The following is a 115,343-nucleotide window of genomic DNA, read 5'->3' on the forward strand; positions in this document are numbered from 1 at the left end:
AAAGATAAACACAATAGTAAGGCTATATTTGTAAATATAATGATATGAATTTAATAAAATTTGCACAATTTATTTTGGGTTTCGATAATGTATACGATAACTAATGGGAACATACAAAGCACACACCTTTCAATATATTTACCTTTTGCGTACAATGCCGCCCTAAATTAACTGAATTTATGCTGTAGTTTACCTGACCACTTCATGACCCTTATTGCTTTTGGTATTAATCACAAAACCGCACCTATCGAATTGCGGGAGAAAATCGCGTTTTCTCCTGATGCTATTGTGCAGGCGTTAGCTTCATTGGGAGTGCAAACAGGCGCAGCTGAGTCCGTTATAGTGTCTACGTGCAACCGCACCGAAATATATGCTCAACTTGATCAGCCCAATAAGTCTTTTATTTCAACTTGGTTAGCCAAATTTCATGCTGTGAATCAACTAGATGTAGACAATAATAGTTATTTTTATACAGAACAAGACGCTGCAGTACACATCATGCGTGTGGCGTGTGGCCTAGATTCTTTGATGTTAGGTGAGCCGCAAATTTTGGGGCAAATTAAGCAGGCTGTTACCCATTCTAAAAATATTGGTGTCATAAAAGGTAGTTTTGACCGACTTTTTCAACATACTTTTTCTGTTGCGAAAAGAGTGCGGAGTGAAACAGATATTGGCGCCAATGCAATTTCAGTTGCCTATGCATCTGTACAATTAGCAAAGCATATTTTTTCTTCCTTAGAGCATAGTCGGGTACTACTAATTGGAGCAGGGGAGACCATTGAATTAGTCGCCAAACATTTAAGCGAACAAAACGTTAAGTCATTGACCGTGGCCAACCGCACGTTAGCAAGAGCTCAAGCAGTAGCAGAACCACTAGGTGCTTCAGTTTTAACTTTAGCGCAAATCCCTCAACATTTGAAAGATGCAGATATTGTGTTTAGTTCTACCGCGAGTCAGTTGCCAATTTTAGGCAAAGGCTTGGTGCAAAGAGCACTAAAGGAGCGTAGGCATAAACCTATGTTTTTGGTGGATTTAGCGGTACCAAGAGATGTAGAGTCGGAAGTTGCATCCTTAGACGATGCGTATTTATATACAGTTGATGACTTACAACAAATAGTGGAACAAAATCTAGCTAATAGGCAAGATGCTGCCGAACTCGCCCATCAAATGGTAGAGGAACAGGCACAGCAATTTATGCGCTGGCAACAAAGTCAAGCGTCAATTGATGTATTGAAAAGCTTTAGACAACAGAGTGAGTTACAGAAAAAGACTCTAGTTGAAAAGGCTTTAAATCAGTTAGCAGATGGAAAAAACTCTGAAGATGTTGTCCTAGAGTTAGCTAACAAATTAACGAATAGTCTTATCCATGCCCCTACTAAAGCACTTCAGAAAGCGGCAAGCGAACAGGATTTAGACCAACTTTCCCTATTAAAAGACGTTTTGGCGTTGAATAAACAGGACTAATTAGCGGCAGACATGTCCCGCTTACAGGAAAATAATGAAAGAATCGGTACAACGAAAATTAGAGTCACTAATAGAGCGTTTTGAAGAAGTTCAGGCTTTACTTGGCGAGGCTGAGGTAATTGCAGATCAAGATAGATATCGCGGTTTAACAAAAGAATATTCACAACTTGAAGATGTAGTGAAGTGTTTTCGTGATTATCAACAGGCTCAGCAAGATTTTGAGTCTGCTCAGGAGATGATGCAAGAAGACGACGCAGAAATGCGCGAAATGGCCCAAGAAGAATACAAAGCTGCAAAGCAAGATATAGAAGATTACACCCAAGCATTGCAAATTTTGTTGCTGCCAAAAGACCCTAATGATGATAGTAATTGTTTTGTAGAAGTTCGTGCTGGGGCAGGTGGGGATGAAGCCGCTATCTTTGCCGGTGACTTGTTCCGTATGTACAGCCGTTATGCTGAAAAACAAGGCTGGAAGGTCGAACTAGTGACCGCCAATGAAGGTGAACATGGTGGATACAAAGAAGTCATTGCTAATATTTTAGGTGATGGCGCATACGGAATTATGAAGTTTGAGTCTGGTGGACACCGAGTGCAACGGGTACCAGAAACAGAGTCCCAAGGTAGAATTCATACCTCAGCCTGTACTGTGGTGGTAATGCCAGTTGTACCCGAGTCAGAGGCAATAGAAATTAACAAAGCTGACTTAAAAATAGATACCTTCAGAGCGTCTGGTGCAGGTGGTCAACATGTTAACAAAACGGACTCTGCTATTCGTATTACCCACAATCCTACGGGGATTGTAGTTGAATGTCAGGACCAGCGCTCGCAACATAAAAATAGAGCCCAGGCTATGGCCATATTACAGTCTCGTTTAAATCAGTTAGAAGATGAAAAGCGTATGGCAGAAGAAACTTCTACTCGTCGAAACTTAGTGGCAAGTGGTGACCGTTCTGAACGTATTCGTACTTATAACTTCCCACAAGGGCGAGTTACTGATCATAGAATAAATCTGACGCTTTATCGTTTAGACGATGTAATTGCAGGTGAACTTGGAGCAATTTTAGAGCCTATCAGACAAGAGCATCAAGCTGACTTATTAGCGTCACTTTCTGATGAATAATTGTTGGGCTTGTTAGATTGTTAGAGCCTAATTCAACTATTGAGCAGGCCCTTAAATGGGCCCGTCGTAAGTTAACCGAACACCAAATTAGCGACGATGGCATGTACGATTCTGCAGCAATTGATAGCAAAGTTTTGCTTTGTGGATGTCTTGAATGCGAACAAATTTATCTACATACCTGGCCTGAAAAACAATTAACAATAGAGCAAATCAATACTTTTCATCATATGCTTGAGAAGCGCATTTTAGGCTATCCAGTCGCCTATATCGTAGGCTTTCGGGATTTTTGGTCTTTACGTTTAACCGTATCTGAAGCCACTCTCATTCCTCGCCCTGAAACAGAGCTTTTAGTTGAACTCGCGTTAGACTTATCCTTTGACGATTCGATACGCGTTCTCGATTTAGGAACGGGTACTGGAGCTATAGCATTGGCATTGGCTAGTGAAAACAAGCAATGGTCAGTTATTGGTATAGATAAAAATTCTGAAGCTGTGAAACTAGCAACACTGAATGCCACAAAAAATCAACTACCCGATGTTGAATTTATCCAAAGCGATTGGTTTTCATCAATAGAAAAACAAAAATTTGATCTGATTGTTAGTAACCCTCCGTATATAGAAATTAATGATCATCATCTAACCCAGGGAGATGTTCGTTTTGAGCCATCCTCTGCTTTAACCTCAGGTAATAATGGCTTAGATGATATTCGTTTTATTATTGTTAATAGTGTGAATTATCTCAATCATAAAGGCTGGTTGTTGTTAGAACATGGAAATGAACAGGGTGGAATTGTAGCTAATTTGTTTACCTTGAATGGATTTTCAAATGTTCGCACAGAGTGTGATTTAAACGGCCAACCTAGAGTTTCCATGGGACAATTAAATGGGCTCAACTCTTAAACTATTTGGTTAAATGTAACAATTTGTTGATCAAGCATTGTTTGTTTGCCTTTAGTTTACTATTGTATTTAAGCATCTGTTTTTAAGAGTAAATATAATGTCAGACGAAATATTTTTCGCGGAAGACGACGAAGTAGAAGTGCAGTTTCATGGAACATGGAAAGTGTTAATCGTAGATGACGAACCTGAGATCCATGCGGTAACCAAACTTGCCCTTGGTGATTTTGTTTTTCAAGATAAAAGAATAGAGTTTATTAGTGTATTTAGTGGAGCTGAAGCTAAAAAAGCTTTTATGGAACATGACGATATATCAGTGGTTTTACTCGATGTTGTTATGGAAACAGACGATGCAGGGTTAATCGTTGCAAACTTTATAAGAAATGAAATTGATAACCATTTTACCCGTATTATTCTACGCACAGGTCAACCCGGACAAGCACCTGAGCGCGATGTTATAGTTAATTATGATATTAATGACTATAAATCAAAAACTGAATTAACCGCACAAAAATTATTCTCCGTCGTTATCGCAGCACTTCGTTCATACCACGACATCAACGTAATCGAAGAAAATAGAAAAGGTCTAGAGAAAGTTATCGCGGCGTCTGCCGATATTTTTACCTTGCAATCTTTTGAAAGTTTTATCGAAGGTATCGTACAGCAGTTATCTTCTTTATTAGGTGGGACCAAAGATGTCGCTTATCTTACTTCAGCGGTGATGGGGCCAAAACCTATTAACCAATATCACTCCACTGAGCTATTTGTATTTACAGGAAAAGGTGAGTACAAAAATAAAGAAGGCTTGAGGCTAGAACAAGTGATTAGTGGTCCGCAATTGAGCTCTTGCATGTTGGCCTATGCAAATAAAAGCTTAATTTATGAAGACGAATATATGGTGGCTTATTGCGATAGTAAGTCAAAGAGAGGTTCTCTTCTTTATTTGTCTGGTTTACCTTCAAAATTAAGTCAAAATGATAAAAAATTAATAGAGTTATTTTCTCGTAATGTGCAAATTGCCTTTGATAATATTTTATTTAACAAAGAGCTCCAAGAAACACAACAAGAAGTAATTGAACGGTTGGGGCAAGCACTTGAACAATGTAGTGAGCATGGGCGCCATATTTTAAGAATTGTTAAAATAAGCCAAATCTTAGCCCGTGAAATTGGTCTATCAAAAGAAGAGTCTGAGACATTAGGGTTAGCAGTACCTTTACATGATATTGGAAAAATAAAAATACCAGAGAATATTTTAGCAAAAAGTGAAAAGTTAACACCGGAAGAAATAGAAGTGATCCGTCAACATGCTGATTTTGGGTATGATCTTCTTAAGGATTCAACTAGACCATTAATTAAAGCCGCAGCTTTGATTGCTAGAGACCATCACGAGTACTGGGATGGAAATGGGTATCCTAGAGGTAAGTCTGGTGAAAGCATTCATATCTATTGCCGTATAACCTCTTTGGCAGACGCTTATGATGTTATGAGGCATAAAAACAGTTATCAAGATGCTTTGTCTGCAGAGGAGTCTTTACGCTTAGTTATAGAGCAGAAAGGTAAGCAGTTCGATCCTACTTTAGTCAGAATACTTGAGGAAAATATTAATAAAATTGAAGAAGTTATTACTTTATACCCTGATTTCTAATAATCTTCGCATCTTGTTTTAATCTGCGACTCTGATGAGGTTACGTCAGAGTGTATTTTTATTTTTATATAAAGGCCTTCTTATGTACGAAATTTTCAAAATTACTCATATGTCTGCAGTAGTAATGAGTGTTTTACTGTTTTTAATTCGCTTTACTTTAACTGTAATTAAATCAGATAAATTACAGCTGAAATGGTTGAAAATTCTACCTCACATTGTATACACAGTGTTGTTAGTGGCCGCGATTGTGTTATGCATTTTTATTCAACAGTATCCAGTCGTTAATGGATGGGTAACGGAAAAATTTGTGGCGTTTTTCATGTACGCATTTATGGTTGTTTTGGCGTTAAAGGCAGAACAGACTCCTTTAATGCGGGGTGTTGGGTTCATAGGTGCATTAAGCTGGATAGCTTATGCAGGATTTGTGGCAGTCACAAAACAGCCGTTAATATTCTAAAAGTTGTTATTTAAGTAACCCAAGAGTGTTTGTTTCTATTATTTGGTGTTTTTGTAATATTTTTAGTAAAGGTAACCCTAATAAAACCGATAGATAAGAGAGAGGTTTTTATTAGGGGGATCCTGTGAAGGAATTACAGCAAGCTATTATAGATCAAGATTGTTTACTTGCCGGATTACAGGTTGCTACTACATTTCAAAATGGCGTGGGGTGTTTAAAGCACTATCAACAACAATTATCACAGTGGAAATCTGACGCAGAGTTATATATTGGTTCTCCAGATATAAATGCAGTTAGTTTTAGTCGTTTTATAGCGTTTTTTTTCGTTGAGTTAGCGTTTAGCGGAAGTGAAGAGAATTATTTCTCTAGTCAATATAGTTTAATCAATAAAGTCTTAGAGTACCGAACGGGTATGCCTGTTAGCTTGGCGATTGTATTTCAATCTCTAGGAAAATCTTTAGGGTTTGATATACATGGTGTGAATTTTCCGGGGTATTTTTTAGTTAAATGTAATTTTGATGATGGGACTACCGTATTTGTTGACCCTTTAAACGGAAAACAGCTGAGTAGAGATAATTTACAGGCATTGTACTTTTCGATTTTAAATGAATTCGAAGATGAAGAAATGCCTGAGGAAGCGCTAAACGAAGCATGCTGTGAAGAAACCTTAGTGAGGTTACTGCATAATTTAAAAAGTGCGTATATCTCAGAGAAAAAATATGCGGAAGCTTTAGGTGTGGTTGAAACCTTGGTGCAACTTTGTCCTAACGACCCTTATGAAAGGCGAGATCGCGGCTTTTTATTACACCAGTTAGATTGCACCCAAGTGGCTATTGCAGACTATCAATTTTTTATCAGGCAATGCCCTAAAGATCCCGCAACTCAATTGTTACAAGCTCAATTACAACAACTTTCTGAGCAGGTGCCTGTCGTATTGCATTGATGAGAGGGGCTCAGCTTGGTAGCTTTTATCTGGGCCTTAAGTTCTATATTCTGCATTAATACGTACATAGTCATAGCTAAAGTCACAACTCCAAATTGTGGCTTTGTCATTACCTCGGTTAAGGATTACAGAAATGTCTATTTCAGAGTTGTCCATTATTGCTTGGCCCGCTTCTTCGGTATAGGAAACCGCACGTCCACCATTTTCAGCAACTAAAACATCGCCAAAATACAGCTGAATATTATCAACATTAAGGTCTTCTAAAGACCTACAATCTCTGGAGGCATATCCAATTGCAGCTAGCACTCTGCCTAAATTTGGATCTGAGGCAAACATGGCCGTTTTGACTAAAGGGCTTTTGGCTATGGCATAGCCAATGGCTTTAGCTTCTGCATGACTTGTAGCGCCTTTTATATTTACAGTAATGAATTTAGTCGCCCCTTCACCATCACGTACTATGGCTTTTGCTAAATATTGGGCAGTTTCCAGCAGAGCGTTAAAAACAAGCTGGTACCTAGGATCTTCATCTGAGGTTATTTCTACATTGTTGGCTTTGCCAGTCGATATAATAATGAAGGAATCATTTGTTGATGTATCCCCGTCCACAGAGATACAGTTAAAAGACAAGTCTGCAATCTGCTTCGTTATCGTATCTAATATCGGCTGTGAAATAGCCGCGTCAGTTGCAATAAAGCCTAACATGGTCGCCATATTAGGGTGGACCATTCCTGCCCCTTTTGAAATCCCAGTTATCTGAATGTCTTTTCTCTCTACAGTCACTGAGGTGGCATAGGCTTTTGGGGCGATATCAGTGGTCATAATAGCCCAAGCCGCTGACTTCCATGAGTTTGCATCTAAACGTTTCACTGCGGGCGCTAAGCCTGCTAACAATTTTTCCATTGGTAAATGTTCTAAGATAACGCCGGTAGAGAAGGGTAAAATAGAGTTAATTGGAGTATTTAACTCCGCGGCAAGGTGCGAACAGGTTGTCAGTGCATCTTCTAGCCCTTTTTCTCCAGTTCCTGCGTTTGCGTTACCTGTATTAATAACTAATGCTTTAATTTGCTTTGATTCACTTAAGTGTTTTTTACAAATATGAACGGGGGCTGCACAAAACCTATTTTGAGTAAACACCCCAGATACGCGGCTACCGTTATCTAATTCGATGACTAATAAATCTTTACGGTTTTTTTGCTTGATATTGGCTTCAGCCCAGCCTAAACGTATTCCTGGGACAGGGGGTAATATTTGATCATCAATAGAAGGTAGGTTTACAGGCATAGTCTTTTAAATTTAGCTTATTTTTTAAATGGCGCGATGTTACTTTGGTATGAATTGATATGCAAAATTAACGAATAATATTTCAATATTTAGCGGTGGACACAATTTTAAGACTGCTTAAAGTCGTGTCTAAATATTTAGGTATCCTGATTAGTGTTCTGCTGGACACCATTAATAATGGAAAATATTCCAATTATTGGGGTGTAAAATGACAAGAAGAGCAAACCGAAGCTATACAGCTGAATTTAAAAAAGAAGCAGTGGCATTAATTATTGACCAAGGCTACAGCCTATTTAAAGCGGCAACATCATAGAGAAGCGCTTTTTAGACATAAAAAAGTTTGAGTTTGTTACAGTTAACATTTTTAACCAAAATTGCATAAATAGACATAAGGGTATAGCGTCAATGACAGAACAATTCGACTCTACAAAAGAGCTCATTATCACTACTTTATTTTCACCTATTGACGAACTATCTGGGCACACAGGACCTTCGAAATTTAAAGAAGAGGCCATTTCAATTGAAGATTACAATGGGTTGATTATTTCTCCTCGAATGACTGCCCAAAATTTTCGGCATCGGTTCAGTGAACTGGGTTATTTTAGTGATTGGCATATGGCTGGGGATGCCACCATGATAATTATTCGTTCTGGTACATTAAGTTTAGGATTACGGTCAGGTGAGCAGCGCCTTTTCAGCGCTGGTGATCTTTTTATTGCAAAAGATTGCTTGCAATCAAACGAAGACTTTAATCCAAATATTCATGGGCACACCGCTGAGGTTGTAGGAGATCAGAGCTTAATGGCAGTTCATATAAAGCTTTAGCTCTTAACTTTAATTACTCTAACAGTCAGCTTGCATTGAGTACCTCATAGATACTTGTTGTTAGCTGGCGTAACTGCGCTTGTTTAATTATATAGGGTGGCATGATGTAAACTAGTTTACCAAAGGGGCGTATCCAGACTCCTTGTTTTACAAATTCTTTTTGAAGCTTTGCCACATCAACTATAGTTTTGGTTTCAACTATACCGATAGCTCCCAAAATTCTTACATCAGCTACGGTTTCTAGTGTTACACAGCGTGTTAGCTCCTCTTTTAATTGTTGCTCAATATTAGCGACCTGCTGCTGCCAATCCCCTTTTTGAATTATGGATAAACTTGCATTTGCTACTGCACATGCTAAAGCGTTACCCATAAAAGTTGGGCCGTGCATAAATACTCCAGGCTCGTCTTGACAAACTCCTTGAGCCACATCTTCTGAGCATAATGTGGCGGCTAGCGTCATGTATCCACCAGTAAGTGCTTTGCCTAAACACATAATATCAGGGCTAATATCGGCATGCTCACAGGCGAATAACTTGCCTGTTCGTCCAAATCCTGTGGCTATTTCGTCACAAATTAAAAGGATATTATAATCATCACATAACTGCCTACAGCGCTTTAAATACTCGGGGTGATAGATACGCATTCCACCCGCATTTTGCACTATGGGCTCAATAATAAGCGCCGCTAACTCATTGTGATGGCTAGATATGAGTTGCTCCAGTGGCTTTACATCGTCTTCATTCCAAGGTTTATCAAATCGAGTCTGCGGCGCCGGGGCAAAAATTTGTTGCGATAAGGAGTCAGAAAATAAGTTGTGCATACCGTTGATGGGGTCGCAAACCGACATAGCGGCAAAGGTATCGCCATGATACCCGTTGCGAGGGGTAATAAATTTATGTTTATGGCTGTTGCCTTGACAGGCCCAAAACTGCAATGCCATTTTCATTGCCACTTCTACAGATACTGAGCCTGAGTCTGCTAAAAATACTCTATCTAATCCCATTGGGGTGATATCGATTAAGGTACGGCACAAATCAACGGCTGGCTGGTGGGTTAGCCCCCCAAACATTACATGCGAAAAATCATCTACTTGCGTTTTTAATGCTGCATTAAGTAAAGGGTGGTTGTAGCCATGTATGGCTGTCCACCATGAAGAAACACCATCAACTAATTTTTCGCCACTCGATAAATGTATAAAAACACCATCAGCTTTTATTACAGGATAACAAGGAAGCGGTTTGATAGCGGAGGTGTAGGGATGCCAAATATGTTCTTGGTCAAAAGATAAATCTGATTTGTTCAATTTTTATTCGCTTGTAAAGTTTCGGGTTTAAATTTGGTTGACAATGGAGCTGCGACACATAGACTAAGCGCCACATTTAGCAGTGTAAAGTTAGAATATTCTATAGGTTCAATTATGTCTACGTCACCCAGTTTAAGTACATCATCTCTATTACCTTCTGATGCTATTGCAGCTCCTCGTCATGATTGGACAATTAAAGAGGTGAATGGTTTGTTTGATATGCCTTTTAACGACTTAATGTTTAAGGCTCAAATAGTTCACAGAAAGCATTTTGACCCAAACCAAGTACAAGTTAGTACCTTGTTATCTATAAAAACAGGTGCCTGCCCAGAAGATTGTAAATATTGCCCCCAGAGTGCCCGTTATGATACTGGCTTAGAGAAAGAACGTTTACTTGAAATAGACAAGGTCATTCAACGAGCAAGAGAAGCCAAAGCTGCGGGTTCAACACGTTTTTGTATGGGAGCTGCTTGGCGTAATCCAAAAGATAGAGATATGCCTTACGTCACTGATATGGTCAAAGAAGTTAAAAAACTAGGACTAGAAACATGTATGACATTAGGCATGTTGACCACAGAGCAAGCCGTTGCATTAAAGCAAGCTGGACTGGATTATTACAATCATAATTTAGATACTTCTCCAGAGTTTTATGGGGATATTATCACTACGCGAACTTATCAAGATAGATTAGACACACTCGATAACGTAAGGGAAGCAGGTATGAATGTGTGCTCTGGCGGAATCGTTGGCATGGGTGAGACATCTGATGACCGTTCGGGCTTGTTGACCCAATTAGCGAACTTAGAACAACATCCAGAAAGTGTACCTATTAATATGTTGGTTAAGGTAAAAGGCACGCCAATGGAAAATGTCGAAGACCTTGATTACTTTGAATTTATACGAACCATAGCCGTTGCCAGAATAATGATGCCAAAATCTTATGTACGTCTATCTGCTGGTCGTGAAGCCATGAATGAACAGATGCAGGCTATGTGCTTCATGGCTGGGGCAAATTCCATTTTTTATGGATGTAAATTATTGACTACCTCAAATCCTGATACCCATGAAGATGTCATGCTATTTAATAAGCTCGGTATTAATTCAAAACAAACTCGGGAGTACTCAGATGAGGCTCATGAGGCCGCATTGTTAGAGGAAATAGACGATAGGTCAGGTAAAAATGTGGCTGATAACTTATTCTATGACGCAACGTTAAAGCAAGCTGAAACAGTTAACATCTAATGGCATTTAAATTTATATCTGAAGCATTGAAAACCCGAAGCCAAGATGGCTTGTTGCGTCGTAGACAAGTGGTTGAATCTGCTAATGGGCCCATGATTCAAGTCGAAGGTAAGCATTATATAAACTTTTCAAGTAATGACTATTTGGCCATGCGACGCTCTACCGTTGTAATGCAAGCCTGGGCCGATGGTCTAGCGGAGTTTGGCGCTGGGAGCGGGGCTTCACCTTTAGTGACTGGTTATACCAATGCTCACCAAGCCCTTGAAGCATATCTTGCAGAACGGTTAAATCGAGAGAAAGTGCTGTTATTCAATTCTGGATTTTCTGCTAATCAAGCTATTTGTCAGGGATTATTTGGCCACATTCATCAAAAAAATCCAGGTATAATTATTGCTGACAAGCTTATGCATGCTTCTTTTGTTGAAGGAGCTCAAGGGGTAAGTGCTAAATTTAGCCGTTTTAAGCATAACGATGCATCTCACCTTCAGGAATTACTTAGTAAAAGCAATACAAAAAATACCTTAGTCGCTACTGAGGGGGTATTTAGTATGGATGGCGATCAAGCTCCACTGACTAATATTGTTCCAATAATTAATACTGAGTCCACTTGGCTTATGGTGGATGATGCCCATGGTTTTGGTACATTAGGTGATAATGGTCTAGGGGTAGTCGAAGTATTTAATTTGTCTCAACAACAAGTGCCTATTTTGATGGGAACTTTTGGTAAAGCTATTGGCACCGCGGGTGCTTTTATTGCGGGAAGTGAGGACTTAATTAACTACCTTATTAATTATTCTCGACATTATATATACAGCACTTCAATGCCGGCAGCACAAGCCTATGCAAGTCTAACGAGCTTAAACGCTAAGCTTGGTCATGAACGTCGCCAAGTATTAAAAGAAAGAATTGAGTTGTTTAAAGCCTTGGCAGATAAAGCGGGTATAACATTAATGCCCTCAGATACCGCTATTCAACCAGTATTTATCGGATGTCCAGAAAAAGCGGTAGCAGCGAGTGGGCGATTAAAAAACTTGGGAATTTGGGTGACTGCGATTCGGTACCCTACAGTGCCAAGGCATACTGACAGGCTACGTTTAACCTTAAGTGCAGGTCATGATGAAAGGGATATTTATGCATTGGTTGACGCTTTACAATTGACATTACTGTCTTGAATCAGATGATTAGTTTACCAGTTAACTATAAAATTCGAATAGCCAAGCAGTTTAGCCGTGCGGCCCATACCTACAACACTGCTGCAGATGTTCAATTAGATATTGCTTTTGATGGTTTAAATTTGCTGCCCAATGTTAATGGTTTAGGTCTAGATATAGGGTGTGGTACTGGTCGCATTAGTCAACAATTAGCCAAAAAGTGTAATAGGTTGTTCGCTATGGATTTAGCTTTTGGGATGCTTGAGTATGCTCAAAAAAATAATGCATCTGATGACGACTTGGCTAAAAGTCAGTTTATTCAGTGGTTGCAAGGTGACGCAGAGCATTTGCCTTTAGCTAGTGAATCAATTGATTTAGTGTTTTCATCTATGGCTTTACAGTGGTGTAAGGATGAAACAAAAGTCTTGTCTGAAATAAGTCGAGTGATGAAGCCCCAGGCTACTGCAGTATTAGCCATTATGTGTGCAGGCTCTTTTTATGAATTAAACGATAGTTGGCTTGAAATTGATGAGCAGCGTCATACTAATGATTTTAAAACGGCAGATAATTGGCGTCAGGCTGCTGCGGAGCAGGGGTTATTGGTTAGTGTTAACAATAAACAGTATGTGACATGGCACCAAAATGTGCGAGAGCTCTTTGGCTCAATTAAATCAATTGGTGCTAATGTTGTCTTATCAGTAAATAGTGAACTAGTTGCCCCCGGTAAAGGTAGACATAAAATCAATAAACCTCTTAGCCGTGACACCATCAAAAATTTAGAGGTTACTTATAAGCATAAATATTCTAAAAGTTCGCAGCTTCCGCTGACTTATGAAGTATGCTTTTTGCAATGTATTAAGCCCTAAGGAGTATGTATGGGGAATTTATCATCTAATAGTCGTGCTTTTTTTATAACAGGTACCGATACCGAAGTAGGGAAAACATTTATTGGTTCAGCTTTGCTAAAAGCGTTAGCTAGCAAACAATACAAAACCGCTGCTTATAAGCCTATAGCTGCAGGATGTGAACTAACAGATAGTGGATTACGCAATGAAGATGCAATGGCGCTTTTGTCTCAAGCAAGTCTAACCTTGAGCTATGATGAGGTTAACCCGATAGCTCTTGTGCCTCCTATTGCGCCACACTTGGCAGCAGATGATGCTCAGGTTCTCATCTCACTCGATCGTGTTCGTGAAGGTTTTTTACATTTGTTAGCAAAACAACCTGATGTAATTATTGTGGAGGGGGCAGGGGGCTGGCGCTTACCTGTTAGCTCACATTATGATGGCAAGCCAAGATACTTATCAGAGTTTGTCATTGAGAGTAATTTAGCTGTTATTTTGGTGGTTGGAATGCGATTAGGTTGTCTTAACCATGCAGTATTGACAGCAGAGTCTATTCAGCAAGATGGCCTAAAAATAGTCGGCTGGGTAGCAAACCAAATTGACCTCGATATGGCAATGTTAAACGAAAACATTGAAAGCTTAAAAACTTTGATTGATGCGCCGTTTTTAGGAGCGATTCCTATCCTTGATAAACCAGATGACGCTCTTGAATATATTGATTTAGCCTTACTAGGTCTATAAATCTAAGTGGTGACAAAAGGGTACGACCACGTACCCGATTTTAACGTTTTATCTGTAGATACTGACTGATGTCTTGACTGGGCTTTAGCACCTTTTGGTTTATTGTTGTTACCCCACCTTCGCTTATCTGGTTGACTTCAAACACCACACCTTCTAGCTCGCCTTCTAGTGTTAGTTGCTTGTCTTTTAACAGCAATGCACTGCCTTCACGAATGCCGATGACAGGCATTTTAGGGTTGAGAGTACAAAACTCTTCAATTCGTTGTGCTCGTGTTTCACCATTGTGACCTGATGGTTGGTAGTCTGTGTAATGTGGGTTTAACTGAAATGGGACAAAATTCAACGCGTCAAAACTTGGCGGCTGAATAATAGGCATATCGTTAGTCGTGCGTATACTGTTGCCACAAATATTAGAGCCAGCACTCCAGCCAATATAAGGTGTACCTTGTTTAACACTTTGTTGTATATCAGCTAATATATCTTGCTTATAAAGTTGCGATAAAAGATTAAAAGTATTGCCTCCTCCCACCAAAATGGCTTTAGCATTATTAATCGCTTCTTTTGTATTAGGATACTCATGAATGCCAGAAATTCTTAGGTGCGGGAGTGCGTCCTGAACTTTTTGGGTGTAGTCGTCCCAGCTTAGCGTTACACCCGCGTAAGGAATAAACAGAACGTCTTTTATATTTCTAATATGAGATGTGATCATAGAGAACGCGTGTGCGAGATATTCTTCACTACCCTTTCGAGAGCTACTTAACATTAAAACTTTCATTTAAATTTTTCTCATTAGCAGTGGACGCATAATTATAGAGAGTTAAAATACTTTGCCTAGAAATTATTCCAACTTTCAAACTGTTAGCAGGGGCTTTATGTCAAGTAACAAAACATCAGTACTTTTTGTGTGTCTAGGGAATATTTGTCGTTCTCCAAGTGCTGAGGCAGTATTTACAAAAATGGCCCAAAATCAAAACCTAGATCTAGTGATAGATTCTGCAGGAACTGCTGGATATCATACAGGAGCAGAGCCTGATAAACGCTCTCAAGCCGTTGGCCTTGAAAGAGGCTATAGCTTTAAAGGGTTAAAATGTCGCAAAGTTACGCCTGAGGACTTTGATAAGTTTGATTATATATTGGGAATGGATAACAAAAATATTTCTAACTTATTGGAAATATGCCCCAAAGGACATGAAGATAAAGTCGGTCTTTTTCTCAGCTTTGCTGATCTACAAGAAAAGGAAGTACCCGATCCCTATTATGGAGGTAAAAAAGGATTTGAATATGTCTTAGATTTAATCGAAGAGGGATCCAAAGGGTTAATTCGTCAATTACAGGATAATCAGCTTGATTGTTACAATACTAATGAGTAATTGATTGATCTTTGATCTCAGAGCCTTTATGTTGCGCCATGAAAATTTTATAAAGCATTTACCTAACATCATATTTTAACTTTTGCAGATATTTAATAAGGAACAATCGTGAGTCAATGGAAACCAGATAGCTGGCGTTCGAAGCCTATTTTACAACAACCTACTTACCAAGATAAAGCGCATCTAAAAGATGTCGAAGGTAAGTTAAGTAGTTATCCACCATTGGTATTTGCGGCTGAAACTAGAGAGCTGTTTAAGCAACTAGGAAATGTAGCAGAAGGCAAAGGCTTTTTACTGCAAGGTGGTGATTGTGCTGAGTCATTTGATGAATTTAATGCGCCTAAAATTCGTGATACTTTTAAAGTTATTTTACAAATGGCCATTGTCCTTACTTATGCAGGTAGTTGTCCGGTAACCAAAGTAGCACGTATGGCAGGGCAATACGCAAAACCTCGTTCGGGTGATTTTGAAACCATTAACGGCGTATCTTTACCTAGTTACCGTGGTGATATTATTAATAGCTTTGAATTCACTAAAGAAGCCCGTGAACCAGATCCTAGCCGTATGATAGAAGCCTATCATCGTGGGGCGTCCACGCTAAATTTATTACGTGCTTTTGCTCAAGGTGGTTTGGCTGATTTACACGAAGTTAACCGATGGAATATGGCGTTTGTTGAAAACAACCCATTGAAGAGTCGTTACCAAGACTTGGCAAAACGTATTCAAGATTCTTTAGAGTTTATGGATGTTATGGGAATTAATTCAACGAATACGCCTACCTTACACGAAACGAGTTTATTCACATCTCATGAAGCTTTGTTACTAAATTATGAGCAAGCCCTAACTAGAGTGGATACCCTAACGGGTAATTGGTACAACTGTTCAGCCCATATGCTGTGGATTGGCGAGCGCACAAGACAATTAGATCATGCTCACTTGGAGTTTTTCAAGGGTATTCATAACCCTATAGGAGTAAAAGTCGGCCCAAGTATGCAAGAAGATGAATTGATTCAATTGATTGATGCCTTAAATCCTAATAACGAAGCAGGGCGTTTAACCCTCATTACTAGAATGGGAGCTGATAACCTTGAAGCCAACCTGCCCAAGTTGTTACGTAGAGTAAAGCAAGAGGGCCGTAAAGTAGTGTGGAGCTCTGACCCTATGCACGGTAATACCTTTAAAGCGTCTAGTGGTTATAAAACTAGAAACTTTGATGCCATTCTTAAAGAAATTCAGCAGTTCTTTGCTGCTCATGAAGCAGAGGGAACTCATGCTGGTGGTATTCATTTAGAAATGACCGGGCAACATGTAACCGAATGTACCGGCGGAGCATATAAAATCGGCGATGAAGATTTAGCAGAGGCTTACAAAACCCAATGCGATCCCCGCTTAAATGCTGACCAAGTTTTAGAGATGGCTTTCTTAGTGGCAGACCACTTAAGGTCTAACTAAAAATCAATTACCGTTGGGGGGCAACTAATTGCACCCCCATTGACGCAAGGTTACAAATAGTAATCATGTTTAATTGTGGTAAAAGTAGAGTAATCCAGTGACACTTTGGGAAATTAAAACCAAACAAACAGCGTTAATCGATGGTCTTGATCCGACTTTAGTTCCTGCCGTTATGCAGCGCTTAACAGAAATGGGCTTTGCGTCAGGTCAATCTATTCAATGTTTACGCCGCAGTCCTTTTAAAGGGCCAATTGTTTTACAACTAGGTGACTGCGTTTATTCTTTAGAGCAAGATATAGCAGATCGCATAAACGTAAGCATGAATTAATTCTTTTAATCTTTGTGACTTTGCTTAGTACTAAATTCCATTTCTATTTTATAAACCCGTTAGGATTGTCTCAGTATCACACTATCTTTTGTGAAGGCATTTAATGAAAAATATCATCTTGGTTGGAAAACCCAACTCAGGTAAAAGTCTCCTCTTTAATCAATTAACTGGATTACGTCAGAAAGTGGCTAACTTTCCAGGAGTAACTGTAGAGTTAAAAAGTGGTCAGTTTGGTGACTACCGCCTGGTTGATTTTCCTGGTACCTATTCTTTAAAAAGTTTATCGAGAGACGAAGAGCTCGCCATTGAAAAGCTTCATGAAGCTATGCTCAGTGACGCAACCTCTTTGGTGGTTTGTAACCTTGATGCTACCCGCTTAGAACGAAGCCTAGTATTTGGCTTACAAGTGCGTGATTTAGCCCACAAGCATAATAAAGGGGTGGTATTTTCCCTTAACATGATTGATGAGGTGCAAAGGTTTGGACACGAAATTGACACAGAAAAGTTATCACGGGATTTAGGCTGTGCTGTTTATGCGCTATCAGCTAAGAGCTTAATTGGTTTGCACGAGTTTAAACTGGCAATACAAGATGCTGCCGAGCATCCAGAGGACTTTCTTCCAACCATTAAAGCTGACGATGAATCATCTGTTTTACAGATTAGCCGCAGCTTGTCTAAGCGTTATGGTTTGAAAGCCGATATTGTTTTAAAAAAGCAAAATAGGATTGATGGCTTTTTACTGAATAACGTGTTGGGTGGCGTGATGTTTTTCATCATCATGTTTTTGTTATTTCAAAGTATCTTTACCTGGGCCAGTCCTCTAATGGATGGCGTTGAAATGGCCTTGGGAGATATGGCTGCTTTCGTAAGCAATAGTTTACCTGATGGTATAGTAAATGATTTTATTACCGATGCCTTGTTTGGCGGGGTGGGGTCGTTTCTAGTATTTGTGCCGCAAATTATGGTACTGACGTTTATTATAGGTTTATTAGAAGACTCTGGTTATTTGGCAAGAGCTGCACTAATTTGCCATAAGCCTTTAAGTTATTTTGGTTTATCGGGCCGTAGTTTTATTCCATACCTCTCTGGACATGCTTGTGCGATACCCGCCATTATGGCAGCAAGAACCATAGAGTCACCCCGCAAAAGGTTGATTACTATGATGACCATTCCTTTAATGTCGTGTTCTGCACGGTTACCCGTTTATGCGTTATTAATTGCTGTATTGATCCCAGATACACAATACTTAGGGGGCTTATTAAACCTGCAAGGTATCACCTTCTTTATTCTGTATTTCATTGGTATTGTCACCGCTTTATTGGTGAGCGTTTTACTTAATAAAATGACTGAGTCAGATAAAGATAAAGCGGATATGCCGTTTATTTTAGAATTGCCCACCTACAGGTTACCGCACTGGAAACCGTTAATGCACAGAGTATTAACCAGTGGAAAGCAATTTATTAAAAGAGCTGGCCCGGTAATATTTTGGGTGTCAGTGTTCATCTGGGTGCTGGGTTACTTCCCTGAAAGTGGTGAACTACAGTCTTCATATTTAGCTATGATTGGCCATTGGATTGAGCCTATCTTTGAACCATTGGGTCTAGATTGGCGCTATGGCGTAGCAATTTTAGTGTCTTTTTTAGCCCGTGAAGTCTTTGTGGGCGCCTTAGGTACATTATTTGGTATACAAGGTGCTGATGAAAATATCGCAGGCCTAGCTGCTAACATACAAGCTGATGGCTTAACTTTAGGTGCGGGTATTGGCTTAATGTTATTTTATGTTGTGGCACTGCAGTGTGTTGCTACTGTTGCCACATTAAAAGGTGAAACAGGCAGCGGTAAAGTCGCCTGGGGCCTATTTGTTGGATACGGCCTATTGGCATATTGCATGGCTTGGTTAGCGGCGACATTTATATAATGCAATTGGCATAGTTAAAATGTTGAGAATGATTCTCATTTATATATAATGCGCCTTAAGAATAACTTAAGGAATAATGCTAATGAAAAATCTTTCAAAATATATAACTAAGACAGCACAAAGTTTTTTAATCATAACGAGTTTCGCTACTTTTTCTGTTTTGGCAAATGGTGATATTGGTGAGCATGTAAACCACCTTTCAGACAATATCAAAAAATATGAAGAAGAAGTTAATTGGTTATCAACTAAAGTTGATGGCATTGTCAGTACCTATCAAAAAAGTGGTGCTAAGGCGGCTCATCCAGATGCCTTGATGGAACATTGGGAAGCAGTCGATTTTCATGGGGCAATTGAAAGCAATTATGTACTCATTTATGCATCAATTTGGCAGGGCTTATACGGTGTAAAAGGTAGTATCGATAAAAACTCTCCAATAGCTGATGTAAAGGCTGAACAAGTAAAGTTAGAAAGAGCTTTTTGGCAAGCCTTAGGTGCTGTTAAAATGGCGGCTAAATTTCAAGATCAGGGTTTGTTAGCTAAAGTTAAAACAACTGATGAAGCTCCAAAGAATTCACTTGAAGCATTGGTTGTAATCGATAAAAACATCCACTCAGTTGTTGCAAAATACGCAGAACAATTAACAGATACGGCCACCACTATGGTTCATGACACCTATCTAAATTTGTTTGAAGGTGTTGAAGGTGAATTAATCGTTTTAGATGCTAATTTAGTCGAAGATTTAGAAAAGGATTTTAACGTAACATTACCGTTAGCCATTAAAAACAATAAATCAGTTGATGAAGTGCGTGAAATTGTGACGGCTATGAGTAAAAAGTTAACGAAAGCAAAATTGTTATTAGAAAATAAAGCAAAAACTAAAAAGGATGTATTCTAATTTATGCAACGTAGAACATTAATTAAAACACTTACTTGCTTAGGTGTAGTAAGCGCGCTCCCTTTTTTATCAGCAACGAGTTTTGCTGCATCGAGTCATGCCGTTTCAGTGGATGATTTACCTGAATTAACAGGGGAGTTAACGCTATATCTAGGCCGAGGTGAGGGTGGTTTATATGAAGATGTTCTCAATGCTATTAAAAAACGTAATCCTAAATTAAAGTTGCGGATACGTCGTGGACCTACAGCTGCTTTAGCAAATAGCATTATGGCTGAAGCTAAAGCAGGTGTTCGTCAAGCTGATTTATTTTGGGCTGTTGACTCAGGTACTATTGGTCAAATAGTTGGCGAAGGGTTGGCAAAAGAACTACCGAGTGATTTAACCAGCCAATTACAAAGTAACTTTCGCTTTAGTAATTGGGCGCCTATTTCTGGTCGTATTCGTACTTTGCCTTACAATCCCACCCGAGTGTCGGTAGATAAAATCCCTGATGACATCATGGCTTTGCCTGATTCTGATTTGTCTATAGCTTGGGCGCCTGCTTATGCGTCATTTCAATCTTTTATTACCGCGATGCGCATGCTTGAAGGTGATAAAGCAACGACCCAATGGTTAAAAGCCATGAATAAAAAAGCTAAAAAATATGCCGGTGAGTTAGGTGTTGTTATGGCGGTAGAGCGCGGCGAGGTTGATCTTGGCTTAGCTAATCATTACTACACTCTTCGGCTTAAGTCAGGTAAACCCGATGCTAATTTAGCATTAGCTTTCAGTAAAAATGATGCAGGGTGTTTAGTCAATGTGTCAGGTGTGCTGGCGCTGAGTGAAAATAAAACGGCTTCGGACTTTATTCGTTATTTACTGTCTAAAGAAGTGCAAACCTATTTGTCTGGTGAAGCATATGAAATCCCGTTAGCAGGACAATTACCTCCTCCAACGGGTATCCCAAGTTTGACCGACATATCGCCACCTGAAATAGACTTAACAAAACTGGCAGATATAAGAGCTACCTTAGTGTTAATGCGTAACGCTGGGGTGTTATGATCCACCGTATAACTCGTTGGCCTTTATCCTATAGTTTTTCATTAGTTATCGCGTTTTTGGCTTTTGTCCCAGTTATTATTTTAATTACATTAGCATCAGACAGTGCACAAATGTTTGATGCACGTAATCTCGATATTCTTAGCAACACCTTATTATTGATGTTTTTCACAGCCTTAGGCTCTGTCGCTATAGGTGTCCCGCTGGCATTAATACTCACCTACGTACATCTACCTTGGCAAAGGTTTTGGTTGATTTTATTCGCTTCGCCATTGGCGTTACCGAGTTATTTAGGGGCTTTCACCTTTTATGCTGCTTTTGGGGGCGGTGGCGAAATTGCAAGCCTACTAGGAGTAACCACACCTGAAGTTAAAGGTTTGTTTGGCTCAAGTTTGACAATGGTGTTATACACCTATCCGTTTGTTTTATTAAGCACCAGGTCAGCGTTAAATAGTTTAGATGCTAGCCAAGTATATGCCGCAAGAACATTAGGTATGTCTTTATTACCCAGTATTTGGTTTGTTGTATTACCACGTATTCGTAATGCCATTGCAGGTGGCGCGTTATTGGCTTCAATGTATGCATTATCTGATTTTGGTACGCCTGCCATAATGGGTTTAACCACATTTACCAGTGAAATTTATGTTGAATACAACGCCTTTGGCTTAAGCCAAGCTGCTATGTTGTCTTTACAGTTGCTTGTGGTTGTTGCGTTAATTTTATATATGGAGTCAAAGGTTAAAGTGAATCAAGAGAGGCCAGGGCAACACTTAACCCTTTGGTTTAACCATTGGCAAACTAAGCTGTTGATATTAGGAACACTGCCAGTGGTTATCATGGCGATATTATTACCATTAGGAGTCTTTTCTTTATGGTTATGGCGTGATGGATTAGAGTATTTTGATGTGCAATATGCAATCAATTCCTTGTATGTATCTTTATTAGCGGCGCTAGTTACCGTTATTTTTGCTTTACCCTTAGCTTATGCAGCCACTAAAGGCCGTGTTGGGCGTATTCTAGAAAGAATTACATTTATAGGCTTTGGTATTCCTGGCATCGTTATGGGCACCGCTTTAGTATATGCAGGATTACAACTTCCGTTTTTATATCAAACTTTGGCCTTACTAATCTTAGCTTATGTACTGAGGTTTTTACCGTTAGCCGTTGGCACAATACGCAGTTCAACTGAAAATTTAGAAGGCTCTTTAGCCAATGCTGCCCGTGTTTTAGGTGCTAGCCCAAAAGAAGTTTATCAGCGCATTACCTTACCCTTAACTATGCGTGGTGTAGTTGCTGGCGCGGCATTAGTCTTTCTAGAAGTGATGCGCGAATTACCGGCTACTTTATTGTTGGGGCCCATTGAATTTGAAACATTATCAACCTATCTTTGGCGTGTTTACGAAGCTGGCTATTTTGGTAGGGCGGCTATTCCTGGTTTATTGTTATTTTTCTTTTCTGCTTTAGGGTTGGCTATTATGTTTAGTACAGAGCGGTGGGGCAATATTGTGTCAAATGAAGGAGCTTCGCGCTAATGATTCAAATTAAAAATTTATCAATTCATTATGGCGATATACCAGTGATTGATAACCTAAACCTAACACTAGCCAACGATGAAATACTCATGTTAGTTGGGCCTACAGGCTGTGGTAAATCAACTATATTAAAAGCCTTGGCAGGGTTAACTCCCATTGCCGAAGGTGAAATAGTGCATCAAGATTGGACCACGAATCCTAAGAAACATATCGTTCCTGAACAACGTAATGTGGGTATGGTTTTTCAAGACTTTGCATTATTCCCGCATTTAACGGTAGAGCAAAACATTGCGTTTAGATTAAAAGATAATGGCCAGTCAGAGCGGTGGATAGAGGCGTTAGGTTTACAAACGTTTCGCCACGTTAAGCCGAATAACTTATCCGGTGGGCAAAAACAACGTGTTGCATTAGCACGAACGTTAGCTCATCAGCCAGCTTTTATTTTATTAGATGAGCCATTGTCAAACTTAGATGCCGCATTAAAGGATGATTTGCGTTGGGAGATTCGCAGTGCATTAAAAGATGCAGGTATACCAGCGATTTGGGTTACCCATGATCAAGAAGAGGCTTTATCGGTTGGCGATCGTATTGGTGTTTTACACGCTGGAAAGTTAGAACAACTTGATAAACCTGAGGTTTGTTATAATCAGCCAGTGAACAAGTTTGTTGCTCGATTTCTCGGTGAAACTAACTTTATTAGCGCACAAATGCTGACAGAAAATACTTGTGTTGTTTCTGCCTTAGGCGTTGAGCAAACCATCGAACAGGGCAACGAACAGTTAAGATCAATGGAATCAGTTTATTTGTTGTTACGGCCTGAAGACCTAGCTATGCAAGTTAACGAGCTTCTTGAGGGTGAAAGAAAAGGGCACGGCACCATATTTTCAATGCGCTATGAAGGCAGTAGCCGTTTATATCAAATCCAAATAGCAGGGGAGCCACAAAGCAACAATTTAGTTAAAGTCAGAACTCTCCATGATATAAATTTAAAAGTAGGACAATCAGTTAATTTGCAAATAACCTCTAGCAGAGCCAAAACAATATTTTCAAAAGAGTAACTGATGTAAGCTGAACTTTTGTCTTACTGTAAAAGGCTATCGTCTATTTTATGAAATATTTGGCAAGCGTTTACTAAAGAGTTGGCTGTCAGTTCGGCCACGCCATAGACTTCGGTTTTACAGCCGTATTTTTCATTTACTTTTTTTAGCAGTAAATCAAAGTCTCCATCGCCAGACAAAAGAATTATAGTGTCTACACTTTCAGCCGCCTCTAATAAGTCGATAGTAATACCTACATCCCAGTCACCTTTCGCAGAACCATCACTTCTTTGGATATAAGGTTTTAGTTTTACTTCAAAACCAATATGCTTGAGGGCACTTTGAAACTTCTGCTGCTGTTGGTCGCCTTTATCTATAGCGTAAGCATTTGCTAGGGTGATATCTCCCTGATGAGCTATATGTTGCCAAAAGCGGCGATAGTTAAATTGTCTACCGTAGGCCTGACGCGTGGTGTAGTAAATATTTTGGACATCAACAAAAATCGCAATACGTTGCAAACTAAATCTCTATTCGTGTCGGTTTTTTAATATATTAACAGTTTACAACTTTAAATATTGATTAATAGTTGACTAAAAGGTCAAATAAGTTATTGCTTATTGTTTGTAAACGGGTTAAGTTATGTTCAGGTTTGCTAAACCTCTCTCTATGCAAACCTTCGATGTTATGTCTTTCTTTGATCCAGTCAGCCAACATTAAAAACGTGGTGTTTAAGCTAAAAGCTAAATAATCACAATAACAAGCTGAATTATTGTTCGACGAAATATTCAATATTAGGCACTCAGTAAAGTTTTTACTAGTGCGCAGTAAAATGTAAAATTTTAGTTATCGTCAAAACTGTAATGGGCTTATTTTAAAATATGCGCTTAGCATTTTATAGTGAGTTTTATTATGTCATATACATATAACGGAACGCAGATCCGTGTGGAGTGCCCAGTGCACAACATATCTGTGAATAAACAAAAAGTGGTGTTTGCCGACGTATCTGGGCAACAAACGAATACATTTTCGAATACCTCGGAAGCTAGATTATTCGTAGACTGGTTACTGCAAATCCACTAACCATAAATAAACTAAGCCACCTAACACATAGTTAAGTGGCTTTTTTATTATGTACTCCCTGCTCACATCATTGATTCTTTTCTAACAATAAACCTAGTACTTAAGGCACCCTTAATACACTTGTATTAAGCGCTATACCTGTAAGCACTATTTCTTAAAGGCCTTTCAACTCATACTGAAGCTGTTAACTATTTATATTATGGCGGCTTTAACAATGTATGTGCCCAAGCTATTTAGTGTGCTTTTAATCATAAATTTTTCTACTAGTGTTTTAGCTTCTACAAATTTAATTTCTAATGAAAGTGTTGATGATTCAGGAATAGCCAGCACCTCATGGGCTTGGTTTGATTCGAGAGTTATGACCTTTTCGAGCGGCTCAAACTTAGATGCCTGGCATTCATTCAAACCAAGTGTTGTTAATGTTGGCAGACAAAACACAGCTCTAGATAATTATGGCAATAGACAATCACCCTATAAAGCTTTTGAGTTTGAAGGTGACGAAATTTATGATTTTGCATTTTCTTTTAGTGCAAAAAATAGTAACAAAGAGACGGTTAATGTAATTGTAGAGGCAGACGATAAAACAAACTTGTTTTCTGATTTTTTGAGCTATCACCAGTTAAAGCAATCAAACAGGTCTAACAGGAGCTTGGAAGCTGCTGATCATAAAAGGACGCAATACTTAGATTCTGCAAAACCTTTCTGGGATCCTTTCGATAATTTTTGGAATAATAATGCAGTTCATCCAGTATTTACTTCACAGTTACTTACTAAAATACCAGAGCCTCTAGGCATGTTATTTTTAGGTATAGGGTTTTTAGCAATGATGCGAAATTGGCTACTTAAGTCTGTCGAGAGCAATAAGAGTTAAATGAACTTTATTAAAAAAGCATCCCTTGTTTGGATGCTTTTTTAATATCTAATTTAAAAGATGGGCGCAGTTGCTGATGTATTAGTATTACATACCTTGACTGGCCAAGTAACTTTCATAATCGCCTTTAAAGTCTACTATACCGTCAGGTTGAATATCTATAATGCGAGTCGCTAGAGAGGATACAAACTCTCTATCGTGGCTTACAAATACCAAAGTACCTTTATAGTTTTCTAGTGCTAAGTTAAGTGACTCAATAGATTCCATATCTAAGTGGTTAGTAGGCTCATCCATTACCAAAATATTAGGTTTTTGAAGCATTAATTTACCAAATAACATACGGCCTTGTTCACCTCCGGAAATAACTTTTACGGACTTATGGATATCGTTTTGCGAAAATAACAAGCGGCCTAATGTGCCACGCATCACTTGTTCGTCATCACCTTCTTGGGCCCATTGGTACATCCAATCCATAAGAGTTTTGTCTTCTTCAAACTCTTCAGCATGATCTTGGGCATAGTATCCAATATTTGCATTGTCAGACCACTTTATTGTTCCCGCGGTGAGTTCAGTGTCACCCACTAAACACTTTAGTAATGTCGTTTTACCTACACCGTTTGGACCGATGACAGCCACCCGTTCTCCAACTTCAATCATAAGGTCTAGGTCTTTGTATAATTCTTCTTCATAACGCTTTGCCAAGCCTTCAACCTCTAATGCTAAGCGGTGTAATTTTTTAGATTCTTCAAATCGAATAAATGGGCTTTGACGACTTGAAGGTTTAACTTCGTCTAATTGAATTTTATCAATTTGTCTAGCCCGTGAGGTGGCTTGTTTCGATTTAGATGCATTGGCAGAGAAGCGACTAACGAAGGCTTTAAGTTCTGATATTTGGGCTTTTTTCTTGGCGTTGTCTGATAATAAACGCTCGCGAGCTTGAGTCGATGCCGTCATATACTCGTCATAGTTTCCTGGGAACAAGCGTATTTCACCGTAGTCAATATCTGCCATATGAGTACATACAGAGTTTAAGAAGTGCCTATCATGGGAAATGATGATCATAGTACAGTTGCGTTCGTTTAATACGGTTTCTAGCCAACGTATTGTGTTTATATCCAAGTTATTCGTAGGCTCATCTAGCAGCATAATATCGGGGTCAGAAAACAAAACTTGAGCAAGTAGTACTCTTAATTTCCAACCTGGGGCAATTTCACTCATGGGACCAAAGTGTTGCTCAACTGGTATGCCCACACCAATTAATAACTCACCAGCTCTTGATTCTGCGGTGTAGCCGTCCATTTCTGCAAACTCAGATTCTAAATCTGCTACGCGAATACCATCTTCTTCAGTCATTTCAGGGTTAGCGTATATAGCGTCTCGTTCTGACTTTACTGCCCATAATTCATTGTGTCCCATTACAACTGTATCGATAACGCTATATTCTTCATAGGCAAACTGATCTTGTTTAAGTTTACCAATTCGCTCTCCAGGGTCGACTGATACATTTCCAGCTGTTGCTTCTAAATCACCCCCTATTATTTTCATAAAAGTTGACTTACCACAGCCATTTGCGCCAATCAGGCCGTATTTATTACCATTACCAAATTTGGCAGATACGTTTTCGAATAAAGGCTTTGCGCCAAATTGTATTGTGATATTAGCAGTGGTAAGCACGGTCGATTCTCTATAAATAATGTTTATGGATTGGGTACTGTCTATTAACTAGGCAGCCAGTAAAATTCGGCGCAAATTATGCCATAAAATTAATTGGCTAGCGATTAAACTAAAGGGGGCTTTTATTATTTTTTATTATTTCTTTTTTGAGTTTTTGTAAGTGATTACGCATTAGTTTATGGGTGCGTTTGGTATTTAAAACAGAATGTTTGTGTTTATTGGTATCTTGATATTGTATACGCAGATAAAGTTGAGTGATCTGAGTAAAAGGATTACTAATGGTTGCAGGGTATTGTTGTTGTATGTCTTCACTAAAACTTAAAGGAGCCTGCCAATTTGGGCGTATAGTGCCGGCACTTTCGAATACATCTAGTGCTTTAAAATACAGTCTTTGTGTTGTGTCCATTCTATTTTTTAACCAATGGGGTAAGAAAAACAAACAAAGTAATAAGGCAACTAAGCTAATAATACCTAACCCTAGAAGAGATAACCTGTCTGGAGTTACTTTTCCTAAAATAAGCTTAAATAGATCCTTTTGTTTTGTGTCGTCAAAGCCTAAGACAAAACGGCTCCAGTCGTAATCTAAGTCTGCCAGAAACAACCTAAAATTATTGAGCCAGGCTACATTTGACATGCGGGCCAAAGAAAATGGAGAGTCAGCCAAAAAGCTTCCTTCGTCTTGCATGGCCTGTTGTAAACCAAATTCAATTCGATCTGGGGCAACTAAAGCTGTGGGATCGAATCGTTGCCAGCCACGTTGTTCTGTCCATGCTTCAACCCAAGCATGGGCATCGTACTGATAAATACTTAAATAGGGTGCTTGGTTGTTTTCTTTAACTAGCTCTCCTCCTTGGTAACCGGTTACTACTCGAGCTGGAACATTTCCCAAACGTAACATATATGCAAACGCACTAGCATAATGGCTGCAAAATCCAGCTTGATTTTCAAATAAGAAGGTATCAATAGGATCGCTCAACATTAATTTAGGGCGTAGCGTATAAACGAAAGGTTGCTGGGTAAAGTACCTTAATACTGCTTGAATGAATTCATCATCAGATGGTTTTAACTTTCTTTGGAAGGCCACCCAACTTTGGGTTTTCTTATTGCCTGACTCTGGAACGTCTAGATTGAGGCGTTGATCAATCTGGGTAAATCTTTGATGAGCCAAAGCTTGTGGATAAGAACGCACTGAATACTCATATTTACTGAGTAATGTTTGGTTGCTAATCAACTGATAGTTTGAACTTTGCCAAATTTCATTAGCACTTTTAGAATTATTAGGAGTAGCGATATCTAATGCGAATAGCCAGTTTTGATGGGTGGGCTCTACCATTATATCGTATTCAGTATATGACCCTGTCACAGCAGGTGAAAATTCTTTGTTCTGGCGCTTTAGTTGTTCTTGTATCTTTTTACGTAATGGTGCGGTGCGCCAAGTTTTACCATCAAAATCTTCCATGACAATGGCGCGCCAGTATCTATCTTTAGGATTTGGTACTGGCCCTTGAAAGGTAGCTCTAAATGCTAGGTCACTCGATTGTGACAACTGAGCTATATCACCTGGCGTAATATTATCTGCTAGACCAGTTTCAAAACTCTTTGATGTGGGAACTTGCCATAACGGAGGCAGGTGCGGTAGAACTAAAAACAATAAAATACTAATAGGTAAGGCTTGTAAACTGAGTTTTAGTACTGTTTTACATTGTCTTTGTATTGGCAGGCTTGGAGCTTGGAAACAAGCTAGACTAATTAATAGAATTAGGCTCATGAGAGTATAGAAAATATAAAACCCAATTGACTGGTTAAAGATGAATCCACAGCCAATTACAAAAAATAAACTACTAACTAATTGATAAACGTCTCTTTGACTTCTAGCCTGCATCAGCTTTAAGGCACAAGCTAACACCAGTAAGTTAACCATTATCAATAATAAACTTTCGTTAAAGCTAGAATAGATAAGCCCTAAGATGCTCAGTACTGCTAATAAATTCAATGTGCGTATGGTGGGAAGGTGTTTGTAATATTGAGAGTAAATTATGACTCTGATAACACCACTGCAGCCAATGATTAACATTACCCAAGTAAATACTGATTCATATAGGCTCAAGCTAACTAACACCAATTCAATAGCTAGAATAAGTAAGGTGATGCTTTTTACTGAATGCTTTGTAGTAAGCTGTTCAGTGGGGCGGAGGGCTTTAATCACGTATTAATCATCACCATAAGTAGCTAATGCAGTTAAACAACTTTGGCGGTGCTCCATCCCTGAACTCGGAGCGATTTTAGTCTTCCCCAAGTCCAACCCAAATACCCGGTTTTTCCTGCTTAATTCAGCTACTTGGTAACATAGCTTACCCAGTTTAGATTCTAACATTTCAGCCTGTGATAAACCCACTGAAGCGGCGGTATGCTTTAAACTAAGCCAACCAATTTGACTATCTTCAGAAGCAAATTGTTTACTCACCATGCCCCTGCCTTTCGCTAATTGTTTCCACGCTACATGGTTTAAAGGTTCACCTAATTGATAACTTTTTAAATGTGAAAAGTCATCTTGCCCCAATGATTGTTGGCAAGTTTTGCCTGATTCTCCAGATTCATTCAGACTTTTTTCAGCTAATGTTATATCGCAAGGTATAGGTTTAGGAAAAACGATTATATTATTTGGGAAGGATAGGTGGGTCCAACAACGATACAAGCCCAGTGGATAAAAACATTCAACGGAAACTCGGGATAGATTTACTTTGCCCCTTTTGGGGCAAAGTAGGTTTAACGTTACTGGGTTCGTAAAGTTATTTCCGTCTATTTGATTGCCATTGCTGGATAAACTCTTATCAATATTAATTTTTATTTTTTCTGATTTGAATTTGAAGTTAATCAAGCCATTAGGCTGGAGAGTCTTTTGGTCTGCATTTAACCACATTGGAAAGTGTAAATTATCTCCTACAAACACTTCTGAGGTTTTCCCCATTTGGAGGTGGATTTTCGCAAAATTTATATAACTTGCCAAAAGGCTAACCAAAAATATGGATACTAAAAAATAGCAAAGTAACAACATCAAGTTATTTTGATAATTGGTGCCAAGCAAAAATAATAATCCACAAAGTCCTATAAATAATGCGCCAAATTTAGATGGAAAAATAAATATACTTTTATGATTTAGCTGATATTGATTAGCCGTTGGAATACGCTTGTCTAACCATTTATTAAGTTGCTTTTGGATTATCGACATAGTTCAATCGCAACTAAAGGGCGATGGGGTCAATAGCTTCTAATAGAATCTGACTCAAGCTACCTTGGGTACTGAAATCACTAGAAGCACTGCGAAGCCTATGTTCTGCAACGGAAGGTAATACGGCTTGTACGTCTTCAGGAATTAAATAATCCCTATTATTTAAATAGGCCCAGGCTTTAGCGGCACTTAATAGTGCTTTTGTTGCTCTGGGGGATAAAGGGTTTGCAAATTGATTGCTTTCACGGCTATGGGTGACAAGGGCTAAAATGTAATTCAGTAGCTCATCAGAGGCATGAATCTTGGTTGCGGACTCTTGAGCTTGAATAAAGTGATTAAGAGGCATTACAGGTTTTATAATTGTTTTGTTGTCACCAATCTGTGCGGTCAACATGCTTTTCTCCGCTTCTTTATTTGGGTAGCCTAGTTGAATACGCATTAAAAATCGGTCTAACTGTGATTCTGGTAATGGGTAGGTGCCTGATTGATGTTGCGGATTTTGTGTTCCTATTACAAAGAATGGTTTAGGTAAAAGGTGGGTTTTACCATCTAAGCTAACTTGCCCTTCTTCCATGGCTTCAAGTAAAGCACTTTGTGTTTTAGGACTAGCACGATTAATTTCATCAGCTAATACTAGTTGGCTAAAAACAGGTCCAGGATGAAAACGAAATTCTTGTTCTTTGTTGTCAAAAATATTAATACCCAACATATCTGCCGGTAATAAATCTGAAGTAAATTGAATGCGAGAATATTGCAAACCTAATACCATCGCGAGGGTATGGGATAGGGTGGTTTTCCCCATTCCAGGCAGGTCTTCAATTAACAAATGGCCATCTGCAATCAAGCAAGTTAATGCAAGCTTCACCTGTTTTGGTTTACCAATAAGAACTTGGCTAATAGTGTTAGTGGCATTTGATAATGGGTTTTCGTTCATGGGGATAATACTTGGTTAACTAAGTGAAATTATTCTAGCCTAAGTAAATGAGTTTTCAGATTATTATACTGATACTTGGGTATGAGATTAGGGGCTGTTTATCTTTCGGGCTGGGTTTGTGTGATATCTCTACTGTCTCAACACTTATTCATGTAGAACAGCTACACATCACTCGCGCTTCGTTGTATAAATACTGCACAGCTCGCTGTGAAAATATTCATGAAAGATAAACAGCTCCGAAATTAATCGGTGAATTGATCGCACCAATCCGTATAATTACGCCTTATGTTGTATTAATTAAAAAGAAATTAATGAAAAGTATTCAAATAGATGATGATTTATACCATTTCATCGCTTCTCAAACCCAAGATATAGGTGAAAGTGCTTCGGATATTTTAAGGCGTCTTGTTATGCCAAGTGATAGCAAACCTTCATCAATAAAGATTACAGAAGCAGATAAAGTGGCGCCACTAGATGTTCCAAGTGCAGAACCTACACAAGGGCAATGTCAAGCAATGGCAGTATTTGAGGAGTTACAAGGACAACAACTTGAAGCAATACCAAAGATGGTTGAGCGATGGTTATTAGTTTTATCTATTATTCATAAACATCATCAAGGATTGTTTAGTAAAGTATTAGGTATGAGCGGGCGAAATAGAACTTATTTTGCTACAAGTAAAGAAACCTTATTGGAAACGGGCAGCAGTACTAACCCTAAAAATGTTCCAGGTTCAGACTATTGGGTCATTACTAATAACAATACCGTGAAAAAGATCAATATGCTAAAGGAAGTAGCACACACTATGGGATTTGATGGACCACAAATCGAACGTTTAATAGCAGTTTTTGCACCTGAACACATATAACAATATATAAGGATCATTATGGCTCTGCACCCTGAAGCTGGAAAACCCGCATCAAAGCAACAGTTAGTTAACGTCGCAAAATTAACAAGCGCTTATTACACCGATAGACCCACTAAAGGCGATAGCACGCAAGCGGTTTCTTTTGGAACGTCTGGACACCGTGGTAGTTCGTTATTGTGCACCTTTAACGATGCTCATATTGCCGCCATTTGTCAGGCTTTGGCGGAGTTTCGTTTAGAACAAGGGATTACTGGGCCATTATTTATGGGTATGGATACACATGCCTTGTCTGAAGCTGCGTTTTCTACAGCAGTTGAGGTATTTGCTGCTAATGGTGTGTCTTTAGTAGTTCAAGAAAGTCGAGGGTATACGCCGACACCTGTTATTTCACATGCCATATTAGAATTTAATGCTAGTGACTCTGAGTTAATAGGCGATGGTGTGGTGATAACACCTTCACATAATCCTCCTGAAGATGGAGGGTTTAAATATAATCCACCACACGGTGGGCCAGCAGATAGCGATGTCACCAATATTATCCAACAACGAGCAAATGAAATCATTGGCAATGATTTGATGGATGTTAAGCGTATTAGTCTTAGTGATGCGTATGTGTCTGACTTTGTAAAAGAAATCGATTTTGCAGAGAATTACATTGCTCAGCTAGGCGAAGTCATTGATATGGAAGCCATTAAAAATGCTGGTTTAGTCTTAGGGACCGACCCCTTAGGAGGTGCTGGGCTTGGGTACTGGGATAGAATAGCCGAAAAGTACGGTTTAAATATTGAAGTTGTTAATCGTAATGTGGATCAACAGTTTGGATTTATGCGCCGAGATAAAGACGGCAAAATTAGAATGGATTGCTCATCGCCTTATGCAATGGCAGGCTTAATCGATTTAAAAGATAAGTTTGATGTGGCTTTTGGCAATGATCCAGATTTTGACCGTCATGGCATCGTAACTCGTAAAAGCGGTCTGATGAATCCTAATCACTATTTAGCTGTAGCAATCCAATACTTGTATCAACACCGAACTCAGTGGCCTGAAAATATTAAAGTTGGTAAAACATTAGTATCAAGCAGTATGATTGACCGCGTAGTTAAAGGTTTAGGTAAAGAAATTGCTGAAATGCCTGTAGGTTTTAAATGGTTCGTACAGGGGTTGTTAGCTAGTGAAATTGGCTTTGCAGGTGAAGAAAGCGCTGGTGGTATTTTTTTACGCCGTAATGGTAAGCCATGGGCTACAGATAAGGACGGAATCATTCTTTGTTTATTGGCGGCTGAAATTATTGCAGTTACAGGTAAAGATCCTGGAGAGCATTATCAAGCCCTTACAGAGCAATTCTCGGCACCTGTCTATACACGTATTGATGTCGCTGCGACCCATGCTCAAAAACAAGTATTGAGTAAAATGGATAAAAGTGTCATTCAATCAAAAGAGTTGGCTGGAGAAGCGATAACCAATATTCAAACCCATGCGCCTGGTAATAATGCAGCAATTGGAGGAGTTAAGGTCAGTACTGAAAACGGCTGGTTTGCTGCTCGCCCCTCTGGTACAGAAGAAATCTATAAAATTTATGCTGAAAGCTTTAATGGTGAAGAGCACTTATCTTTGTTAGTTAAAGAAGCTCAGAGTTTAGTTGAAAGTGTATTTAAATCTGCTAGCGTGTGACCTGAAAAACAGTTAAAGAAACGTATTAGGCCGCGCTTGGTGATTATTCATTAGGCGCGGTTTTGTGTTTTTAACATTTTTTTAATATATATTCCTCAGAATTCCTGTTAAAACTAGGTCACTGAATTTTATCCTGTACTTGTCTTGCCTCAATTTAAACAAGATGAGAAATCTAACTAGATAAAACTGCTTATTTTTTAATGAGGTAGCAAATGTTAGCCAAGCCCCAAAAAACAATCAAAACCAAGCACCTTAGTAAGAAGACTATTAAAGATGCCATTGTACGTCACCTACATTGTTCACTTGGAACAGACGAAAACAAAGCTAATAATCATGCGTGGTGGAAGGCAACCTGTGCTGCTGTTCAAGAACAAGTCTTAGAACAACTTCGTAAAACCCAAAAAAGCCATTATTTCAATGATACCCGTGCAGTTCATTACTTTTCTGCCGAGTTCTTAATGGGTCGCTTAATGTCAAACAACCTTCATAACCTTGGGTTATTTGAACGTACCGATATGGCATTGCGAGAGTTAGGAGTTAACATTACTGATATCATGGAAGAAGAATCTGATATGGCGCTAGGTAATGGTGGGTTAGGGCGTTTAGCTGCATGTTTTATAGATTCCTTAGCCACTTTGGATCTTCCTGCTATCGGTTATGGATTGCATTACGAAAATGGATTGTTTCGCCAAGAAATAATCAAGGGTAAACAAATAGAGCGACCAGATAGTTGGCGTGATTATGGTAATCCCTGGGAGATTTGTCGGCCTGAATCTATCCAAGAAATTTCATTAGGGGGCTATGTTGAAACTAAATATGGTGTCGATGGCAAAATTGAAAAAGAATGGCATCCAAGTTTTATAGTCAAAGGTTTACCTTGGGATATACCAATTGTTGGCTATGGCGGCAAGACTGTAAATGTACTTAGGTTATGGCAAAGTCAAGCATCTAATTATTTTAATTGGGATGTATTTAATGCGGGTGGCTATGTAGATGCCCAGAAAGAAACGGTGCAAGCTGAGACCATATCTAAGGTTTTATATCCTAATGATGAAACTGAAGCTGGTAAGCAGCTCCGCTTAATCCAACAGTACTTTTTCACTGCTTGCTCCCTAAAAGATATAATTCGTCGCTATAAAAGAGCTAATGGAGACGATTGGAAACGTTTTTCGAGCCAGGTTGTTATTCAATTAAATGACACTCATCCAGCCATAGCGATCCCAGAATTAATGCGCATTTTGGTAGATCGTGCTCAGTTAGACTGGGATACTGCTTGGGGTATTTGCACTAAAACCTTTGCTTATACTAACCATACACTACTACCTGAAGCCCTCGAAAAATGGCCTGCCAGAATGATTGAAAAAATCCTGCCTCGTCACCTAGAGATTATTTATGAGATTAATCACCGTTTCATGATAGAAGTAGAATCTTTATGGCCTGGCGATGATGCTAAAAAACGAAAATTATCTGTGATTGAAGAAGGTCACGATAAAATGATACGCATGGGGAATTTATCAGTGATAGGTTCTTTTGCTGTAAATGGTGTGGCTGAAATTCACTCGGCTTTAGTTAAGAAAAACCTCTTCCCTGAATTTAATGAATTATGGCCAACTAAGCTAACTAATGTCACTAATGGGATTACACCTCGAAGATGGCTGAAAGCTTGTAATCCAAAACTGTCAGCGCTAATAGATAAAAGTATTGGAGATGATTGGCCATTACATTTAGAGAAGCTTAGTGACTTAACAAAGTTTGCAGAAAATCAAAGATTTCAAAAACAATTTATGAAAATTAAGTTTGAAAATAAAGTGATTCTTTCAAAGGAGATTTTTAATTTAACCGGTATTGAAGTTGATCCTAGCGCAATATTCGACGTACAAATTAAACGTTTACACGAATATAAACGCCAGCATTTAAACTTGCTACATATTATGGCCTTATATCATAGATTATTAGAAAACCCTAAATATGAAATGCATCCCAGAGTCTTCATTTTTGGCGCTAAAGCCGCTCCAGGGTACAAGCTCGCTAAAGACATTATATATGCAATTAATCAAATTGCTGAAAAAGTTAATAACGATGGTCGAATAAACAACAAAATCAAAGTCGTTTTTTTGCCTAATTACCGAGTTAGTTTAGCTGAGAAGATAATCCCTGCTGCGGATGTGTCAGAACAAATTTCAACCGCCGGAAAAGAAGCGTCTGGAACGGGTAACATGAAGTTGTCATTAAATGGGGCATTAACTGTTGGCACCTTAGATGGAGCGAATATTGAAATAGCTGAAGAAGTAGGCCCAGACAATATTTTCATTTTTGGTTTAACCGTTGACCAAGTAAAAGATTTAGATGCTAAAGGGTATAGTCCCAATCAATATTATGAAAATAACATTGAATTAAAAACTGTATTAGATTGGTTAGATACTGATTATTTTACTCCAGATAAACCAGGGGCGTTATCGGCGCTAAAATACAGCTTACTAGAAGGTGGTGATCCATATAAAGTCCTCGCTGACTTTGAATCTTATTCAAAAGTACAAATTAAAGTTGACGCTGTATATGGCGATAAAGAAACATGGGCAAAAATGGCAATACTAAATACTGCACGTATGGGAAAGTTCACTTCGGATAGGTCCGTTAACGACTATGTGGATAAAATTTGGAAGTTAACCCCTTGTACTGTTGAGTAAGCTTAGGTCCTTAGTGGAATTGTCAATATCAATACATTGGCGCACCACAAAGCATATTAGTGTTTAAATTTAAATCGTTCTAATTGAGTAATAGTATTTAATGCAGAAAACATATGAGTCTCTTAATTCAATCCCAAATCGATATGCATTATTGGACGATATTGAAGAGACCTTGTTATTTGATTCCGGTCAATCTTTGTTATTGATTGATGTTGTTCGTTTCTCAGATGTTAGTAGCAACTTTGGGTATGAGTTTGGCGATCAGATATTGCTCGAAATCGCTAACCGGATCCTATTTCTATTTGGTGACACTGTTATATTCGGACGGATAAGTGGTGATATATTTGGCATGGTGCTCTCTGGTATCCACCATAGACGGGATTTATATCAGTTTTATACTCATTTAATTGAGCATTTTAAAACGCCAATACAGTGTGAGGAACATGCTTTTATTGTTGATTTTAATGTCGGCGCAACAGCAAACCCCAAACATAACACTAATGTTAGTGCTTTTTTCTCTTTGGCTGAAATTGCCTTAAAACAAGCGAAAAGTAATAAGTTTGATAACTTTCAATATACCCACGAATTAAAAAATGAAGAAGGTGGTCGCTCTTTAACATTAAAAGCGGATTTAAAGCGGGCTTTAAATAATCAAGAGCTTGAAGTTTACTTTCAACCAAAAATAGAACTCAAGTCATTAGTTATTGTTGGTGCTGAGTGTTTGTTGCGCTGGAACCATCCATTAGACGGTTTGTTGTTCCCTGGTGCATTAATTGAAGCGGCTGAGTCTTATAATATGATGAATGAACTCGGTTATTGGACCTTAGAAGAGTCTATTAAAGCTTCTGTATATTTATCAAAAGTAGGGTTATCTATTAAGCTTTCGGTAAATATGTCTCCAACCCAATTATATGATTTAAATTTTGTTTCAACCTTAACTGCATTAGCAAAACATTATAGTTTTAACTTGTCTCTTTTAGAGCTTGAGTTAACTGAAGATGTTGCCTTATCGAATTCAGTATTAGTGAAAAGGCAACTTTCAGACATTAGACAACTAGGTGTTAGTATTGCTATTGATGATTTTGGAAAGGGGTATTCAAACTTAGGTTATTTGCGAGATATCGACATCGATTGTATTAAAATTGATAAATCATTTGTTATGGGAATAGATAAGAACCCCGTAAATAAAGCAATAGTTGAAGCCAGTCAAATTATTGCTAAAGCAGCAAATTGTGAGTTAGTTGCAGAAGGTATTGAAAATATTCAACACCTACATATTTTAAGGGAGTTGGGAGTTTCTACGGGGCAGGGCTTCCTTTTTTCTAAAGCTGTTTCTTTAAGTCATTTTGAAGAATTAGCCAGTAAAGATATAACTGTTGGTACATCCTATGTGCGAGAACAAACATTAAGTTCTAACTGATAAAATACCTACTATAAATATAGTAAAGTGTATCTGATAACTCCTATAAAATATCGAGTTACGATTGTGCATAGCGTATTATGGGGTTTTATCGTTAAAACCAAGACTTTTCTCCATAATGACCCAAGACCAAACAAGAACATCTACCGCAACCATCATTCAACGATTAGTAGAAAAAGGTGATTTTTTACACCTTTGTAGGGAGCAGCCTACACTTTTTTCTAAACCTATCCATTTTATGTTATCTCAGCATACTAATGTGCAAGTTATTGCTGAGGGTATTATATACTTTGAGCCTTTAGATGTGACAAACAAGGACATAGTGCTGTCATGTGGAATACATGGCAATGAAACTGCGCCTATTGAGATTTGTGATGATTTAACTAGAGATATTTTAGTAGGTAACATAGTCGTAAAACAAAGAGTTTTAGTTATCTTTGGAAATCTACCTGCCATGGATATAGCACAGCGCTTTGTCACTGAAAATATGAATCGATTGTTTAGTGGGGAGCATAAGAATGTTACTGAAGCTCAATTGGTTAATGATGAAAGGCGCCGTGCGAGTCAGTTAGAAGAAGCGGTTAAGCAATTTTATTATGGCCGGGATAATAAGCAGCAATCTAGCCGTTACCATTATGATTTACATACGGCTATTCGTCCCTCTAAAAATCAAAAGTTCGCGGTTTATCCATTTCAAAACGGCAAACCTTGGGATAAAAGGCAGTTGCAAATTTTGTTGGCGTGCGGTGTAAATACTATTTTATTGTCTGGTAATCCAACCACTACTTTTAGCTATTACTCAGCCAATGAGTTTGCAGCTCACGCCTTTACAGTGGAATTAGGTAAAGTGCAGCCCTTTGGTCAAAACAACATGGCTGATTTTTATGAAGTTATCGACACCTTGACTAAAATGGTGTGTGGTAATGAGCTAGAACTTAAAGACTATGATCCGGCTGACTTCTTAATTTATGAAGTGAACCAAGTTATTAACAAACACCATGCAGATTTTGTTCTTAATTTCGCTGATGATATGCCCAATTTCAGTGACTTTGCTAAAGGTGAGGTATTGGCCACTGAAACAGGTGCAATCTATAAAGCTGAACATGATGGTGAAGCTATAGTGTTCCCAAATGCAGGGGTAGAAATTGGTCAGCGGGCAATATTAACTGTTATACCTACAACAATTTAAGGGCATATTATGGCTGAATTTGTACTAGATCCTCAATTAGATAGGGATAGTATCTGGGTAACTGACTTGCCTTTGTGTTCTGTACGTTTAATTAATGACATGAATTACCCATGGTTAATTTTGGTGCCTAAGGTGGCGAATATAAGCGAAGTGATTGAGTTATCAGAACAACAACAGCATACCTTATGGCGTGAATCTGCGCTTGTTAGTGAAGTTCTTACACAATTGTTTACACCTGATAAGTTGAATTTAGCTGCACTGGGTAATATGGTGCCTCAACTCCATTTACATCATATTGCTCGTTTTAAAGATGATGTAAGTTGGCCTAAACCAATTTGGGGGCAGTTTCCAGCCAAGCCTTATGTTGAAAGTGCACTGAACAAACGTATAACAATAATACAAGCAGCCATAAATAAAGGAGCTTAACTATGATAGTAACAACAACCCATAGCCTTGAAGGTAAAAACATAGAACAGTATTTAGGAATAGTAGTAGGCGAAGCCGTAATGGGGGCAAACCTATTCAAGGACATTTTTGCATCAATAAGAGATATTGTGGGTGGACGCTCTGGTGCTTATGAAGACGAATTAACTCGGGCACGAAAGATCGGCTTTCAAGAGCTAGAAAGCGAAGCTAGAGCAATAGGTGCTAATGCCGTTATAGCCGTGGATATTGATTATGAAGTGGTAGGTAAGGGCGGTACTATGTTGATGGTAAGTATTAGCGGAACAGCAGTTCGATACTCAGACAAATAATGTGCAGTATTGTTATAAACTTATTTAGTCATCTTTGTCTTCAAACCTATCGTAAGATTCGTTGTTGTCTTTGGTGGGTTTTGATAGCTCTTGATTAGCGCTTTGCTTCAGTAGCAAAATGTTGCCTATGATTAATCCTAGTACTAAGGTGATGACGGCAACAACGATCCAAATATTCATGGTTTCCCCTGATTTAATACGAAGCGAGAGTATATTTCTGGCATGTTTTTCACTAGAGCTGCTAGTCCTAATACCTGTGATTGCTTCAATGTGGCAAGCAACATTTCTGGACTTAACTGTTTAATAATAGGCTCTGATAAATCTTTGTAACTTAAATGCCAAGGTTCACGGGCAATTCCACCTTTATAAACAGAGTAGGGACGAATAAATCCAAAGTCAGCAGCGTATTTTGCTAACCATTGACTGAGCTCAAAACAGGGGCCGTTTTCATCATATTCACTACAAACTAGATGTAAAGGGCTACCAGACTCATCAATTTTTGTTTTGTCGTAAACATCTAAATCTGTGCCCCAATGATGACGACTGGCCCCAGGCAGAGCAGACCAAGTTAAAATGGCCTGAATTTTTTGCCAATCTGTTAACGTACTAGCGTCAATTGGATTTTCATTTGCATCTAGTAGCTGAGTCTTACCAGACCATTTATTATCCCAAATACGTTTTTGTCTATCAAAACTGCGATAACTACTGGCTATTTGGATGTCTATGGAATCAACTTTTGCAGCCTGCTGCAGCGCGTTGAAGGCCTCTGCGACTTTAGGCAAAATTAGAAAACCATCGGCTAATTTGACTAGCTGGCTTTCGTCTTTGCCTAAAATTTGCGCTTGGGTTATCACGCTATGCCCCTAACAAGCGTTGCAATATGTCTTCATAGATTTCTGCTAGTGTTTCTAAATCAGACATTTTCACACATTCATCTATCTTATGAATAGTGGCATTGACCGGGCCTAACTCTATTACTTGTGCTCCAGTTGGTGCTATAAAGCGTCCATCAGAAGTTCCGCCGGCCGTGGATAGAACTGTTTCACGACCAGTACAGTGTTTTATTGCTTGTTGAGTCGCCTCAACCAAATCTCCAGAGTCTGTTAAAAAGGGTTGGCCATTATATGTCCAGTCAATTTTGTAATCTAGTTTGTGAGAATCTAGTATGTGAGTGACTCTATCTATTAACTCTTGATCAGTTACTTCTGTTGAAAACCTAAAATTAAAGCACGCGTCTAACGATCCAGGTATTACATTACCTGCACCTGTTCCTGCATGAATATTTGATATTTGAAAGCTTGTTGGCGGGAATGATTCATTGCCATTATCCCATTGTGTATTGGCCAATTCTGCAAAGGCTAATGATGAGTCATGTATAGGGTTTTTAGCTAAGTGTGGATAGGCTACATGGCCTTGAATACCCTTTACTACTAGATCCCCTGTCAAAGAGCCTCGGCGACCATTTTTAACTATATCACCCACTTCATCAGTGCTAGAAGGCTCTCCTACTAAGCACCAAGTAATTTTCTCGTTGCGGGCTTCTAAGGTATCTATCACCTTAGTTGTACCATTGATGAAAGGACCTTCTTCATCACTGGTAATTAGAAAGGCAACTGAACCTTTGTGATCGGGATTATTCTTAACGAAGTTTTCAGTAGCTACTAACATTGCAGCCAAACTACCTTTCATATCTGCAGCTCCACGACCATGCAGGTAGCCATCGACTTCAGTAGCTTTAAAAGGGGGGGTTTGCCAACTTTCAGCGGGGCCAGATGGCACCACATCTGTATGTCCGGCAAAACAAAAAACCGGTGATTCGGTGCCTTTTCTGGCCCAAATATTCTTAGTGTCAGCAAAAGTTAAATCTTCAACCACAAAACCTAGTGGTTTTAAAATGCTAGCCATTAAGTCCTGACATCCAGCATCTTTGGGAGTAACCGACTGACGGTTAATTAGGTTCTTCGTTAAATCTATTACATTATGGCTCATGCAAATACCTCTGAGTATTGATCGGGTTTAAAGCCAATAAAATAAGAATCCTTATGAAACAATATGGGCCGTTTTATCATGGCCGGATGTTCAAGCATAAGTTTCATCGCATTATCTTTGTTAATGTTTTGTTTTTGTTCATCGCTTAATTGCCGAAATGTGGTGCCACGCTTATTTAGCATTTGTTCCCAGCCAAGGGCTTGTTCGGCTTTATTTAGCCATTCAGCCTCTAAACCATCTTTTCTATAATCGTGAAAAGTAAACTCAATATTTTGTGCAGTAAGCCAATTTCTGGCCTTTTTAATGGTGTCGCAATTCTTTATGCCAAATAGAGTGGTCATGGTTTCCTAATTGATAAAATCGTTTGAAGATGGACTATAGCGAGAAAATGGCAGGTAGGTAAAGAGGTTGTGATGACCATTTTAATTGTAGTTATACTAATAAATATTTTTAGATATAAACACTCATTATTTTGTCTTCTTTAGCCCTTACTGAATAATAGAAGGCTTGCACGCCTTTTACCTTTTCACTATTTAATATGGTAATGGGACACAAGGTACTCGCTAAGGTGTTTTTCATTTTGTGGATGGCAAACTCAGCAATAACTTGACCTTGTTCAAATGTTTCACCTTCTTTTACCAATCGCTTGAAGCCTTCAGCCATCATAAGGTGTGAGTCCATTCCTAGTTGAATTTGAAGTTGTAGTCCATTTATTGCCTTAAAACGCATTTGGCAGGCCAACTCAGGAAAATAAAGCATTTTTCCTGTAAATGGAGCAAAAACTTGATAGCCAGATGGCGCAATTGCCACGCCCTCTCCAAACAGGCGCTGCGTATAAATAGGTTCTGGGACGCTATCCAAGGTGACAACCTTGCCATTTAACGGGCTCAATATGTCAAAGGTTTTAGAATGCTTGGGTATATTGTCTGGGGTGATTAAACGGTTATATAGTCCCATTATTTTTGAACTTTATATCCACTTTCAATTAAAGCAGCAGATGCTGTTTCTAGGTCGTTTTGCTTTACTAAAAAGAAGTCTGTCTCAAAAGTTGACAGCACGAAAATACTCACTTTCGCGGCCGCTAATACGCCGCCAATTTGTGACATGATCCCAACCATGCTCAAGTTCAGTGGCCCTAGTACTTCAAGAGCTATCCAGCCACTATCTTTATCATCGCTATCAATTTTAATCGTTTCAGGTACGACTAATGATAATTCTTCGTTAGTTTTACCAATAAAATATACAGGTGCTTTAAACACCTCGGCAGGTATTGTGGCATCATCTGGCAAACTATGGATGACGAAGATCTCTGGCAAGATCGCTAGTGTTTGTTTAGGCATAAAAATTTAATGGGTAAATTTATTTATAACAGTAGGAAACCAGTCGCTAGTTGTTATGTCAAGTTGGCTTTATCCACGTAATCTGTGGATAAGTCTGTTGAGTACTGTTTATATAGTGTTTAATAAGCTGATATATATAGGAAAATTACTACTGGTTGTAAAATACCCGATAATAAAACGAATGCTGTATTTTACAGCGTTTGTTTCTATAAACTGGAGATATACTATAAATAAAGCGGAAGTCGGCAGTATCACATGGCGGGATCTAACGGTTGATAATGCAACAAATGTAGCTGCCTTTTATCGATCTGTAGTGGGGTGGGGATCATTACCCGTAAGCATGGGGGAATACGATGATTATGTCATGCAAACACCAAGCGATGACTCCGGTGTAGCGGGTATTTGTCACGCTAAAGGCCCTAATACAGGGTTACCAGCTCAATGGTTAATGTATGTAAAAGTAGCGCATTTAGATGAATCACTAAAACAGGTTTCTATACAAGGCGGTAAAGTCTTAACTGAAGTGAAAAAACTCAGTGATTCTAGCAATTATGTTGTTATTGAAGATCCCGCTGGTGCGGTATGTGTCATTTATGATGAGCAGGATTAGTTTTATTACAAATATAGTTATGCACATTATTAGAATAGAAGTTGTTGATAAATGAGTTTATTAAATATTTATGCAGGCAAACATGCCTTGAGTAGGATTAAACGTGAAGGCTTTCACACAGATTTATTTGACTATATGCTTGGCGCATCTGGTGGGCCTAAATGGTTTGTATTAGCAGGATTAGACCGTTATATTTTTTCAGAATTCTTTAAGGGCCGGACTAAACCTATAGATATAATTGGATCTTCTGCAGGAGCGTTTAGATTTGCTTGTTTTGCACAGCAAGATCCTGTTTCAGCTATAAATCGCTTAGCACAACGTTATTCCACGACAACTTACTCAGATAAACCCACAGCCAAAGAGATTACTGATAAAGGTACCGCTCTGCTTGATTACGTTTTAGGTAATACTGGCGTGCAAGAAATAGTAAACAACCCTATAGTGAAAGCGCATTTTATAGTGGCTAAATGTAAAGGGTTAACCCAATTTGAATCTAAATCTTTGCAGTTAACTGGGCTCATTGCTAGTGCTGGCGCCAATGCTATAACACGTCGCTGGTTAAATAAATTTTATCAGCGTTATGTTTTTTCTGCGCCGGGGAGTCAGTTAACTATTTCTGATCCCTATGGGATGCCATCTTATTGGGTGCCATTATCTGCTGGTAATTTACCTAAAGCTTTGATGGCTTCAGGATCAATACCCCTGATTATCGAGGGTGTGCAAAATATTCAAAATGCCCCAAAAGGGATGTATCGTGATGGGGGGATTATAGATTATCACTTTGATCTTAATTTTGGGCCTGAAAAGGGCTTGGTACTTTATCCACACTTTAATAGACGTCCCATACCAGGCTGGTTTGATAAGTCTTTGAAAAAACGTTTGCCCCATAATACAAGTTACGATGATGTGGTAATGTTAGTGCCATCTGAAGAGTTTATAAGCCAGTTACCATACGCCAAGATACCCGATAGAAAAGACTTTGAAACTATGCCAGTTGAACAGCGGATCCCTTATTGGGAGACGGTAATCAATCAAAGTGACCGCCTAGGGCAAACATTTGCAAAGCTGTATGAATCGCAAACAATAATTGAACATGTAAAACCGTTCGAGTTTCTCTAAAGGTTAATTATTCTATGACTGAGAAATTAGCTATTGATTAGTCATTAATTTTTAGTGACTGCCGTTATTTTGATGTGGATCAATACACATTTTTCTCAATACTCTTAAATAACCGACATACAAATGATTAAACTACTAGATGTAATGGTTCATTTTACAGATCAGTAGTTTTAACTGGATAAAATCAACTTAAAGGTATGGGGATATGGACCATTATAAAAAAGTTATTGTGGCAATTGATATTTTTTCAGAACATCAAAAAGTATTGGAACGTGCTAAAAAGCTCGCTAATAGCCCCGAAGATTTAACCTTGATTTATGCTACGTTACCGCAACTATATTTCGAATCTTATGGGTATTCCTTAGGAACCGACTTTATCAGTGATAACCAAAAAAATGCTAATGAAGCGCTAGTGACTTTAGCTCAGAAACACGATATTCCTGATGACCAAGTATTTGCCCCCATTGGTGATCCTGCGGATGAGATCCATGCTCTTGCGGAAAGGTTAGAGGCTGATTTAATTGTCGTAGGCACCCATGGTAAAAGTGGTTTGAAATTACTATTAGGCTCAACGGCAAATGCTGTTTTACATGGTGCTAAATGTGACGTTTTAGCTGTTAAAATATAAAGGTTACAACTACGCTAATGGCAAGATAAGCCCATAACTACAAGCTCTGCTAAGGATTTGGCTTGCATTTTTTCCATTACATTAGCCCGGTGGATTTCTATGGTACGTTGGCTTAAATTTAATTCGTTGGCGATAAATTTGTTGGCGTGACCGGCGATCACTTTTTCCATTATTTGTTTTTCTCTTTTAGTTAAAGTGTCTGCACGTTTTTGTATTTGTACTTGTTGCAACACCTCAGTTTGGCTAGCTTGATTATTGGCTAATACATGTTGAATACAATCTAACAGTGCTTGTTCTCTAAATGGTTTTTGAATAAATTCCACTGCACCTTGTTTCATAGCTTCAACTGCTAATGGCACATCACCATGGCCAGATAAAAAAATTATCGGCAAATGACAGTCCAGTGTTTTTAGTTTTTGCTGACATTCCATGCCACTCATCCCGGGCATCCTTATGTCCAATACTATACACCCAGCTAAAATGGCAAAGTCATTCTCATCATAGGCTTCCAGAAAAGCAATGGCATTAGGGTAAGTTTTGTTGGCAATTGACATTGAATCTAACAATAAACTGATGGAGTCAAGAACGGCTTCGTCATCGTCAATTAAATGAACTAGTGAATCTGTCAGGCCTTGTGGGGTAGTAGTCATATTTTTTATTACTATTTTTCAATGTGAGGTAAGGTTTTGGCACCAGTAGCAGGCAAAGTAAAGGTAAATATACTGCCAAATGGCTCACCTTTAAGATAGGTAAGTTTGCCCCCATGGGCTTCAATGATAGTTTGACTAATAGATAAACCAACTCCCATTCCAGATGCTTTAGTGGTGAAAAAGGGTAAAAATAAGGACGATTCTTGTTCTTTGCTTATCCCGACGCCAAAGTCTTTTACTGATACTTCTATATTTTTTTCGCCCGCCCAATGAGTACTGATCTGAATAGCCGCAGAAGGGCGCCCTTGAAGAGAATCTATGGCGTTGTTTATTAAATTAAATAATACTTGTTGTATTTGAATATCGTCAATATTAACCATAGGACGTGGGTCATTTGAAAGCTTTAATTTAATGCCATGCTCTAGTATGCGGGTGTCTATCTCAGCTAAATTTAGGGTGTTTTTTATTAAGGAGCTTAAGTTAACAGTGGTTCGAATAACCTGTCCTTTTTTTACAAAATTTCTAAGACGGCTTATTACTTCGCTAGCGCGGTGGGTTTGAGCACTAATTTTGTCTAAGGTAGCTTTAACCTTAACTAATGATGGGTCATCAGATTTTGGTTGATATTGCTCAATAAAGTTTCGGCAGGCTTGTGAGTAACTAGTGATTGCTGTAAGGGGTTGGTTGATCTCATGGGCAATGCCTGCAGCCATTTCGCCCATAGTACTTAACCTAGTAAATTGGGCTAACCTTTCTCGACTTTCATTTAAATCTGCTTGTACCTTCATACGATCACTAATATCTCGAATGATACCAACAAATTGTGGATGGCTAGATTTCTTGACTTCGCCAACCGACAGCTCAATAGGGAAAATTTCACCACTACGTTTTTGAGCTTTTACTTCACGGCCAATACCAATTATGCGAGCTTGGCGGGTATGATTGAAATGCTCTAAATAGCCGTCGTGAGCATCTTGATAGGGTTGTGGCATTAAAACTCGAACGTTTTCACCAATGACTTCTGTTGCTTGATATCCAAACATTCTTTCTGCTGCATGGTTAAAAACCTCAATAGAACCCAGATGATCTATTACTATCATTGCATCAACAGCTGCATCGAGTAAGGCTAGAAACTGTGCATTGGTATCAAGTGGATTGGGTTTGTGAAGGCTAGTTGGATCGATATTTTTCAAATAAAACGCTCCTAAATAGGGAAAACTAGGTATTAACCGAAATAATTTACGCAGAATAACGAATATATCAGCTCAAAGCTTACCGCTAGTATTTATCTAAAGGCTGATCTTAATCAAGGGCAGTCAATTTATAACATTAATCCGAGGAGTGTAAAATGTCTCAATATGTTGCTCAACAATCATCATTGTGCCAAAAATGTTCTATGTCAGCTATGTGTATAGAAAAAGCATGTGATAGTAAGGTTAACGTAAAAGTGAGATCTCATAAGATATTTCATAAATCAGATGCATTGTTTAGAGATGGTGAGAGATTCGACGCTATTTATATTTTACGGTCTGGTTCAGTTAAATCATCATTGTTGTCTGGGACTGGCCAAGAACAAATCACTGGATTTTATTTTCCAGGTGACTTACTAGGACTAGATGGGTTTGAAAAAGGTGCCCATAGTCAAACTTTGAAATTTTTAGAAACTAGCAGTGTTTGCCGTATTGCTTTTAGTGAGTTAGACGCCGCCATGGCTAACTCTCAGAGTATTAGGTACAATTTATTACAAGGTATGAGCCAAGCCCTTAACGATGACGATAAGTTTTTACTTAATGCCCATTGCATGAATGCCAGTCAAAAGTTTGCGTCATTTATACTTAATTTATCTAATAAGTTTGAGAGTCGTGGGTTATCCAGTCATAATTTCGATTTGAGTATGAGCCGTGTGGATATTGCCAATTATCTAGGTATGGCTGTTGAAACTGTAAGTCGTCAGTTAACACAATTGCAAAAAGATCACATCATAGAAGTAAACAAACGCAACATTAGTATCGTTGATTTCTCAAGGTTGCAAGATTGCTTAAATGATGAAAAAGCCATGTCTAAACACTTTATTCCATTAATGAGTAAAGGTTTTACAAGCCAAGTTTCAGCATCCCATTAATAACTCATAGCGAAAAGTATTACTTAGACCTAAGCATAAATCTGTTTAGGTCACGTTATTCTGTATACTTCCATCAAGTTCGAACTGATTGATATTGGCTATGGTGGTTTCTGCGATATTTAGCATAGCTTCATGGGTAAAGAACCCTTGATGGCTGGTTATAATAACATTAGGGAAGCTTGTTAATCTTGCTAGTACATCATCTTGAATGCCTCGAGCGGATAAGTCTTCAAAAAACAGGGTTTCTTCTTCTTCGTATACATCTAAACCTATTAAGCCCACCTTGCCTTTTTTAAGAGCGTGGATCATGGCTTTACTATCAACTAATTTGCCGCGGCTAGTATTAATGATAGATACACCATCTTGCATTTTTTCAAGAGCCGCTTCATTTATTAAATGATGTGTTTCAGGCGTTAAAGGACAGTGTAATGACACTACGTTGGCCTGAGTATATATTTCTTCGAGTGACACATAACGTGCCCCTAATTTTGTGCAGTCATCGCTTGGAAAGGGGTCATATGCTAGTATTTCACATCCAAAACCATTCATGATTTTTACAAATGCTTGACCTATTTTTCCGGTACCAATTACGCCTATGGTTTTATTGTGAAGGTCAAATCCCATCAAGTTGCTAATTGAAAAATCTCCTTCGCGAGTTCGGTTAAAGGCCCGGTGTATACCTCGGTTTAAACAAAGTAACAAACCTACAGCGTGTTCGGCAATAGAATAAGGAGAATAAGCAGGAACTCGAACCACGGGTAAATTAAGTCTTTTCGCGCTAGGTAAATCTACATGGTTAAAGCCGGCCGAACGCAGTGCGATTAACTCAACGCCTTTATCTTTTAAAGTAGTAAGTACATCTGCGTCTAAAGTATCATTGATAAAAGCGCACACCACTTTTGCATCTTGAACTAAAGACGCAGTCTCTTTATTTAAGTGACAAGATAGATAATGTATTTCATGTCCAGATTTTTGATTGGCTTTGTCAAAATATTCTTGGTCATACTGCTTGGTATTATAAAAAGCAATTTTCATTTTTCTCTCTTGTATGTTGTAGTTAAACTAAACGGTTGAGCCGTATCATACATCTAGTTCATATTGTCTCATTGACTTAAATCAACAAGAAAATGTATTTGGGGTGTTTCACAGTTCGTGTATAGGTGACGTATTATGAATGTTAGAAAAGTACTATTAGTTGAAGGGTGTGTTAATGCCATTATTTCCATAAGCAAGTTCGCAGTAGGTCTAAGTACTGGATCAGCGGTTATTGTCGCAGATGCTATCCACTCTTTAGCAGATTTGGCGAACAATATTTTTGCTTGGCTAGCAGTTAAGATTGCTCAGACTCCAGCTGATGATGATCACCCCTATGGTCATCAAAAATTTGAGCAATTAGCTATATTCGTTTTAGCCTCTTTACTTGTCGTTGTGGCCTTTGAGGTTTTGGTCAGTGCAGTTAAGCGCTTTGGTGAGCCAGTCACCCAAAGTAAGTTAGGTTTAATTATACTGATGACTACTGTAGTGCTTAATATTGGGTTGACGCTATGGGAAGGTTATTGGGCGAGACGTCTCAATTCAGATTTGTTGAAAGCAGATGCAAGTCATACATTGTCTGATGTCATGACCAGTATTGCTGTGATTGTTGGTTGGCAACTCGCAGCGTTAGGCTATTTTTGGGTTGATAGTGTGTTTGCCATGATTGTCGCTAGTATTATCTTTTACTTGGCGTTTTCTCTTTTCAAACGTGCCATACCAATACTTGTAGACCAAAGTCAGTTTGGTCGTGGAGAATTAATGGCAGCCATTGAAAAAATCCCCGCGGTTAATACAGTCCTAAATGTTCGTTCTCGTGATTCAGGGAAGGGACAGATAGCCGACGTGTCAGTTACAGTTTCTGCAAGTTTAAGTACAATAGAATCCCACAAAATTGCTGACTCTATTGAACAAGTTTTAGCAGAAAACTTCGATATCCAAGATGTTATGGTACATATCGAGCCAGACCAACATTAATAGTGATTGCTAGAGAATAAATCGGTTAAATTCAAATGTAGCAAAAATAATAAATTTGATGTTATAGGACTCTATATTGACCATAATGAGTATAATTGATTGGCTCAACTTTATATTTAGGTTGCAAAAAAGCAATTAGATCAATGAGCTCTTGTACTGTCATAACATCGTTAAAAACTCTCATCTTGGAAGTACCATCGGGATTAACTACCTTTTCATCTAAATTGTTGTTCCTTGGTACCAGTTTATGTGAAGGGTTGATAACTGACGTGACAAGTTGAGCATAGGTCTTAACGATAGATGAGGTTCCACCTAGAAGTACTGGAGTGTCAAACTCCTTAACCAAAGTTTTGTCTTGATACCCTTCTAATGAATGACACGCTAAGCATTTATATTTCATAAATACTTTTTCTCCAGCAACTATATCACCTTTAGGTAAACTAAATCCCTTGGGAGATTCAGGACCAAACTCACAAGCACTAATACCTAGAAATATCGTAAAAATAATAATAAATCGTATTAATTTCATTTTATGCAACTTCTTTTGATGACAGAAGAGATAACCATAGTTGCAGATAGGCATCTTGGGAAAGCAAGCATGGTAGTTTATTGATGTATGTCAATTTACTAAGAAAAAAGGCTGTTTAAGTTAATGAGAGTTTATTCAGATTGGTACAACCGAGTGGACTCGAACCACCGACCCCCACCATGTCAAGGTGGTGCTCTAACCAGCTGAGCTACGGTTGTATTGATATAGACGCTTTAAGACTGTGCTTTGAAGCGGCGCGTATGATAACTATGCCTTAATTACTCTGCAAGCCTTTTTTATCTCTATAGGTTTAATCGAGCAGCATTCATACAATTCTTTACTATTAGCCCTGGCGCCGCTAGCTATAAATCGTATTTTTAAGATCAACTTTAAAATAATTGGACTTAAATCAATGGCTAAATTTGCTGTGGCGCTATATTGCAGTTTTTGAATAGCTCTTGCCAAAACGTTAAATGTTGTGTCATTGCGTTTGAATATTCCACAAACCCTAAAGTGTGTTGGGTGTGAATATATTGTTTAAAGCTTGGAGAGAGGTGAGGGTGGTTTACTAGCTCTTTAATTATTGGTGTGAGCTGATAGTGATAATGATTTAATTGCCCAGCGATAGGCTGTATTTTTTCTATAAAAAATAGTCTGAATACATTGGTTAGGTATTCAAGTTTTTGTTTTTTAGGGGGAGTATCACACCCTAATTTCGACTCATTTATTGTTAACCAATGGGTTAGTTGTTCAAGATGATTGCTTAGTAATAATTGGGTATGCCAAATTTGAGCTGGCAAAGGGGTATCTAATAACTGTTTAAGATAGTGTTCTATTTGTGATTGTTCGCTTACTGTGGGGGCTGAAAGCTCCATTAAATAATGTAAAGCGGCTTTGGTTTCATTTAAACCATCATTAGGTGTCCCATGAATAAAGCCTGTGTTTGTTGATAATCCATGTTTTATTTCGGTACTTGTTTGAACCAGGTTGGCCCATACTTTTGGAAGTTGTTGCTCTTTTAGTGATAGCCATTGCGATAGTTTGGATTGTAATTGAGGATTTGTGGTTTCAGACAAACAGGTTTGTAATGCCTTTAATAGCTTTGTTTCGTAAATATAACGTGTAGATGGGAGTTGTATGCGCCCCAGAACAGTATTTCGCTCCGCTACTAAAGAATATAGTTCACAATGCTTGAGGCCATAAAAGTCAGTGAGTTTTATGGTGGTGGAAGGGATACTTTGCTTCAATGTGTTTATTTTTGGGTAGGGCGGAAGGCTTACCTGAGCTAGTTGAGCTTGTTCTACTTCGAGTATATTTGCCATACGTGTTGAGTAATCATACAGGTGATCTTCTATTGTATTGCTTGGCGTGCAAGACAATAAGGTGAATCCTAATCCAGCAAGTATTATTGCTTTTATCAAATTGACTAACCTTTTGTATTTGAAGATAAACTGCGTCCTCCATCAACAGCAATAATTTGACCAGTAACATAAGTCGCTTCAACTAAAAAGCCAATCGCATGGGCGATATCTTGCATTTGTCCTAATCGCTGTGCAGGTATTTGTTCTAAAATTTGGTGCTTATCTTCTTCTTTTAATTGGGTTTCTGGCCACAATATTGCGCCGGGGGCGATCCCGTTTACTCTTATTTTTGGGGCTAATTCGATGGCCAATGATTGGGTCATAGTAACAAGCGCCGATTTTGCCATGCAATACAAGGTGTGGTTTTTTAAGGGTTTAGCAGCATGAATGTCCACCATATTGATAATCACTCCACTATTTAGTGCTAATGTATTTGCGCAATATTGAGACAAAAATAATGGTCCCTGCATGTTACTGCCCACTAAGCTGTGCCAGTCATCTGCAGAAATACTGCCTATTGGTGTAGGGTAAAAAGATGATGCGTTATTAATCAGTACATCTAATCGACCAAAGGCATCAATGGCTTGTTGACCAATCGCCTCTACTGCATTTATATCCGATAAGCTTCCTTGTACAAGCGCTGTTGAATTAGGCCTAATTTTATTCAGTTGCTGACTAAGGGCTTCTGCTTCTGACTTTGATTTATCAAAATGAATTACGATTTTTGAGCCCAATGAATGCAGGTATTTTGCTGTATGTGCGCCTATTCGTTTGGCACTGCCTGTAATAAAGGTAACTTTGTCTTTCATTAAATGTTACTTACTCAAGGAGAAAATAGAAGGATATATTTGAATAAAGGTAAAGACTAGAGAGGGATCACTAAGGTTGAATATTCTTTGGCTGATACTTGTCTAAAGGCATTATGTTTTGGAGATTAAGTAAAGTGTTATACAGAGAATCAACCAACTCTCTATTAGCTAAAAACGCTGGTAACTTACCTCCTGGATCCCCGCCGCCTTGGTAGCTTATTTCAGTCACACCCTTTGAGATAGGGGTCGCTTTCCAAGTACCCTGCATGTTTTTCATCCTAACAAATTTTGGATGGGCCGGGATTAGGGAGCTTTTATCCGTAAGTTCTATTATTACCGAGTCTTCTATATAAGAAATGGTAGAATAGGTCACCATGTCACGATCTTTAACCGGCCATGGGGCACCAAAAAACGTATTCACTAGACTTTCGGTAGCCGATACTTTTTCTAATATTTCGACTTTAATACAGTTGTGGATCCACTCCGGGCAAGCTTCGATATCATCAAATAATGCTATTAATGCCAAAGGATGTGCATGTACTTGTGTTGTTGCAAGGACTTGGTTGTATCCAGAAGCAGTTTTTTGACTATAAACGCTAACATTATGTTTTTGTTTTTTAAGGTCCCAAGTCTCTGCATATGTTTGACTACAAAAAATTGCGCATATTAAGAGTATTAGGTATGTCACTGTTTTTGATGTTGAGCATTGCATCGATAAACCTTATCTCGTTATAATATGTGCCGCTTTGATAGTAGCAGAGCGTATTTGTTATAAGCACCCTTTTTTGGGTGTTTTTTATTTTTATCAATCGGTTTAATAGTTTAAAGCTGATTCAATATATTCGCATGTGGCGCTTGGTAGGTGTCACCACTGCATTAAGGATTCTATATGCCCGTAATTACTCTTCCCGATGGCAGTCAACGCCAATTTGATCACGCAGTTTCTGTACTTGATGTTGCTAACGATATAGGCCCTGGTTTAGCTAAAGCTACTATAGCCGGTAAAGTTGATGGTGTCCGTGTTGATGCTTGTGACCTAATCGAACAAGACGCAAAGTTACAAATTATCACAGCAAAAGATGAAGATGGTCTTGAGATTATCCGTCACTCTTGTGCGCATTTAATTGGTCATGCAATTAAACAGCTTTATCCAGATGTAAAAATGGCTATTGGTCCAACTATTGATAATGGCTTTTACTACGATATCGATATGGAACATTCGTTAAATGATGACGACTTGTTAAAAATAGAAAAGCGCATGCTGCAATTAGCTAAGACTAGTTATCCGGTAGTTAAAAAAGTGGTGAGCTGGCAAGAAGCCCGTGATGCATTTGAAGCTCGTGGAGAAACCTACAAAATTCAAATTCTTGATGAAAATATTGATAAAGATGACAAGCCAGGTCTGTATCATCATGAAGAATATATCGATATGTGCCGTGGTCCCCATGTACCTAACATGCGTTTTTGCCAACACTTTAAAATAATGAAAGTGGCAGGTGCTTATTGGCGTGGTGATAGTGACAATAAAATGTTGCAACGTATATACGGGACTGCTTGGGCTGATAAAAAGCAATTAAAAGCCTACTTAAATCGTTTAGAAGAAGCTGAAAAGCGAGACCACCGTAAAATAGGTAAGGCCTTAGATTTATTTCACTGGCAAGAAGAAGCGCCTGGAATGGTCTTTTGGCATAATGATGGTTGGAGTATTTATACAGAATTAGAAAAATTCGTACGTAGCAAATTACATGAATATGATTACCAAGAAGTGAAAGCCCCTCTTATGATGGACAGATCTCTTTGGGAGAAATCTGGCCACTGGGATAAGTATGCTGAAAACATGTTCACTACTACGTCAGAAAAACGAGAATATGCTGTTAAGCCGATGAACTGCCCGGGTCATGTACAAATCTTTAATCAAGGTTTGAAGTCTTACCGTGATTTACCACTGCGTATGGCTGAGTTTGGCTGTTGTCATCGTAATGAACCTTCTGGTGCATTACACGGTTTGATGCGTGTACGTGGCTTTACTCAAGATGATGCTCATATTTTCTGTACAGAAGAGCAAATTTTGCAAGAAGTCGGCGGTTGTATTGATTCTGTATATGAAATTTACAAAATATTTGGTTTCGAAGATATTTCTGTAAAACTGTCAACTCGACCTGAAAAGCGAGTGGGTAGTGAAGAAATGTGGGACAAGGCAGAAAAAGAATTAGCAGAAGCGCTATCCTCAAAAGGTATTGATTTCCAATATCTGCCAGGTGAAGGTGCTTTCTATGGTCCGAAGATTGAATTCACACTACACGACTGTCTAGATAGAGCTTGGCAATGCGGTACAGTACAACTTGATTTTTCTATGCCTGGGCGTTTAGGTTCTACCTATGTCGCTGAAGATGGTGAACGTAAAGTTCCAGTAATGATCCACAGAGCTATTTTGGGATCATTAGAACGATTTATCGGAATTTTGATTGAAGAATATTCTGGGCTGTTTCCATTATGGTTGGCTCCAACACAAGCCGTTGTGATGAATATTACTGATAAACAGGCTGATTATTCGAATAAAGTAGTGAAAAAGTTAAAAGAAAGTGGATTTAGGGCTAAGTCGGACTTGAGAAATGAGAAGATAGGCTTTAAAATCCGCGAGCACACGCTTAGGCGTGTCCCATATTTGCTTGTTGTTGGCGATAAAGAGATGGAAAGTGGGGAAATCGCAGTACGTTCGCGTAAAGGTGATGACCTCGGGAAAATGTCTATAGATGAGTTTATAGATATGGCCATGTTAGAAGTCAACAGCAAAGCTATTTGATTAATCTTTTGGAGGAATAACATATTAAAGGCGCTAACATGAAGGCTAAAGATTCGAACAAGGCTCGAATCAATGAAGAAATTACTGTAAATGAAGTTCGTTTGGTAGGTAAAGATGGTGAACCATTAGGCGTTGTGTCTATAACAGAAGCCATGAATACCGCTGAACAAGCAAATTTAGATTTGGTTGAAATTAGCCCTAATGCTGAGCCGCCAGTATGTAAAGTAATGGATTACGGTAAGTTCTTGTTTGAAAAAAGCAAGACACTTAAAGAGCAAAAGAAGAAGCAAAAGCAAATTCAGGTCAAGGAGATTAAATTTCGCCCTGGCACTGATGAAGGCGATTACCAGGTAAAACTGCGCAACCTGCGTCGCTTTCTAGAAGCGGGTGACAAGGCCAAAGTAACGATACGTTTTCGCGGTCGAGAAATGGCGCACCAAGAAATTGGCATAGAACAGCTAAAGCGTGTAAGAGCGGATTTAGAAGATATTGCTAACTGCGAGTCTTTCCCACATAGGGTTGAGGGTCGTCAGATGATCATGGTGCTTGCCCCAATTAAGAAGTAGTTAAGGTTTACAAGTAGTTCGGATTCTGCACCCGATCTCACCTTGCTGCTAAACATGAAACTTAGACTTTGCGTTTCTGCAAAACAAAAAGTCATTAACAATGCGGAGTTTTAGCAATGCCTAAAATGAAATCCAACAGTGGAGCAGCCAAGCGTTTTAGAAAAACCGCTTCTGGTCGCTTTAAAAGCAAACAGTCTCACTTGCGTCATATTTTGACCAAGAAGAGTTCTAAGCGTAAACGTCACTTACGTGGCAAAAAACTAGCCCATGTGGCTGACACTGCGTTGATTCAACGCATGTTACCTTACGTTTAAGACAGGAGACTAGAAAATGGCAAGAGTAAAACGTGGTGTTGTTGCACGTGCCCGTCACAAAAAGGTACTAAAGCAAGCCAAAGGTTATTATGGAGCTCGTAGTCGAGTTTATCGCGTTGCTGTACAAGCAGTAACAAAAGCTGGTCAATATGCATACCGTGACCGTCGTCAACGTAAACGTCAATTCCGTCAATTATGGATTGCACGTATAAACGCGGCGTCTCGTCAAAATGGTTTGTCTTACAGCCGTTTCATCAATGGTTTGAAAAAAGCCTCTGTTGAAATCGATCGTAAGATTTTAGCTGATATTGCGGTACATGATAAAAATGCATTTAGCGCATTAGTAGATGCTGCTAAAGGTGCATTAGCTTAATTCTTTAAACAATTAAGTTTAAGTTCTTTCACAAAAACGGCGAACCAGGATGGTTCGCCGTTTTTGTTTGCGCCCTTAAAATTTAGAAGCAGGCAATTGACACTATTGAAAGAAAACGCCGACTTTATTTAATATTGGATAACTCAGTGTTCTTAGTAATACCCTTCTATTTGTCATTCTTACTGATTAACAATAATTATCTAATGTAAGTAATTGGACTTGTATGTTTTCGTATGCATAAAGTCTGCAAACGATAGCATTCATAAGTTAACTTTAAATATTTAATTTATTAAAAGAAAAGCTTTAAAAATCCGTAGTTTCCGAATATTTCGTATAGCCTGACTACATAGCTTTCGTGTAGAATTACCGGTTCTTAAAATGTCTGTTCAAGTGCTGTATTTTTATGAACTGACTTAATATATAAAATGTAATTCGAGGAAACTATGGATCTTGATGCCATAATCAAAGAGGCCGAAACACAAATAAATCTTGCACAAGATGTAAATACTCTTGATGGGGTGCGTGTGGAGTTTATGGGTAAGAAAGGTCGGATGACAGAGCTACTTAAAGGTTTAGGTAAACTGTCGAATGAAGAACGCCCGGCCGCTGGCCAGAAAATTAATATGGCTAAGCAGAAAATTCAAAAGCTTATTCAAGCTAGGGGAGACAGTTTACGTACCCAAGAATTGAATCAAAAACTCGCTGCTGAAACGATAGATGTGACTTTACCAGGTAGAGGCCAAACTCGAGGTGGTTTGCATCCTGTAACACGAACTATTAATCGTATAGAGAGCTTTTTTAGCGAATTAGGTTTTAGTGTTAAAACGGGCCCTGAGGTTGAAGATGGATTCCATAACTTTGATGCTTTAAATATCCCTGCTAATCATCCTGCACGAGCGGATCACGATACTTTTTATTTTAATCCAGATGTTATGTTACGCACTCAAACCTCTGGCGTACAAATACGTACTATGGAACACGAGCAGCCGCCATTACGAATCATTTCTCCCGGTCGAGTTTATCGAAATGATTATGATCAAACCCATACGCCTATGTTTCATCAGGTAGAAGGTTTGATGGTTGATAAAAATGTAAGTTTTGCTGAGTTAAAAGGAATTTTACATGATTTCTTAAACAACTTTTTCGAGCGAGATTTACAAGTAAGATTTCGTCCTTCCTACTTTCCATTTACAGAGCCTTCGGCAGAGGTAGATGTAATGGGTAAAAATGGTAAATGGTTGGAGGTACTAGGGTGCGGCATGGTACATCCCAATGTATTGAAAGCGGTCAACATCGATCCAGAAATTTATACTGGTTTTGCTTTTGGTATGGGGGTCGAGCGTTTAACTATGTTGCGTTACGAAGTGAATGATTTACGCGCCTTTTTTGAAAACGATCTTCGTTTCCTCAAGCAGTTTAATTAGGTCGAGCCAAGAATATGAAATTTAGTGAAAAGTGGTTAAGAGAGTGGGTTAATCCTGCAATTTCTACTGAAGAGTTATCAGAGCAGCTAAGTATGGCTGGCCTTGAAGTTGATGGTGTTGAATCCGTAGCCGGTGAGTTTTCAGGTGTAGTTGTGGGTGAAGTGGTCGAATGTGGCCAGCACCCAGATGCGGATAAGCTTCAGGTGACTAAAGTCAACGTAGGTGAAGATGAGCTACTCGATATAGTGTGCGGTGCATCTAATTGCCGTAAAGGTATTAAGGTTGCAGTGGCTAAAGTAGGTGCAGTTTTACCCGGTAACTTCAAGATTAAGAAAGCAAAGTTACGAGGCCAACCTTCGTTTGGAATGTTGTGTAGTTTTTCTGAGCTTGGCATATCTGATGACCATGATGGTATTTTAGAATTGCCTGAAGATGCTGAAGTCGCTCAAGACATTAGAGAGTATTTACAGCTAAACGATGTATCAATTGAAGTTGACTTAACGCCAAATCGAGCTGACTGTTTAGGTATTAAAGGTTTAGCCCGTGAAGTTGGCGTATTAAACCAAGTCGCAGTGATTGAGCCAGAAGTTAAAGACGTCGAGGTACAAATTCAAGATGTTCGAACTATTTCTCTAGAGGCGCCAGAAGCTTGCCCAAGATATTTAGGCCGTGTAATTAAGAATATAAACCTTCACGCGTCTTCTCCGTTATGGATGGTAGAAAAGTTGCGTCGCTCAGGGATTAGAAGTATTGATCCTGTGGTTGATGTGACAAATTTTGTATTGTTAGAGTTAGGTCATCCGATGCACGCTTTTGATAATGATAAAGTGGTGGGCGACGTAATTGTACGTTTAGCTCATGATGCTGAAAAACTGACATTGTTAGATGGCAATGATGTGTCGTTACAAAGCAACACTCTTGTTATTGCTGATAGTGAAAAAGCGTTAGCTATGGCCGGTATTTTCGGTGGCCAAGAGTCAGGGGTTACAGCCGAAACTAAAGATATCTTTTTAGAGAGTGCATTTTTTGATCCCGATTTAATTATGGGTAAAGCTCGTCAATACGGATTACATACTGACGCATCACACCGTTATGAAAGAGGGGTTGACCCGCAATTGCAAAAAGTAGCAATGGAAAGAGCTAGCTCGTTACTGCTTAGTATTGTAGGTGGTGAAGCCGGACCAATTGTTGAAGCTGTTGCCGAATCTCATGTGCCACAGAATCGTTCGGTTACACTTAGACATAGCCGTTTAACCAAAGTACTTGGTATCGAAATTGCTAGTGATAAAGTAACAGATATTATTGAGCGTCTAGGGTTTGGGGTTTCATTCGACTGCCAAGTTTGGCAGGTAAGTGTTCCGCCTTATCGTTTTGATATCAGTATTGAAGAAGACCTAATTGAAGAAGTAGCACGTGTGTATGGTTACAATAGTATCCCCCATATTGCACCAGTTGCTAGTTTGAAGATGTCTAAGCATCAAGAGCAAAAAGTACAATTAGATGAATTAAAAAACTGTTTAGTAGAAAGTGATTATCAAGAAGCAATTACGTATTCGTTTATTGATCCTAAAGTCCAATCTGCTTTATATCCTGATGTAGAAGGTTTGGCGTTGCCTCATCCTATTTCATCTGAAATGTCGACTATGCGAGTAAGTTTATGGACAGGCTTATTACAAGCTGTGTCTTATAACCAAAAACGTCAACAGCCAAGAGTCAGGTTATTCGAGTCAGGCTTACGTTTTATACCCGATACAACTGAAAAAACGGGAGTAAGACAAGAGTTTGTCATCAGTGGTGTAGCTGCAGGTGCAGTGACCGATGAAAACTGGGATTATCCCACTAAATCCGTAGATTTTTACGATGTTAAAGCAGATGTTGAAAACCTGCTTGACGCTGCTGGTGTTAACGGTTGCAGATTTGAGTTGTGTGAACATAGCGCATTACACCCAGGACAAAGTGCTGCGATTTTTGTGGAAGATAAGTTAGTTGGTTACTTAGGTGCAGTTCACCCGCAATTTGAAAAATTATTAGGGTTGCATGGACGAACATTTGTATTTGAACTAGAAATAACAGCTTTAGGCCTTAAAAAGTTACCTGTTGCAGAAGAAATTTCAAAATTTCCTGCAAATAGACGTGACATTGCAATTGTTGTAGACAATGATAAAGTAGTAGGCGATATATTGAGTTGTATAGAAAAATCTAGCGCAAATCAATTGGTTGGCCTAAACTTGTTCGATGTATACACAGGCAGCGGAATTGCAGAAGGAAAGAAAAGTTTAGCGATTTCACTTACTTTGCAAGACAAAAGTAAAACACTAGAAGAAAACGATATTCAGGCAGCAGTTGATGATATTTTAGCTGTTCTGTCAGAAAAGTTTGAAGCATCTTTGAGGGATTGACGGTATGGCGTTAACCAAAGCCGAAATGGCGGAACATTTATTTGAAAAACTAGGGATTAATAAGCGCGATGCGAAAGATCTTGTTGAGACATTTTTTGAAGAAGTGCGTGAAGCCTTAGAGTCTGGCGAGCAAGTAAAATTGTCGGGCTTTGGTAACTTTGACTTAAGAGAAAAAAGTGAAAGGCCAGGAAGAAACCCGAAAACAGGGGAAGATATTCCTATTAAAGCTAGGAGGGTTGTTACCTTTAGGCCGGGTCAAAAGCTTAAAAGTAGGGTTGAGAGTTCAAAACCTACTGATTAAAAAATGTTTTGGATATAAAAAAACCGGTTAAGGTAATTCCATAACCGGTTTTTTATTGCAAAATACTTTATAAAACGGACACTAATGCTTTTGCTAAGGCATCGACGTTGTTTTTACTGATCCCAGCAATATTCACTCTACTTGAGCCAACGAAATATACACTATGTTGATCCCTTACAGCTTGAACTTGCTCCGGAGTAATACATAAGAAAGAGAACATTCCCTTTTGTTTCTTAACAAATTCAAAGTCTTTTGTTGCACCATACTCGTTCATCTTTGCCACTAATAGAGCGCGTAAGTCTTGCATACGGCTACGCATGCCTTCAACTTCAGTCATCCATTCAGTTTTCAACGTTTCATCATTTAAGATGATATCAACTAAGGCTCCACCATATGAAGGAGGCATAGAATAGATACCACGAGCAATCGCTTGAATTTGAGTTTGTATCGCCTGTCGAGTTTTAGTGTTTGCAGTCACCATAACCGCTATACCCACTCTTTCACGGTATAAACCAAAGTTTTTAGAGCAAGAGGCAGCAATTAGGACTTCTGGTAGGTTATTTACTAACAAACGCATCCCGTAAGCATCTTCTTCTAATCCATCGCCAAAACCTTGATAGGCAGTATCTACAAATGGAATAAAGCCAGTTTTTTGAGCTAACTCTAAAACCACTTGCCATTGTTCTTTACTTAGATCAGCGCCAGTAGGGTTATGGCAGCAGCCGTGTAATAATACTATGTCACCTTTTTTTACTTTGCCTAGGCATTCAGCCATAGCGTCAAAATTAATAGATGCGTTTGTTTTATCAAAATATGGGTAAGTTTCTAGCTTCAGTCCTGCATTACCAATCAAAGGAATATGGTTCGCCCAGGTTGGATCACTCACCCATACAGTTGTATTTTCGTCACAACGTTTTATGAGCTCTGCTAAAATACGCAGGGCTCCACAACCGCCAGGTGCTTGAACTGCAGCTATACGGTCTGCTAATAATACTGGATTACCTTTTCCCAACATTAGTTCTAACATACCGTCGATATAACCTTGCACGCCCTGAGGCGTAATATAGGTCTTTGAGTCTTCTTGAGCCAATAAAATAGTTTGAGCCTTAGCTACTGAGGTAAGAATGGGTGTATGACCTTGTTCGTCTTTATAAACGCCTACACCTAAGTCAATTTTATGTGGATTTTTATCAGCTTTAAACGCCGTTGATAAACCTAGAATAGGGTCGGCTGGAAGTTGCGGCAATACGTCAAACATGATGTTCCTTAAATGATCTTTAAAAAAGGGCTGAATAAGCGCGTATTATGACACCGCGCTTATAAAAAACGAGTTGAATTTATACTAATTTATACTGAAATTGAAATTTTGACTTGAAGTACAGTTTGCTTCGCTATCGTAGGTCTTTTCGTGCCAAAAAACGTTATGTTTTTTATCTATCTTTACAACTGTAGAAGAACGAGTGCCGTAATCGTTACCTTGAATAAATATTGACGATACATGCCTTTCCCACTCAATTGGAACTCCTGTTTTAGGAAGCTCTGCATCGGGCGCTTTATAAGTATCTAAAAGTAACTCAAATAGAATGTTTGAGTGTATATCGTGGCCGTTTTTACAGTACTCTTCTAGTGCAGCCACTCCTTTATTAATTTTAGGCCAGGGGCTGTTTAAATCTGCATTAGATAAACCATAATAACCATCAGTTAATGTTTGCAATTCGTTGGAGTGGTTATTATAGACTGCGAGCTTATCCCACTTTCCAAATAGCAGGTTATAGCCATTGTAGTTGTCTTTACTGCTAGTGAGTTGCTGCCAATAACTTTCCGTTGGGTGTTGTAGATAGTGACTTACTAGCTCCCCTCGGGAAATAGCCTTTGGATTAACTTTGTTTGGATCACGAATATTAGTCAGCGAGGCTAGATATCCTTGTTTGTTAATTCCCATCCAAGTACCACCTGCTACCAGATCTTGTCCAGCAAGTATGTTTTGGTTTGGTTTCCAATAATGAGACCCTGCAGTTTCTCGCGCAAAAAATTCATCACGGTTAGCTGCAATAACTAAAGGGTAATCCTCATGCTGGTTAACAGCTACAAATAAAATACACATTGCTTAAGCAAACCTTACAACTATTTTGTCTTTAATTTATCAACGCTTAAAAACAGTTTTTCTGTTCTTTCTAAAAACTCTTGGGTATCTATACTACCGGTAACATTATAAGTAGGAGGTAATAATATGGGGTCGTATACTGGACGTGGATTAAAGTCTCCGCTGTTTAAAAATCCCAATACATAAATCGGTGCGACAATAGTGGCGGTCATTAAAAATGATATAATATTTCTGCGCCTATTAGTTTGATGAAAACCAATAAACAAGGTTAACCAAATAAACCCAACTATCAGACCTGCTAATAACAAGAGTTCAAACCATGCAAACCAAGCTCCGGGGTGAATATTGAATATGACAACATTTTTACTTAACAAGAGTAGATTGACGAATAAAAACATTAATAAGGTTAAGTTAACTTGATTGGTTAAATGACTTTCTTTTTTCACGACTTTGGCAAGCACCGCAAAACAAAGTGGCCATAAGCAATATGCAGCTAATTGGCCAAGCTCCGTGGGCAATGCTTTAAGTAAATTAAACTCATTTACACTACTGAAAAATTGTAATGCTAGCATTAGTCCTAAACACATCAAGGATAAAGCCACTGCTAGTGGTGCTCTATTTAGCCAACTTAAGTTTTCTTCTAATTCACTTAGGGGAATAGCTTCTGCCAATGGTGCTTTTGTATCGATAATTCTTAACCGAGTTCGGCCGACTTTAATAATATCTTGGGGGTTCAATTTCGCCTGAGTAACAAACTTATTATTCACCTTTATGCCGTTTGCAGATTTGCAGTCGTTCACCATAAGTAGACCTGATTCAGGGTCCATGGCAACTAACATATGGCTAGGGCAGACGTAAGGATCATCAAGACGTAAATCATTATTAAAATCACGCCCTACATTCACATAATCTTGTTCAAATTTAAAATGTTTGAGTGGGATATTTTTTCTAGATAAAAGTTCTAAAACTATTGCCATGATATTGCATCCATAAATTTTTGAGAGAATGCCAAAGCAGAGTCTTTGGTCACGCCGGCTAGAGTGTAGTGGCTTAATAAACCTTTACTTTGATGATCGATGCTGGCCCCAACAAATAGCACATCATACAATTCATCAAATTCCTTGTAAGCTCTTACGCAAAATACCGTTTTGTTAGTAACACCATGGCGATTTGTTACTTTATCTTCTTCACATTCAAAGTTAGTTACATCATCTTTAGAGGCATTGTTACTCGGACCTGCACCGGTAATACTTTGAGTGAAAAAATTATAAAAGCGATGTTTTCCAAGTGATTTTCCATCTAACCACTCAAATTCAAGTTCTAAACCTCCGGTACGTAATCCGCTGTGAACATAAACTTGCTCATCAAGTTGGCAACGACTTTCTACTGATAAATATAATGCTTCTCTGTCACTAGTATTTGAGCCACCCCAGCAGGAAATGAATTCGGTAATATTAGCGGGTACTAATGCCTCTCCTAAAATACTGGTGGGCCAGTCTCGCATTTTTAATCTATCAAAAAGTACTTGCTGATTGGCTTTTATCTGCTGTTGCAGGCGAGGCTTCAGTTGTTTGTTACTAAGTGGTTCTGCATGCTGACTTTCCAATAACCCCATTACTTTTGATAAGGGAATTAAAAAGCCTATTTGGTTTCCAGCTGTTGCTACGTTAACCCCCATTACTTCACCTAAGTCATTTACAACTGGGCCTCCACTCATTCCTGGATTAATTGATCCAGTAAAATGAATCCTTTGGTAAAAGCTATTCTTCTTTAACCCATTAAAGGTACCTGGAACCACTATCATACCTAGGTCATGGGGGTTACCTAAAGAATAAATATCGCTACCTTGCTCTGGGAGGGATGACGCAATAGGAAATGCTGACTCATCAGCTAATTGTAACTTTCTGACTAAAGCTAAGTCATTTACAACATCTACATCAACTAACTGTAATTGACCTTCACTACCATCATTTGCCATATATTCAATGCGAAATTTATCAGGGTTGTAAACATACTCAGAAACAACATGATAATTAGTGACAATGTTACCTTCGAGATCAATTTGAAATCCTGAGCCAATAGATGATTTATTGCCTGATTCAAGTTCGATAATTTTTATTTGATATAAGGCGGTTCGATGTTGCCCAAATAGACTTTGGGCAGTTTGTTGGCTATGGACAACTGAGCTAAGCAAACACAACAAAAATATAAAAATTTTCAATATATGACTTCCAGTGAAATTGAAATGGGGGACATGCAGGCATTAATTTTTCAAGTTAACAAGATTGTTTACAGATGAAATAACGACTTACATGAGCAATTATCCCCCTAGTGTAAATTGCACACGCCTATATTGAAATGGTTGATAGTGTAAAACCTTTCATTCTTTGTATAGAATATTTCTAAATCTGCTAATTTATTATTCATTTATAAAGCAATTAGGGACCAAGCCTAAGCTTTTTACTTTAAAGGGTGTTGGAATTCTTGAGCATTTTTTTGTTTCACTAATAATTTTATTATAAGAAAAAGCAGATCAAATTTGGTGCTTTGCAATATATAAGTAACAATACCCATAATTAATAAAGTTATTTTCCACATAGTTAATCCATGTGGAATACATCAAATAAAATATACTCACAGATATCGTGCCAGCCACGGAGAATAAAGATTGAAAAATAAAGGTTTTACCACTCGCCTAGTACATGCCGATCGCATGGTTAACTCCCCAGAAAATGGAGCAGTACATCAAGCCACCACTAATTCAGTATTATTTGAGTTTAAAGAGGCACAAGACATAGTTGATGTATTTCAAGGTAAAAAAGCGGGTCATGTCTATGGTCGCTCATCCACAGCCTCTAACGTTGCCTTGCAGAATATACTTAATCATATAGAAGATGGGGTAGGGGCAATAACCTTTGCGACAGGTATGGCGGCAATAACTGCTACTATGTTGAGTCTATTTAAAGCGGGTGATCATATAATAGTGAGCCACTTTTTATTTGGTAATACTCGAAGTCTTATTGAAACAATGGAGTCTTTAGGCATCGAAATTAGCTATGTTGATGTAACTGATGTCATAAATGTGAAGTCAGCCTTAAAAATTAATACTAAAGCTGTGTATTTAGAAACTATTGCTAATCCTGTCACCCAAGTCGCGGATTTAAGGGCAATAGGGCAATTATGCCAAGCTGAAAATATTTTGTTTTTAGTTGATAACACTATGACACCAGCAAATATGTTTAATGCTAAATCTGTATTGGCATCACTTACCATTGGCTCATTAACAAAATACATAGCTGGACACGGCAATGTGTTAGGTGGCGTTGTGGTGGATACTGGTGTATTTGATTGGGAAAGCTTTGAAAATATACTGCCAATATACCGCGGTACTGATATAGCACAATGGGGTTTAACCCAAATTAAAAAGCGTGGTTTACGTGATATGGGGGCAACGTTGTCGCCTACTTCTGCCCATGCCATTTCTGTAGGGCTAGAAACCCTTGCGCTACGCACTAATAAAATCTGTGAGAACGCCATGCGTTTGGCGTCATATTTACATGGGCACGAACATGTAGCTGCGGTTTATTACCCTGGTTTGGCCGATCACCCGCAACACTTTTTAGCTCGAGAGCACTTTAAAGGCTATGGTGGCATTCTTAGTTTCGATTTAACCGATGGCATTGACCCTATTGCCTTTTTAAATGCATTGAACTTAGTAATTTGTGCTACTCACTTAGGTGATACTCGTACTTTGGCACTCCCTGTAGCATCAACTATTTATTTCGAGTGTACTGCAGAGCAAAGGCATGAAATGAATGTGAGTGACAATATGATAAGAATGTCTATTGGTATAGAGGATGTTGATGATCTTGTGGCAGATTTTGAGCAAGCCTTCGCTCAGTTTTAAGAACTAATATTACTGATGGATATGCCTTATCCAAGGCATATCCAGCGTCACTCAACTAAGTAAACTTTACGTTTACCCCATCTATTCCTAACAATTTAATCTGCATTTTTATCTACCCTCACAGTTATATTTATTTACTTCTCTTAAAAAAATTAGCGGGTATTGCAAGGTACATATTAAGCCTATATTCTAAATTTAAGCCTAAAGAATAATAACAAAGAAACTAGGAGCTATTATGCACAGACGAGACTTTATATTTGGTAGCAGTGCAGCTGTTGCGGCGTTATCTTCAGGAGTGTTAAGTGGTTGTACAACTACTCCAAGTCAAGCAAAGGTATTCAGTAAGTATAGCCAGGTGCAGCCCATTGGTTCGCCTATTGCACCCATTCAATCAAGTTTAGACAGAGTAACTCGTTCGATTGTTGGGTTAAGGCCTTTTCGTAAGCCCGGCCCAAGACTTGAAGCCAGCTCAATTGGAAATAAATATCTAGTTCATAACTATGGGCATGGCGGTGGTGGTGTATCTTTGTCTTGGGGGGTGGCAGAAATAGCTGCAGGCCTAATAAGGCAACAGGGCAGTGGTGAAGTTGGGATTTTAGGTTCAGGCGTGATTGGCCTGTCTACAGCACTAGAATTACAGCGTTCTGGCCTTAATGTCACCATATACGCCAAAGATTTTCCACCTTATACAACATCAAATATAGCTGGCGCAATGTGGCATCCAGTTACTTTATTTGAAAAGGACCAAGTCTCGCCACAAACAATGCACATGTTGCATTTGGCTGCCCAAATAGCCTTTAAGCGTTTTATTACCTACGCCAATGATACCCGCTATGGCGTAACTTGGATACGTCAACATGGCCTCAGTAATAAACCTATGGATTCAAGCAATCCATACATAGGTGGCGATGCACTTTACCCTGGTTTAGTACGCAATCAATCTAATCAAAATGCTATGTTTGGTATGCCTTATTACGATGCTTATTATACCCTAATGATTGATCCAGATATTTACCTTAGGGCGCTAGTAAATGACTTTAGAAGTGCCGGTGGTAAAATGGTTGAACAGAGTTTTGAAAGCCCAGAAGACATTGCCAATCTACCTCAATCTTCAATTGTGAATTGCATGGGGTTAGGAGCTGGTAAAGTATTTAATGACGAGTCAATTATACCCGCCCGTGGACAGTTGAGCTTTTTATTACCTCAATCGAATATCGATTACGGCTATGCCATGATGCACCCAAATCATGGGTTACTATATAGCTTCCCTCGTAAAGCAGGTATATTAATTGGCGGTTCGGTTGGTAAAGGTGATTGGAATTTAGGGGTAGATGAAAGCGAAGTAAAACGCATGGTAAAAGGGCACGCCATGCTAGCAAGTTTGGCTAATAGCTAAAATTCATGTGTATGGGTGAACTTTGTTGCCGAGAAATCGGTATGTATAGCTAATCAGGGAAGACTAGCTATAAATTAGTTTTCATATAGCTCCAGAGGTAAACCGTCAGGATCGCTAAAAAATGTAAATTTTTTCTGGGTATATTCATCAACCCTGATGGGTTCTACCTTTATGGATTTACTCAGTAAATATTCAACTACTGCTTCTACCGAGTCAACAACAAAGGCTAAATGACGTAAGCCCTGCGCCTCTGGGTAGCTAGGCCTTGCAGGGGCGTTATTGAAAGAGAAAAGTTCTATTTGCCCACCATCGGGTAATTGTAAATCTAATTTATATGAATTTCGTGTCTCTCTGTAATGTTCGGCAATAATCTTTAATTCTAAAATTGAGGTATAAAAGTGTTTTGATGTCTCATAGTTAGAACAAATAATTGCAGCATGGTGAATCGATTTAAGCATGGTAGAATTCTTAATAACAATATGAATAAGGTAGAGAGTATAAAAAGTTTTTAGCTCTATTTTATTGTAATTACAAGTTCTATTGCCAATTCACACAATGACTATTAAGAGTACACAAATACACTTGATGCTTAAATTAACAAAACATAAATTAGCTTCCTTGGTGCTTTGGTGGCTGGTTATCATTCCAGCTATTCCCTTTCTTCTAGTGACAATAGGGATATCGATATATGCATATTGGCCCCGTGATTTTTCTTCTGTGACTGAATTTGAGATAACTGAAGGCACACAGTATATAACCTTGTCGGCACATGGTGTGAATGACTCCCCTAGTAGTTGGAGCGATGAATTACAGCAAGCTATGGCCGATAAAACCTACCCTCAATTACAGTTGGTTACCCAACAACATCAAAGTATTGATTGGCAACATTATTCAGATAATGTGTTTTTATGCTCAGTTGCGGGTAAAAAAATTGGTTTAGAAATAGGTGAGCGCTTGGCTAAGGTAGCCAGCCTAAAAGCAATTCACGCGGTAGGCCATAGTTGTGGCTCGTTTGTTGTATTAGGAATATGTGAAGGGCTTAAATCAATTAATTCAAATATATTGGTACAAACTAGCTATTTAGACCCAGTATCTGTGTATTCGGGCTTTTACTGGGATTATGGAATTGAATACTTTGGGAGTTGTGCTGATTTTACCGATAACTATATAGACACCCGTGATACTGTACCCGGTAGTAATACCCCTTTACCCCACGGGTTTACTTTTGATGTTACACTGCTTCAAACACCAGAATATTCTCTAGTACCGCCCCATGCTTGGCCAACTCGTTATTATTTAAATGCTTATAAAGCACAGCAGGTTCCGATTTTGTATTTAGGAAATGCAAACTCCCTACAAAGCTATAAGAAAGGTGAGTCTTTGGGGCTACATTAAGTTTGTGCTTTATTGTTTCTTTTTAGGGGGGAAGTAATGCGCCAGTGGCTGGCGCATTACTTAAACTAAGGTGTAACTTGTAGTGATTTCGACGTTTCCAGTTAACATCAACATTACAGAGCAGTACTTTTCGGCAGACAATTGCACAGCCCTTGCAACGATCTTCTCTGATAAGTCGTCACCAGATACGATATAATGGGCATGTATTGCAGTAAACACTCGAGGTGCGTTTTCAGCACGTTTTGTGTCTAACTCGCATACACAACTGTTGATGTGTTTACGAGACTTGTTAAGTATGTCAACTACATCAATTGATGAACATGAGCCAACGGCTAAAAGTACTGATTCCATAGGAGATACACTTTTACCGCTTGCGTCCATTTCTAGGCTATGACCAGTTTCTGTTTCGCCAATAAATGTTAGATTGTCCTGCCAGGTCACGGTTGCTTTCATAATGATGTCTACTTTTCTACTAAGGTTACTTTTTGTTTATCTAACAAGATGCGTTTTTGTTTGTACAGTGATCCCAGTGCCTTTTTATAGGTATTTTTACTAACGTTAAAGCGTTTTGAAATCTCTCCTGCAGGGCTTTTATCGGTAAGCGTTGAAAGGCCACCGTGTGCTATAAGATCTTCTATTATCTGTTCTTCTAGCTCGTTGCGGGCACTCGGGTCATGAAACTGAAAACATAAATCAATTTTACCATCTTCACGTACACGCTTGATGTAGCCTTCCATGGAGTGACCAACCTTAATTGGGTGGAATACTTCATCCCTAAAGATAAGGCCTAGATGAGAGCCATTGATCACTGCCTTGTAACCCATTTCTGTTTGACCACAAATCAATAAATCTACTTTTTGTTTAGCTTGATACAAGCCAGATTCGGTATTGGACTCCTCGTATAAAAAGTCACTCAATTTAGTTGAGGCAGCAAGTCTGCCTGTTTCTTCATCACAAAAAACATACACCACATATGAAACACCTTCGGCCATAGGGTAATCTTGCTCACTAAATGGCACCAGCAAATCTTTTTCTAAACCCCAATCGACAAAGGTGCCAACTTTGGTAATACTCACAACTTTTAAAAAGGCACAGTGATCCACAAATACCTTAGGGCGTTTAGTGGTGGCAATAATACGATCGTCGCTGTCGTGGTAGATAAAAACGTTAACCTGATCATTTATCTTACAGTCTAATGGGGCTGATTTGCTTGGTAATAGTATTTGGGTTCCGTCACTGCCATCTAAGTAAAAGCCAAAGGGGACTTCTTTAGACACGGTTAATGTATGGAATTTTCCGACTTGTAACATAATAGGTTCGATTGTGGACTGCTAAATAATGAACGCATTGTACCTGATTTATTATTAAGCCAACACGTTACTAAAAAATAAACACAGTTCAGTTCCACTTCTTTTCATGAATTGATTCATGGCATAATTAGGCACCTGCAACCTAAGTTAGTTAAATACAATGGATATGAATACGAATACGGTTTACCTAAATGGTGAATTTATGCCAATGGATCAAGCTAAAATCTCTCCTTTAGATAGAGGCTTTCTGTTTGGCGATGGGATATATGAAGTTGTGCCTTCTTATGATGGAAAACTAGTTGGGTTTGCTTTACATATGGAACGTATGCAAAAGGGCTTAGATACCATTGGAATTAAATTATCTAAAACGTTAGATGAGTGGCGAGAGTTATTTGATACGCTTATTAGTGAAAACGGAGCTGGAAATTTAGGGGTTTATTTACATGTGAGTAGGGGCGCAGACACAAAGCGTTTTCATGCCTACCCTGATCACTTACCACCTACAGTTTTTGCTTTCGCCTTTGAGATTGCCGCCGCAACAGTGGCTGATAGAAAGTTTGTTAAAAAATTCAAAGTCACTAGCACCAAAGATCTTCGTTGGAAACGCTGCCAAATTAAATCTACGTCACTGCTAGGCAATGTGATGCATTTTCAACAAGGAATTGATGCAGGTGTAAATGAAATACTGTTGCATAATGCCGAGGGGCAGTTAACCGAAGCCGCTGCATGTAATGTATTTATTGTTAAAGATGGCAAAGTGTTCACACCACCATTAGATAACCAAATATTGGCCGGGGTTACTCGAAATATGTTGTTAGATATTTTACGTAATCACAGTGAGATAGAAGCCCAAGAATGTGTGATAACAATGGAGCAGGTCAAGCAAGCTGATGAAGTATGGTTAACTAGCTCAAGTAAAGAAATAGCACCAGTGGTTGAATTAGATGGTCAAGCTATTGGAGATGGTGAGGTAGGGGCTGTTTGGGAGTTTGCTCAAAGGCTATTCTCGGCGAATAAGTTTTTTTACTAATTTCGTATTTTTAAATAATAAGCACTCAATTTATGTCAAGACCCGCAAAAATATTTATAGATTTAGCTGCTGTTGAAGCTAATTATAAATATGCTCAAATACTTGCACCTAATTCAAACGCTATAGCAGTTGTGAAAGCTGATGCTTATGGTCATGGTGCCGTAGAAGTAGCGAAAAAACTTGCTTCCTCGGCAGAGCTTTTTGCTGTGTCTTGCCTTGAAGAAGCTTTGGTACTTCGAAAGGCAGGTATTGAACAATCAATATTATTGTTGGAGGGCTGTTTTAGTCAGGATGAAATCCCGTTAGCTGTCACTCAAAATTGCCAGCTTGTGGTGCATAATCAACAACAAATAGATGAGTTGCTTAATGCTGATATTAGCCAGCCAGTTTCGGTTTGGCTAAAAGTTGATACGGGTATGCATAGATTAGGGGTACAACCTGGTGAAGCTGCACAAGCTTCTCTGACACTTAAGGCCAGTAAAAATGTTAAGGCCGTACTTTTAATGAGTCATTTTTCTAGTGCTGATAACCTTGCCTCTGATGGAGTGATTAAGCAGCTAGATGTATTTGAAAATTGTGTTAGCACAATTAAAGAAATTGGCATTCAGATAAGTACGGCTAATTCCGCGGGTATTTTAGCTTGGCCTAACAGCCATAAAAACTGGAACCGCCCCGGCATTATGTTATACGGATTGAGCCCATTTTCAGAATACCAGCCCCAAGCTGGCCAGTTACAAGCCGCTATGTCTTTTGAGTCCGAAATTATTGCAATTCGTGAGGTTTCTACAGGTGAGTCTGTTGGATATGGTGATACATGGGTTGCCAAGCGACCATCTTTTGTTGCAACTGTAGCTGTTGGGTACGGAGATGGTTATCCTAGGACCGCTAAGTTAGGAACCCCAGTACTTGTGAACGAGCAAAGGGTACCTTTAGCCGGACGTGTATCTATGGATATGATTTCAATTGATGTCACAGATTTACAAAATGTAAATATTGGCGATAAAGTTGAATTATGGGGAAAGAACCTAGGGGCAAATGAAGTGGCATCTTGGGCAGACACAATCGGTTATGAGTTAGTGACTCGCATGCCAAAGCGAGCAAAACGACTATTTATATAGTCCGCAATTCAAATTAGTCGGTTCTTAAAAAGGTAAAGTTATGTGTCATAGTAAAATATTGAAGATAAGTGTTCTAACTTTTGGATTAATCGCAAGCTTAATGGTTACAGCAAATGAAACGGTCAATAAAGAAGCAAAAGTAACTATAGAGATCCCAGAACTAGTTGGATTTAAAACGTCCCATAAAGGAAAGTTTAACGGGGTAAAAGTTAATTACGATGTTGTGGCAGCAGAAACAGCACTAGCAAATGATAAAGGTGAAGTAGTTGGGCATCTTTTTGCAACTAGCTACTTTAGAACCAATGACAAGAGTGAAAATCGTCCAGTTGCTTTTGTGTTTAATGGCGGTCCAGGCTCTGCGTCTACTTGGTTGCATATGGGCTTACTAGGTCCTAAAAAAGTTGATTTGGTAAGCGATGCATCAGCTGATGACGGTGCAGCCCCTTTTAGCTTAAGCAATAATGACCTGACAATTTTAGATAAAGCTGACCTAGTATTTATTGATCCTATCGGAACAGGTTATAGCCGTTTAGTGGGGGAGGGTAAGCCAGAGGATTTTTGGAGCCTAAAAGCGGACACAGACTCTATCGCAGAATTTATACGTATTTGGGTCACTCAAAATAAGCGCTGGAATTCTGCTAAATACCTTATTGGTGAAAGTTACGGGAGCCCAAGAGCTGTGGGTGTTGCTAAAGCGTTACGGTCAAATGGTTTAGATATAGCATTAAACGGTATTGTGATGATATCTCAGGCAATGGATTACACAGGGAGTACACCCGTTGATGATAACTTAGTCGCTTTTGTGACTTATTTTCCTACTTTAACTGCAGTCGCACACTTTCATAAAAAAGCTGGAGTTGGGGAGTCTTTAGAATCATTTTTAGATAAGAGCCGAGCTTTTGCTGTAGATGAATATTTGCCTGCTTTGTTTAAAGGTAATTTATTAAGTGACATTGAAAAGAAAACAATTGCCGCTAAAATGTCGACTTTTATTGGGTTAGATCAAAGCTATATTTTGCAATCTGATTTAAGGGTTTTATCAGCTCGATTTACTAAAGAATTACTCCGTGATCAAGGTAAAACGGTTGGGATACTCGATGGGCGGTATACATCTGAAGAAGTGGATCTTGTTGCAGGCCGCCCATCTAGTGATGCGGCTAGTGAAAGCATTGGTAGTGCTTACGCCGTGGCAATCAACCACTATATGCAAGAAGTTTTAAATATAAATGTTGAAACCCCTTATTACCTTAGCTCATCAAAGGTAGGTAAAAACTGGGATTGGGCTGCTATAGAGCCAAATGCCTATGACGAGCCTGAATATGTGAAAGTCGCTAGGATCCTTAGTAAGGAAATGCGCAAAAATAAAGATTTAAAATTGTTAGTGGCCAGTGGCTACTATGATTTAGTCACGCCGTTTTTTGATGCAGAATACACAGTGGCTCGCCATGGCTTTAAACGGGAAAACATCACCATGACATATTACCCAGCTGGCCATATGATGTACGTGAATAAACCTTCACTTAATCGTTTATTGAAGGATATTCACGATTTTATTGATTAGAGTGGCTCTTAAATAATTTATTTGTCTGCAATTAGCACAGCCCTTACTGGTGCAGGGTAACCTTCAATAGTTTTACTATGATCATCAGGGTCTAGAAAATCCACTAGAGACTGAGTGTCCATCCACTCAGTCGCCCTTTGTTCTTCAATGGTCGTTGCGGCTACATCTACTACCCTAATGTTCGTAAATCCTACTCTTTGCAACCACAATGTTAACGCTGCAGTACTAGGTAAATACCATACATTACGCATTTGTGCATAACGATCTCCTGGCATAAATACGGTTTGAGCATCACCTTCTACTACTAAGGTTTCGAGTACAAGCTCACCGCCTTTTTTAAGTTGGTTTTTTAACTGATACAAAAAATCGATAGGGCTACGCCTATGATATAGAACGCCCATTGAAAACACAGTATCAAAAGCGTTTAGCTCTGGGAGTTGTTCTACTCCGACTGGCATTAAGTGAATTCGCGGGTCAGGGTTAAAATGTTTAAGTGCTTGAAATTGCATTAAAAACAGTTGTGATGGGTCGGCACCTACCACCATTTTTGCGTTTTCTCCTAACATGCGCCACATGTGGTAACCACTGCCACAGCCTACATCTAATACGTATTTATCTTTTAGGCTTTGAATATGTGGTTGCACGCGATCCCACTTCCAATCAGAGCGCCATTCGGTATCAAGGTGTACACCGTGTATATTAAATGGGCCTTTACGCCATGGCATAAATTGCTTGAGTAAGCCGCTAAATTGTTTTTGGGTATATTCGTCCACGTCAGAGGCTACACCAAATTGTACTGCGTCTTTAATATTAATTGTCGAAGCTTCAGTTTTAGGAAGCTTGTTAAGGAGTTTCACCCACTTACTAAAATCTCCATGTAGTTGTTCCTTTTGCCATGTTGCAATTTGTGCTGGTAATACTTCTAACCAATGGCTAAGGGGGGAATCGGCTAACTGCCTATAAAAATCGTTGAACCAAGTAACAGCCAAGAGGCCTCCTAAATATGGCAATTAGCTCAATACAATGAGCCTTTAGTAAAATTAAAACTAATGAAATTTAAATAAAAATAACGCGACTGTAATGCTTAGGGGATTACTTATTAAAGTAATTAGTTGCCCATAACCTAGGCTTTTACAGCTACCATGGATGAAAAATTAAAGCAGGTAAACCAGCGAATAACGTCGTTAAACCCTGCGTTTTTCAAACGAGTCTTATGTTGCTCAAAAGACTCAATGCGCATTACATCTTCAAGGGCTGTCCTTTTTTGGCTTATTTCTAGCTCGCTATAACCATTCCTGCGCTTAAATTCATGGTGTAGCTCTATCAGTAATTCATTACCGCTTTGGCTAGTGTGACTAAGTTTTTCAGAAAGTATTAATATTCCCCCGGGTTTTAAGCCTTGGAAAATATTTTTAATAATGTCGTCGCGTTGTTCAGGTACGATAAACTGAAGAGTAAAGTTCATTATTACAACGCTGGCATTGTTCACTTCAATGTTTTGAATATCATCACAAACTATCGTTATTGGGGTCTTGGATTTAAAAGCTTTTACGTGCAACTCACAGCGTTTAGCCATTGCTTCTGAGTTATCAACTGCAATAATTTTACAGTTTTCTCCTTGTATATATTTACTTGCTGATAAACTAGCAGCGCCTAATGAACAACCTAAGTCATATATTGAGGAATCAGCTTGTGCATATTGGGCGCTAATTTGTCCTATGGTATCAACAATTGTATTGTAGCCTGGAACAGAGCGCTGGATCATGTCTGGAAAGACTTCTGCCACAGATTGGTCAAAGCGAAATGCGGCTACTTGTTGTGGTTGAGAATAAATGGCGTCTTTGCCTATTTGCATAATAGAAAGTAGCAATTAATTGAAATTTCCATAATTCTACCTGTGTGCTTAATTTCAATCAATTTCCATTGTTTCAAAATTTTTGAGGGAGAGAATAAGATTTCATTAGAGCAATATTTACGATTTAATTCATGGTTATTGTTTTACAGACGATATTAGGTGGTTAGATTATTAACAAAATAGAGGTAAATTTGATCTGGATATATGTTTGGGTATATCCACAAGTCTTTATTCTTAGTATTCTTATCGGAATATTAAATAGCTGTATTTGCAAACAATGAATTTCGCAGGAATTACAAAAACAAGGTTAAATGAATGACAACATTTTTAATTGCAGATGATCACCCGCTATATCGAGAAGCATTGGTTGGTGCTTTATCACCATTATTCGCTGATCTTGAAATTAAACAAGCTGACTCCTTAGAATCTACTATTACAACTCTAAAGAAGAATAAAAACTTTGATTTAGTTTTGTTAGATCTAAATATGCCAGGGTGTGACAGTTTTTTGGGGTTGATTAGAGTATTAGAAGATTTTCCAGGTTTACCCGTAGCCGTTGTTTCGGCAAGTGATTCATCCCAAGTTATAAGTAAGGTAATGAGCTTAGGTGCTAAAGGGTTTATTTCCAAAACTACTCCTACCGAAACTATAGCTGAAGCATTAAAACAAATCATGAAAGGGAATATTTGGTTACCTGAAGGATATGAGGAGTTTAGTTCAGAAAATTTGTCTACCATAAATGTTGCTAATTTGGTTGCCGGCTTAACACCTAAACAATTTAAGGTTGTAAAACTACTACAAGACGGTTTACTAAATAAACAAATTGCAGCTGATTTGGAGATTACAGAAGCCACAGTAAAAGCGCATATTAGTGCGATATTTAAAAAGTTAGGCGTAAAAACGCGAACTCAAGCGGTTCTGTTATTAAAAGAACTAGACATCGAATAATCCTAAATATTGAGCAAAAGTGATTAATAGGTCTTTACCGCTAACGGATTTACACCGTCATTTAGACGGCAATATTCGACTGTCTACCATTTGGCAATTAGCGCAAGAGTTTTCTATTGAACTTCCGTACTCGTCCTACCAAGAGTTTTCGATTAACGCTTTCAACCACAGTAATGTCACTGACTTGTTAGCGTTTTTAAATAAAATGGAGTTAGGTGTTTCGGTATTAGCATCAGAGCAAGCTTGCTACCGTATAGCTTATGAAAATGTAGAAGATGCTAAATCGGCTGGTTTACATTACGTTGAACTTCGTTTTTCCCCCAGTTTTATGGCTAGACATCATAATCTTTCTATTGAAGCGGTTGTTGAAGCAGTAATTGCTGGGGCTAATGATGCAAGTAAAAACCTTAATATACCAATGCAACTAATAGGTATTTTAAGTCGAAGTTATGGCGTCGAACTGTGTAAATTAGAGCTCAAAGCCTTACTGCAATATAAGCAGCATTTGTGTGCTTTGGATTTAGCTGGAGATGAAAAAGGGTTTCCCGCTAAGGACTTTGCAGAGCACTTTAGTTCAGCACGAGATGCAGCTTGGCAAATAACTGTACATGCAGGAGAGGCTGATGGGCCTAATAGTATATGGCAGGCAATTAATTACTTAGGGGCCACAAGGATAGGGCACGGTGTTGCAGCCTCTCAAGATAACAAGTTGATGGACTATATGCTTAAAAATAGTATTGCACTAGAGTGTTGTTTAACGTCCAACTATCAAACTGGTGCATGTATTGATACGGCTAACCATCCGATAAGGACGTTTTTAGACTATGGACTCATCACCACCTTAAATACAGATGATCCTGGGGTGTCTGGTATCGAGATAGCAAATGAATACCATGTCGCTAAAAATATTGTTGGCTTGACAGATGCTCAGTTAAAACAAGTTCAAATTAATGGTTTAAAAGCTTCCTTTGCATCTAAATCGCTTAAGGAAAAATTATTACTGTCCCCTTAGGCTTTTATCACTGCTTAGTTATCTTTAAAGTATGTTTTAGCAAACTTAGTGGCTAGCTGACTATTAGTTCGGATTCTTCTTATGAACAAAGGTAATAATAGAAACTAATACTAGTTTTATGTTTTAACGCAAGTTTTTATGAAAATTTTGTACTTAGAAATTTACTCATTCCGCGGTTAAAGAAATACACTCCACAAAACACGACTTTAATTAGGTATTTTAGTTAATACCTAGATGTATTCCCTTACATGTTTTCATCAAACATATTGCTATATTCTACTTGAAATTCTTATTCATATTGGCGCTATCCCGCCTAAAACTAGGCCAACTAAGTTGATTAAAAATATTTGTTTAAGTCTACTGTTAGTGAGTAACACAAGCCTTGCAGTGGGACAAAAAATTCTAGAACAAAGTGTAGAGAATATAAATTTGGGGTTAATTATTGGGGCTTCTATATTAGGGCTCCTAATATTAATTCTACTTATCTCCAAATTTAGGTTCTCTCGCTTGCGTAAGGTTTTAGCTCGCCATAATGCAGAAATGGCTGCTAAACAAGCGCTACTGACAGACTTTAAAATAGGTATGTTACATATTAATAATTCTGGTGAAATTATTTTTGCTAATACAGTAGCGGCTTTCTTACTAGGTAGTAACCAACAAAAACTAATTAATAAATCTATATTTGGATTTTTCGAAGCTGAAGAGCAGCCCACAATAACGCAAGGGCTGTCTTCACCTAAATATAGCCATTACCAAACGTATATTGGAAACAGCAAACGTCACCTACAAGTAGGCTTTGTACAACATTTAGATGACATTAACGGTATTGCTAATGTTATTTCCCTTACGGATATCAGCAACTACCAAACACAGTTAGATATTCAAAAAGATCAACTTGGTTATTTTGAAAATGCGCTTAATAAAAATGGGCTAGGGCAGTTGAGTCTTGATTTAGAAGCAAAGATTTTCTCGGTCAATTCAATACTTGCAAACCAACTAGAACGGGAATGTGGTTTTGAAGGTGAGTTGAAAGATTTCACTGCAATGATTGATAAAAAAGACTTGTTTAATTGGGAACAGATTTTAGATAAAGCTAAAAATCAAGAATCTCTAGAGATTAATCTAGGCATATCAATTCTTGATACATCGTCAGTACCAAGCCAAGGCAGCGAGCCAATGGATAACAAACCAGCTAAGGTTCTACCTGTAAGATTAGTTGGTTTATGTCGTCAAAAAGATAAAGAGGGTAATAGCTGTCGTTTTGATTTTATCGCTTATGACCTATCTGAAATTGAAAAATCTAAAAGTCAGGTACAAGCCAGTCAACAAAAAATTAAAACGTTAATCCAAAATAATCCTAATCCAGTTTATGTTTTAGATGAAGAAAGTAAGTTTATTGACTGTAATCCTCCTTTCGAAAAGTTATTTGGTCTGAAATTAAAGTCAATAACCAACAAGGGGGTGGATAATATTTTGGGGTTGCCTGAACACATAGTTAAATTGCATAGTGATACAGGATCGGGCTTTGGTAGTCTTAATGTGGGCCACGAAAAAGAGTTTGAGTTGACCCTAGAAAACGGTGCCGTGCATACTTTGAAATTGAAGCTGAAATTTTATTCTGATGATCAAAATAATCGGGCTGGTGTGGTTTGTATGTTACAAGACCTTAGCGAGTTAAAGCTGGCTAAAGAGCAACTAGTTCAAGAGCGGAAGCACTTTACAACTATATTAGATTTAGCGCCAGCTGCTGTAGCAACAATTAATGCTGAGGATAGAATTATTCAAGCAAACATTGCCATGACTGATCGCTTGGGTTTAAGTGAAAGAGAGCTTAAAAAAGACACTTTCTATCAATTGTTTAACGATCCAAGTAACGCTGGTAATGCAGCGAAACAAATTCAGAAAACCGGCCGTTTAAGGGCATTTCAGGCAAAGCTTAAGGGAAATAAAGGTGAGCTGCATCCTAGTGAGTTGCATGTAGATCTCTTAAATAAAGAGCGCCAAGAATACTTGTGTTGGATTTCTGACAGAACCGGCGAGCAGTTCCATCAAGATAAGTTTGATGGTTTACTGCAACATAGCAGTATGCCAATGGCAATTTTAGGGGAGCGAGGTTTTACCAAGCTTAACCCTGCAGCTTGTGACTTTTTCGATGTGCAAGATGAACATGATTTAATAGGTAGTTCACCTTTTGCTGATGATTTAAATATTGATCAAGAAGCGAGTCAAGAGTTAGAGCGTCACATCACCAAAGTTAAACTAGATGGTCAAGCTAAGTCTATGCCTTGGCAGCATCAAGTTAATCAAGCACTTTTACCTTGCCACGTTACTTATGTACCTATGTACAAGGGGAAAGATTTCGATTCTATCTTGTGTATATGGGCAGATTTTCGTGAAATTCAGCAAGCAGATCAAGCCAGAATAGAAGCGATAAGCCAGCATCAAGCTGCAGCACAGCAAGCGGCAGAAAAACAAAAACTGTTTGAGTCAAGTCAAAAACAACTAGAGACTAAAACTCGTAGCTTGGTGGATACAGAAAGTAAGCTACAAGTTGCTCAAGAGCACTTATCAGAAAAACAAAGTGAATACAGCGATTTACAGCAGGCTCATGAGAGTATCACCAATCACTTACAGGAATTGCAAAAAGATTATAGCTTCAGCCGTGAAGAATTAAACCGCGTTCAAATTGCCAATTCTGAATTGACTAATCAATTAAAAGAGTCCACTGAGCAAGTAAATGGCTTACAAGAGCAAAGGAATCAAATTTCAGATGCGTTGCAAAATAGCGAGCGTAAGTTTAAAACGGCACAAGAAGAGCTACTGGTAAGTGAAAGAAATAGTGAAGAACTACAACAACAGCAATTAATCCAACAAGCAAGAATGAAAGATTTTGCGTCTGAAATAGAAGAGTTACAACAATCTATTGGTGCAAAAGACAAGCAAATTACCGAAGTTGGTAGTCAGATTACGTCATTACAATCAGAGTTAAATCGCTCTGGAGATGCCAGTGATAAACTACGTAAACAATTGATGAACCAGCGAAAAGCCAGTGAAGAGGCTCAAAAACAAAGACGAAGTATAGAGCAAACCTATAAAATGGCGCAGTCTGAATTAAGTAATAAAGTCCGCCATGTTGAGCATTTACAAAACGAAATGCAAAAGTTTGAAGAAATGTCCAACCAGCAAAAAGGAGACATGGAAAAACAACAAAGCCAATTAACTCAAGAGTTAGCGCTAAAACAACAACAGTTACAGCAAACCCAAGAAAAGTTAGATGACACTAAGCGCGCTGCAGCCAAAGAAAAGCAGGCAAGAGAACAGCAACAAAAACGCTTTGATCAGTTGAAACATGAGCTAAGTGAAATGGAAAGTCGTAGTCAGTCGCAACAAGAAGAGATGGCCAAGATTGAGCAGCAATGGGTCAGTAAACAACATAAGGTTCAGCAAGAGTTAGAAGCTAAGCAAGCTCAGCTGCAAGAAACTGAGCAATACTTACATCAAGCGAAGCAACAAAGTGAAGCTGAAAAAGCACAAAGAAAACAACAGCAAACTGTGTTTGAAACCTTAAAAGTAGAGCTGGCAGAGATGGAGCAGCAAAAGCTAAAACAACAACAGGAAAGTGCTTTAAGAGATCAAAAGTGGCAACAGCAACAACAAAATATGCGTCAAGAGTTGTTAGCAAAACAACAATTACTGCTAGAAACAGAGCAGAATTTGAAAAAAGCTAAAAAACAAACCAAAGAAGAGAAGAGAGAGCAACAAGCCTTATTTGATAAGTTACAGGCCGAATTAGTTGAGATGGAGTCTCGCAATGCCGGTCAGCAGCAACAAATGGCTAAAAGTGATGCAGAATGGCAGTTGCAGCAAGAAAATATTCAAAGAGAGCTGAAAGCTAAGCAGCAACAGTTACAACAAACGGAAAAGCAATTACAACTAACCAAACAACAAACAGAGGCTGAAAAGGCTCAGAAAGAGCAACAACAAGCGCTATTTGAAAAGCTACAAGCTGAGTTGTCAGAGGTAGAAAAGCGCAGCCGCCAGCAACAGCAGGCTATTGCCCAAAGTGATCAAGATTGGCAATTACAACAACAAGCGTTGAAAGACGAAGTAGAAGCTAAACGTCAGCAACTGCAGAGCACCCAAGTTAATTTAGACGATATTAAGCGTCAAGCAGATGCAGAAAAGCTCGCTCGTATTCAACAGCAACAGAAGTTAGAGCAATTAACGGTTGAACTAACTGATGTAGAGAGTCGCGCTGTTAAACAACGGGAAATGATCCAAGGTAGTGATGAACAATGGCGTAAGCATCATGCAGAGATTGAGCAGCAAAAGAAACAATTACAACAAGCCTTGGTTGACGCTGAAAAGCAAAACAATCAATTGAAGCAAAAATTACATACTAACTTAGAGCAATTGCAAGACGCTGAGTCACAAGTAAATGAGACACAAAGTGCGGAGCAAAGTTTACAACTTGAACTTAATACGGCTAAACAACAAGCAGATTTTTTACAGACCCGTTTGGCACTGCAAGAGCAACAAGAGAAAAAGCTCCAAGAGCAATTAAATCAACAGCAACAATCGTTGCAAGGGAGTGAGCAAAATATTCAATCCCTTGAAGAGAAACAAGCTCAGCTGACTAAAGAGTTAGAAGCGGTACAAAAAGAATATTCACAAAGTAAACAGAGCTTAAATGCTCAGCATAATGATCATGAAGCCTTAACAGGACAATTACAGAAACTTGAAAGGGAGTTAAGTAGTAGTAAAGCTCAGCTAGATGATAAGGAACAAGCATTACAAGAAGCCCAGCAACAGTTACAGACCAATCAGGCTAAATTAGCTGAGCAGGAAGATGCATTGTTAACGGCTCACAAGGAAGAGTTACAACAAGCAGCTGAACAACAACCAAACATTGAGAATGAAAAGCATACTGCTATCGCAAACATTGAAATGCCAAGTAACCCAAATGTATGGTTTGATTTATTACCTTACTTGCAAAAATATCAAAGTGACAAGGCATTACCGGTGGCTTTAAAAGAGTTAATGGATGAATTACAACAGGGAATCGAAGATACAGATAATGCTGTAGAAGAGGATGATGTTACGAAGATACTAAGAGGAGCTCGTAAGCTCAGTGTAGTTGCCAATAAGGTCAATTCTGATGCGTTAACTGATGTTGTGAATAGACTTGAAGCAGATTGTCGGCAAGGTTTGGTGGATAACATTGCTATATCTTGGCCAACAGTACAAAGGTCTCTTAATAATACATTGAGGGTGATTTACTCTCATTTGAACTCGTAATTAGGATATTTTTATTTGTATTTTAATCCGTAACCACACTTAAAAAGAGACGGTTCATTGCCTGTTTTAGGCCAATCGAAAGCCAATTTGCCTTTAAAGTTTTTATCTCCAAATAAAACGTCAGCTACTCCTTGCCCTTCTGAGCCGGGTAACCAAGCGGCGACAAAAGCAGATGACAGGGCCATCTCCTTTTCTACAATAAGCGGTCGCCCTGATACAAGTACTGTTATGACTGGTACGCCTCTATCAGTGATATTTTTGATAGTTAGTATATCTTCGGGATGAAATTCGCTTAACTCTAGGGAATGGCCATAGGCTTCAAGCACTTTTACCTGACCATTGATATTAGTGCCGGATTCAATGACCTTTTTGTCATCTTTACGAATATCTCCTAAGCCTTCAGAGTAGGGGGTTTCACCAATGACTACTATTGCAAACTCGTGCTGTTTAGGATCTGCATCTTTACCTTGGTTTTGACTGAGGCTAGCATGTTCAGCCAATGAAGTAATCCCGTTCCATATTGACGTTCCACCTTGGATACTTTCGTTACCTGAGACTCCTTGCCAATTTATAGTAAACCCACCGCATTGATGGCCTAAGTTATTAGCATTTTTACCTGCCACTAAAAACTTAGCTTGTTTATCTAATGGCAAAATATTCTTTTCATGTTTTAGTAGCACCAGAGACTTTTGCACAGCCTCACGAGCAACTTCTCTATGTTCAAAGGAACCAAATGAAGCATGGTTAGACCACTTCCTGTTTGCAGGGCTTGGTTTATCAAATAACCCAAAAGCAGTTTTAACTGTTAAAATACGCCTAACTGCTTCATTTATTCGCGCTATGGGTACAGTTCCAAGTTGCACATGGCTGAGGAGGTTGTCGATAAACATAGACCAATTTCGAGGAACCATGAACATATCGATCCCTGCATTTACCCCCATTGCTACTGCTAGGTAAAAATCATCTGCTAGATAATCAATGCCTTGCATATCCGAGATAACAATTCCTTCAAATCCTAACTTTTCTTTTAATATGTCTGTTAATAAAAACTTGTGCCCATGGCACTTATCTCCATTCCAGCTGCTGAAAGACACCATAATACTCAAGACTCCCGTATCAATCGCTTTTACGAAAGGAGGGATATGAGTCTTGTGCAATTCTTCCCAAGATAATATTGTATCGCCATGATCAATCCCGTAAGTGGCTCCACCATCACCCACCCAGTGTTTAGCACATGCCATGATATGATCTTCTGATAAGTCTCCCTGTAAACCTTTAACTATTTCGGCTGCAAATTTGCCTACGGGTTTAGGTTTAGATGCATAGCTTTCATAGGTACGACCCCAGTGAGTATCGTGGGCAATGGCTAGGTTCGGCGCAAAACTCCAATCAACACCGGTTGCTAGCACTTCTTTGGCTGTGGTTATCGCGATTTTTTGCAATAGCTTAATATCATTGGCCGCGCCTAATCCAATATTGTGGGGAAAAACGGTTGCGCCAGTCACATTGTTATTACCATGTACCGCGTCTAAACCATATAAAGTAGGGATCCCTAAATGATTCTCATCAGCCTGACTTGATGCTTGCCAGTAGGCCTCATTCATTGCAACCCAACCCTCTGGGTGGTTGTTATCAGGTCTAGAGCCTGCACTACTTAATATTGAGCCTATATGGTATTGCTTAGCTTGCTCGGGTGTACATGACATACGTTCGGCTTGCGTCATTTGACCTATTTTTTGCTCTAGGGTCATTTTACTAAGCAAATTATCCACTTTCTGTTGTACTACTTTATTTGCGAGTAAAGGTTGATTGGATAATTTCATCTAATATCTCGAACGAAGAGTGAAGAAATATGGCATGTTATTTAACGTAAATTTTCGATTATTGACAGTGGCATGATAAGTACGCCCTAATAATTTTACTGTTTTTAAGTTGCATAATATTGGTTTCGAAGTGTCACTTTGAAGCATTACAGATTTTAGACTCGGTTTTCTTTACACTGATAGGTTCATAAATAAATTTAATCTTGATACTTTTTATTAACATTATAACCATATTTTACTTTGATATTTACACAATATAAATAAGTTAAAATGAACCCGAGATAGGGTCAGTCGGACCATTTTTATGAAAACGTTTTCTTAAATGTTAATATTAAACTTGAAATTGTTAATGTTTAATAATGAGGACCTATGCTTTTTAAGAGAAATATAACTCAGTAAAACGAGGCTAGAAAAGTAGACGTTCAAGTCTAGTTTCCAACAACATTTTTGGGTAGTTGACTTCAAATTTATACTGTAGTTATTTTAAAAAATTTAAATCTTTTTGGTCGTGATATCGGTCCTTCTTGGCTTGTTTTTATTGCGTAATTTATTTGATTATTTAGCCTTCACGCTTTTTATATCATGCAAGTATAGATTACATTGCTGAAATTAGAATTTAAGCTCATTCCTTCCTTAGTTAATTTTATATTTTCAATTTGAGGGAGATACCCAAGTTACCCCTAATTTATATGAAGAGAGCATGGCGATGGCAGTGTTTGCGCAACAAGACCCAATGACAAGCGGTGAGTTCATCAATATGGCAGGAGAGCGTTATTACGCTATTCACCATGTTGATGAAATGAATCCATTTTTTATCAGTTTAGTGTCAGATAGCGATCATTGGTTGTTTGTATCATCGACAGGCGGCTTAACTGCTGGGCGTGTATCTCCTGAGACTGCGTTGTTTCCTTATGTACCAGTGGATCGCATTCATGATAGTGCATTACATACTGGCCCTAAGACAATGTTTAACATAGTTAAGTCTTCAGAGTTTTGTCAGTGGCAGCCGTTCAACAAAGATTTTAATCGGCAATATAAAACCGTCCAAAATCTATATAAAAACACCCTAGGTGACAAACTTTGTTTTGAAGAAATTAATCAAGATCTACAATTAGCATTTCGTTATACCTGGAAAACAACGGAGGAATATGGATTTAGCCGAGATTGTGAAATTGTTAATTTAAGTGATGAGCCTGTATCTATTGATTTGCTTGATGGTTTACAAAATATTTTACCTGCAGGTACTCCACGTTTAACCCAAACTGTTTCAAGTAATTTGGTGGACGCTTATAAGTGGACTGAATTAGATCTTAACTCTGGTTTGGCTATGTTTACTGTCTACTCGGGTATTACAGATAGAGCTGCGCCTAGTGAATCTTTGAAAGCCAATACAGTGTTTTCAATTGGCTTTAAATCTCCAAAAATTTTGTTGAGTAGCGATCAGTTAGAAAACTTTGCTAAAGGTAAGCCGTTGTCAACAGAGCATCATAAAAGAGGTGTTCGTGGCGCATATTTTGTAAATTCTGAGTTAACTCTACAACCAAAGTGTAGGCAAACCTGGCAGTTAGTAGCCAATGTTGAGCAGAGCCAAAGCCAAATTATCAACCTTATGGCTGACTTGAGGGACAAAGGTGATTTATCTCATTCGATAGCTAAGTCAATATCAGCTGGGTCTAATCAGTTATTGAAAATAGTTGCGGCAACAGATGGACTACAACTTTCAAATGAAGAAAATGTGAGTGTTCATCATTACGCCAATACTCTATTCAATAATTTACGAGGTGGTGTATTTGAGAATAAACACTCAATATCGACAGAGGATTTTATTACAACTTTAAAGCTCTTCAATCAAGGGCTTTATGAAAAGCATGTTGTAGATTTGCAACGACTACCTAACACTATTGAGCTTAGTCAGTTTAATCGCGCTATTACGAAGCAAGGTGACCCACAATTACAACGCTTAGCAAATGAATATTTGCCTATTAGCTTTGGGCGAAGGCACGGAGACCCAAGCCGGCCTTGGAATCAGTTTGAAATCAAACTTAAAGGCGATGACGGGCATCCTTTATTGTCCTATCAAGGTAATTGGCGAGATGTTTTTCAAAACTGGGAAGCTTTAACTTTTAGCTACCCTGAATTTATCGAAAATGTAATTTCTAAGTTTGTAAACGCTTCAACCGTTGATGGTTATAACCCATATAGAATCACTAAGCAGGGAATCGATTGGGAAATTGAAGAGCCTGACGATCCGTGGAGCTTTATTGGTTATTGGGGGGACCATCAAATTATCTATCTTCAGAAAATGCTTGAGTTGTCCCATAAGTATCACCCAGAACGTTTAAATCAAAGATTACGCCAAGACGTATTCAGTTACGCCAATGTCCCTTACCGTATAAAAGCATTTGAAACTATTTTAAATGATGCTAAAAATACGGTTGTCTTTGATGAGTACGCGGCGCAAGTAATTGATAAGAGAGTCCAAGAAATAGGCTCAGATGGTAAATTGATTCTGGATGAAAATGGCGAGGTGTATCAAGTTAATTTACTTGAAAAACTACTCGTGCCTTTGTTGTGTAAACTTGGAAATTTAGTGGTTGATGGTGGCATTTGGTTAAACACTCAAAGACCTGAGTGGAATGATGCTAACAACGCCATTGTAGGCCAAGGGCTGTCTGTGGTGACGTTGAACTATCTACGTCGTTATGTATGCTTTTTTCAAGACTTAATTGAAAAAGAGCAAAGGGGTGTCAACGTCTCCTATGAAGTCGTCTTATGGTTACATGAATCTCTTAAAATACTGTCAAGTCTATCTCCAAAATTGAATGGTGTTACGATATCAAGCAGTTTACGCTTTAAAGTTTTAGAAGGGTTGGGTAAAGCTTCATCTCGTTATCGCCATGCCGTTTACCAAAATCAAAGGTTTAGCCATAAAATAGAATGCAACATAGAAAAGGTGAAAGCATTTTTGAGTTGTTCTTTAGTGGTTATTGAACACAGTATCAAAACCAGTCAAAGTAATGATGGACTATATCATTCTTACAATTTGCTGGAGTTATCAACAGGTACTGCCAAAGTAAGAAATCTTTATCCAATGCTAGAAGGGCAGGTTGCGGCACTGAGCTCAGGAGCAATGTCGACCGAACAAGTCATAGATGTCATTAATCAATTGTTTGAGAGCGATATTTATCGCCCAGACCAGAAAACATTCATGTTGTATCCCGATCGTATTCAAACCCCGTTTTTACAGAAAAACGTAATATCAGAATCCTTAATTACGGGCTCGACTGTACTCGGCGAGATGCTGAATTTGAAAGATGAACATATTGTTTTGAAAGATGCTAATGGCTGTTATCGTTTTAATCCGAGCCTTAAAAATAGCAGTGACCTTTTAATTCAATTGGATAAAGTTAAGCAAGCCTATGACAAATTAGATGGCCAAGAGGTGAGTATAATTGAAAGTATTTATGAGGAAGTATTTAATCATAGTGCTTTCACTGGACGCTCTGGGGGGATGTTTGGCTTCGAAGGCTTAGGTTGCATCTATTGGCATATGGTATCTAAGCTACTTTTAGCGATTAAAGAAAATTACGACTTGAGCGTTACGAAAGGTGTTGATGCCGAAGCCCAAAAAACCTTGGCTGAACTTTATTATCGAGTGAGAGAGGGAATAGGATTTAATAAAACGCCTACTGAATACGGTGCATTTCCTTGTGACCCTTATTCACATACTCCTAAGCATGCGGGGGCGCAGCAACCGGGAATGACAGGGCAGGTTAAAGAGGAGATATTGACTCGTTTTGGGGAGTTAGGTGTTAAAGTTGTAGCAGGTAAAGTAAATTTTGATCCAAGAATGTTAAGGCAGAAAGAGTTCCTTCAGGAGTCCCAAAATTTCCGCTATCTTGATGTAAATGGAAATTGGCAACAGACATTGTTACCCGAAAATAGTCTGGCGTTTACTTGGTGCCAAGTGCCAATCATTTATGAACTATCGGCAGAAAATCCACAACTAACCCTTACTTTAAGTGATGGTCGCATCATTAGAGATGAAAAATTAAGTTTAGATTCTGAGTTTAGTCATGCTGTGTTTTCACATAATGGAATAATTAATCAAGTACACATTACTGTTAACTTAACACAGTTATGTAATGTAAATTAACTTCCTCCTAGCATCTATTAATTTTTGTCAGCACACTAGAAATCGTGTTGACAAACCCTAGCACCAATTTTTGATTCAAGCTAAAAATGAACACATCATTTATTGTCTTTTTGGTTTTAAACCGAGCGACTTTTAATCCTTATTCTGATTTAAATAGCAATTACGATTGCTTTTTATAAGCTATTGCCTATTTTTTAATGGTAATAAGTACCCTTGAGTTGCCATTGTTCATATGTATAAATAATAAAGTTTTCATTTTTTTGAATTAGCTGAGTATTCTCAAATTGTAGTTAGCTTCTAGAAAGGTTAGTTGGGGGCACTTTAGAAAATTAAATTAAAATTAAACAAATCTTGTTGTTCTGCCGATGAACGAAGGTGGAGGGTAAATTAATTACCGTGATTTTAGTGGTGCTTATTGTTTATTTAAACAGAAGATAATTCATGTTTAACCTAGACACGTTTAGTTTGAGCTTCAACGTTTTTGTGGGCCAAGCCCAATAGACATAGTAATCAGGGATACTTTAATCGATAACAGGAAATTGGATAGAAGATGTTTAACAATAAAAAGTCGCAAGTGGAAATTTCAAAGCTAAAAGAACGTCTGCACCTCAAAAGACAGGTTTTAGATAGTTTAAGTCAAGAAATGCTGCATATAGAGCTATCGGAACAGGGAGTTATTCAGAATGTTAATCCACTGTTTTTATCAGAAACTGAATTGCCAAAACAATATGTAATCAATGGTAAATTTACGGATTTAGTTCACACAAAGTCACGTACAACCCCACACTTTAATCAGTTAAAAAATGCGATTGAAAAAAAGTTACATTGGTCAGGTGCCGTGGAGTTGCAAAATGGCGATAATGTTATTTGGTTGCGAGTTATTTTGCAGCCAATTGTTGATATTAACGGAAAATGTAAGTCATTTGATGTCTTTGCAAATAATTTAACTAGAACCATAGACAAGTCGGTTCATCAAGACAATATGATGTCAGCCTTGCTTAGATCTATGGCGGTTATCGAGTTCAATCCGGATGGATTAGTTGAACATGCTAATGAACTATTTTTACAGGGCATGGGTTATAAATTTGAAGAAATTCAAAATAAGCATCACAGAATGTTTTGCACTGATGAAGAAACCAGTTCACCAGAATATGCTGATTTTTGGAGAAAATTGAATGAAGGACAATTCATAGCATCCCGTTTTAAACGAGTTGATAAACATAACAATATAGTGTGGTTAGAAGCATCCTATAACCCTATATTTGATAACTATGGAAAACTTTATAAAATTGTAAAATTTGCAACTGTGATTACTGATCAAGTGTTACTAGAGGAACGCACAAATAATGCGGCTATGATTGCTTTTGATATTTCTCAAACGACGGATGAAAATGCGAAGCAAGGTGCTGAATTAATGCAGCAAACAGCACAGGTTATGCAGCAATTAGATGGGCAAATGACATTTGCATCAGAAAATATCGATGCGCTAGAAGTTCAATCAAAAACTATCAGTACGATTATACAAGCCATCAGTAGTATCGCGGATCAAACTAATTTACTAGCATTAAACGCAGCGATAGAAGCAGCAAGAGCAGGTGAGCAAGGAAGAGGGTTTGCTGTGGTAGCAGATGAGGTAAGAGAGTTAGCGTCACGAACAAGTCGATCAACAAAAGAGATTGTAGATGTGGTTTCAAAGAACCAGGAGCTGACAAATAAAGCTGTATCTACCATTAATGACAGTAAAACTACAGCCAATGATGTGGCTGAGCGTTTGAGCCATACTAATAACGTTATCGAAGATATTCGTATTGGTGCTCAAAAAGTGGTTGAAGCAGTGTCGCAGTTCGTGACTAATTTAGATGAAAAAAAGTAGTGGATTCTTCTAAAACACTGTTGTTCATTTAACTTTTAGTGGGGACAAGGCTTAGTAACAGGCTTTAATATTGTTAATTTTGATAAGTATTAAGGTTTTATGTAGGTGGGTTGGGTTATGTTTCCACAGAAGAGCTCAGTGGTTTGGATCGATAAGAGGATGACCGTGATGAACATAAGGTCAATAAGACAACTGAGTGAGAGCATATTAATTACGTGATTTAAGCCTTAAAACAGCTACGCACCCAGTTATATCCGCTAAATATTTAGTCTTTAATTAAAATAGTTTCTAATTCTTCTAATGATTTACCTTTTGTCTCAGGCAAAAATTTAAGAATAATTGCAAGGCCAATTAACGCAAATCCTCCATAAAAAGCGAAAGTGAATGCAGCCCCTAGGTTAGCTAATTCCCAAGGAAATAGTAGCTGTACTAAAAAGCTTACCCCTGAGTTAATTAATCCCACAAAAGAAATAGCGATACCGCGAATTCGGTTAGGGAATAATTCTGAAAACAATACCCACATCACAGGCCCAAGTGAGACTGCAAAGCAGGCTACAAACCCTAAAATGCTTAATAATATAACAGCTCCATTCATTTGTATTGCGGCTGCCACTAAACTTGATTCATAAGACGCAGCTTGGGTTGAACCTAATAGCTCTAATAACGCCGCTTTAAAGGTTAAATCGCTTGTAAATGTTGTCCCTATAATAGTTTGTAGGCTGGTTATATCTATGCTTGATGCTAGTGGTGCCAAAGACTGTGTGGTTAATGTATAAGTGGCAGCATTAAACTGATATGCCAAAGTAAACATACACACAACTATACCTGATACACCTATTACTAATAGTAATTTACGGCCAATTTTATCAATGAGTGCTATGGCAATTAAGGTAAATACCACATTAGTTATGCCTACTAGTATTGCTTGTATAAATGAAGCGTCTGTCCCAATTCCGGTTTGTTCAAATATCATCGGAGCGTAGAAAAATACGGCATTGATACCGGTAATCTGCTGTAGTATTGCGATAGAAATACCTACAACCATCACTAATCGCATTGAAGGTTTTAACAGGTCTAAAATGGACCCTTTATTTGGGTTCTTATCAGTTGATAAGCTCAAAGTAATTTGCGCTAATTGTTCGTTAGCCTCTTGTTCTCCTTGAGCTTTTTTTAGAGTCACTAAAGCTTTATCATATTTGCCTTTCATTATTAGCCAACGAGGGCTTTCTGGAACAAAAGACAAACAAATGAAATAAAGTAGGGCAGGTATGGCTTCTATACCTAACATCCAGCGCCAATTTGATGAGTCTAACTGTAATGTCTCAATGAATTGGTTATCCCAATCTGTAGCTTTCAATATTAGAAAGTTTGTAAAGAAAGCAACGGAAATGCCTAAAACGATATTAAGTTGGTTCAAGGAAACCATTCGCCCACGGTATTTAGCAGGGCCTATTTCTGCAATATACATTGGGGCAATAATTAATGCCGCTCCAACGCCCAATCCTCCTAACATGCGAGCAATGACTAGCGTGAGAAAATTTGGAGCAAAGGCTGAAGCTATGGCCGATAGAAAAAATAAGGCAGCTGCACATTTTAATATGACTTTTCTACCGAATTTGTCGCTTAAAGGTCCAGCGGTCATCATTGCGAAAGTGGCGGTTAAAGATAATGAAGCAACGGCCCAACCTAATTCAATTTTTGATAAGTTAAACTCAGGTTCAATAAATTTTACAACTCCAGAGATTACAGAGGCGTCAAATCCCATTAAGAAGCCGCCCAAGGCGACAATCAGAGATACATAAAATACGTAAGCAATGGAAATTGGCTGTTTTTTATTCATTAATATTTCCCCGAAAAATTCAATATTTTAATTTGTTAAGGGCTTGTTAGGATAAGAATGTTGGCAACGCTAGACTATTTGTTAACAAATAGTTGTCAATTGCGTTTAAGCGGTCTGCATTATAGACAAGGTGGACCATTATACTGGCTACGTAAGTTTCGCGAGTGTAAACTGTTTTTTGTTATAAATGTTAGTGGTAAGTGAATTTTTGCTACTTTATTTGTTTGAAATTAGTAACGTGTTTTTAGTGTTACTCAGTAAGCCAAGGTGTGTTTTTAGTGTGCAATAAATTTTGTTTGCAGCAGTTTGCAATTATCTGTAGTGGTAAGGCTTTATGGTAACTATGGAACCATATAAGGCAAACCAAAAGAATAAAAGTTTGGTTATATATAAATTTTGGCTACTTCATGTTGGCTTTTGGGTTTTTGTAAGTGGTATTAGTTTTTTATCTTTAACCCTTTGGTATGGTCCATATAATTGGAGTCATTTATTGCATATGTTTTTGCAAGCTGTCTTTGGCGTAATGTTAACCATAGTTTTATACTTTGGCTTTATACGTATCTGGCATGCCAAGTTTAGTTGTCGCACTATTTTAGGGTTAAGTATGGTGATAGCTGTATCTTTTATTTGGACCTTTTTTAGAATAGAAGCGTTTATCTTGTTAACTGGTCAACAAACTGAATGGGGGGAGTTCGGGGGCTGGCATTTCGCAAGTATGTTTATATTTCTATGTTGGGCCGGATTGTTCCATGGCATTCGTTACAATGATTTGTTGCAAACCGAGCATAGCATTATGCTAAAGGCTGAAGCTGAAACAAGAGAAGAACAATTAAAAAGAATACGCGCACAGTCTATTGCCAGAGACGCACAAATAAAAATGTTGCGTTACCAGCTTAATCCTCATTTTTTATGTAATACCTTAAATGCAATTAACTCTCTTGTTGAAGTTGGGGAGCCTGAAAAGGCGCAAAAGATGACAGTTCAACTGAGTCGATTTTTACGCCATTCCTTAGACAATAACCCAGACACAAAAATAACGCTAAAAAATGAAATTGCAGCTATTAATTTGTATTTGGAGATCGAGAGGACTCGTTTTGGTGAACGGTTAGGGTTAGATTTTAAAATTGAAGATGATGCGCAAATTGCGCTGGTACCAAGTTTATTATTGCAACCCATTATTGAAAACTCTATGAAACATGCTATTTCACTAAATGAATTAGGAGGCATGATCTGCCTAGAGGCATGTGTCAGGGAAGGGCGTTTAATTTTAGAATTGAGTGACACCGGTAGTGGCAGTAAAATTGGTAAGAGTAAAATGGAAAGCTCAAAAGGTAGGGGGGTGGGCATACGTAATACCAATGAAAGGCTGAAAGCCTTGTATCAAGAAGATTTTTCCATCGATATTGATATTCTTGCCTCTGGTGGTTTGAAGACCACTATTAATATTCCTTGGGAATACGTATCAACGAATATTAGTTTTGTTAAAAGTGAAGGTATTTTGAGTGCCCGTGATGAGCTGCATATATGATTAAATTAAAGACGCTGATAGTTGATGATGAGCCATTGGCTTTAAAATTACTTCAAGCAAAAATAAGTAAAATTCCAGAAATTGAAATTGTAGGTCAATGCGGTAATGGGCGAGAAGCTATCGCAGCCATCATGGACTTGGCTCCAGATTTGGTTTTTTTAGACATTCAAATGCCTGGCCTTAATGGGTTTGATGTGGTTAAAAATTTACAAAGTGACGTTGCTCCACTTATAGTATTTACTACGGCTTATGAGCAATATGCATTAGATGCGTTTGATGTACATGCAGTGGATTATATTTTAAAGCCAATCGACGATGAAAGAATTACAAGAGCTATCGAACGGGCTAAGCAACGTGTAACAAGTACTCAATCGAACAGTAGTAAACCGAGTATTTTAGGGGCGATAGACGCTATTCACCATAATTATCAAAACGAAGCCTTAATGTCGACAGTCACGCCAGCCACTATTATTGAGCAAAAGGTTGAACCTAAAGTTGTTATTAAAGATCGCGATGAAATCACTATATTGAAACAATCTGAAGTAGAGTGGGTTGATGCCGCAGGTGATTATGTTTGCCTTCATGCTAAGGGGCAGACGCATATAAAACGTAGCACCTTAAAAGAATTATTAACTGAGTTAGACGAAACCTTATTTAAGCGCGTACATAGGTCAACTATTGTTAATTTAAACTTTATTAAAAAAGTTATTCCCCACACGAAAGGAGAGTTTTTTTTACAGTTGGGCGAGTATGAGAAAATAAAAGTTAGTCGCAATTATAAAGATGCGATAAAACATTTTTTAGCCGGAGAGTAACGAAAAGTCTCGGTTACCAAGACTTTTCGTATTAGCGCTACTTTTTAGGTTTTCGTGAAGAGCTATATTTAGATTTAGACTTTTTAGCTTTATGGTCTGCAGATTTGCTGCGGCTTATCTCTGTAGATGTGGCTTTGTTACTTCGATAGCCTCTAGTGTTTTTAGATACGCTTTTTAGCAAGCTTAGGCGGTTACTAACCTCAAACCCTGGCTTTACAATGCGTTTAATTTTACTACCTATTACCTTTTCAATCCGTGCAACTGTATTTTCTTCTTCACGGCTTACAAAAGATATTGCATAACCTAGGTTGCCGGCGCGTCCAGTTCTGCCTATTCTATGAACATAATCTTCTGGTAGGTAGGGCAGGTTGAAATTTACTACATAGTCCAAACCTTGAATATCTAAGCCTCTTGCAGCTACTTCTGTGGCAATCAATACTTGTAGTTTAGCTGATTTAAAATCTGCAATCGCACGTCTTCTTGCCCCTTGGCTTTTATCAGAATGACACACTGCAGCATCAATTTTACTTAACTTTAAAGCTGCCATTAAGCGGTCAGCTTGCTCTTTGGTACTGGTAAAGACTAAAACTTGAAACCAGTTTTTTTCTTTCAGTAAGGCTTTAAATAACTCGACTTTTCTTGCCTCTTCAACCGGGTACATTACATGAGAAACAGTATCGGCTGTGGTATTTATTTTGGTGACTCGTATTTCTGAGTGATTACGTAATACCTTATGGGACAGCTCGTTTATCGCAGGAGAGCTAGTAGCTGAAAATAACAAAGTTTGACGATTTTTAGGTGTTTGAATCAATAAATTTTGTACGTCGGCAATAAACCCCATATCTAGCATTCTGTCCGCTTCGTCTAACACAACGAATTCTGCATGGGCTAGGGTAACGTTACTTAAAGATATATGTTCTAACAAACGCCCTGGTGTAGAAATCAGGATATCAACACCTTGTTTTAATTTTGCACTCTGGCCTCCCATTTTGACACCTCCATATAAGGCGGTAACCGTGATGTCACAAAACTGGGTGTAATTACTAATCGCATTAGCGAGTTGTTCGGCTAACTCTCTAGTTGGCGTTAAAATGAGTGCTCTTGGATTATTGGGGAGCCTAGCTTTAGGTTTGTCTAGTATCTGCTGGATGATAGGCAGTGAAAATGCGGCAGTTTTACCTGTACCAGTTTGAGCATTAACTAGTAAGTCTTTGCCTCTGCGTGCTGGTACAATGGCTTGTTCTTGCACAGGCGTCATCTCAGTATAACCACAGACGTCGAGCGCCTCTTGGATTTCATTGGCTAAACCTAAATTTGAAAATTTCATATTATTCCTCAACCTGGCAAAAATGAGCGCGGAATATACAGCATTTAATAACAAAATGGTATTCGCGAATCTTAGAATTGCAATATGGAACAGTGTTTACTGGTCAATTGTGGGATAGTTTGCGTCGGAGTAGGTTAGTCTAAAATTAGCGAATAGGTAAAAATATAAGTGTATGAAGCAAAGTATGTCGAGATAGTATGTGTTTGTTAGGTAATATGCTTACTGAAAGTAAAAAGCCGCTAGCATGAAGAACATGCTAAACGGCCCAGGGAGTTGGCAGTTCACTACGCTGCCAATAGTAAGTCGCTATTTTAGGATGAAAAGTTCAAATTTTTGTGAATTTTTTTAAATAAAGTATAAATCTTTCGAATTATGTAATTTTTTAGGATGAGTTTATGAATAAATACGGTTTTTCTTTGATGGTTGTTCTAATGCTAGTAGGGTGTGATAAAAATGAAGTGGGAGATATTTCATTGGGAGCGTTTACAACTAAAGATATTAAGCTTAATACTTTAGTAGACCCCATTGTTACAGGGGTGACTTGCCATGTAGCCAGTATCGAGGCTGACCTTAGTTTGTCCGACCCATCAGATAGTTCCATCGCGTGCCGGCAAACCGGCGCAATTACCTTAGCTATGATTAATGCCATAGATAAATCAAAATCAGGGGATGTGGTGTTTAAAAAATCAAAAAGTATCTTTTTTAAAACCATGAAAATTAGACGTATTTATGATGAACAGAGTCAAACTTTGATGTATGTATCGTATTCAACAAAAGAAACATCTGGGAGTTTTAAGCATAGTTTGTCAACTGTTCCATTGTGGGGGACACAAGCTTATAAAAATCTATTAAACCAGGGTAGTAGTGGCTAGTTCTTTAATCAATCTAGTAATAGCTAGAGAATTTTGCACTCTTTAATTCAATTCTAAATTTGAAAATAATGAAAATGTTTGATGTTAGTCATAATATTAATTAGCACCTGTTTTAGGAGATTTTAACCAACTAAGTTTTAACCCTCCTATAAGGTATTACTTTCTTTTATCTGAATTTTGCAACTACTTACTAGTGATTATACAAAACTACGACTTGTGCTCATTTTTATACTTGCCTAATTATTTTTGTTTACCGTGAACCAAATATAAACCTTCAACGACCTTTAATATATGAAACGAAGTAGCGAACAAATTCTTACAGAGTGGCTGGTCATTAATTGTCAGATGGGTGATGTGGTTGCTATGCAAAAACTGCTAAAAATTTGGTACCCCAAATTGTTGCGATATGCATTTCGTCAAATAGGAGAGCAGCAAAAGTCAGAGGACGCGGTTCAAAATGCGTTAGAAATAATGACCTCTAAATTAAGCAAGCTGAAAGACAGCGCAGCCTTTCCTAAATGGATTTATCAAATTCTTCATTATAAATGTGCAGATATTATTCGTCAGAATCAACGACAGAAAAACATAGTTAATAGTTATCAAAAGTTTGTTGAATCCGAAAATGAATATCGACTTAATTCAAAAAATGAAGATGGTTTGTGTTTTGATGGCATGGTGAGAAATCTACCGAATGAAATATATCAGCTAGTACATTTATATTATTTAGAAGGGTTAAGTGTTGTGGAAATACAGCAAGTTTTAGATATACCTTTAGGTACAGTCAAGTCTCGCTTATACCATGCTCGTAATTTGATAAGACATAATTTAACAGGAGATTGAAATGAGTGATTTAAATCAGAAAATTTTAGAAGCTCTTAAAAGTGATGACAATTTTGAAGACTTTTCAGAGGAGCAAGCAAATGGATTACAGTTAATTACTAAAAGCTTTAAAGGGACTTTTCGGTTAACCTTTGTTGTCATTGTCTTATTACAGTTTATTTTTGCTGGACTAGCTATTTACTGTGGTTATCATCTAGTAAACGAATTAGATATAGGCTTAAAGCTTAATTGGTTGGCGGGTACATTATTAAGTGGGGTGGGGTTTGCGATTGGTCGTTTATGGTTTTTCATGGAGTTAAATCGTTTGTCTGTCCTTAGAGAAATTAAAAGAGTTGAGCTGCAAATTTCCCTGTTGGCTAAGCGTTAACATTCAGTTTTATGTTTACAGTGTTTTTGTAAGTATAGCTATTAATCGAAATATAAAATTTTGTAGGCTAGTTGGGATAAAAAAGTGGCCCCCTTGATAGTTGGAGTTAGCTTAATTTAATGAAGTTATATAGCATTTTATTTGCAAGTATTCTGGGGATATTTGTTTCTTTTACCACCTTAGCTGAAAGCGCTCATTTAGCCGTTGCTGCTAATTTTCGACAATGTATGCTGGCCTTAGTTACTGAATTAGAAAAAGAATCCAACCATAGGTATGTATTATCTTTTGGTTCATCCGGTAAGTTTTATGGTCAGATATTGCATGGAGCTCCATTTGATATGTTTTTTTCGGCTGATGTTGCAAAGCCAATAGCAGTCAGTGAAGCCGGTTTAGGTGTGTCTAAAAGCCGCTTTACTTATGCCATTGGTCGACTGGCCTTGTTAAGTAGTGCTAAAAAGAGTGCTTTGGCGCTAGAGCAGACGCTTATCACTGGCGCTTTTAACAAAGTTTCTATAGCGAATCCCAAATTTGCTCCATATGGAATTGCTTCTCTAGAAGTACTAGACCATTTAAAGCGACTTGAAGAATCAAAATCTAAATGGGTTTTGGGAGAAAATATAGCCCAAGCTTATCAATTTGTAGACTCTGGAAATGCTGATTTAGGGTTTGTTGCTTTGTCTCAAGTTATGCTAGAGCAAAAATATGCTGGCTCATTCTGGTTGATTCCGGATAGTTGGCATCTACCCATACAACAGCAAGCCATTATATTAAATAAGGCTAAAAATAATCCAGCAGCGTTAGCATTAATTAATTTTATACATTCAAATAAAGGTAAGAATATTTTGACAAGCTATGGTTATTTAATTGCTGAGAACAACTCAGTTTGAGCTTATCTCCTGATGATTTAGACGCCATTTGGCTAACTTTACGATTAGCTACAACTGTCACCTTGTTATTATTAATATTAGCTACACCTATCGCTTGGTGGTTAGCTAAAACTGATTCTTGGTTGAAAGTGCCTATAGGGGCGCTAGTCGCATTGCCATTGGTTTTGCCGCCAACAGTCTTGGGGTTTTATTTGTTGGTGCTCATGGGGCCTAATGGATCTATTGGCGAATTCACTAAAGCTTTGGGATTAGGAACATTACCTTTTACTTTTTCTGGGCTGGTGATAGCTTCAATGATTTATTCTTTACCTTTTGTTGTTCAGCCAATTCAGAATGCAATTCAAAGTATTGGCGATAGACCTATAGAAGTAGCTGCAACTTTGGGAGCTGGGCCAGTTGATCGATTTTTTAGTGTGGTTTTACCATTGGCAAAACCAGGCTTTGTAACTGCGACAATTCTTGGGTTTGCACATACGGTGGGTGAGTTTGGAATAGTGTTAATGATTGGAGGCAGTATTCCGAAAGAAACGAGAGTCGTGTCCATCCAAATTTATGATCACGTGGAAGCATTACAATATGGCAACGCCCATTTTCTTGCAGCTATTATGCTTGGCTTTTCGTTTATTGTATTACTTGGTTTATATGGCTTTCAACGTAAACGTTCTGGGGAAGGGTTACATTATGGTAGATGAGCCTTCCGACATTGAGCAGCAAATTATCAATGCTCGTTTTCAATTAATGCTTACTAATAAAATTAATGGTTCTTTTGCCCTAGATGTTGAATTTTCAGTCCCTTCTGAGGGGGTAACTGCTATTTTTGGTGAGTCTGGGTCTGGTAAAACAACCTTGTTACGCTGTATCGCTGGTCTACAGAAATCCAATCCAGCTTTTTTATCTTTTAACGGTGAGGTTTGGCAAGATAGGGCAATCTTTAAAGCTACCCATAGACGGTCCATAGGTTACGTATTTCAAGAGCCTAGTTTGTTTGAGCACTTAACGGTTATGGGCAATTTATCTTATGCCATAAAACGCGCTAGTAATAAGTTAAATAATACATTCTATTCACAAGTTATAGATGTAATGGGCATTAATGATTTATTAGGACAGGGCACAAACCAGCTTTCTGGAGGCGAAAAACAAAGGGTGGCAATAGCCAGGGCACTGCTATTACAACCTAAATTACTTTTGATGGATGAACCCTTAGCCTCTTTAGATGTAAAACGTAAACTAGAGATTTTGCCTTATTTAGAAAAATTAAGAGCTAGTTTTGGAATTCCTGTATTCTATGTCACTCATTCTGTGGATGAAATTATGCGTTTAGCAGACCGAGTTATAATCTTAGAAGCTGGTAAGTTAGTTAATCAAGGAAATGTCTCAGAGTTGTTTTCAAATATTAATTTTCCGGTTCAAAGTCGTGATGACATAGGAATTGTTTTGGATTGCAATATTTTGGAAGTCGATGAGCAATGGCAATTAATGAAAGTGGCGTTTAACGGAGGGCAACTATGGTTACCTAAGCGGCGTGATGAATTGTCTAATTCACAATGCCGATTAAGAATACTGGCAAGTGATATAAGCGTGACCCTAGAGGCCCAGCGTGATACCAGCATTTTAAATCAACTGCCCGCAGAAGTAATTGAAACTGTCCCCGAAGAAACGTGGGCAACCACACTTCTAAAAGTTAAAACTGGTGATACTATTTTACTAGCTAGAATAACCAACAAGTCTTTATCACAGCTAGCATTATCAAGTGGTAAAAAAGTATGGATACAAGTGAAATCAGCAGCGATTATTCGCTAGCTTGAGCTTGTGTCCAGCTATTTTGAAACCCTAAGTTGGGTGGTATGCCTTAACCATTTGTGCAATCTGCTCTCGCATCCAAATGTGTGCATCATCCAAGTCTGAGCTAACGTGCCAATATAAAAAGTATTCTAGTAATGGCAGCTCAAAGGGCATCTCGTATAGGGATAAGTCATAATGTTTGGCAAGGTGATAAGGAAGGCAGGCAATCAGATCAGTTTTAAATACGGCTGAAGGGACGGTTAAAAAGTGTTGTCCACGCATTACTACTGTTCGTTTTTCTCCTAACTTGTCTAGCGCAACCTCTATTGGTCCTGGTCCTGTTTTCCTTTGGGATACATTTATATGACCCAGTCTTAAAAAGGCCTCTAGGCTCATACCATTAGTAAGATCTGGATGATTTTTACGGGCAATAACCACGAAGCGATCTTGTGCTAGTTTTTGTTTACAAAGGTATTGATCACTAAAAGATGAAGCATCAGCATAAAAATCTAGGTTACCACTAGCCATTGCCGACACAATGTTTTTACGACTTACTTCATAATTAGTTACAGATATTTTAGGGGCACTCTTTTGCAATAACGCTAGCAACCTAGGCATTATTGTTGCCTCTAACAAATCTCTGGTCGCAAAGCTATAGGTCTTTTCAGCCTTCAAAGGGTCGAAAATATGGCTCTCTTGAACACTTTTTCTAAGCAGTCCTAAGGCTTCTCTCGCCGGGCCTATAATATTCTGCGCCACAGGGGTTGGCGTCATACTATGTCCTGTTCTTACAAATAACGGATCGTTCAACATTTCTCGTAAGCGAGCCAGAGAATTACTTACAGCTGGTTGCGTTATGCATAAGACATCTGCTGCTTTGGTTAGGCTACCTGCAGTGTAGATAGCGTCAAAAACAGCAAATAGATTCAAATCAATACGGTGTAAATTCATAGAAAAGTACTCATGTGACGAATTCATCAGATGATACGTTATTTATTAGTTAAATCAATGTTAAGGTATGTTAAATATTCATTATATTGATATTTTAATTCTTGCTAGAGTAGTTTGACTAAATTCTTTGTTGGAGATTTGTATGAATAAAAAATTATTGGAATTAATGGAAGGGGAACAGTTGCCTGTTAGTGAATGGGTTAAAATAAAGCAATCAGATATCAATTTATTTGCTGAAGCGACGGGTGATCATCAATGGATACATCTTGATGAAGATCGCTGCGCTAAAAGTAGCCCTTTTGGCTGTACCATAGCCCATGGATATTTCTCTGTTACCCTAATACCACAATGCCTTTATGGTTGTATTCAAGCCGACCCTAAATTTCCAACATTACTCAATTACGGAGTTGATAAAATCCGTTTCATTGAGCCTGTTCGCGTTAACGATAAAATCCGTTTTCATTCAACTCTAATAAAAGTGGAACGAAAAGCTTCAGGTCGCTTATTTCATTTTGAAACTACTGCGGAAATTGAAAATAGAGACAAGCCAGCTTTAAAGGGCGTATTTCTTACTTTACTAGAGGGTGCATTTTAGCCTTGCCTAACCTTTATCAGACGTAGTTATTTTCTATTTTAATACTTGATTTGGCTACGTTTAGTATTCTTTCTGCCTACTTTAGTCTATCTGGTCAGACCATCCGATCTTGTTATGTTTACATATAAATAACAATTTATTTACACTTGGTCTTAAGCCGCCTACTATATTTTTGAGTTCTGAAATGTTCGTTCTTCAGACACTTATTGATAACAACATTATTGGAGTTAAATTGTTCAGTGACTTTTGACGTTATAGGTTTTTAGTCTGAGGTCTTTGTAAGTGTATTTAATATCTAATAATCACCCACTGGGAACACAGTATGAGACTAAAAACACAATTAACGATATTGGCTGCAGCAATTTCTACTCAACTTTTTACAGCAAACAATGTTGCTTTTTCGCAAGAACAGGACGTTGAACAAGATCAAGAAATAGAATTAATTATGGTGACAGGTAGCTTTGTGAGACGTAGCGAAAATTTCGAGTCACCATCCCCTTTAGCAGTAATTAATAGCACCAATATCGATTCTATTGGTGCAAAAAGTATAGCTGACATAACGCAATCGCTCACTATAAACACAGGGGCTGAAAATAATCCTGATGCATTCACGCAAAATGCGACAGCTGGTACATCTAATATTAATTTACGGGGGCTAGGTGTTGCTTCAACGCTAGTGTTGTTAAATAGCAAACGACAGGTAGTAAATTCACAGCCAACAAACGAGGGCTTGAATTTTGTTGATACAAGCTCTTTAGTGCCTATGATTGCAATTGATCGTATGGAAGTTATTAAAGATGGTGCCTCTGCCCTGTATGGCTCAGATGCTGTAGCCGGTGTCGTTAACTTTATTACTAAACGTAATTATGAAGGTGCTAAAGTGACTCTGGATTATCAGGATGGAGCTTATGGTGATAACAGTGAATATAATATTCAAGGGCTTTGGGGCGCAGTTGGTGACAAGAGCAGCGTAATGGGCGCCTTAAGTTATACGAATCGCTCTCCCTTATTTATAAGCGATAGACGTTTGTCTCGTCCACAAGATGACACTAGTAACTTGGGTAACCCCGGTTCATTTTTTGGGGTTCCTGGCGTCCCCGCAGGTGTACCTGTTATTGATCCCACAGGTTGTGAAGAGTTTGGGGGGACTATTAACGATCTTGGAGCTGGTATTCCTGGCATTGGCTTATGTCAATTTGATTTTGGACCTGGGTATTCTTACGTACCAAAAGAGTCTCGTTTAAATGTTTATTTTAACGGTACTTATGAATTTGACAACGATATGGTTTGGACTACAGAGATAAGCTTGGCACGTAATCGAGCTGAACGTGGCGGAGCACCTAGCTTCCCAATTCTAACTGGTCCTGTTGTACCAGCTAGTCATCCTGATAATGTGTTTGGCGCAGATGTTGTATTTTTTGGCCGTGCAGAGGGAAATGGTATTGACGCTGACCCAGCGAATACAGAGTCAGATACATTCCGCTTTAATACAATGTTAACAGGTGAGCTTGAAGACGGTTTTTGGGAACTAAGTTACACCAACGCCAGTAATGATTTCATGTTTAGGGTTGAAGATGTTATCAAAGATAAATTTACCCTTGCATTAAATGGTTTAGGGGGCCGTGGTTGTGATCCTATTTCGGGCACTCCAGGTGAAGGGCTGTGTGAATATTTCAACCCATTTGCTACATCGTATACAACATCGCCTAATTCCGAAAATGTTATTAACTCATTTTCCGGTGAACAAGTTATCGATTCAAATGCAGATTTAGAAGTGCTAGAAGGCTTTGCTTCTATTAGTGTTTTCGAAATGGATGGCGGCACAGCTGGTCTGGCATTTGGTGCTCAGTATAGAAAGGAGCAACTGAGCCAGGACTATGATGCCTTATCTAATGAAGATTCCTTTACATTTGTTATTGGCAATCCTGATTTAAAAGGTGACTTAGACGTAATAGCGGCCTTTGCAGAGCTTGCATTACCTGTTCTTGATAGTCTTGACGTGCAACTAGCGTTGCGTTACGAGGATTACGGCGGCACTATTGGTGATACCCTCGATCACAAATTGGCGTTTAACTATCGAGCGACGGATGATTTTTCACTGAGAGCATCATTATCATCATCATTTAGAGCACCATCAATATTTATGCGTGACGGCGGTGCAACAAGTTTGCAGCAATTATCTGATCCTTTAATAGGAGGTGGAAGTGCTTTTGCAGCGGTAAGAACCTCGGGTAATGAAGATTTAACTCCTGAAGAGTCGGATGCTTACAACCTTGGTTTCTCATTTGAACCCTTAGATGATTGGTCTATCGAGATGGATTATTGGAATTTTGATTTTGAGAATCTGATAATTCAAGAAAATGCACAAGCTATATTAAATTTGGACCCTTCAGATACGACTCGATTAAACCGAGCTGGAGATCCTGAAACCGGTCCTCTTATAGGTGTCAACAACACCTATGTTAACGCAAGTTCTTTAAATACGGCCGGGGTTGATTTCGTAACTAGTTATAAAATTGATACCGATAGTGCTGGTACGTTCACCCCAAATATTACCGCCACATACGTCACTAAGTATGACTTAGATGATCCCCAAGCAGGAAAAATAGATGGTGTTGGGCGCCGTAACTTTTCAAATATTGGTGTGTCGTCTCCTGAGTTACGTGCAAACTTTGGGTTAGGTTGGCAAATGGAGGCTTACAGTGCCAATATTTATATACGCTATATTAGTTCATATGATGACGACCAAAACTGTGCTGACGGTAATGCCTATACAAGCAGCTGTGCGGTGGGCTTTAAAGAAGTAGATAGTCATGTGACATATGACGCACAATTTAATATTAATGTGTCTGCCTTACTTGATACAGAAACTGAATATGTATTTACACTTGGTGGGGTTAACCTTACCAATGAGAATCCTCCACAATTATTTACCAATAGTGGCTTCGACTCAAAAGTACATGATCCAAGAGGTCGACAGGTTTATGCTAGGTTGGCAATTGAATTTTAATACATACAATGAGTTACTAATTCCCGATTAGTTCGGGAATTTTTTTGTCTTTATTTTTACTCGCTAAGATAAACCAAACAATTTAATTGCTTAGAGTTCATCGTTCAAATAGGTGTATAACTATGAGTGAGGTGATAATTACTATGAAGCAATATACAGAGCTGCAAATTCAGAAAGCATTAACCCAACTTAACTCAGAGCTATGTGACGGGCACAAGTGGTTGGTTGAAAATCATAAACTAACAAAATCTTTTACTTTTAAAAACTTTATTGATGCATTTGGGTGGATGTCACAAATAGCAATTTGTGCAGAAAAGTTAAATCATCATCCCGATTGGTTAAACTCCTACAACAAGGTGGTTGTTTCACTTACCACTCATGAACTTGGTGGTCTCAGTGAGCTTGATTTTAAACTAGCAGAGAAAATGGATTTCTATATTAAATAAAAAATTCTAGTAAAATTTAATGTGCTACCGAGTTGCAAAATTAATCTATCTGATGATTATTTCAACATCCTGTATGTAGATTGAGCGGTTACACAGCTTTTTAATCTTTATAGGTATTAACTGCTTGCACCCCAATCTTTGCTATGTATAATACGCCCCACTCAAGACGAGGCAGTTGTTAAACAGCTTTCAATTGAAGAAGATTTCAAGCGCGGGATGGAGCAGTCTGGTAGCTCGTCGGGCTCATAACCCGAAGGTCGTAGGTTCAAATCCTGCTCCCGCAACCATATTTTGTATCATTAAAATTAAGGTTTTAAAGAAACAAATTAGTTGGTTGCAAATAAGTAATATTTGCGAACTAAAAGATTTCAAGCGCGGGATGGAGCAGTCTGGTAGCTCGTCGGGCTCATAACCCGAAGGTCGTAGGTTCAAATCCTGCTCCCGCAACCATACGATTAAAACCACAGCTAAAGATACAGTTAGCTGTGGTTTTTTTTGGTTCAAATAATGTAGCTCGTATTTACATTCAAAATTTAAAGTCTTAGTGGTTTCCTTTAATAATATTTTCAGATTTTATTTTTGTATTTTAAAAATGCACATCTAGATACTATTTTATTCGTTAAAATCATAGGTTTTTTGGTATTCAGTAGGGCGCACTATTGCAAGTATCTTAGCTGGTCTGTACAATACGTCGCACTTGAGAAGTGAACTCCCTCATCGATTGATGATAGTAACGCTTTATTTGTGGGAATTGTTCGAGATGTTTTTTGATTAATTATCTTTATTTAAGTTGCTCTCGTAGCCCGCAACCACTTTTAGAATTTGGTTTAATGCCATATTTTAGTTTAATAGTGGACTAGGGTCCAGAAACAAATTCCCCCGCTTGTACGGGGTTTTTTGTGTTCGTAATTTATACTCTTTAATTTAAATGTAAGAGTCTACGGGTAATTCATATTTTCTGGGCATTCGGCCCTTTTTTTGTTTCTGGAGCAATATTTTGTCGCAACTCGAACAAAAGTTAACTGAGATGTTAACGTCGCCAGTCGAAGCTTTAGGTTTTGAAATGGTGGGTGTTGAGTTTATCCGAGCAGGTAAACATTCAACATTAAGAATATATATTGATCATCCTGATGGCATCGGTGTGGAGCATTGTGCAGAGGTAAGCCATCAAGCAAGCGCAGTGTTAGATGTGGAAGATCCAATTAGTACGGAATACAACTTAGAAGTGTCGTCACCAGGAATGGATAGGCCTTTATTTAAAGAAGCTCATTACCAAGCCTGTCTAGGTGAAGTGGTTTCAGTAAAATTAAAGATCCCAATGGGCGATAGACGTAACTATAAAGGTAAGGTGTTAGGGTGCGAAGCAGGTAACCTAACGTTAGAAGTTGATAACCAAACTCATGTTTTGGCTATTGCAAATATAGAGAAAGGTAATCTCGTCCCCTCTTTTGATTAAGATGGTGACCTGACAAGGGCTTTCGTAAGAGAGTAATCAGTGAGGCAACAATGAATAAAGAAATTTTGTTAGTGGCTGAAGCCGTTTCAAACGAAAAACAGGTTCCAAGAGAAAAAATCTTTGAGGCATTAGAATTCGCTATTGCCAGTGCCACTAAAAAGAAAAATGAAGGCGAAATCGAAGTTCGTGTAAGTATTGACCGCGAAACTGGTAATTTTGATACGTTTCGTCAATGGTTAGTAGTTGCAGATGATCATGAGCAAGAAAACCCAATGGCTGAAATGTCTCTATCTGCTGCGCAGTTAGATGAACCAGATATTCAATTAGGCGACTTTGTTGAAGATCAGATTGAATCTATCGCATTTGACCGAATCACAACACAAACTGCTAAACAAGTTATCGTGCAGAAAGTACGTGAAGCTGAACGTGACCAAGTAATAGCTGAATATCAAGACCGTGTTGGTGAGTTAGTTACTGGTACAGTTAAAAAGGTAAACAGAGATAACGTTATTGTTGATTTAGGTAATAATGCTGAAGGCGTAATTTACCGCGATGACATGTTACCTCGTGAAACATTTCGTCCGGGTGACAGAGTGCGTGGTTTACTTTACGTGATTCGCCCTGAAGCACGGGGTGCTCAATTGTTTATTAGCCGTACTCATCCTGATATGTTGGTTGAATTATTCCGCATTGAAGTGCCTGAGATCGCTGAAGAAACCTTAGATATAAAAGCTGCGGCACGTGATCCAGGCTCTAGAGCAAAAATTGCAGTAAAAACTAACGATAAGCGTCTTGACCCAGTAGGTGCTTGTGTTGGTATGCGTGGCTCTCGAGTTCAAGCTGTATCTGGTGAGTTAAGTGGTGAGCGCGTAGATATAGTGCTTTGGGATGATAATCCAGCTCAGTTCGTTATTAATGCTATGGCTCCAGCTGAAGTATCTTCAATTGTTGTGGATGAAGATAAACAGTCTATGGATGTCGCAGTTGAGCCTGATAATTTAGCGCAAGCTATAGGGCGTAGTGGCCAAAATGTTCGATTAGCAAGCCAGCTTACTGGTTGGGAATTGAATGTTATGACAACTGAAGAGTTAAGCTCAAAACACGAAGAAGAAAACGCTAAAGTACTAGGCGTATTTACTAACGGTTTGGATATTGATGAGGACTTTGCTTCTGTATTAGTAGATGAAGGCTTTACTACATTAGAAGAAATTGCTTACGTTCCAATCCATGAATTGTTAGAAATAGAAGGTCTAGAAGAAGAGATGGTAGAGGAGCTACGTAGTAGAGCCCGTGCAACCTTAACCACTCGAGCTTTGGCAAACGAAGAAACCTTGGAAGCAGCAGAACCTAAAGAGGAACTGTTGAATCTTGAAGGGATGGACAAACATCTTGCCTATATGTTGGCCAGTCGCGGGATCACTGATCTTGAAGGACTTGCAGAGCAGGGTACAGATGAAATTTCAGATATAGAAGAACTAAGCGAAGATAAAGCCGGTGAGTTGATCATGGCCGCTCGTAATATCGTTTGGTTCAACGAAGAATAGGTCACCAGGAGGAATACCAATTATGGCTGAAGTATCCATAGAAAAACTCGCCACTGATATAGGCACTTCAATTGACCGTTTGGTTCAACAATTTAAAAGTGCAGGTATTGTTAAAGCAGCCGGTGACAGTGTAACAGAGGACGAAAAACGTGTTTTGTTAGACTTTTTAAGTAAGCAGCACGGTGGAAACGGTTCAGAAGCCCCTAAACGTATGACGTTGCAACGAAAGACAACCAGTACACTAAACATGGGGAAGTCGAAAGCTGTAACTGTTGAAGTGCGTAAAAAGCGTACTTACGTGAAACGCTCAGAAGTTGAAGAAGCTAAAATGGCTGAGGAAGAAGCTAAACGTTTAGCTGAAGAACAGCAACTTAAGCTCGAAGCCGAGCAAAAAGCAGCTGAAGCGGCTAAAAAGGCAGCTGAAGAGAAAGCAACTAAAGCTGCAGAAGCAAAAGCTAAAGCAGATGCTGAACGAGCAGCTCGTGCTGAAAAAGCTAAAGAAGTCGCTGAAGCTCGTCAAGCTGAAGAATCTGTATTGAGTCCTGAAGAGCAAGCTGAGCAAGATCGTATTCGTGCTGAGGCTGAAAAGCTTCGTAAAGCTCAAGAAGAAGAAACCCAGCGTAAGCTTGAAGAAGATGCTAAAAATGCGGCTGAAGAAGCTAAAAAACTAGCAGAAGAGAATTCTAGACGTTGGAAAGAAGAAGAAGAGCGTCGTAAGAAGCAAGAAAAAGAAGAAGTTCATGTACATTCGAACCGTTATGCTCAAGAAGCTGAAGACGTAGAAGATATGCAATCAGAGCGTGGCGGACGTAGACGTAAGAAGTCTAAGAAAAATGCCGGTTCTGAACTTAAACACGCATTTAATAAGCCAGCATCACCAGTTGAGAAAATGGTACGTATTGGCGAAACTATTACGGTTGGTGAGTTGGGTAGCAAGTTGGCGATTAAAGCCACTGAAGTTATCAAAACACTTATGAAAATGGGTGAAATGGTTACCATTAACCACGTGCTTGACCAAGAAACTGCTGTATTAGTGGTTGAAGAAATGGGTCATAAATATGAATTAGTTAATGACAATGCATTAGAAGATGAGTTAATCGCTGATGTGACTGGTGGTGAAAAAGCTAGCCGCGCACCTGTTGTAACTATCATGGGCCACGTTGATCACGGCAAAACTTCATTATTAGATTATATTCGTCGCGCTAAAGTAGCAGACGGTGAAGCCGGTGGTATTACTCAGCATATCGGTGCATACAGTGTTGAAACTGACAATGGCCGAATTGCATTTTTAGATACTCCAGGTCACGCCGCCTTTACAGCTATGCGTGCTCGTGGAGCAACTGCCACTGATATTGTTATTCTAGTTGTTGCAGCAGATGATGGTGTGATGCCGCAAACTAAAGAAGCGGTTCAGCATTCAAAAGCTGCTGGCGTACCGTTAATTGTAGCGGTTAACAAAATTGATAAAGAAGCGGCTGACCTAGATAGAGTTAAAACTGAATTATCACAGATCGAAGTAATTTCAGAAGAGTGGGGCGGTGAACACCAGTTCGTTAACGTTTCTGCTAAAACTGGTCAAGGTGTAGACGAGTTATTAGAAGCTATCAACTTACAAGCTGAAGTACTTGATTTACAAGCCGTACCTACTGGTCCTGCTAAGGGTATTGTTATTGAATCTCGTCTTGATAAAGGACGTGGTCCAGTTGCCTCAGTACTTATTCAAGAAGGTGAGCTTAAAGCCGGTGATATTATGTTGTGTGGTGAAGAATACGGGCGTATTCGAGCTATGCGGGATGAAAATGGCAAGGATGTGAAATTAGCAGGTCCTTCAACTCCAGTTGAAATCCTTGGTTTATCTGGTGTACCCATGGCAGGTGAAAATGCATTAGTTGTACAAGATGAGCGTAAAGCTCGTGAAGTAGCCACTAAGCGCCACACTAAACAGCGTGAAGTTAAACTAGCCAAGCAACAAAAAGCTAAGCTAGAAAACATGTTCGCAAACATGGAAGCTGGTGACGTGAGCGAGTTGAACGTCGTGCTTAAAGCTGATGTTCAAGGCTCTATTCAGGCCATCTCTGATTCTTTAACTAAATTGTCAACTGATGAAGTTAAAGTCAACATTGTTGGTAGTGGTGTAGGCGGAATTACAGAAACCGACGCAACATTAGCTGCAGCTTCAAGCGCAATCGTAGTTGGTTTTAACGTACGTGCTGATGCTTCAGCCCGTAAGATTGTTGAAACTGAAGAAATTGACTTACGTTACTACAGCATTATTTATCAATTGATTGATGAAGTTAAACAAGCCATGAGTGGTATGTTAGCTCCAGAATTCAGACAAGAAATCATTGGATTGGCTGAAGTACGTGATGTATTTAAGTCACCGAAGATTGGTGCTATAGCTGGTTGTATGGTGACTGAAGGTATTGTTAAACGTAGTAACCCAATCCGTGTGTTACGTGAAAACGTTGTTATTTATGAAGGTGAACTTGAGTCACTGAGACGTTTCAAAGATGATGTTCAAGAAGTCCGTAATGGCGTTGAATGTGGTATTGGCGTTAAGAACTACAACGATGTTAAAGCGGGTGACCAAATCGAAGTGTTTGAAATCGTTGAAGTTAAACGAGAGCTTTAATATTTAACATGCTAATAGGTTTTACCTATTCCGAGTTAAGTTAATTTACGGAGGCCTCGGCCTCCGTTTTGTTTGTATACAGATGCATAAGTTATGTGTCAGGAGAAATCAAGATGGCAAGAGAGTTTTCACGTACCGACCGTGTCGGGCAACAAATTCATAAAGAAATCGCCAGCATATTACAGAATGAATTCAAAAACCGCGACCCTCGCTTAGGTATGGTGACAGTATCAGGTGTTGAAGTTTCGCGAGATTTAGCTCACGCTAAAATCTTCGTCACTTTTTTTGAAAATGATGAAGAGCAAATTAAAGAGTACCTAGCGATCCTTGAAGACAATAAAGGCTTCATTCGTAAACTATTAGCTAGTCGTATGCGTATGCGTGCCGTCCCAGCAGTTAAATTTGTCAGAGACGGCTCTTTAACAGAAGGTATACGTATTGCTAATTTAGTGAGTGATACCTTAAACAAAGATGCAGAACGAGCAAAGATTGCTGGTCGCTCACTTGATGATAACGAAGAAGATAGTAACGAGAATAGCTAATAGATGGCCAGAAAACGAAAAGGTCGTTTAATTAACGGCATCATCCTCTTAGATAAAGGCTTAGGGTTATCATCTAATCACGCGTTACAACAAGTAAAACGCATGTTTAACGCCGCTAAAGCAGGGCATACTGGTGCTCTAGACCCACTTGCTACAGGTATGCTTCCTATATGTTTAGGCGAAGCGACAAAGTTTTCTCAGTTTCTATTAGATGCTGATAAAACCTATAAAGTGACAGCAAAATTAGGTGTTAGAACCACCACATCTGACGCTGATGGGGAAGTGGTTGAAACTAAACCAGTAGACGTTTCTGAGCAGCAGTTAAATGCAGCATGTAAACAATTTAAGGGGCCAATCAAGCAAGTTCCTTCTATGTTTTCAGCTTTAAAGCATCAAGGTAAACCATTGTACTTTTACGCTCGCCAAGGTATCGAAATAGACAGAGAAGCAAGAGATATAACTATTTTTAGTTTAATCATCGAACGCTTTGAAGCTGATGAAGTAGATATGACAGTACATTGCAGTAAAGGTACTTATATTCGGTCTTTAGTGGATGATATTGGGCAGGTATTAGGTTGCGGTGCTTTTGTTAGCAAATTACATCGTACTCAAGTAACTGATTATCCGATAGAAAGAATGATGACGATTGAAGCGCTACAAGAGATCAGAGATAAAATAGATAACGAAACTGCTGATTTATTAGATAATGAAACATTTGTTGAGTTAGATAATTTATTACTACCGATGGACTCAGCTGTAAAAGAATTATCTAAAGTAGCAGTAGAAGAAATCGGCGAAGGCTTTTTCAGAAATGGTAACCCAGTGAATTTTATAGGCATGTCAGAGTTTGCTGAAAGTACTCTAGTTAGAGTGTATAGCCAGCAAAGCGGGCTATTTTTAGGGGTCGGTTTTATTGATGAAGATGGAAAAGTCGGCCCTAAACGCTCAGTCGTTTATTAATTAATAATTAGCGCTTGTTATTGTTAGATGCATAGCTATAATACGCGCTCTTTTTGGCTTGCTGAATTAGTGATCGGCGAGCTGTATCTTTAAACTCTTATATTTTGGAGAAAATTATGTCACTAAGTACACAAGAAACTGCGGCAATCATTGCTGAATATGGCGTTAAAGAAGGCGACACTGGTTCACCTGAAGTTCAAGTTGCTTTGTTAACTAATAACATCAACAAACTTCAAGGCCACTTTGCAGACCATAAAAAAGATCACCACTCACGTCGTGGACTTTTACGTATGGTTAGTCAACGTCGTAAACTTCTTGATTACCTTAAAGGTAAAAATGTAGAGCGTTATCAAGATTTGATTAAACGTTTAGGTCTACGTCGTTAATTGACAAAGATTTTTTAAAAAGACGCAAAAGCGTCTTTTTTTATGTCTACAAAAATATTAAATAGGCGACTATTATTTTTAGTCATAAAAAAAGCGACCTTAAGGTCGCTTTTTAATGAGTAATTATATCTATTTTTCAATTTTACTATATGGGCGTTTTGCTTCACCTGTATATAACTGGCGAGGACGACCGATTTTCTGACCTGGTTGGCTTAACATTTCATGCCAATGTGATACCCAACCAACAGTACGTGCAAGTGCAAAAATGCAGGTGAACATGTTAGTAGGAATTCCAATAGCTTTCAAAATGATACCTGAGTAGAAATCAACATTCGGGAAAAGTTTCTTTTCAGCAAAGTAGAGGTCGCTAAGAGCAATTTTTTCTAGTTCCATAGCTACGTTAAGTAGTGGATCATCGATATTTAGCTCTTGTAATACTTCGTGGCAACTTTCGCGCATTACTGTAGCTCTAGGATCAAAGTTTTTATAAACCCTATGACCAAAGCCCATTAATCTGAAAGGGTCAGCCTTGTCTTTTGCACGGGCAATAAACTCAGGAATACGATCAACA

104 protein-coding genes and 3 tRNA genes (2 of these 107 cut by a window edge) are annotated in these 115,343 nt (G+C 38.5%); 70 read left to right on the forward strand and 37 right to left on the reverse strand.

Features of this window, described 5'->3' with window-relative positions; genetic code table 11:
• Window positions 1–12 carry the 5' end (the start) of a lipoprotein insertase outer membrane protein LolB gene (gene lolB / locus EOK74_RS12615; RefSeq protein WP_239024106.1) on the reverse strand. It extends 561 nt beyond the left edge of the window, so only the first 12 of its 573 coding nucleotides appear in the window; the start codon lies at window positions 10–12; its stop codon lies off the left edge, out of view.
• A 192-nt stretch (window positions 13–204) separates the two neighbouring features.
• On the opposite strand from lolB, the gene hemA reads away from it, so the two are divergent.
• The 6 genes from hemA to EOK74_RS12645 all read left to right on the forward strand — a co-directional run bounded on the left by hemA (window position 205) and on the right by EOK74_RS12645 (window position 6,525).
• On the forward strand, window positions 205–1,464 hold the full coding sequence (gene hemA, locus EOK74_RS12620) for a glutamyl-tRNA reductase (protein ID WP_133470370.1): 1,260 nt from the start codon (window positions 205–207) through the stop codon (window positions 1,462–1,464).
• Window positions 1,465–1,498: 34 nt separating this feature from the next.
• A complete protein-coding gene (gene prfA / locus EOK74_RS12625; RefSeq protein WP_133470371.1) occupies window positions 1,499–2,584 on the forward strand; it encodes a peptide chain release factor 1 in 1,086 nt (361 codons plus the stop codon).
• Window positions 2,585–2,601: 17 nt separating this feature from the next.
• Window positions 2,602–3,483: a peptide chain release factor N(5)-glutamine methyltransferase gene (prmC, locus tag EOK74_RS12630; RefSeq protein ID WP_133470372.1), complete on the forward strand. Its 882-nt coding sequence runs from the start codon at window positions 2,602–2,604 to the stop codon at window positions 3,481–3,483.
• A 97-nt stretch (window positions 3,484–3,580) separates the two neighbouring features.
• Window positions 3,581–5,125 (forward strand): DUF3369 domain-containing protein, encoded by a 1,545-nt coding sequence (locus tag EOK74_RS12635; protein WP_133470373.1) that lies wholly within the window; start codon window positions 3,581–3,583, stop codon window positions 5,123–5,125.
• Window positions 5,126–5,207: 82 nt separating this feature from the next.
• Window positions 5,208–5,582 carry a SirB2 family protein gene (locus EOK74_RS12640; protein WP_133470374.1) on the forward strand — a complete coding sequence of 125 codons (375 nt, stop codon included), beginning with the start codon at window positions 5,208–5,210 and terminating at the stop codon, window positions 5,580–5,582.
• Window positions 5,583–5,706: 124 nt separating this feature from the next.
• Window positions 5,707–6,525 (forward strand): SirB1 family protein, encoded by an 819-nt coding sequence (locus tag EOK74_RS12645; protein ID WP_133470375.1) that lies wholly within the window; start codon window positions 5,707–5,709, stop codon window positions 6,523–6,525.
• Window positions 6,526–6,561: 36 nt separating this feature from the next.
• Here EOK74_RS12645 and argJ read toward each other — a convergent pair whose 3' ends face one another.
• Window positions 6,562–7,806, reverse strand: a complete 1,245-nt coding sequence (gene argJ / locus EOK74_RS12650) for a bifunctional glutamate N-acetyltransferase/amino-acid acetyltransferase ArgJ (RefSeq protein WP_133470376.1) — start codon at window positions 7,804–7,806, stop codon at window positions 6,562–6,564.
• A 405-nt stretch (window positions 7,807–8,211) separates the two neighbouring features.
• On the opposite strand from argJ, the gene EOK74_RS12660 reads away from it, so the two are divergent.
• Window positions 8,212–8,631: a cupin domain-containing protein gene (locus tag EOK74_RS12660; protein ID WP_133470378.1), complete on the forward strand. Its 420-nt coding sequence runs from the start codon at window positions 8,212–8,214 to the stop codon at window positions 8,629–8,631.
• Between the two features lie 25 nt (window positions 8,632–8,656).
• Here EOK74_RS12660 and bioA read toward each other — a convergent pair whose 3' ends face one another.
• On the reverse strand, window positions 8,657–9,934 hold the full coding sequence (bioA, locus tag EOK74_RS12665; RefSeq protein WP_133470379.1) for an adenosylmethionine--8-amino-7-oxononanoate transaminase: 1,278 nt from the start codon (window positions 9,932–9,934) through the stop codon (window positions 8,657–8,659).
• 114 nt (window positions 9,935–10,048) lie between these two features.
• Here bioA and bioB point away from each other — a divergent pair, with 114 nt between their 5' ends.
• The 4 genes from bioB to bioD are packed head-to-tail and all read left to right on the forward strand — an operon-like array spanning window position 10,049 to window position 13,913.
• Window positions 10,049–11,176 (forward strand): biotin synthase BioB, encoded by a 1,128-nt coding sequence (bioB, locus tag EOK74_RS12670; protein WP_133470380.1) that lies wholly within the window; start codon window positions 10,049–10,051, stop codon window positions 11,174–11,176.
• A complete protein-coding gene (locus tag EOK74_RS12675) occupies window positions 11,176–12,348 on the forward strand; it encodes an aminotransferase class I/II-fold pyridoxal phosphate-dependent enzyme (protein WP_133470381.1) in 1,173 nt (390 codons plus the stop codon). The genes bioB and EOK74_RS12675 overlap by 1 nt, the downstream gene beginning before the upstream one ends.
• A gap of 5 nt (window positions 12,349–12,353) precedes the next feature.
• Window positions 12,354–13,193 (forward strand): methyltransferase domain-containing protein, encoded by an 840-nt coding sequence (locus EOK74_RS12680; protein ID WP_133470382.1) that lies wholly within the window; start codon window positions 12,354–12,356, stop codon window positions 13,191–13,193.
• Window positions 13,194–13,202: 9 nt separating this feature from the next.
• The gene (bioD, locus tag EOK74_RS12685) at window positions 13,203–13,913 is read left to right on the forward strand and encodes a dethiobiotin synthase (RefSeq protein WP_133470383.1); all 711 of its coding nucleotides are present in this window, start codon (window positions 13,203–13,205) and stop codon (window positions 13,911–13,913) included.
• A gap of 40 nt (window positions 13,914–13,953) precedes the next feature.
• Here bioD and pepE read toward each other — a convergent pair whose 3' ends face one another.
• A complete protein-coding gene (gene pepE / locus EOK74_RS12690) occupies window positions 13,954–14,688 on the reverse strand; it encodes a dipeptidase PepE (protein WP_133470384.1) in 735 nt (244 codons plus the stop codon).
• Between the two features lie 97 nt (window positions 14,689–14,785).
• On the opposite strand from pepE, the gene EOK74_RS12695 reads away from it, so the two are divergent.
• From EOK74_RS12695 to EOK74_RS12730, 8 genes are all read left to right on the forward strand, one after another.
• Entirely contained in the window at window positions 14,786–15,283 is a 498-nt protein-coding gene (locus EOK74_RS12695) for a low molecular weight protein-tyrosine-phosphatase (RefSeq protein ID WP_133470385.1), read from the forward strand.
• Window positions 15,284–15,391: 108 nt separating this feature from the next.
• A complete protein-coding gene (locus EOK74_RS12700; RefSeq protein WP_133470386.1) occupies window positions 15,392–16,735 on the forward strand; it encodes a class II 3-deoxy-7-phosphoheptulonate synthase in 1,344 nt (447 codons plus the stop codon).
• Window positions 16,736–16,832: 97 nt separating this feature from the next.
• On the forward strand, window positions 16,833–17,063 hold the full coding sequence (locus tag EOK74_RS12705; protein WP_133470387.1) for a FeoA family protein: 231 nt from the start codon (window positions 16,833–16,835) through the stop codon (window positions 17,061–17,063).
• Between the two features lie 103 nt (window positions 17,064–17,166).
• On the forward strand, window positions 17,167–18,981 hold the full coding sequence (gene feoB / locus EOK74_RS12710; protein ID WP_133470388.1) for a ferrous iron transporter B: 1,815 nt from the start codon (window positions 17,167–17,169) through the stop codon (window positions 18,979–18,981).
• Between the two features lie 82 nt (window positions 18,982–19,063).
• Complete coding sequence (locus EOK74_RS12715; RefSeq protein ID WP_133470389.1) at window positions 19,064–19,876, forward strand: hypothetical protein; 813 nt, start codon at window positions 19,064–19,066, stop codon at window positions 19,874–19,876.
• 3 nt (window positions 19,877–19,879) lie between these two features.
• Window positions 19,880–20,917, forward strand: coding sequence for an extracellular solute-binding protein (locus EOK74_RS12720; RefSeq protein WP_133470390.1), 1,038 nt, complete (start codon window positions 19,880–19,882; stop codon window positions 20,915–20,917).
• A complete protein-coding gene (locus EOK74_RS12725; RefSeq protein WP_205964662.1) occupies window positions 20,914–22,446 on the forward strand; it encodes an ABC transporter permease in 1,533 nt (510 codons plus the stop codon). The genes EOK74_RS12720 and EOK74_RS12725 overlap by 4 nt, the downstream gene beginning before the upstream one ends.
• Entirely contained in the window at window positions 22,446–23,504 is a 1,059-nt protein-coding gene (locus tag EOK74_RS12730) for an ABC transporter ATP-binding protein (RefSeq protein WP_133470391.1), read from the forward strand. The genes EOK74_RS12725 and EOK74_RS12730 overlap by 1 nt, the downstream gene beginning before the upstream one ends.
• 23 nt (window positions 23,505–23,527) lie before the next feature.
• On the opposite strand, the gene EOK74_RS12735 is transcribed toward EOK74_RS12730, so the two are convergent.
• Window positions 23,528–24,001 (reverse strand): NYN domain-containing protein, encoded by a 474-nt coding sequence (locus EOK74_RS12735; RefSeq protein ID WP_133470392.1) that lies wholly within the window; start codon window positions 23,999–24,001, stop codon window positions 23,528–23,530.
• A 436-nt stretch (window positions 24,002–24,437) separates the two neighbouring features.
• Here EOK74_RS12735 and EOK74_RS21200 point away from each other — a divergent pair, with 436 nt between their 5' ends.
• Window positions 24,438–24,563 carry a hypothetical protein gene (locus EOK74_RS21200; RefSeq protein ID WP_275404729.1) on the forward strand — a complete coding sequence of 42 codons (126 nt, stop codon included), beginning with the start codon at window positions 24,438–24,440 and terminating at the stop codon, window positions 24,561–24,563.
• Between the two features lie 238 nt (window positions 24,564–24,801).
• Window positions 24,802–25,434 (forward strand): hypothetical protein, encoded by a 633-nt coding sequence (locus EOK74_RS12740; protein ID WP_133470393.1) that lies wholly within the window; start codon window positions 24,802–24,804, stop codon window positions 25,432–25,434.
• A gap of 87 nt (window positions 25,435–25,521) precedes the next feature.
• Here the strand turns inward: EOK74_RS12740 and EOK74_RS12745 are convergent, their stop codons facing one another.
• The 4 genes from EOK74_RS12745 to EOK74_RS12760 all read right to left on the reverse strand — a co-directional run bounded on the left by EOK74_RS12745 (window position 25,522) and on the right by EOK74_RS12760 (window position 31,271).
• Complete coding sequence (locus EOK74_RS12745; RefSeq protein ID WP_133470394.1) at window positions 25,522–27,108, reverse strand: ABC-F family ATPase; 1,587 nt, start codon at window positions 27,106–27,108, stop codon at window positions 25,522–25,524.
• A gap of 109 nt (window positions 27,109–27,217) precedes the next feature.
• A complete protein-coding gene (locus EOK74_RS12750; RefSeq protein WP_239024107.1) occupies window positions 27,218–29,314 on the reverse strand; it encodes a transglutaminase TgpA family protein in 2,097 nt (698 codons plus the stop codon).
• Between the two features lie 3 nt (window positions 29,315–29,317).
• The gene (locus tag EOK74_RS12755; protein ID WP_133470395.1) at window positions 29,318–30,337 is read right to left on the reverse strand and encodes a DUF58 domain-containing protein; all 1,020 of its coding nucleotides are present in this window, start codon (window positions 30,335–30,337) and stop codon (window positions 29,318–29,320) included.
• A 13-nt stretch (window positions 30,338–30,350) separates the two neighbouring features.
• The gene (locus EOK74_RS12760; RefSeq protein ID WP_133470396.1) at window positions 30,351–31,271 is read right to left on the reverse strand and encodes an AAA family ATPase; all 921 of its coding nucleotides are present in this window, start codon (window positions 31,269–31,271) and stop codon (window positions 30,351–30,353) included.
• Between the two features lie 311 nt (window positions 31,272–31,582).
• Between EOK74_RS12760 and EOK74_RS12765 the strand changes: the two genes are divergently transcribed.
• From EOK74_RS12765 to EOK74_RS12795, 7 genes are all read left to right on the forward strand, one after another.
• Window positions 31,583–32,137: a Negative modulator of initiation of replication gene (locus tag EOK74_RS12765; RefSeq protein WP_133470397.1), complete on the forward strand. Its 555-nt coding sequence runs from the start codon at window positions 31,583–31,585 to the stop codon at window positions 32,135–32,137.
• Window positions 32,138–32,155: 18 nt separating this feature from the next.
• Window positions 32,156–33,808 (forward strand): phosphoglucomutase (alpha-D-glucose-1,6-bisphosphate-dependent), encoded by a 1,653-nt coding sequence (pgm, locus tag EOK74_RS12770; protein WP_133470398.1) that lies wholly within the window; start codon window positions 32,156–32,158, stop codon window positions 33,806–33,808.
• A gap of 212 nt (window positions 33,809–34,020) precedes the next feature.
• Complete coding sequence (locus tag EOK74_RS12775; RefSeq protein WP_133470399.1) at window positions 34,021–36,495, forward strand: glycogen/starch/alpha-glucan phosphorylase; 2,475 nt, start codon at window positions 34,021–34,023, stop codon at window positions 36,493–36,495.
• A 100-nt stretch (window positions 36,496–36,595) separates the two neighbouring features.
• Window positions 36,596–37,915: a putative bifunctional diguanylate cyclase/phosphodiesterase gene (locus tag EOK74_RS12780; protein ID WP_133470400.1), complete on the forward strand. Its 1,320-nt coding sequence runs from the start codon at window positions 36,596–36,598 to the stop codon at window positions 37,913–37,915.
• Window positions 37,916–38,033: 118 nt separating this feature from the next.
• A complete protein-coding gene (gene astE / locus EOK74_RS12785; RefSeq protein ID WP_133470401.1) occupies window positions 38,034–39,104 on the forward strand; it encodes a succinylglutamate desuccinylase in 1,071 nt (356 codons plus the stop codon).
• 9 nt (window positions 39,105–39,113) lie between these two features.
• A complete protein-coding gene (locus EOK74_RS12790; RefSeq protein WP_133470402.1) occupies window positions 39,114–39,530 on the forward strand; it encodes an HIT domain-containing protein in 417 nt (138 codons plus the stop codon).
• A gap of 2 nt (window positions 39,531–39,532) precedes the next feature.
• Window positions 39,533–39,859 (forward strand): heavy metal-binding domain-containing protein, encoded by a 327-nt coding sequence (locus EOK74_RS12795; RefSeq protein ID WP_133470403.1) that lies wholly within the window; start codon window positions 39,533–39,535, stop codon window positions 39,857–39,859.
• Window positions 39,860–39,883: 24 nt separating this feature from the next.
• Here the strand turns inward: EOK74_RS12795 and EOK74_RS12800 are convergent, their stop codons facing one another.
• The 6 genes from EOK74_RS12800 to EOK74_RS12825 all read right to left on the reverse strand — a co-directional run bounded on the left by EOK74_RS12800 (window position 39,884) and on the right by EOK74_RS12825 (window position 43,188).
• Complete coding sequence (locus EOK74_RS12800; protein ID WP_133470404.1) at window positions 39,884–40,039, reverse strand: DUF2897 family protein; 156 nt, start codon at window positions 40,037–40,039, stop codon at window positions 39,884–39,886.
• Window positions 40,036–40,713 carry a M15 family metallopeptidase gene (locus EOK74_RS12805; protein WP_133470405.1) on the reverse strand — a complete coding sequence of 226 codons (678 nt, stop codon included), beginning with the start codon at window positions 40,711–40,713 and terminating at the stop codon, window positions 40,036–40,038. The genes EOK74_RS12800 and EOK74_RS12805 overlap by 4 nt, the downstream gene beginning before the upstream one ends.
• 1 nt (window position 40,714) lies before the next feature.
• Window positions 40,715–41,848, reverse strand: coding sequence for a succinyl-diaminopimelate desuccinylase (gene dapE / locus EOK74_RS12810; RefSeq protein WP_133470406.1), 1,134 nt, complete (start codon window positions 41,846–41,848; stop codon window positions 40,715–40,717).
• Window positions 41,845–42,189 (reverse strand): ArsC family reductase, encoded by a 345-nt coding sequence (locus EOK74_RS12815; protein ID WP_133470407.1) that lies wholly within the window; start codon window positions 42,187–42,189, stop codon window positions 41,845–41,847. Before EOK74_RS12815 ends, dapE begins: the two co-directional genes overlap by 4 nt.
• A 109-nt stretch (window positions 42,190–42,298) precedes the next feature.
• Complete coding sequence (locus EOK74_RS12820) at window positions 42,299–42,805, reverse strand: PTS sugar transporter subunit IIA (protein ID WP_133470408.1); 507 nt, start codon at window positions 42,803–42,805, stop codon at window positions 42,299–42,301.
• Window positions 42,805–43,188: an ACT domain-containing protein gene (locus tag EOK74_RS12825; RefSeq protein WP_133470409.1), complete on the reverse strand. Its 384-nt coding sequence runs from the start codon at window positions 43,186–43,188 to the stop codon at window positions 42,805–42,807. The genes EOK74_RS12820 and EOK74_RS12825 overlap by 1 nt, the downstream gene beginning before the upstream one ends.
• Window positions 43,189–43,369: 181 nt before the next feature.
• Here EOK74_RS12825 and EOK74_RS12830 point away from each other — a divergent pair, with 181 nt between their 5' ends.
• The 3 genes from EOK74_RS12830 (at window position 43,370) to EOK74_RS12840 (ending at window position 45,545) form a co-directional block, all read left to right on the forward strand.
• Window positions 43,370–43,798, forward strand: coding sequence for a VOC family protein (locus EOK74_RS12830; protein ID WP_239024108.1), 429 nt, complete (start codon window positions 43,370–43,372; stop codon window positions 43,796–43,798).
• A gap of 51 nt (window positions 43,799–43,849) precedes the next feature.
• Window positions 43,850–44,917 (forward strand): patatin-like phospholipase domain-containing protein, encoded by a 1,068-nt coding sequence (locus tag EOK74_RS12835; protein WP_133470410.1) that lies wholly within the window; start codon window positions 43,850–43,852, stop codon window positions 44,915–44,917.
• 205 nt (window positions 44,918–45,122) lie between these two features.
• Window positions 45,123–45,545 (forward strand): universal stress protein, encoded by a 423-nt coding sequence (locus EOK74_RS12840; protein ID WP_133470411.1) that lies wholly within the window; start codon window positions 45,123–45,125, stop codon window positions 45,543–45,545.
• A gap of 14 nt (window positions 45,546–45,559) precedes the next feature.
• Here EOK74_RS12840 and EOK74_RS12845 read toward each other — a convergent pair whose 3' ends face one another.
• Together EOK74_RS12845 and EOK74_RS12850 are read right to left on the reverse strand one after the other, a co-directional pair.
• Entirely contained in the window at window positions 45,560–46,195 is a 636-nt protein-coding gene (locus tag EOK74_RS12845) for a response regulator transcription factor (protein ID WP_133470412.1), read from the reverse strand.
• An 11-nt stretch (window positions 46,196–46,206) separates the two neighbouring features.
• Entirely contained in the window at window positions 46,207–47,388 is a 1,182-nt protein-coding gene (locus EOK74_RS12850; protein WP_338047276.1) for a two-component system sensor histidine kinase NtrB, read from the reverse strand.
• A gap of 155 nt (window positions 47,389–47,543) precedes the next feature.
• Between EOK74_RS12850 and EOK74_RS12855 the strand changes: the two genes are divergently transcribed.
• A complete protein-coding gene (locus EOK74_RS12855; protein WP_133470413.1) occupies window positions 47,544–48,317 on the forward strand; it encodes a helix-turn-helix domain-containing protein in 774 nt (257 codons plus the stop codon).
• 45 nt (window positions 48,318–48,362) lie between these two features.
• Here the strand turns inward: EOK74_RS12855 and EOK74_RS12860 are convergent, their stop codons facing one another.
• A complete protein-coding gene (locus EOK74_RS12860) occupies window positions 48,363–49,352 on the reverse strand; it encodes a 2-hydroxyacid dehydrogenase (protein WP_133470414.1) in 990 nt (329 codons plus the stop codon).
• Window positions 49,353–49,487: 135 nt separating this feature from the next.
• Between EOK74_RS12860 and EOK74_RS12865 the strand changes: the two genes are divergently transcribed.
• Window positions 49,488–50,327, forward strand: coding sequence for a cation diffusion facilitator family transporter (locus EOK74_RS12865; RefSeq protein WP_133470415.1), 840 nt, complete (start codon window positions 49,488–49,490; stop codon window positions 50,325–50,327).
• A gap of 61 nt (window positions 50,328–50,388) precedes the next feature.
• Here the strand turns inward: EOK74_RS12865 and EOK74_RS12870 are convergent, their stop codons facing one another.
• The 5 genes from EOK74_RS12870 to EOK74_RS12890 form a co-directional block, all read right to left on the reverse strand.
• Window positions 50,389–50,856, reverse strand: a complete 468-nt coding sequence (locus tag EOK74_RS12870) for a c-type cytochrome (RefSeq protein ID WP_133470416.1) — start codon at window positions 50,854–50,856, stop codon at window positions 50,389–50,391.
• A gap of 141 nt (window positions 50,857–50,997) precedes the next feature.
• Window positions 50,998–51,074, reverse strand: a tRNA-Val gene (locus EOK74_RS12875).
• A gap of 198 nt (window positions 51,075–51,272) precedes the next feature.
• The gene (locus EOK74_RS12880) at window positions 51,273–52,277 is read right to left on the reverse strand and encodes a DUF3080 family protein (RefSeq protein ID WP_239024109.1); all 1,005 of its coding nucleotides are present in this window, start codon (window positions 52,275–52,277) and stop codon (window positions 51,273–51,275) included.
• A 5-nt stretch (window positions 52,278–52,282) separates the two neighbouring features.
• Window positions 52,283–53,026: a pteridine reductase gene (locus EOK74_RS12885; RefSeq protein WP_133470417.1), complete on the reverse strand. Its 744-nt coding sequence runs from the start codon at window positions 53,024–53,026 to the stop codon at window positions 52,283–52,285.
• Between the two features lie 70 nt (window positions 53,027–53,096).
• Window positions 53,097–53,738, reverse strand: a complete 642-nt coding sequence (locus EOK74_RS12890; RefSeq protein ID WP_133470418.1) for an START domain-containing protein — start codon at window positions 53,736–53,738, stop codon at window positions 53,097–53,099.
• 177 nt (window positions 53,739–53,915) lie between these two features.
• Between EOK74_RS12890 and thrS the strand changes: the two genes are divergently transcribed.
• From thrS to ihfA, 7 genes are all read left to right on the forward strand, one after another.
• Window positions 53,916–55,829 (forward strand): threonine--tRNA ligase, encoded by a 1,914-nt coding sequence (thrS, locus tag EOK74_RS12900; RefSeq protein WP_133470419.1) that lies wholly within the window; start codon window positions 53,916–53,918, stop codon window positions 55,827–55,829.
• Between the two features lie 38 nt (window positions 55,830–55,867).
• A complete protein-coding gene (infC, locus tag EOK74_RS12905; protein ID WP_133470420.1) occupies window positions 55,868–56,395 on the forward strand; it encodes a translation initiation factor IF-3 in 528 nt (175 codons plus the stop codon).
• A gap of 116 nt (window positions 56,396–56,511) precedes the next feature.
• Window positions 56,512–56,709, forward strand: a complete 198-nt coding sequence (gene rpmI / locus EOK74_RS12910) for a 50S ribosomal protein L35 (RefSeq protein ID WP_133470421.1) — start codon at window positions 56,512–56,514, stop codon at window positions 56,707–56,709.
• A gap of 16 nt (window positions 56,710–56,725) precedes the next feature.
• Complete coding sequence (gene rplT, locus EOK74_RS12915; RefSeq protein ID WP_133470422.1) at window positions 56,726–57,082, forward strand: 50S ribosomal protein L20; 357 nt, start codon at window positions 56,726–56,728, stop codon at window positions 57,080–57,082.
• Window positions 57,083–57,525: 443 nt separating this feature from the next.
• A complete protein-coding gene (pheS, locus tag EOK74_RS12920) occupies window positions 57,526–58,506 on the forward strand; it encodes a phenylalanine--tRNA ligase subunit alpha (protein WP_133470423.1) in 981 nt (326 codons plus the stop codon).
• Window positions 58,507–58,520: 14 nt separating this feature from the next.
• Window positions 58,521–60,905, forward strand: a complete 2,385-nt coding sequence (pheT, locus tag EOK74_RS12925; RefSeq protein WP_133470424.1) for a phenylalanine--tRNA ligase subunit beta — start codon at window positions 58,521–58,523, stop codon at window positions 60,903–60,905.
• 4 nt (window positions 60,906–60,909) lie between these two features.
• Window positions 60,910–61,206: an integration host factor subunit alpha gene (ihfA, locus tag EOK74_RS12930; RefSeq protein WP_133470425.1), complete on the forward strand. Its 297-nt coding sequence runs from the start codon at window positions 60,910–60,912 to the stop codon at window positions 61,204–61,206.
• Window positions 61,207–61,273: 67 nt separating this feature from the next.
• Here the strand turns inward: ihfA and EOK74_RS12935 are convergent, their stop codons facing one another.
• From EOK74_RS12935 to EOK74_RS12950, 4 genes are all read right to left on the reverse strand, one after another.
• Window positions 61,274–62,464 (reverse strand): amino acid aminotransferase, encoded by a 1,191-nt coding sequence (locus EOK74_RS12935; RefSeq protein ID WP_133470426.1) that lies wholly within the window; start codon window positions 62,462–62,464, stop codon window positions 61,274–61,276.
• A gap of 84 nt (window positions 62,465–62,548) precedes the next feature.
• The gene (locus tag EOK74_RS12940; protein WP_133470427.1) at window positions 62,549–63,310 is read right to left on the reverse strand and encodes an NRDE family protein; all 762 of its coding nucleotides are present in this window, start codon (window positions 63,308–63,310) and stop codon (window positions 62,549–62,551) included.
• A gap of 20 nt (window positions 63,311–63,330) precedes the next feature.
• Window positions 63,331–64,287: an FHA domain-containing protein gene (locus tag EOK74_RS12945; protein WP_133470428.1), complete on the reverse strand. Its 957-nt coding sequence runs from the start codon at window positions 64,285–64,287 to the stop codon at window positions 63,331–63,333.
• Window positions 64,278–65,531, reverse strand: a complete 1,254-nt coding sequence (locus EOK74_RS12950) for a S1C family serine protease (RefSeq protein ID WP_133470429.1) — start codon at window positions 65,529–65,531, stop codon at window positions 64,278–64,280. Before EOK74_RS12950 ends, EOK74_RS12945 begins: the two co-directional genes overlap by 10 nt.
• 447 nt (window positions 65,532–65,978) lie before the next feature.
• Between EOK74_RS12950 and EOK74_RS12955 the strand changes: the two genes are divergently transcribed.
• Together EOK74_RS12955 and EOK74_RS12960 are read left to right on the forward strand one after the other, a co-directional pair.
• Entirely contained in the window at window positions 65,979–67,217 is a 1,239-nt protein-coding gene (locus EOK74_RS12955) for a cystathionine gamma-synthase family protein (RefSeq protein WP_133470430.1), read from the forward strand.
• A 235-nt stretch (window positions 67,218–67,452) separates the two neighbouring features.
• Entirely contained in the window at window positions 67,453–68,613 is a 1,161-nt protein-coding gene (locus tag EOK74_RS12960) for an FAD-dependent oxidoreductase (RefSeq protein WP_133470431.1), read from the forward strand.
• Between the two features lie 74 nt (window positions 68,614–68,687).
• Here the strand turns inward: EOK74_RS12960 and gloA2 are convergent, their stop codons facing one another.
• Window positions 68,688–69,071 carry an SMU1112c/YaeR family gloxylase I-like metalloprotein gene (gene gloA2, locus EOK74_RS12965; RefSeq protein WP_133470432.1) on the reverse strand — a complete coding sequence of 128 codons (384 nt, stop codon included), beginning with the start codon at window positions 69,069–69,071 and terminating at the stop codon, window positions 68,688–68,690.
• Window positions 69,072–69,198: 127 nt separating this feature from the next.
• Here gloA2 and EOK74_RS12970 point away from each other — a divergent pair, with 127 nt between their 5' ends.
• Entirely contained in the window at window positions 69,199–70,008 is an 810-nt protein-coding gene (locus tag EOK74_RS12970; RefSeq protein ID WP_133470486.1) for a hypothetical protein, read from the forward strand.
• Between the two features lie 60 nt (window positions 70,009–70,068).
• On the opposite strand, the gene EOK74_RS12975 is transcribed toward EOK74_RS12970, so the two are convergent.
• Window positions 70,069–70,461, reverse strand: coding sequence for an OsmC family protein (locus EOK74_RS12975; protein ID WP_133470433.1), 393 nt, complete (start codon window positions 70,459–70,461; stop codon window positions 70,069–70,071).
• An 8-nt stretch (window positions 70,462–70,469) separates the two neighbouring features.
• Window positions 70,470–71,318 (reverse strand): CvfB family protein, encoded by an 849-nt coding sequence (locus EOK74_RS12980; protein ID WP_133470434.1) that lies wholly within the window; start codon window positions 71,316–71,318, stop codon window positions 70,470–70,472.
• 160 nt (window positions 71,319–71,478) lie between these two features.
• Between EOK74_RS12980 and EOK74_RS12985 the strand changes: the two genes are divergently transcribed.
• Genes EOK74_RS12985 through EOK74_RS12995 form a run of 3 tightly spaced genes read left to right on the forward strand, consistent with a single transcriptional unit; the run spans window position 71,479 to window position 75,027 of the window.
• Window positions 71,479–72,348, forward strand: coding sequence for an aminotransferase class IV (locus EOK74_RS12985; protein ID WP_133470435.1), 870 nt, complete (start codon window positions 71,479–71,481; stop codon window positions 72,346–72,348).
• Between the two features lie 32 nt (window positions 72,349–72,380).
• Window positions 72,381–73,466 (forward strand): alanine racemase, encoded by a 1,086-nt coding sequence (gene alr, locus EOK74_RS12990; protein ID WP_133470436.1) that lies wholly within the window; start codon window positions 72,381–72,383, stop codon window positions 73,464–73,466.
• 40 nt (window positions 73,467–73,506) lie between these two features.
• Window positions 73,507–75,027, forward strand: a complete 1,521-nt coding sequence (locus tag EOK74_RS12995; RefSeq protein WP_133470437.1) for a S10 family peptidase — start codon at window positions 73,507–73,509, stop codon at window positions 75,025–75,027.
• 17 nt (window positions 75,028–75,044) lie between these two features.
• On the opposite strand, the gene cmoB is transcribed toward EOK74_RS12995, so the two are convergent.
• Window positions 75,045–76,016 carry a tRNA 5-methoxyuridine(34)/uridine 5-oxyacetic acid(34) synthase CmoB gene (cmoB, locus tag EOK74_RS13000; protein ID WP_133470438.1) on the reverse strand — a complete coding sequence of 324 codons (972 nt, stop codon included), beginning with the start codon at window positions 76,014–76,016 and terminating at the stop codon, window positions 75,045–75,047.
• 134 nt (window positions 76,017–76,150) lie between these two features.
• Complete coding sequence (cmoA, locus tag EOK74_RS13005) at window positions 76,151–76,882, reverse strand: carboxy-S-adenosyl-L-methionine synthase CmoA (protein WP_133470487.1); 732 nt, start codon at window positions 76,880–76,882, stop codon at window positions 76,151–76,153.
• A gap of 315 nt (window positions 76,883–77,197) precedes the next feature.
• Here cmoA and EOK74_RS13010 point away from each other — a divergent pair, with 315 nt between their 5' ends.
• From EOK74_RS13010 to EOK74_RS13020, 3 genes are all read left to right on the forward strand, one after another.
• Complete coding sequence (locus tag EOK74_RS13010; RefSeq protein ID WP_133470439.1) at window positions 77,198–77,830, forward strand: response regulator transcription factor; 633 nt, start codon at window positions 77,198–77,200, stop codon at window positions 77,828–77,830.
• A 19-nt stretch (window positions 77,831–77,849) separates the two neighbouring features.
• Entirely contained in the window at window positions 77,850–78,842 is a 993-nt protein-coding gene (gene add, locus EOK74_RS13015) for an adenosine deaminase (RefSeq protein ID WP_133470440.1), read from the forward strand.
• A 507-nt stretch (window positions 78,843–79,349) separates the two neighbouring features.
• A complete protein-coding gene (locus EOK74_RS13020) occupies window positions 79,350–84,140 on the forward strand; it encodes a PAS domain S-box protein (RefSeq protein ID WP_239024110.1) in 4,791 nt (1,596 codons plus the stop codon).
• An 11-nt stretch (window positions 84,141–84,151) separates the two neighbouring features.
• Here the strand turns inward: EOK74_RS13020 and EOK74_RS13025 are convergent, their stop codons facing one another.
• Complete coding sequence (locus EOK74_RS13025) at window positions 84,152–85,963, reverse strand: glycoside hydrolase family 3 protein (protein ID WP_133470442.1); 1,812 nt, start codon at window positions 85,961–85,963, stop codon at window positions 84,152–84,154.
• Window positions 85,964–86,663: 700 nt separating this feature from the next.
• Between EOK74_RS13025 and EOK74_RS13030 the strand changes: the two genes are divergently transcribed.
• Window positions 86,664–90,119 carry a hypothetical protein gene (locus EOK74_RS13030; RefSeq protein WP_239024111.1) on the forward strand — a complete coding sequence of 1,152 codons (3,456 nt, stop codon included), beginning with the start codon at window positions 86,664–86,666 and terminating at the stop codon, window positions 90,117–90,119.
• 550 nt (window positions 90,120–90,669) lie between these two features.
• Window positions 90,670–91,992 carry a methyl-accepting chemotaxis protein gene (locus EOK74_RS21205; protein ID WP_133470443.1) on the forward strand — a complete coding sequence of 441 codons (1,323 nt, stop codon included), beginning with the start codon at window positions 90,670–90,672 and terminating at the stop codon, window positions 91,990–91,992.
• 265 nt (window positions 91,993–92,257) lie between these two features.
• On the opposite strand, the gene EOK74_RS13040 is transcribed toward EOK74_RS21205, so the two are convergent.
• Window positions 92,258–93,832 (reverse strand): sugar porter family MFS transporter, encoded by a 1,575-nt coding sequence (locus EOK74_RS13040; RefSeq protein WP_133470444.1) that lies wholly within the window; start codon window positions 93,830–93,832, stop codon window positions 92,258–92,260.
• A gap of 343 nt (window positions 93,833–94,175) precedes the next feature.
• Here EOK74_RS13040 and EOK74_RS13045 point away from each other — a divergent pair, with 343 nt between their 5' ends.
• Together EOK74_RS13045 and EOK74_RS13050 are read left to right on the forward strand one after the other, a co-directional pair.
• A complete protein-coding gene (locus tag EOK74_RS13045; RefSeq protein ID WP_133470445.1) occupies window positions 94,176–95,360 on the forward strand; it encodes a sensor histidine kinase in 1,185 nt (394 codons plus the stop codon).
• Entirely contained in the window at window positions 95,357–96,175 is an 819-nt protein-coding gene (locus tag EOK74_RS13050; RefSeq protein WP_133470446.1) for a LytR/AlgR family response regulator transcription factor, read from the forward strand. Before EOK74_RS13045 ends, EOK74_RS13050 begins: the two co-directional genes overlap by 4 nt.
• Before the next feature lie 37 nt (window positions 96,176–96,212).
• On the opposite strand, the gene EOK74_RS13055 is transcribed toward EOK74_RS13050, so the two are convergent.
• Window positions 96,213–97,502 (reverse strand): DEAD/DEAH box helicase, encoded by a 1,290-nt coding sequence (locus tag EOK74_RS13055; protein WP_133470447.1) that lies wholly within the window; start codon window positions 97,500–97,502, stop codon window positions 96,213–96,215.
• A gap of 395 nt (window positions 97,503–97,897) precedes the next feature.
• Here EOK74_RS13055 and EOK74_RS13060 point away from each other — a divergent pair, with 395 nt between their 5' ends.
• The 6 genes from EOK74_RS13060 (at window position 97,898) to modC (ending at window position 102,268) form a co-directional block, all read left to right on the forward strand.
• On the forward strand, window positions 97,898–98,374 hold the full coding sequence (locus EOK74_RS13060) for a CreA family protein (RefSeq protein WP_133470448.1): 477 nt from the start codon (window positions 97,898–97,900) through the stop codon (window positions 98,372–98,374).
• Between the two features lie 291 nt (window positions 98,375–98,665).
• Entirely contained in the window at window positions 98,666–99,214 is a 549-nt protein-coding gene (locus EOK74_RS13065; RefSeq protein ID WP_133470449.1) for an RNA polymerase sigma factor, read from the forward strand.
• 1 nt (window position 99,215) lies between these two features.
• On the forward strand, window positions 99,216–99,581 hold the full coding sequence (locus EOK74_RS13070; RefSeq protein ID WP_133470450.1) for a DUF6768 family protein: 366 nt from the start codon (window positions 99,216–99,218) through the stop codon (window positions 99,579–99,581).
• Between the two features lie 119 nt (window positions 99,582–99,700).
• Window positions 99,701–100,468 carry a molybdate ABC transporter substrate-binding protein gene (gene modA, locus EOK74_RS13075; RefSeq protein ID WP_133470451.1) on the forward strand — a complete coding sequence of 256 codons (768 nt, stop codon included), beginning with the start codon at window positions 99,701–99,703 and terminating at the stop codon, window positions 100,466–100,468.
• A complete protein-coding gene (gene modB / locus EOK74_RS13080; RefSeq protein WP_133470452.1) occupies window positions 100,465–101,160 on the forward strand; it encodes a molybdate ABC transporter permease subunit in 696 nt (231 codons plus the stop codon). The genes modA and modB overlap by 4 nt, the downstream gene beginning before the upstream one ends.
• Window positions 101,150–102,268 carry a molybdenum ABC transporter ATP-binding protein gene (gene modC / locus EOK74_RS13085; protein ID WP_133470453.1) on the forward strand — a complete coding sequence of 373 codons (1,119 nt, stop codon included), beginning with the start codon at window positions 101,150–101,152 and terminating at the stop codon, window positions 102,266–102,268. The genes modB and modC overlap by 11 nt, the downstream gene beginning before the upstream one ends.
• 30 nt (window positions 102,269–102,298) lie before the next feature.
• Here the strand turns inward: modC and EOK74_RS13090 are convergent, their stop codons facing one another.
• Complete coding sequence (locus tag EOK74_RS13090) at window positions 102,299–103,201, reverse strand: LysR family transcriptional regulator (RefSeq protein ID WP_133470489.1); 903 nt, start codon at window positions 103,199–103,201, stop codon at window positions 102,299–102,301.
• 142 nt (window positions 103,202–103,343) lie between these two features.
• Between EOK74_RS13090 and EOK74_RS13095 the strand changes: the two genes are divergently transcribed.
• From EOK74_RS13095 to rpsO, 11 genes are all read left to right on the forward strand, one after another.
• Entirely contained in the window at window positions 103,344–103,796 is a 453-nt protein-coding gene (locus EOK74_RS13095; RefSeq protein ID WP_133470454.1) for a MaoC family dehydratase, read from the forward strand.
• A gap of 322 nt (window positions 103,797–104,118) precedes the next feature.
• A complete protein-coding gene (locus EOK74_RS13100) occupies window positions 104,119–106,806 on the forward strand; it encodes a TonB-dependent receptor plug domain-containing protein (RefSeq protein ID WP_133470455.1) in 2,688 nt (895 codons plus the stop codon).
• Between the two features lie 122 nt (window positions 106,807–106,928).
• Complete coding sequence (locus EOK74_RS13105; protein WP_239024112.1) at window positions 106,929–107,252, forward strand: 4a-hydroxytetrahydrobiopterin dehydratase; 324 nt, start codon at window positions 106,929–106,931, stop codon at window positions 107,250–107,252.
• 210 nt (window positions 107,253–107,462) lie between these two features.
• Window positions 107,463–107,539, forward strand: a tRNA-Met gene (locus EOK74_RS13110).
• A gap of 86 nt (window positions 107,540–107,625) precedes the next feature.
• A tRNA-Met gene (locus tag EOK74_RS13115) sits at window positions 107,626–107,702 on the forward strand.
• Window positions 107,703–108,249: 547 nt separating this feature from the next.
• On the forward strand, window positions 108,250–108,708 hold the full coding sequence (rimP, locus tag EOK74_RS13120; RefSeq protein ID WP_133470456.1) for a ribosome maturation factor RimP: 459 nt from the start codon (window positions 108,250–108,252) through the stop codon (window positions 108,706–108,708).
• A 50-nt stretch (window positions 108,709–108,758) separates the two neighbouring features.
• A complete protein-coding gene (nusA, locus tag EOK74_RS13125; RefSeq protein WP_133470457.1) occupies window positions 108,759–110,252 on the forward strand; it encodes a transcription termination factor NusA in 1,494 nt (497 codons plus the stop codon).
• A gap of 22 nt (window positions 110,253–110,274) precedes the next feature.
• Entirely contained in the window at window positions 110,275–112,884 is a 2,610-nt protein-coding gene (infB, locus tag EOK74_RS13130) for a translation initiation factor IF-2 (RefSeq protein ID WP_133470458.1), read from the forward strand.
• A gap of 113 nt (window positions 112,885–112,997) precedes the next feature.
• The gene (gene rbfA, locus EOK74_RS13135) at window positions 112,998–113,426 is read left to right on the forward strand and encodes a 30S ribosome-binding factor RbfA (protein WP_133470459.1); all 429 of its coding nucleotides are present in this window, start codon (window positions 112,998–113,000) and stop codon (window positions 113,424–113,426) included.
• A 3-nt stretch (window positions 113,427–113,429) separates the two neighbouring features.
• Complete coding sequence (gene truB / locus EOK74_RS13140) at window positions 113,430–114,386, forward strand: tRNA pseudouridine(55) synthase TruB (protein ID WP_133470460.1); 957 nt, start codon at window positions 113,430–113,432, stop codon at window positions 114,384–114,386.
• A gap of 116 nt (window positions 114,387–114,502) precedes the next feature.
• Window positions 114,503–114,772 (forward strand): 30S ribosomal protein S15, encoded by a 270-nt coding sequence (gene rpsO, locus EOK74_RS13145; protein WP_133470461.1) that lies wholly within the window; start codon window positions 114,503–114,505, stop codon window positions 114,770–114,772.
• 129 nt (window positions 114,773–114,901) lie between these two features.
• Here rpsO and gltA read toward each other — a convergent pair whose 3' ends face one another.
• A protein-coding gene (gltA, locus tag EOK74_RS13150) for a citrate synthase (RefSeq protein WP_133470462.1) crosses the window boundary here: on the reverse strand, window positions 114,902–115,343 show its end. It continues 839 nt past the right edge of the window; 442 of the gene's 1,281 nt are visible here — the last part of the coding sequence; its start codon lies beyond the right edge, outside the window; the stop codon is at window positions 114,902–114,904.

This window comes from Paraglaciecola marina, from assembly GCF_004360155.1.
Lineage (GTDB): Bacteria > Pseudomonadota > Gammaproteobacteria > Enterobacterales > Alteromonadaceae > Paraglaciecola > Paraglaciecola marina.

What these genes read in the sequence shown, in the direction of transcription:
- hemA (WP_133470370.1), top strand. Translation starts at nt 205, where the DNA reads ATGACCCTTATTGCTTTTGGTATTAATCACAAAACCGCACCTATCGAA.
- prfA (WP_133470371.1), top strand. Translation starts at nt 1,499, where the DNA reads ATGAAAGAATCGGTACAACGAAAATTAGAGTCACTAATAGAGCGTTTT.
- EOK74_RS12635 (WP_133470373.1), top strand. Translation starts at nt 3,581, where the DNA reads ATGTCAGACGAAATATTTTTCGCGGAAGACGACGAAGTAGAAGTGCAG.
- EOK74_RS12640 (WP_133470374.1), top strand. Translation starts at nt 5,208, where the DNA reads ATGTACGAAATTTTCAAAATTACTCATATGTCTGCAGTAGTAATGAGT.
- argJ (WP_133470376.1), bottom strand. Translation starts at nt 7,806, where the DNA reads ATGCCTGTAAACCTACCTTCTATTGATGATCAAATATTACCCCCTGTC.
- EOK74_RS12660 (WP_133470378.1), top strand. Translation starts at nt 8,212, where the DNA reads ATGACAGAACAATTCGACTCTACAAAAGAGCTCATTATCACTACTTTA.
- bioB (WP_133470380.1), top strand. Translation starts at nt 10,049, where the DNA reads ATGTCTACGTCACCCAGTTTAAGTACATCATCTCTATTACCTTCTGAT.
- EOK74_RS12675 (WP_133470381.1), top strand. Translation starts at nt 11,176, where the DNA reads ATGGCATTTAAATTTATATCTGAAGCATTGAAAACCCGAAGCCAAGAT.
- EOK74_RS12680 (WP_133470382.1), top strand. Translation starts at nt 12,354, where the DNA reads ATGATTAGTTTACCAGTTAACTATAAAATTCGAATAGCCAAGCAGTTT.
- bioD (WP_133470383.1), top strand. Translation starts at nt 13,203, where the DNA reads ATGGGGAATTTATCATCTAATAGTCGTGCTTTTTTTATAACAGGTACC.
- pepE (WP_133470384.1), bottom strand. Translation starts at nt 14,688, where the DNA reads ATGAAAGTTTTAATGTTAAGTAGCTCTCGAAAGGGTAGTGAAGAATAT.
- EOK74_RS12695 (WP_133470385.1), top strand. Translation starts at nt 14,786, where the DNA reads ATGTCAAGTAACAAAACATCAGTACTTTTTGTGTGTCTAGGGAATATT.
- feoB (WP_133470388.1), top strand. Translation starts at nt 17,167, where the DNA reads ATGAAAAATATCATCTTGGTTGGAAAACCCAACTCAGGTAAAAGTCTC.
- EOK74_RS12715 (WP_133470389.1), top strand. Translation starts at nt 19,064, where the DNA reads ATGAAAAATCTTTCAAAATATATAACTAAGACAGCACAAAGTTTTTTA.
- EOK74_RS12720 (WP_133470390.1), top strand. Translation starts at nt 19,880, where the DNA reads ATGCAACGTAGAACATTAATTAAAACACTTACTTGCTTAGGTGTAGTA.
- EOK74_RS12725 (WP_205964662.1), top strand. Translation starts at nt 20,914, where the DNA reads ATGATCCACCGTATAACTCGTTGGCCTTTATCCTATAGTTTTTCATTA.
- EOK74_RS12730 (WP_133470391.1), top strand. Translation starts at nt 22,446, where the DNA reads ATGATTCAAATTAAAAATTTATCAATTCATTATGGCGATATACCAGTG.
- EOK74_RS12755 (WP_133470395.1), bottom strand. Translation starts at nt 30,337, where the DNA reads ATGTCGATAATCCAAAAGCAACTTAATAAATGGTTAGACAAGCGTATT.
- EOK74_RS12760 (WP_133470396.1), bottom strand. Translation starts at nt 31,271, where the DNA reads ATGAACGAAAACCCATTATCAAATGCCACTAACACTATTAGCCAAGTT.
- EOK74_RS12765 (WP_133470397.1), top strand. Translation starts at nt 31,583, where the DNA reads ATGAAAAGTATTCAAATAGATGATGATTTATACCATTTCATCGCTTCT.
- pgm (WP_133470398.1), top strand. Translation starts at nt 32,156, where the DNA reads ATGGCTCTGCACCCTGAAGCTGGAAAACCCGCATCAAAGCAACAGTTA.
- EOK74_RS12775 (WP_133470399.1), top strand. Translation starts at nt 34,021, where the DNA reads ATGTTAGCCAAGCCCCAAAAAACAATCAAAACCAAGCACCTTAGTAAG.
- EOK74_RS12780 (WP_133470400.1), top strand. Translation starts at nt 36,596, where the DNA reads ATGCAGAAAACATATGAGTCTCTTAATTCAATCCCAAATCGATATGCA.
- astE (WP_133470401.1), top strand. Translation starts at nt 38,034, where the DNA reads ATGACCCAAGACCAAACAAGAACATCTACCGCAACCATCATTCAACGA.
- EOK74_RS12790 (WP_133470402.1), top strand. Translation starts at nt 39,114, where the DNA reads ATGGCTGAATTTGTACTAGATCCTCAATTAGATAGGGATAGTATCTGG.
- EOK74_RS12795 (WP_133470403.1), top strand. Translation starts at nt 39,533, where the DNA reads ATGATAGTAACAACAACCCATAGCCTTGAAGGTAAAAACATAGAACAG.
- EOK74_RS12800 (WP_133470404.1), bottom strand. Translation starts at nt 40,039, where the DNA reads ATGAATATTTGGATCGTTGTTGCCGTCATCACCTTAGTACTAGGATTA.
- dapE (WP_133470406.1), bottom strand. Translation starts at nt 41,848, where the DNA reads ATGAGCCATAATGTAATAGATTTAACGAAGAACCTAATTAACCGTCAG.
- EOK74_RS12815 (WP_133470407.1), bottom strand. Translation starts at nt 42,189, where the DNA reads ATGACCACTCTATTTGGCATAAAGAATTGCGACACCATTAAAAAGGCC.
- EOK74_RS12820 (WP_133470408.1), bottom strand. Translation starts at nt 42,805, where the DNA reads ATGGGACTATATAACCGTTTAATCACCCCAGACAATATACCCAAGCAT.
- EOK74_RS12825 (WP_133470409.1), bottom strand. Translation starts at nt 43,188, where the DNA reads ATGCCTAAACAAACACTAGCGATCTTGCCAGAGATCTTCGTCATCCAT.
- EOK74_RS12830 (WP_239024108.1), top strand. Translation starts at nt 43,370, where the DNA reads ATGCTGTATTTTACAGCGTTTGTTTCTATAAACTGGAGATATACTATA.
- EOK74_RS12835 (WP_133470410.1), top strand. Translation starts at nt 43,850, where the DNA reads ATGAGTTTATTAAATATTTATGCAGGCAAACATGCCTTGAGTAGGATT.
- EOK74_RS12840 (WP_133470411.1), top strand. Translation starts at nt 45,123, where the DNA reads ATGGACCATTATAAAAAAGTTATTGTGGCAATTGATATTTTTTCAGAA.
- EOK74_RS12845 (WP_133470412.1), bottom strand. Translation starts at nt 46,195, where the DNA reads ATGACTACTACCCCACAAGGCCTGACAGATTCACTAGTTCATTTAATT.
- EOK74_RS12855 (WP_133470413.1), top strand. Translation starts at nt 47,544, where the DNA reads ATGTCTCAATATGTTGCTCAACAATCATCATTGTGCCAAAAATGTTCT.
- EOK74_RS12860 (WP_133470414.1), bottom strand. Translation starts at nt 49,352, where the DNA reads ATGAAAATTGCTTTTTATAATACCAAGCAGTATGACCAAGAATATTTT.
- EOK74_RS12865 (WP_133470415.1), top strand. Translation starts at nt 49,488, where the DNA reads ATGAATGTTAGAAAAGTACTATTAGTTGAAGGGTGTGTTAATGCCATT.
- EOK74_RS12870 (WP_133470416.1), bottom strand. Translation starts at nt 50,856, where the DNA reads ATGAAATTAATACGATTTATTATTATTTTTACGATATTTCTAGGTATT.
- EOK74_RS12885 (WP_133470417.1), bottom strand. Translation starts at nt 53,026, where the DNA reads ATGAAAGACAAAGTTACCTTTATTACAGGCAGTGCCAAACGAATAGGC.
- EOK74_RS12890 (WP_133470418.1), bottom strand. Translation starts at nt 53,738, where the DNA reads ATGCAATGCTCAACATCAAAAACAGTGACATACCTAATACTCTTAATA.
- thrS (WP_133470419.1), top strand. Translation starts at nt 53,916, where the DNA reads ATGCCCGTAATTACTCTTCCCGATGGCAGTCAACGCCAATTTGATCAC.
- infC (WP_133470420.1), top strand. Translation starts at nt 55,868, where the DNA reads ATGAAGGCTAAAGATTCGAACAAGGCTCGAATCAATGAAGAAATTACT.
- rpmI (WP_133470421.1), top strand. Translation starts at nt 56,512, where the DNA reads ATGCCTAAAATGAAATCCAACAGTGGAGCAGCCAAGCGTTTTAGAAAA.
- rplT (WP_133470422.1), top strand. Translation starts at nt 56,726, where the DNA reads ATGGCAAGAGTAAAACGTGGTGTTGTTGCACGTGCCCGTCACAAAAAG.
- pheS (WP_133470423.1), top strand. Translation starts at nt 57,526, where the DNA reads ATGGATCTTGATGCCATAATCAAAGAGGCCGAAACACAAATAAATCTT.
- pheT (WP_133470424.1), top strand. Translation starts at nt 58,521, where the DNA reads ATGAAATTTAGTGAAAAGTGGTTAAGAGAGTGGGTTAATCCTGCAATT.
- ihfA (WP_133470425.1), top strand. Translation starts at nt 60,910, where the DNA reads ATGGCGTTAACCAAAGCCGAAATGGCGGAACATTTATTTGAAAAACTA.
- EOK74_RS12935 (WP_133470426.1), bottom strand. Translation starts at nt 62,464, where the DNA reads ATGTTTGACGTATTGCCGCAACTTCCAGCCGACCCTATTCTAGGTTTA.
- EOK74_RS12940 (WP_133470427.1), bottom strand. Translation starts at nt 63,310, where the DNA reads ATGTGTATTTTATTTGTAGCTGTTAACCAGCATGAGGATTACCCTTTA.
- EOK74_RS12945 (WP_133470428.1), bottom strand. Translation starts at nt 64,287, where the DNA reads ATGGCAATAGTTTTAGAACTTTTATCTAGAAAAAATATCCCACTCAAA.
- EOK74_RS12960 (WP_133470431.1), top strand. Translation starts at nt 67,453, where the DNA reads ATGCACAGACGAGACTTTATATTTGGTAGCAGTGCAGCTGTTGCGGCG.
- gloA2 (WP_133470432.1), bottom strand. Translation starts at nt 69,071, where the DNA reads ATGCTTAAATCGATTCACCATGCTGCAATTATTTGTTCTAACTATGAG.
- EOK74_RS12970 (WP_133470486.1), top strand. Translation starts at nt 69,199, where the DNA reads ATGCTTAAATTAACAAAACATAAATTAGCTTCCTTGGTGCTTTGGTGG.
- EOK74_RS12975 (WP_133470433.1), bottom strand. Translation starts at nt 70,461, where the DNA reads ATGAAAGCAACCGTGACCTGGCAGGACAATCTAACATTTATTGGCGAA.
- EOK74_RS12980 (WP_133470434.1), bottom strand. Translation starts at nt 71,318, where the DNA reads ATGTTACAAGTCGGAAAATTCCATACATTAACCGTGTCTAAAGAAGTC.
- EOK74_RS12985 (WP_133470435.1), top strand. Translation starts at nt 71,479, where the DNA reads ATGGATATGAATACGAATACGGTTTACCTAAATGGTGAATTTATGCCA.
- alr (WP_133470436.1), top strand. Translation starts at nt 72,381, where the DNA reads ATGTCAAGACCCGCAAAAATATTTATAGATTTAGCTGCTGTTGAAGCT.
- EOK74_RS12995 (WP_133470437.1), top strand. Translation starts at nt 73,507, where the DNA reads ATGTGTCATAGTAAAATATTGAAGATAAGTGTTCTAACTTTTGGATTA.
- cmoA (WP_133470487.1), bottom strand. Translation starts at nt 76,882, where the DNA reads ATGCAAATAGGCAAAGACGCCATTTATTCTCAACCACAACAAGTAGCC.
- EOK74_RS13010 (WP_133470439.1), top strand. Translation starts at nt 77,198, where the DNA reads ATGACAACATTTTTAATTGCAGATGATCACCCGCTATATCGAGAAGCA.
- EOK74_RS13025 (WP_133470442.1), bottom strand. Translation starts at nt 85,963, where the DNA reads ATGAAATTATCCAATCAACCTTTACTCGCAAATAAAGTAGTACAACAG.
- EOK74_RS13030 (WP_239024111.1), top strand. Translation starts at nt 86,664, where the DNA reads ATGGCGATGGCAGTGTTTGCGCAACAAGACCCAATGACAAGCGGTGAG.
- EOK74_RS21205 (WP_133470443.1), top strand. Translation starts at nt 90,670, where the DNA reads ATGTTTAACAATAAAAAGTCGCAAGTGGAAATTTCAAAGCTAAAAGAA.
- EOK74_RS13040 (WP_133470444.1), bottom strand. Translation starts at nt 93,832, where the DNA reads ATGAATAAAAAACAGCCAATTTCCATTGCTTACGTATTTTATGTATCT.
- EOK74_RS13045 (WP_133470445.1), top strand. Translation starts at nt 94,176, where the DNA reads ATGGAACCATATAAGGCAAACCAAAAGAATAAAAGTTTGGTTATATAT.
- EOK74_RS13050 (WP_133470446.1), top strand. Translation starts at nt 95,357, where the DNA reads ATGATTAAATTAAAGACGCTGATAGTTGATGATGAGCCATTGGCTTTA.
- EOK74_RS13055 (WP_133470447.1), bottom strand. Translation starts at nt 97,502, where the DNA reads ATGAAATTTTCAAATTTAGGTTTAGCCAATGAAATCCAAGAGGCGCTC.
- EOK74_RS13060 (WP_133470448.1), top strand. Translation starts at nt 97,898, where the DNA reads ATGAATAAATACGGTTTTTCTTTGATGGTTGTTCTAATGCTAGTAGGG.
- EOK74_RS13065 (WP_133470449.1), top strand. Translation starts at nt 98,666, where the DNA reads ATGAAACGAAGTAGCGAACAAATTCTTACAGAGTGGCTGGTCATTAAT.
- EOK74_RS13070 (WP_133470450.1), top strand. Translation starts at nt 99,216, where the DNA reads ATGAGTGATTTAAATCAGAAAATTTTAGAAGCTCTTAAAAGTGATGAC.
- modA (WP_133470451.1), top strand. Translation starts at nt 99,701, where the DNA reads ATGAAGTTATATAGCATTTTATTTGCAAGTATTCTGGGGATATTTGTT.
- modC (WP_133470453.1), top strand. Translation starts at nt 101,150, where the DNA reads ATGGTAGATGAGCCTTCCGACATTGAGCAGCAAATTATCAATGCTCGT.
- EOK74_RS13090 (WP_133470489.1), bottom strand. Translation starts at nt 103,201, where the DNA reads ATGAATTTACACCGTATTGATTTGAATCTATTTGCTGTTTTTGACGCT.
- EOK74_RS13095 (WP_133470454.1), top strand. Translation starts at nt 103,344, where the DNA reads ATGAATAAAAAATTATTGGAATTAATGGAAGGGGAACAGTTGCCTGTT.
- EOK74_RS13100 (WP_133470455.1), top strand. Translation starts at nt 104,119, where the DNA reads ATGAGACTAAAAACACAATTAACGATATTGGCTGCAGCAATTTCTACT.
- EOK74_RS13105 (WP_239024112.1), top strand. Translation starts at nt 106,929, where the DNA reads ATGAGTGAGGTGATAATTACTATGAAGCAATATACAGAGCTGCAAATT.
- nusA (WP_133470457.1), top strand. Translation starts at nt 108,759, where the DNA reads ATGAATAAAGAAATTTTGTTAGTGGCTGAAGCCGTTTCAAACGAAAAA.
- infB (WP_133470458.1), top strand. Translation starts at nt 110,275, where the DNA reads ATGGCTGAAGTATCCATAGAAAAACTCGCCACTGATATAGGCACTTCA.
- rbfA (WP_133470459.1), top strand. Translation starts at nt 112,998, where the DNA reads ATGGCAAGAGAGTTTTCACGTACCGACCGTGTCGGGCAACAAATTCAT.
- truB (WP_133470460.1), top strand. Translation starts at nt 113,430, where the DNA reads ATGGCCAGAAAACGAAAAGGTCGTTTAATTAACGGCATCATCCTCTTA.
- rpsO (WP_133470461.1), top strand. Translation starts at nt 114,503, where the DNA reads ATGTCACTAAGTACACAAGAAACTGCGGCAATCATTGCTGAATATGGC.